94 protein-coding genes, 1 pseudogene and 1 riboswitch (2 of these 96 running past the window's edge) are annotated in these 115,343 nt (G+C 70.3%); of the genes and pseudogenes, 71 read left to right on the forward strand and 24 right to left on the reverse strand.

What is annotated here, in order from left to right; translation table 11 throughout:
- The 3 genes from thiD to thiM form a co-directional block, all read right to left on the reverse strand.
- A protein-coding gene (gene thiD, locus EDF53_RS04340) for a bifunctional hydroxymethylpyrimidine kinase/phosphomethylpyrimidine kinase (protein ID WP_123292439.1) crosses the window boundary here: on the reverse strand, positions 1-913 show its 5' portion. The gene continues 683 nt to the left of window position 1, outside the view; 913 of the gene's 1,596 nt are visible here — the first part of the coding sequence; its start codon is at positions 911-913; its stop codon lies off the left edge, out of view.
- Positions 910-1,659 (reverse strand): thiamine phosphate synthase, encoded by a 750-nt coding sequence (gene thiE / locus EDF53_RS04345; protein WP_123292440.1) that lies wholly within the window; start codon positions 1,657-1,659, stop codon positions 910-912. The genes thiD and thiE overlap by 4 nt, the downstream gene beginning before the upstream one ends.
- Complete coding sequence (gene thiM / locus EDF53_RS04350; protein ID WP_185020944.1) at positions 1,656-2,528, reverse strand: hydroxyethylthiazole kinase; 873 nt, start codon at positions 2,526-2,528, stop codon at positions 1,656-1,658. The genes thiE and thiM overlap by 4 nt, the downstream gene beginning before the upstream one ends.
- A riboswitch (TPP riboswitch) is annotated at positions 2,517-2,612 on the reverse strand. (Overlaps the previous gene by 12 nt.)
- Positions 2,613-2,708: 96 nt before the next feature.
- On the opposite strand from thiM, the gene EDF53_RS04355 reads away from it, so the two are divergent.
- The gene (locus tag EDF53_RS04355) at positions 2,709-3,614 is read left to right on the forward strand and encodes an NUDIX hydrolase (protein ID WP_123292441.1); all 906 of its coding nucleotides are present in this window, start codon (positions 2,709-2,711) and stop codon (positions 3,612-3,614) included.
- A gap of 151 nt (positions 3,615-3,765) precedes the next feature.
- Here the strand turns inward: EDF53_RS04355 and EDF53_RS04360 are convergent, their stop codons facing one another.
- Positions 3,766-5,010, reverse strand: a complete 1,245-nt coding sequence (locus tag EDF53_RS04360) for an MFS transporter (protein ID WP_221181186.1) — start codon at positions 5,008-5,010, stop codon at positions 3,766-3,768.
- A complete protein-coding gene (locus tag EDF53_RS04365) occupies positions 5,007-5,648 on the reverse strand; it encodes a GntR family transcriptional regulator (protein WP_123292442.1) in 642 nt (213 codons plus the stop codon). The genes EDF53_RS04360 and EDF53_RS04365 overlap by 4 nt, the downstream gene beginning before the upstream one ends.
- A gap of 139 nt (positions 5,649-5,787) precedes the next feature.
- Between EDF53_RS04365 and EDF53_RS04370 the strand changes: the two genes are divergently transcribed.
- The 3 genes and pseudogenes from EDF53_RS04370 to EDF53_RS04380 all read left to right on the forward strand — a co-directional run bounded on the left by EDF53_RS04370 (position 5,788) and on the right by EDF53_RS04380 (position 8,684).
- Entirely contained in the window at positions 5,788-6,534 is a 747-nt protein-coding gene (locus EDF53_RS04370) for a phosphotransferase enzyme family protein (protein WP_123292443.1), read from the forward strand.
- Positions 6,535-6,661: 127 nt separating this feature from the next.
- Positions 6,662-7,621, forward strand: a pseudogene (locus tag EDF53_RS19230) (winged helix DNA-binding domain-containing protein); the annotation flags it as partial.
- A gap of 97 nt (positions 7,622-7,718) precedes the next feature.
- On the forward strand, positions 7,719-8,684 hold the full coding sequence (locus EDF53_RS04380) for a DnaJ domain-containing protein (RefSeq protein WP_123292445.1): 966 nt from the start codon (positions 7,719-7,721) through the stop codon (positions 8,682-8,684).
- A 9-nt stretch (positions 8,685-8,693) separates the two neighbouring features.
- On the opposite strand, the gene EDF53_RS04385 is transcribed toward EDF53_RS04380, so the two are convergent.
- The gene (locus tag EDF53_RS04385) at positions 8,694-9,056 is read right to left on the reverse strand and encodes an RNA-binding S4 domain-containing protein (RefSeq protein ID WP_123292446.1); all 363 of its coding nucleotides are present in this window, start codon (positions 9,054-9,056) and stop codon (positions 8,694-8,696) included.
- 33 nt (positions 9,057-9,089) lie between these two features.
- Between EDF53_RS04385 and EDF53_RS04390 the strand changes: the two genes are divergently transcribed.
- Together EDF53_RS04390 and EDF53_RS04395 are read left to right on the forward strand one after the other, a co-directional pair.
- The gene (locus EDF53_RS04390; protein WP_260215205.1) at positions 9,090-9,347 is read left to right on the forward strand and encodes a hypothetical protein; all 258 of its coding nucleotides are present in this window, start codon (positions 9,090-9,092) and stop codon (positions 9,345-9,347) included.
- A gap of 224 nt (positions 9,348-9,571) precedes the next feature.
- Complete coding sequence (locus EDF53_RS04395; protein ID WP_123292447.1) at positions 9,572-10,735, forward strand: hypothetical protein; 1,164 nt, start codon at positions 9,572-9,574, stop codon at positions 10,733-10,735.
- Positions 10,736-10,773: 38 nt separating this feature from the next.
- Here the strand turns inward: EDF53_RS04395 and EDF53_RS04400 are convergent, their stop codons facing one another.
- Positions 10,774-12,315 (reverse strand): S1C family serine protease, encoded by a 1,542-nt coding sequence (locus tag EDF53_RS04400; protein ID WP_260215206.1) that lies wholly within the window; start codon positions 12,313-12,315, stop codon positions 10,774-10,776.
- Between the two features lie 160 nt (positions 12,316-12,475).
- Between EDF53_RS04400 and EDF53_RS04405 the strand changes: the two genes are divergently transcribed.
- From EDF53_RS04405 to EDF53_RS04425, 5 genes are all read left to right on the forward strand, one after another.
- Entirely contained in the window at positions 12,476-13,510 is a 1,035-nt protein-coding gene (locus EDF53_RS04405) for an iron ABC transporter permease (RefSeq protein WP_123292448.1), read from the forward strand.
- On the forward strand, positions 13,507-14,526 hold the full coding sequence (locus EDF53_RS04410) for an iron ABC transporter permease (RefSeq protein ID WP_260215207.1): 1,020 nt from the start codon (positions 13,507-13,509) through the stop codon (positions 14,524-14,526). The genes EDF53_RS04405 and EDF53_RS04410 overlap by 4 nt, the downstream gene beginning before the upstream one ends.
- A gap of 113 nt (positions 14,527-14,639) precedes the next feature.
- On the forward strand, positions 14,640-15,119 hold the full coding sequence (locus EDF53_RS04415) for an FHA domain-containing protein (RefSeq protein ID WP_123292449.1): 480 nt from the start codon (positions 14,640-14,642) through the stop codon (positions 15,117-15,119).
- Entirely contained in the window at positions 15,119-15,823 is a 705-nt protein-coding gene (locus tag EDF53_RS04420; RefSeq protein WP_123292450.1) for a MerR family transcriptional regulator, read from the forward strand. Before EDF53_RS04415 ends, EDF53_RS04420 begins: the two co-directional genes overlap by 1 nt.
- Positions 15,824-16,007: 184 nt before the next feature.
- Positions 16,008-16,568 carry a MerR family transcriptional regulator gene (locus EDF53_RS04425; RefSeq protein WP_111085817.1) on the forward strand — a complete coding sequence of 187 codons (561 nt, stop codon included), beginning with the start codon at positions 16,008-16,010 and terminating at the stop codon, positions 16,566-16,568.
- A gap of 329 nt (positions 16,569-16,897) precedes the next feature.
- On the opposite strand, the gene EDF53_RS04430 is transcribed toward EDF53_RS04425, so the two are convergent.
- On the reverse strand, positions 16,898-17,719 hold the full coding sequence (locus tag EDF53_RS04430) for a ParA family protein (protein ID WP_123292451.1): 822 nt from the start codon (positions 17,717-17,719) through the stop codon (positions 16,898-16,900).
- 60 nt (positions 17,720-17,779) lie between these two features.
- On the opposite strand from EDF53_RS04430, the gene EDF53_RS04435 reads away from it, so the two are divergent.
- The 3 genes from EDF53_RS04435 to EDF53_RS19610 all read left to right on the forward strand — a co-directional run bounded on the left by EDF53_RS04435 (position 17,780) and on the right by EDF53_RS19610 (position 21,951).
- Positions 17,780-21,190: a pyruvate carboxylase gene (locus EDF53_RS04435; protein ID WP_123292452.1), complete on the forward strand. Its 3,411-nt coding sequence runs from the start codon at positions 17,780-17,782 to the stop codon at positions 21,188-21,190.
- 1 nt (position 21,191) lies between these two features.
- The gene (locus EDF53_RS04440; protein WP_123292453.1) at positions 21,192-21,695 is read left to right on the forward strand and encodes a peptide deformylase; all 504 of its coding nucleotides are present in this window, start codon (positions 21,192-21,194) and stop codon (positions 21,693-21,695) included.
- Between the two features lie 124 nt (positions 21,696-21,819).
- Positions 21,820-21,951 (forward strand): hypothetical protein, encoded by a 132-nt coding sequence (locus tag EDF53_RS19610; protein ID WP_260095359.1) that lies wholly within the window; start codon positions 21,820-21,822, stop codon positions 21,949-21,951.
- A gap of 124 nt (positions 21,952-22,075) precedes the next feature.
- Here the strand turns inward: EDF53_RS19610 and EDF53_RS04445 are convergent, their stop codons facing one another.
- A complete protein-coding gene (locus EDF53_RS04445; RefSeq protein ID WP_243650006.1) occupies positions 22,076-23,971 on the reverse strand; it encodes a long-chain fatty acid--CoA ligase in 1,896 nt (631 codons plus the stop codon).
- A gap of 122 nt (positions 23,972-24,093) precedes the next feature.
- On the opposite strand from EDF53_RS04445, the gene EDF53_RS04450 reads away from it, so the two are divergent.
- The 3 genes from EDF53_RS04450 to EDF53_RS04460 all read left to right on the forward strand — a co-directional run bounded on the left by EDF53_RS04450 (position 24,094) and on the right by EDF53_RS04460 (position 27,313).
- Positions 24,094-25,047, forward strand: a complete 954-nt coding sequence (locus tag EDF53_RS04450) for an ROK family glucokinase (RefSeq protein WP_123292454.1) — start codon at positions 24,094-24,096, stop codon at positions 25,045-25,047.
- A 61-nt stretch (positions 25,048-25,108) separates the two neighbouring features.
- A complete protein-coding gene (locus EDF53_RS04455; protein ID WP_123292455.1) occupies positions 25,109-25,834 on the forward strand; it encodes a 1-acyl-sn-glycerol-3-phosphate acyltransferase in 726 nt (241 codons plus the stop codon).
- Between the two features lie 93 nt (positions 25,835-25,927).
- Positions 25,928-27,313, forward strand: coding sequence for a class II 3-deoxy-7-phosphoheptulonate synthase (locus EDF53_RS04460; RefSeq protein ID WP_123292456.1), 1,386 nt, complete (start codon positions 25,928-25,930; stop codon positions 27,311-27,313).
- A 261-nt stretch (positions 27,314-27,574) separates the two neighbouring features.
- Here the strand turns inward: EDF53_RS04460 and pknB are convergent, their stop codons facing one another.
- Together pknB and EDF53_RS04470 are read right to left on the reverse strand one after the other, a co-directional pair.
- Positions 27,575-29,641 (reverse strand): Stk1 family PASTA domain-containing Ser/Thr kinase, encoded by a 2,067-nt coding sequence (pknB, locus tag EDF53_RS04465; protein ID WP_123292831.1) that lies wholly within the window; start codon positions 29,639-29,641, stop codon positions 27,575-27,577.
- A gap of 82 nt (positions 29,642-29,723) precedes the next feature.
- On the reverse strand, positions 29,724-31,037 hold the full coding sequence (locus EDF53_RS04470; RefSeq protein WP_123292457.1) for a LysM peptidoglycan-binding domain-containing protein: 1,314 nt from the start codon (positions 31,035-31,037) through the stop codon (positions 29,724-29,726).
- A gap of 171 nt (positions 31,038-31,208) precedes the next feature.
- On the opposite strand from EDF53_RS04470, the gene EDF53_RS04475 reads away from it, so the two are divergent.
- On the forward strand, positions 31,209-31,565 hold the full coding sequence (locus EDF53_RS04475) for an Rv2175c family DNA-binding protein (protein ID WP_111085815.1): 357 nt from the start codon (positions 31,209-31,211) through the stop codon (positions 31,563-31,565).
- A gap of 70 nt (positions 31,566-31,635) precedes the next feature.
- Here EDF53_RS04475 and EDF53_RS04480 read toward each other — a convergent pair whose 3' ends face one another.
- The gene (locus EDF53_RS04480) at positions 31,636-32,754 is read right to left on the reverse strand and encodes a polyprenyl synthetase family protein (protein WP_111085795.1); all 1,119 of its coding nucleotides are present in this window, start codon (positions 32,752-32,754) and stop codon (positions 31,636-31,638) included.
- A 110-nt stretch (positions 32,755-32,864) separates the two neighbouring features.
- Between EDF53_RS04480 and EDF53_RS04485 the strand changes: the two genes are divergently transcribed.
- The 23 genes from EDF53_RS04485 (at position 32,865) to EDF53_RS04595 (ending at position 59,352) form a co-directional block, all read left to right on the forward strand.
- Entirely contained in the window at positions 32,865-33,266 is a 402-nt protein-coding gene (locus EDF53_RS04485) for a DUF3040 domain-containing protein (protein ID WP_123292458.1), read from the forward strand.
- A 505-nt stretch (positions 33,267-33,771) separates the two neighbouring features.
- Positions 33,772-34,203: a division/cell wall cluster transcriptional repressor MraZ gene (mraZ, locus tag EDF53_RS04490; RefSeq protein WP_071254530.1), complete on the forward strand. Its 432-nt coding sequence runs from the start codon at positions 33,772-33,774 to the stop codon at positions 34,201-34,203.
- Positions 34,204-34,309: 106 nt separating this feature from the next.
- The gene (rsmH, locus tag EDF53_RS04495; protein ID WP_123292832.1) at positions 34,310-35,275 is read left to right on the forward strand and encodes a 16S rRNA (cytosine(1402)-N(4))-methyltransferase RsmH; all 966 of its coding nucleotides are present in this window, start codon (positions 34,310-34,312) and stop codon (positions 35,273-35,275) included.
- A 1-nt stretch (position 35,276) separates the two neighbouring features.
- Entirely contained in the window at positions 35,277-35,993 is a 717-nt protein-coding gene (locus EDF53_RS04500) for a hypothetical protein (RefSeq protein ID WP_123292459.1), read from the forward strand.
- A 49-nt stretch (positions 35,994-36,042) separates the two neighbouring features.
- On the forward strand, positions 36,043-37,812 hold the full coding sequence (locus EDF53_RS04505; protein ID WP_123292460.1) for a penicillin-binding protein 2: 1,770 nt from the start codon (positions 36,043-36,045) through the stop codon (positions 37,810-37,812).
- Between the two features lie 14 nt (positions 37,813-37,826).
- Positions 37,827-39,491 carry a Mur ligase family protein gene (locus tag EDF53_RS04510; RefSeq protein ID WP_123292461.1) on the forward strand — a complete coding sequence of 555 codons (1,665 nt, stop codon included), beginning with the start codon at positions 37,827-37,829 and terminating at the stop codon, positions 39,489-39,491.
- Positions 39,488-40,996 (forward strand): UDP-N-acetylmuramoyl-tripeptide--D-alanyl-D-alanine ligase, encoded by a 1,509-nt coding sequence (gene murF / locus EDF53_RS04515; RefSeq protein ID WP_123292462.1) that lies wholly within the window; start codon positions 39,488-39,490, stop codon positions 40,994-40,996. Before EDF53_RS04510 ends, murF begins: the two co-directional genes overlap by 4 nt.
- The gene (mraY, locus tag EDF53_RS04520) at positions 40,993-42,096 is read left to right on the forward strand and encodes a phospho-N-acetylmuramoyl-pentapeptide-transferase (RefSeq protein WP_111085789.1); all 1,104 of its coding nucleotides are present in this window, start codon (positions 40,993-40,995) and stop codon (positions 42,094-42,096) included. Before murF ends, mraY begins: the two co-directional genes overlap by 4 nt.
- Before the next feature lie 4 nt (positions 42,097-42,100).
- The gene (gene murD / locus EDF53_RS04525; RefSeq protein WP_123292463.1) at positions 42,101-43,630 is read left to right on the forward strand and encodes a UDP-N-acetylmuramoyl-L-alanine--D-glutamate ligase; all 1,530 of its coding nucleotides are present in this window, start codon (positions 42,101-42,103) and stop codon (positions 43,628-43,630) included.
- Positions 43,599-44,858: a putative lipid II flippase FtsW gene (gene ftsW, locus EDF53_RS04530; protein WP_123292464.1), complete on the forward strand. Its 1,260-nt coding sequence runs from the start codon at positions 43,599-43,601 to the stop codon at positions 44,856-44,858. The genes murD and ftsW overlap by 32 nt, the downstream gene beginning before the upstream one ends.
- Positions 44,855-45,994: an undecaprenyldiphospho-muramoylpentapeptide beta-N-acetylglucosaminyltransferase gene (murG, locus tag EDF53_RS04535; protein WP_260215208.1), complete on the forward strand. Its 1,140-nt coding sequence runs from the start codon at positions 44,855-44,857 to the stop codon at positions 45,992-45,994. Before ftsW ends, murG begins: the two co-directional genes overlap by 4 nt.
- Positions 45,991-47,394 carry a UDP-N-acetylmuramate--L-alanine ligase gene (gene murC, locus EDF53_RS04540; protein WP_123292465.1) on the forward strand — a complete coding sequence of 468 codons (1,404 nt, stop codon included), beginning with the start codon at positions 45,991-45,993 and terminating at the stop codon, positions 47,392-47,394. Before murG ends, murC begins: the two co-directional genes overlap by 4 nt.
- Complete coding sequence (locus EDF53_RS04545) at positions 47,391-48,653, forward strand: FtsQ-type POTRA domain-containing protein (protein WP_123292466.1); 1,263 nt, start codon at positions 47,391-47,393, stop codon at positions 48,651-48,653. The genes murC and EDF53_RS04545 overlap by 4 nt, the downstream gene beginning before the upstream one ends.
- A gap of 145 nt (positions 48,654-48,798) precedes the next feature.
- Positions 48,799-49,959: a cell division protein FtsZ gene (gene ftsZ, locus EDF53_RS04550; protein WP_111085783.1), complete on the forward strand. Its 1,161-nt coding sequence runs from the start codon at positions 48,799-48,801 to the stop codon at positions 49,957-49,959.
- Positions 49,960-49,966: 7 nt separating this feature from the next.
- Positions 49,967-50,692 carry a YggS family pyridoxal phosphate-dependent enzyme gene (locus EDF53_RS04555; protein WP_123292467.1) on the forward strand — a complete coding sequence of 242 codons (726 nt, stop codon included), beginning with the start codon at positions 49,967-49,969 and terminating at the stop codon, positions 50,690-50,692.
- A gap of 43 nt (positions 50,693-50,735) precedes the next feature.
- Positions 50,736-51,314: a cell division protein SepF gene (locus EDF53_RS04560; protein ID WP_123292468.1), complete on the forward strand. Its 579-nt coding sequence runs from the start codon at positions 50,736-50,738 to the stop codon at positions 51,312-51,314.
- A 71-nt stretch (positions 51,315-51,385) separates the two neighbouring features.
- Positions 51,386-51,682 carry a YggT family protein gene (locus EDF53_RS04565; RefSeq protein ID WP_111085780.1) on the forward strand — a complete coding sequence of 99 codons (297 nt, stop codon included), beginning with the start codon at positions 51,386-51,388 and terminating at the stop codon, positions 51,680-51,682.
- Between the two features lie 187 nt (positions 51,683-51,869).
- Entirely contained in the window at positions 51,870-52,556 is a 687-nt protein-coding gene (locus EDF53_RS04570; RefSeq protein WP_165900993.1) for a DivIVA domain-containing protein, read from the forward strand.
- A gap of 2 nt (positions 52,557-52,558) precedes the next feature.
- Positions 52,559-53,227, forward strand: a complete 669-nt coding sequence (lspA, locus tag EDF53_RS04575; RefSeq protein ID WP_260215209.1) for a signal peptidase II — start codon at positions 52,559-52,561, stop codon at positions 53,225-53,227.
- Positions 53,228-53,237: 10 nt separating this feature from the next.
- A complete protein-coding gene (locus tag EDF53_RS04580) occupies positions 53,238-54,170 on the forward strand; it encodes an RluA family pseudouridine synthase (RefSeq protein ID WP_123292470.1) in 933 nt (310 codons plus the stop codon).
- A gap of 496 nt (positions 54,171-54,666) precedes the next feature.
- Positions 54,667-58,149 carry a DNA polymerase III subunit alpha gene (gene dnaE, locus EDF53_RS04585; protein WP_243837070.1) on the forward strand — a complete coding sequence of 1,161 codons (3,483 nt, stop codon included), beginning with the start codon at positions 54,667-54,669 and terminating at the stop codon, positions 58,147-58,149.
- A gap of 13 nt (positions 58,150-58,162) precedes the next feature.
- The gene (locus EDF53_RS04590; RefSeq protein WP_123292834.1) at positions 58,163-58,513 is read left to right on the forward strand and encodes a DUF2200 domain-containing protein; all 351 of its coding nucleotides are present in this window, start codon (positions 58,163-58,165) and stop codon (positions 58,511-58,513) included.
- Positions 58,510-59,352 (forward strand): hypothetical protein, encoded by an 843-nt coding sequence (locus EDF53_RS04595; RefSeq protein ID WP_260215210.1) that lies wholly within the window; start codon positions 58,510-58,512, stop codon positions 59,350-59,352. Before EDF53_RS04590 ends, EDF53_RS04595 begins: the two co-directional genes overlap by 4 nt.
- 53 nt (positions 59,353-59,405) lie before the next feature.
- Here the strand turns inward: EDF53_RS04595 and EDF53_RS04600 are convergent, their stop codons facing one another.
- Positions 59,406-60,839, reverse strand: coding sequence for a glycosyltransferase family 2 protein (locus tag EDF53_RS04600; RefSeq protein ID WP_185020945.1), 1,434 nt, complete (start codon positions 60,837-60,839; stop codon positions 59,406-59,408).
- Between the two features lie 17 nt (positions 60,840-60,856).
- On the reverse strand, positions 60,857-62,227 hold the full coding sequence (locus tag EDF53_RS04605) for a glycosyltransferase family 4 protein (RefSeq protein ID WP_123292473.1): 1,371 nt from the start codon (positions 62,225-62,227) through the stop codon (positions 60,857-60,859).
- A gap of 166 nt (positions 62,228-62,393) precedes the next feature.
- On the opposite strand from EDF53_RS04605, the gene EDF53_RS04610 reads away from it, so the two are divergent.
- From EDF53_RS04610 to EDF53_RS04625, 4 genes are read left to right on the forward strand one after another with little or no spacing between them, the layout of a single operon-like run.
- Entirely contained in the window at positions 62,394-63,215 is an 822-nt protein-coding gene (locus EDF53_RS04610) for an ABC transporter permease (protein ID WP_123292474.1), read from the forward strand.
- A 44-nt stretch (positions 63,216-63,259) separates the two neighbouring features.
- Positions 63,260-63,940, forward strand: a complete 681-nt coding sequence (locus tag EDF53_RS04615) for an ABC transporter ATP-binding protein (protein WP_123292836.1) — start codon at positions 63,260-63,262, stop codon at positions 63,938-63,940.
- A complete protein-coding gene (locus tag EDF53_RS04620; RefSeq protein WP_123292475.1) occupies positions 63,940-66,645 on the forward strand; it encodes a CDP-glycerol glycerophosphotransferase family protein in 2,706 nt (901 codons plus the stop codon). Before EDF53_RS04615 ends, EDF53_RS04620 begins: the two co-directional genes overlap by 1 nt.
- Positions 66,638-69,295, forward strand: a complete 2,658-nt coding sequence (locus EDF53_RS04625) for a CDP-glycerol glycerophosphotransferase family protein (protein WP_123292476.1) — start codon at positions 66,638-66,640, stop codon at positions 69,293-69,295. Before EDF53_RS04620 ends, EDF53_RS04625 begins: the two co-directional genes overlap by 8 nt.
- On the opposite strand, the gene EDF53_RS04630 is transcribed toward EDF53_RS04625, so the two are convergent.
- Together EDF53_RS04630 and EDF53_RS04635 are read right to left on the reverse strand one after the other, a co-directional pair.
- On the reverse strand, positions 69,283-70,956 hold the full coding sequence (locus EDF53_RS04630) for a DUF563 domain-containing protein (protein WP_123292477.1): 1,674 nt from the start codon (positions 70,954-70,956) through the stop codon (positions 69,283-69,285). The two genes, EDF53_RS04625 and EDF53_RS04630, sit on opposite strands and share 13 nt — an antisense overlap.
- A gap of 36 nt (positions 70,957-70,992) precedes the next feature.
- Entirely contained in the window at positions 70,993-72,597 is a 1,605-nt protein-coding gene (locus tag EDF53_RS04635; RefSeq protein ID WP_123292478.1) for a hypothetical protein, read from the reverse strand.
- 97 nt (positions 72,598-72,694) lie between these two features.
- Here EDF53_RS04635 and EDF53_RS04640 point away from each other — a divergent pair, with 97 nt between their 5' ends.
- From EDF53_RS04640 to EDF53_RS04655, 4 genes are read left to right on the forward strand one after another with little or no spacing between them, the layout of a single operon-like run.
- The gene (locus tag EDF53_RS04640) at positions 72,695-74,410 is read left to right on the forward strand and encodes a glycosyltransferase family 2 protein (protein WP_123292479.1); all 1,716 of its coding nucleotides are present in this window, start codon (positions 72,695-72,697) and stop codon (positions 74,408-74,410) included.
- A gap of 24 nt (positions 74,411-74,434) precedes the next feature.
- Positions 74,435-76,522: an acyltransferase family protein gene (locus tag EDF53_RS04645; protein WP_123292480.1), complete on the forward strand. Its 2,088-nt coding sequence runs from the start codon at positions 74,435-74,437 to the stop codon at positions 76,520-76,522.
- A gap of 55 nt (positions 76,523-76,577) precedes the next feature.
- Positions 76,578-77,255 (forward strand): SGNH/GDSL hydrolase family protein, encoded by a 678-nt coding sequence (locus tag EDF53_RS04650; RefSeq protein WP_185020946.1) that lies wholly within the window; start codon positions 76,578-76,580, stop codon positions 77,253-77,255.
- Positions 77,256-77,297: 42 nt separating this feature from the next.
- On the forward strand, positions 77,298-78,290 hold the full coding sequence (locus tag EDF53_RS04655) for an acyltransferase family protein (RefSeq protein ID WP_123292482.1): 993 nt from the start codon (positions 77,298-77,300) through the stop codon (positions 78,288-78,290).
- A 52-nt stretch (positions 78,291-78,342) separates the two neighbouring features.
- Here EDF53_RS04655 and EDF53_RS04660 read toward each other — a convergent pair whose 3' ends face one another.
- The 5 genes from EDF53_RS04660 to EDF53_RS04675 all read right to left on the reverse strand — a co-directional run bounded on the left by EDF53_RS04660 (position 78,343) and on the right by EDF53_RS04675 (position 85,190).
- Positions 78,343-79,395, reverse strand: a complete 1,053-nt coding sequence (locus tag EDF53_RS04660) for a glycosyltransferase (protein ID WP_123292483.1) — start codon at positions 79,393-79,395, stop codon at positions 78,343-78,345.
- Between the two features lie 41 nt (positions 79,396-79,436).
- Positions 79,437-79,592 (reverse strand): hypothetical protein, encoded by a 156-nt coding sequence (locus EDF53_RS19235; RefSeq protein ID WP_165918845.1) that lies wholly within the window; start codon positions 79,590-79,592, stop codon positions 79,437-79,439.
- A gap of 101 nt (positions 79,593-79,693) precedes the next feature.
- Entirely contained in the window at positions 79,694-82,321 is a 2,628-nt protein-coding gene (locus EDF53_RS04665; RefSeq protein ID WP_123292484.1) for a glycosyltransferase, read from the reverse strand.
- Complete coding sequence (locus EDF53_RS04670) at positions 82,321-83,781, reverse strand: glycosyltransferase family 2 protein (protein ID WP_123292485.1); 1,461 nt, start codon at positions 83,779-83,781, stop codon at positions 82,321-82,323. Before EDF53_RS04670 ends, EDF53_RS04665 begins: the two co-directional genes overlap by 1 nt.
- Positions 83,778-85,190, reverse strand: a complete 1,413-nt coding sequence (locus EDF53_RS04675) for a hypothetical protein (protein WP_123292486.1) — start codon at positions 85,188-85,190, stop codon at positions 83,778-83,780. The genes EDF53_RS04670 and EDF53_RS04675 overlap by 4 nt, the downstream gene beginning before the upstream one ends.
- A gap of 52 nt (positions 85,191-85,242) precedes the next feature.
- Here EDF53_RS04675 and hisD point away from each other — a divergent pair, with 52 nt between their 5' ends.
- Genes hisD through EDF53_RS04690 form a run of 3 tightly spaced genes read left to right on the forward strand, consistent with a single transcriptional unit; the run spans position 85,243 to position 88,116 of the window.
- The gene (hisD, locus tag EDF53_RS04680) at positions 85,243-86,550 is read left to right on the forward strand and encodes a histidinol dehydrogenase (protein ID WP_123292487.1); all 1,308 of its coding nucleotides are present in this window, start codon (positions 85,243-85,245) and stop codon (positions 86,548-86,550) included.
- Positions 86,551-86,563: 13 nt separating this feature from the next.
- Positions 86,564-87,043, forward strand: coding sequence for a transcriptional regulator NrdR (nrdR, locus tag EDF53_RS04685; protein WP_123292488.1), 480 nt, complete (start codon positions 86,564-86,566; stop codon positions 87,041-87,043).
- Positions 87,040-88,116, forward strand: coding sequence for a quinone-dependent dihydroorotate dehydrogenase (locus tag EDF53_RS04690; protein ID WP_123292489.1), 1,077 nt, complete (start codon positions 87,040-87,042; stop codon positions 88,114-88,116). Before nrdR ends, EDF53_RS04690 begins: the two co-directional genes overlap by 4 nt.
- A gap of 380 nt (positions 88,117-88,496) precedes the next feature.
- On the opposite strand, the gene EDF53_RS04695 is transcribed toward EDF53_RS04690, so the two are convergent.
- A complete protein-coding gene (locus tag EDF53_RS04695; RefSeq protein ID WP_235035956.1) occupies positions 88,497-89,072 on the reverse strand; it encodes a DUF3043 domain-containing protein in 576 nt (191 codons plus the stop codon).
- Positions 89,073-89,125: 53 nt separating this feature from the next.
- On the opposite strand from EDF53_RS04695, the gene EDF53_RS04700 reads away from it, so the two are divergent.
- The 6 genes from EDF53_RS04700 (at position 89,126) to EDF53_RS04725 (ending at position 95,930) form a co-directional block, all read left to right on the forward strand.
- Positions 89,126-90,553: a dipeptidase gene (locus EDF53_RS04700; RefSeq protein ID WP_123292490.1), complete on the forward strand. Its 1,428-nt coding sequence runs from the start codon at positions 89,126-89,128 to the stop codon at positions 90,551-90,553.
- A gap of 58 nt (positions 90,554-90,611) precedes the next feature.
- A complete protein-coding gene (locus EDF53_RS04705) occupies positions 90,612-90,983 on the forward strand; it encodes an iron-sulfur cluster assembly accessory protein (RefSeq protein WP_111085771.1) in 372 nt (123 codons plus the stop codon).
- A gap of 268 nt (positions 90,984-91,251) precedes the next feature.
- Positions 91,252-92,154: a cytochrome c oxidase subunit II gene (gene coxB / locus EDF53_RS04710; RefSeq protein WP_111085770.1), complete on the forward strand. Its 903-nt coding sequence runs from the start codon at positions 91,252-91,254 to the stop codon at positions 92,152-92,154.
- 11 nt (positions 92,155-92,165) lie between these two features.
- The gene (ctaD, locus tag EDF53_RS04715) at positions 92,166-93,902 is read left to right on the forward strand and encodes a cytochrome c oxidase subunit I (RefSeq protein ID WP_173168381.1); all 1,737 of its coding nucleotides are present in this window, start codon (positions 92,166-92,168) and stop codon (positions 93,900-93,902) included.
- Positions 93,903-93,906: 4 nt separating this feature from the next.
- Positions 93,907-94,323, forward strand: a complete 417-nt coding sequence (locus EDF53_RS04720; RefSeq protein WP_111085768.1) for a cytochrome c oxidase subunit 4 — start codon at positions 93,907-93,909, stop codon at positions 94,321-94,323.
- Between the two features lie 233 nt (positions 94,324-94,556).
- Complete coding sequence (locus EDF53_RS04725; RefSeq protein ID WP_123292491.1) at positions 94,557-95,930, forward strand: glucose-6-phosphate dehydrogenase; 1,374 nt, start codon at positions 94,557-94,559, stop codon at positions 95,928-95,930.
- A 101-nt stretch (positions 95,931-96,031) separates the two neighbouring features.
- Here EDF53_RS04725 and EDF53_RS04730 read toward each other — a convergent pair whose 3' ends face one another.
- Positions 96,032-97,963: a glycoside hydrolase family 15 protein gene (locus tag EDF53_RS04730; protein ID WP_123292492.1), complete on the reverse strand. Its 1,932-nt coding sequence runs from the start codon at positions 97,961-97,963 to the stop codon at positions 96,032-96,034.
- Between the two features lie 122 nt (positions 97,964-98,085).
- Positions 98,086-99,150: an App1 family protein gene (locus EDF53_RS04735; RefSeq protein WP_111085765.1), complete on the reverse strand. Its 1,065-nt coding sequence runs from the start codon at positions 99,148-99,150 to the stop codon at positions 98,086-98,088.
- Between the two features lie 256 nt (positions 99,151-99,406).
- On the opposite strand from EDF53_RS04735, the gene EDF53_RS19240 reads away from it, so the two are divergent.
- From EDF53_RS19240 to EDF53_RS04800, 13 genes are all read left to right on the forward strand, one after another.
- Positions 99,407-99,937, forward strand: a complete 531-nt coding sequence (locus EDF53_RS19240) for a TetR/AcrR family transcriptional regulator (protein ID WP_248703474.1) — start codon at positions 99,407-99,409, stop codon at positions 99,935-99,937.
- 215 nt (positions 99,938-100,152) lie between these two features.
- Positions 100,153-101,076, forward strand: coding sequence for an ABC transporter ATP-binding protein (locus tag EDF53_RS04745; protein ID WP_123292493.1), 924 nt, complete (start codon positions 100,153-100,155; stop codon positions 101,074-101,076).
- The gene (locus tag EDF53_RS04750; protein WP_123292494.1) at positions 101,073-101,789 is read left to right on the forward strand and encodes an ABC transporter permease; all 717 of its coding nucleotides are present in this window, start codon (positions 101,073-101,075) and stop codon (positions 101,787-101,789) included. Before EDF53_RS04745 ends, EDF53_RS04750 begins: the two co-directional genes overlap by 4 nt.
- Complete coding sequence (locus EDF53_RS04755; RefSeq protein ID WP_123292495.1) at positions 101,786-102,514, forward strand: ABC transporter permease; 729 nt, start codon at positions 101,786-101,788, stop codon at positions 102,512-102,514. The genes EDF53_RS04750 and EDF53_RS04755 overlap by 4 nt, the downstream gene beginning before the upstream one ends.
- Positions 102,511-103,431 carry an ABC transporter substrate-binding protein gene (locus EDF53_RS04760; protein ID WP_123292496.1) on the forward strand — a complete coding sequence of 307 codons (921 nt, stop codon included), beginning with the start codon at positions 102,511-102,513 and terminating at the stop codon, positions 103,429-103,431. The genes EDF53_RS04755 and EDF53_RS04760 overlap by 4 nt, the downstream gene beginning before the upstream one ends.
- 274 nt (positions 103,432-103,705) lie before the next feature.
- Positions 103,706-105,118 (forward strand): cytochrome ubiquinol oxidase subunit I, encoded by a 1,413-nt coding sequence (locus EDF53_RS04765; protein ID WP_123292497.1) that lies wholly within the window; start codon positions 103,706-103,708, stop codon positions 105,116-105,118.
- 1 nt (position 105,119) lies between these two features.
- Positions 105,120-106,124 carry a cytochrome d ubiquinol oxidase subunit II gene (cydB, locus tag EDF53_RS04770; RefSeq protein ID WP_123292498.1) on the forward strand — a complete coding sequence of 335 codons (1,005 nt, stop codon included), beginning with the start codon at positions 105,120-105,122 and terminating at the stop codon, positions 106,122-106,124.
- 10 nt (positions 106,125-106,134) lie between these two features.
- Entirely contained in the window at positions 106,135-107,793 is a 1,659-nt protein-coding gene (gene cydD / locus EDF53_RS04775) for a thiol reductant ABC exporter subunit CydD (protein WP_123292499.1), read from the forward strand.
- Positions 107,790-109,496 (forward strand): thiol reductant ABC exporter subunit CydC, encoded by a 1,707-nt coding sequence (gene cydC, locus EDF53_RS04780; RefSeq protein ID WP_123292500.1) that lies wholly within the window; start codon positions 107,790-107,792, stop codon positions 109,494-109,496. Before cydD ends, cydC begins: the two co-directional genes overlap by 4 nt.
- The gene (gene leuS / locus EDF53_RS04785) at positions 109,493-112,087 is read left to right on the forward strand and encodes a leucine--tRNA ligase (protein WP_395873174.1); all 2,595 of its coding nucleotides are present in this window, start codon (positions 109,493-109,495) and stop codon (positions 112,085-112,087) included. The genes cydC and leuS overlap by 4 nt, the downstream gene beginning before the upstream one ends.
- A gap of 161 nt (positions 112,088-112,248) precedes the next feature.
- Positions 112,249-113,034 carry a ComEA family DNA-binding protein gene (locus EDF53_RS04790; protein ID WP_260215211.1) on the forward strand — a complete coding sequence of 262 codons (786 nt, stop codon included), beginning with the start codon at positions 112,249-112,251 and terminating at the stop codon, positions 113,032-113,034.
- A gap of 9 nt (positions 113,035-113,043) precedes the next feature.
- Positions 113,044-113,922 (forward strand): hypothetical protein, encoded by an 879-nt coding sequence (locus tag EDF53_RS04795; RefSeq protein WP_148058270.1) that lies wholly within the window; start codon positions 113,044-113,046, stop codon positions 113,920-113,922.
- A 301-nt stretch (positions 113,923-114,223) separates the two neighbouring features.
- Positions 114,224-115,343, forward strand: partial view of a hypothetical protein gene (locus EDF53_RS04800; RefSeq protein ID WP_185020947.1) — the 5' portion only. It continues 164 nt past the right edge of the window; the window shows 1,120 of its 1,284 coding nt (coding positions 1-1,120); it begins with the start codon at positions 114,224-114,226; its stop codon lies beyond the right edge, outside the window.

The raw sequence follows: 115,343 nt of genomic DNA on the forward strand, positions 1-115,343 counted from the left end.
GCCCGACCAGGAACCCGCACTCGATCGTGGCCTGCAGCACGGAGCTGACGTCGGACCACCACACGTCGGTGAACCGGACCTCGGGCAGCAACGCTCGGCTCACGGCGCCGTGGTCGATGGGCCCGTTGCCGGACCCGACCTCCAGGGCATCGGCTCCCCGCAGCGCTGCCGTCAGCCAGGGCTTCGCCACCCCGACCGCGAGTTCCCAGTCCCCGTGCCGGGCGGCGAGCGTCGCGATGGCGCTCGACAGGGAGCACCCGGTGCCGTGCGTGTTGGCCGTCGCGACGCGGGGAGCGGTGAACCGCCGAGCGGACCCCGACGGCGACACGAGCACGTCGTCGGAGGTCGGCCCCTCGTCGTGCCCGCCCTTCGCCAGCACGAGCACGTCCCACGTCGACGCCACGAGCCGCGCAGCGTCCAGCGACGACAACGACGAAGGTGCCGCACCAGCAGCCGCACCAGCCCCGGCCAGCTCCGCCAACACCTGCAACTCGGCCCGGTTCGGCGTCAGCAGGTCGGCCAGCCCGAACAGCGCCCCCATCGCCGCGGCGGCGTCCTCGTCGAGCAACCGGTCACCACTCGTCGCAACCATCACCGGGTCCACGACGACCACGGGCGGCCGGTGCTCCCGCAACCAGTCCGTCACGACGCGGACGACCGGTGCTGTGCCGAGCATCCCGATCTTCACGGCGTCGATCGTGACGTCGTCCGACACCGCGTCGAGCTGCTCCCGCAGGAACGCGACGTCCGGCACGTGCACCGACCGCACCCCGTGCGTGTTCTGCGCGACGAGGGCGGTGACCACGCCCATGCCGTACCCGTCGTGCGCCGCGATCGCCTTGAGGTCGGCCTGCAGTCCGGCGCCGCCCGTCGGGTCGGTCCCGGCGATGGCCAGGACGCGCGGGACGCTCACGACTCCGCCCCGTGGTGCGACGAAGCCCCCGACGGGAGGAACGGATCGCCCGCCGCGAGCCGCCCCGGCTCCGCCCCGTGGCCGGGTCCAGGGCTCCACGCCGCCACGTACGCGGCCGCTGCGGACCCGGGATCGGCCGCGGCGCAGATGCCCGACACGATCGCGACCCCGGCGGCGCCCGCTGCCCGGAGCGGCGCGACGTCGTCGAGGGTCACCCCGCCGATCGCCACGCACGGCACGTCCGTCGCCGCCGCGAGCCGGGCGAACCCGTCGTGTCCGAGCGCCGGCGGGTGGTCGGCCTTCGTCGTGGTGGGGTGCACGACCCCGACGCCGAGCAGGTCCACGGTGCCGCGGGGCAGGCGGGCGACGACCGCCAGGTGCTCCGGGGTGTTCGCGGTCAACCCCACGTGCGCATCCGGCCCGAGCAGGGCACGAGCAGCGGTCACGGGGACGTCCGACTGACCGAGGTGCACCCCGGCGACCCGGTGTCCCGCGTGCCGAGCGGCGAGGGCGACGTCGAGCCGGTCGTCGACCACCACGGCGGCGTGGTCGCCCACGGCGTCGGCCACGGCAGCGGTCAGTGCCAGCAGGTCCCGTGCCGAGGCGTCCTTGTCCCGCACCTGCACGATCCGGACCCCGGCGTGCACCGCGGCGCGCACCACCCCGAGCACACCGACACCGTGCCGGTCGGCCAGGGCGCCGTCGGTGACCAGGTACACGCCGAAGTCCTCCGGCAGTCCGCTCATGCCGGCACCACCAGGGACGCAGGCTCGGCCTCGACCGTGATCCGGGCCTCGCGGACGACGTCCTCGGGGGTGAGCGACGCCAACCGGTCCAGGAACAGCGGCTGGAAGGTGCCGGGGCCGCCGGCCTCGCGGGCGGCGAGCTCCGCGGCGATCGTGTGCACCGCGGTCGCCGCGACGGCGGCCGCACCGGCGTCGTCGGGCGCGACCGACGTGAACGCGGCGACGACCGCGCCGAGGGCGCACCCGCCCCCGGTGATCCGCGTCAACAGCTCGGTGCCGTTCGCGACCCGCACCACACCGGTGCCCGGCGCGACCAGCAGGTCGACGGGGCCCGACACGGCCACCGCGGCCACGAGCCTCCCGGCCGCCTGACCGGACACGGCGTCGACCGCAGCCGCACGGGCGTCCTCGGTGCCCACCGTGCTGTCGACACCGCGGCCACCGGCCGACGTGCCGAGCAGGGCGAGGACCTCGGACGCGTTGCCGCGCAGCACCGTCGGGTGCAGCGCAAGCAGGTCGCGGGCGAGGGCGGTGCGCACCGGCAACGAGCCGACCGCGACGGGGTCGAGCACCCAGGGGGTACCGGTGTCGTGGGCGGCGTGCGCGGCCTCGAGCGCCGCGACCCGGGGTTCGGCGTGCGGGGTGCCGGTGTTCACCAGCAGGGCGTCGGCGACCCGGGCGAACGGTCCCGCCTCGGTCGCCACGTCGACCATCGCGGGCGAGGCCCCGAGGGCGAGCAGCACGTTCGCGGTGACGTTCTGCACCACGGTGTTCGTGATGCACTGCACCAACGGGCTCCGGGCTCTGACGGCCTCGAGCAGTTCGGCGGTTCGGTGGGCCCAGGCAGGGGAGGGCGCAGCGGTTTCCATGGACGATCCCTTCGCGAGTACGAGCTCGAGCAGGTTCGACGGGTGTGATCTCAGCCGCTGGTTGCGGCACCCCGTGTCTCGATCGACACCGTACACGAGCAGCTGCGCCCTGCCACGGCTCGTCTTCTCCGGCCCGTCGTCTCCGGTCACATGCCCTGCACCGTGTGACAGGGTTGGTGTGTGCCAGACTCCACGCCTCCCGGACCGCCACCGGGCCCCCGCGACCCCGGCGACGCCTGGGCGGTCGGTCCCGACGGCACCAAGGCCTGGGGACTGTTCGGCGCCGCAGGGCTGCTCGTCGACGACGGCGCCGGACGCGTGCTCCTGCAGCACCGCGTCGAGTGGAGCCACCACGGCGGCACGTGGGGCATCCCCGGCGGCGCACGCCACCAGGGCGAGGAGGCCGTCACCGGCGCACTCCGCGAGTCCGCCGAGGAAGCCGGTGTGCCGCACGACGGCGTCGACCTGCGCCACACGGCACTCCTCGACCTCGGGTTCTGGACCTACACGACCGTGGTGGGGCGTGCCGCTCGGCCGTTCGAACCGGTGATCGCGGACCGGGAGAGCCTCGCCCTGTCCTGGATCCCCGTCGACGAGGTCGACGACCTGCCGCTGCACCCCGGGTTCGGGAGGTCGTGGCCGGCGCTCCGCGCGTCCCTCACCACCACCCCGCACGTCGTCGTCGACGCGGCGAACGTCGTCGGCAGCGTGCCCGACGGCTGGTGGAAGGACCGGGCGGGAGCCGCTGCACGCCTGCTGTCGTCGGTGACGGCGCTCGCCGAGTCCGGGGTGACCGCCGACGTGCTGGCGCTGCCGTTCGCCCGCTGGTGGCCGCGGTGGACCGTGGTGCTCGAGGGCGAGGCACGGGGTGCTTCCGGGTCGTCGGACGGCGCACTGCCCCGTGCACTCGACGTCGTCGCAGCGCCGGGCTCGGGGGACGACGCCATCGTGGACGCCGCTCGTGCGGCGGTCGAGGCCGGCGACGGTCCCGTCGTGGTCGTCACGGCTGATCGCGAGCTCCGTGCCCGCGTCGAGGCGCTCGGTGCCGTGGTGCACGGGCCGTCCTGGCTGCGCGACCAGTTCTAGCGGCGGTACGCCGTCGGCACACGGTGCGAGGTCGTTCGTTCGGTGCTGGCTTGATCGCTCCGTGCGCCGCATCAACCTCGCACCGAGCGGCCGGTGTCGCACGGACTGACGCACCGCGCACGGTGCGGCGCACGCCCGCGCCCCCGCGCCCCTACGCCGTCGGCAGGTACCGCCGCGACGACACGAGCACCGCGCACCACGACACGACACCGAGCCCCACGATCACCCAGAGGACGACCGGCAGCGCCACCACGTTCGCGATCGCCGCGATCACGGCCGGCGCCAGGAACCCCGCGTACGCCGCCGCGTAGAACACCCCGGTCAGTCCGGCCAGGTCGCGGGACCCGGCGATCCGCTGCACCTCGAGCAGCGACGACACCAGGGCGAGCCCGATCCCGACGCCGATGACGACGTTCGCGGCGAGTCCGATCACGACGGACTGCAGCTCGATCGCGACGACGACAACGGCGATGCCGGCGGTCATGCACGCGAGGGCCGTCGTGAGTCCGCGGGCCGAGGTCAGCGAGTGCACGCGCCGCGCGAGCGGCTGGACCGCGCTGGACACCCCCAGGGCGACGACGGTCGCGGCGGTGGCGAACACCAGGCCCCACGCGCCGGAGGCTCCGGTGAGCCGGGTCGGCAGGTAGCCGTACCCGATCGCCGCCGAGCCGAAGATCCACGGGGCGGTGACGAGCACCACCCGGGTGAACCGTCGGTGCCCGGCGCTCGGCACCCGCAGCTGGCGCCACCACGGACCGGGGACCCCGCCGGAGCGGTTGGTCTCGGGGGTGCGCCAGACGACGACGGCGAAGGGCAGGGCGACGACGATGTGGACCAGGAAGGGCAGCACCTCGGGGATCGGGCCCCACTGTGCGATGAGCCCGGCCACCAGCGCGCCGGAGGCCGAACCGAGCGTGAACGCCAGCGAGGCCCGGCGGGCACCGGACCCGGCGTCGGCGGCGGGGTCGAAGCGTCCCTGCGACAGCTCCTTCACCCAGCTGTTGCCGACGGCCATCGCGATGCCGACGGTGATGCCGGAGAACAGCCGTCCGGCCGCCAGGAACCCGGGGCCGAGCGGTCCGAGCGCGAGCAGTCCGCTGCCGACGACGGCGGACACGATGGCGGCGAGCATGAGGGGCTTGCGGCCGTGCCGGTCGGACAGCGACCCGGCGACGAGCAGCGCCGGCGCGAGCCCGAGCACGTAGACGCCCAGGAAGACGTTGACGACGACCGACGAGTAGTGCTCGCGGCCCTCGTACATGAGCAGCAGGGGCGAGAACTGGTTGCCGCCCCACGAGCAGACGAACACCGCGCCCCACACCGCGACCCAGGGCATCACGCGCGCCGAGGGGACGGACAGTGAGCCGGTGGTGGGGATGCTCCCCGTCGCGCTCACAGGGCACCCCGGTGTGAGGCGACGTGGGCGTGCAGGACCTCGGCGTAGCGGGCCGAGTCGCCTGCTGCCAGGGCTGCCGCGAGGGCTCGGTGGTCGTCGAGCGAGGCCTGCAGCTGCGACGGCTGCACCCGCATCAGCTGGTGTCGGAGCCGGTTCTGCCGGTCACGGAGCGTCTGCGCGAAGCGCACCGCGATCGCGTTCCGCGACGCGCCGATCACCGCACCGTGGAACGCCGCGTCGACCTCGATGAACCGGTCGACGTCGCCCGTCGCGACCGCCTGCTCCTGCTCCGCCAGCATGGCCTGGAGGCCCGGGGTGACGTCCGCCACGCGGCCGTCGGTCACGACGCGGGTCGCCGCCGTGGCCTCGATCGCCTCGCGCATCTCCAGTACGTCCGCCGCCTCGTTCGGGGACATCGGGCGCACCACCGCACCCTTGCGGGACTCCAGGGTGAGCAGGTCCTCGGCGGCCAGGCGGAGAAAGGCCTCGTGCACGGGGGTGCGGGACACCCCGATCTCCTGGCACAGGGCGTTCTCGCTGATCGCGGTCCCACCCGGGAGGTCGCCGCGGATGATCGCCCGCTTGACGTGGTCGTACGCGCGGTCGGATGCGGCTTGGGTCGTCGTGTGCTGCTCCACGGTGAACGATCGTACGCCCTTGCATGCAACGCTGCATGCCGTCACGTGACGTGTTGTTCACACCACCGGGTCACACGCGGCGGCACACGTCGATACGCTGGCCGGACGTCAACGGAGACGCACACACAGGAGGTTCCCCATGGAGCGGATCACCAGGGCCGACGACCGAGTCCACCGCCCGGCCGGACCGTGGACACCGACCGTCCACCGGCTGCTCGCACACCTGCACGAACAGGGGTTCGTCGCGGCACCGGAACCGATCGAGCACGGCGACACCCTCGAGACGGTGTCGTTCGTCCCCGGGGTCGCGGGGGAGTACCCGTGGACCGAGGACGTCGCGAGCGAAGCCGCCCTCGTCACGAGCGCACGACTGCTCCGGCACTTCCACGACGCCGCGACCACGTTCCCGCGTGACGGGGCGCGCGACTGCTGGTCACAGGCCGAACGCACCCCCGTCGAGACGATCGTGCACGGCGACTTCGCCCCGTACAACTGCGTCTACGACGGCATCCAGGCCGTGGGGCTCATCGACTTCGACACCGCACACCCCGGTCCCCGGGTCTGGGACGTCGCGAGTGCCGTGTACCGGTTCGCCCCGTTCACCACCGGCGCCGTCGAGGGCATGACCGCCCCGGACCTCGACGACCGGCTCGCCCGTGCCGCGGAGTTCTGCCGCGCCTACGACCTCGACGACCGCTCCCGCAGCGTCCTCGCCGAGACGATGGCCGCGTCCCTCGTCGCGATGGTCACCACCATGGAGACCGAGGCCGCCGCCGGCAACCCGAAGTTCGTCAGCGACCTGGCGCACGGGCACGCCGACCTGTACCGGGCCGACGTCGCCTACATCGAGCAGCACGCCGACGCCATCGCCGCCGCCGTCGCGTGACCCCGACCCCTGCGCAGCTCCGCACGCTGCGGCTCGCCGCGCAGGGGATCGCCGTCCCCGGCCTCAGCCCCACCGCGGCCGTCGAACGGATGACCGCCGTGCAGGGCCGGACCTCGGCCAGGTCCTCTGGGCCATCGGGGTCCGCGCACCCGGAGCCACCCGTGACGACGTCCGCGCCGCCTTCGACCGCGGCGAGCTCGTCCGCTCCTGGCCGATGCGGGGCACCCTGCACGCCATGCGCCCCGACGACCTCCGGCTCCTGCTCTCCCTGACCGCCGAACGGACCCTGCGCAGCATCGCCCGACGCGCCACCGAACTCGGCATCGACCAGCCCTTGCTCGCCCGAGCACGGGACACCACCGTCGCCGCACTGTCCGGCCGCCGCGCCCTCGTCCGCGACGAACTCTTCGACGAGTACCGCGCCGCCGGCATCGACCCCACCGCCGGCCGTGGCTACCACCTGCTGCTGCAGCTCTCGCAAGAGGGACTCGTCGCCTGGGGCCCCACCGCCCGCGTCGGCCAAGGACTCGTGCTCCTCGACGAGTGGGCACCGGCGCTCGCCGAGGTCCCCGACCGCGACGAAGCACTCCGCCGGGTCCTGCTCGGGTACCTGCGCGGCCGGGGCCCCGCCACCGAGGCCGACGCCGCCAGCTGGACGAAGCTCCCGCTCGGCGACCTCCGCCGCGCCCGAGCCGCCGCCGGCGACACCGTCGAGGACCTCGGCGACGGACTCCTCGCGCTCGCCGACCGACCCACCACCGGCGGCACACCCACCGGCCACCTGCTGCCCGGGTTCGACGAGTACCTGCTCGGGTACGCCGACCGCTCCGCCCAGCTCGACCCCGCACACGCCGACCGGCTCGTCCCGGGGGCCAACGGGATGTTCCTGCCGATGGCCGTCGTCCGCGGGCGGGTCGTCGGCACCTGGAAGCGGACCGATCGCGCCAGCGGGGTGGCCGTCACCGTCACACCCTTCGCGGCACTCGACGACGCCTCGGTGCGCGCGCTCGAGGCGGCCGCCGCCCGGTACGCGCGGTTCCTCGACGCGCCCGTCGCGTTCGGGGTGGTGGAGGCGACCAGCCGCTGACCGCAGCCGGTGGGGTCGAGCGCATCCCATCCCTCCAGGCCGTCCCCAGCAACCACGCGGCGGACTCGTACCCTGCCTCGGGTAATGTCGCAGGGCCATGACCGACAGCCCGGCCGACGCCACCCCGTACGAAGTCCTCGGCGTCCCCGCGACCGCCGACGACGACGCGCTCCGCCGCGCCTACCGGCGCGCGGCACGCGAATCCCACCCCGACCTCGGTGGCGACGCCCAGCACTTCCGCCGCGTCCAGCTCGCCTGGGAACGCATCGGCACGCCCGCAGCGCGCCGCGCCTACGACGCCGGCTCGCGCGGCTCGTTCAGCAGCAGCGGCGCCGGTCCGTTCAGCGCGTCCGGTGCGTCCGGTTCGTCGACCGGGAGGCCCGACACCGGCCGCGACGCCTACGCACCCCCGTCATCCCGTCGCGACACCCGCCCCCGCGCCCGGTCCCACGGACACCCCGGCGGACGCTCCCGCGAGGTCTTCCTGCAGGCAGAACGCGAATGGGTCGGACTCGGTGACCCCATCGAGGACCCCTACGACCCCACCCTCATCCGTTCCGCACCCCGACACATCCGACGGCTGCTCGGCGAGGCGCTCGCCGAAGAGGCCACGGCCTCGATCGTCTCGGACATGGGCATCGGCGTCACCGTCTGGCACGACCTCGACGCCGGGGCCGAGGGCAAGCTCGACCACGCCGTCCTGACCCCGAGCGGGCTCTGGGCCGTGGAGTCGATCGACTGGGGTGCCCCCGTCCGGGTCGAGCACGGCGACATCGTCGGGGAGACCCTGGCGCCCGGCGAGCGTCCGGTGAAGGAACTCGTCCGCGCCGCCCGCGCCGTGCAGAAGCAGACCCGGGTGCGGTTCACCGGCCGGCTGCTCGTCGTGCCGGACTCCGCGGTCGAGGTCGACGTGCAGCTCGTCGGCTCCCCGAAGAAGCCGACCGCCCTCGTCGTCCGCCGCAGTGCGCTCGGGCAGGTGCTGAACGGCGTGTGGTCCCCACCCGGATCGGTCGACGTGTTCGAGATCCGCGACCGCCTGCAGCAGACCGTCCGCTTCGTCTAGTGACGGGCGTCAGTAGCCGCGGAGCTTCTCGAGGTCGCGGCGCTCCCGCTTGCTCGGACGCCCGGCACCGCGGTCGCGCATCGGTACGAACCCCGCCTCTTCCTTGGACAGCCGCGGTGGGGTCTTGTCCTCGAAGTGCTTCGCGGCCTCGGGCGCGCTCGTCCGCTTCAGGATGATGCCCGTGACGACGACGATCCGGTCGAAGCCGTTCTGCCGCACCCGGACCTCGTCGCCGGGGCCGATCGGCTGTGCGGGCTTCGCGCGCTCCCCGTTCACCCGGACGTGCCCGGCCTTGCACGCGGCGGTCGCAGCGGAGCGGGTCTTGGTGATCCGCACCGCCCAGATCCAGCTGTCCACGCGAGCCTTGGCCATCCCCTCACTCTAGGCGGCCCCTACGCTGGGCGGGTGAGCACCGGGGAACAGGCAGCGATCGCGCGGGCCCGCGCGCTCGGGGTCCTGCACGATGCCGCGATCGGGGACCGGCTCGTGGTCCGGGCGCACCACGGTGACGGCGCACAGGACGCCCTCGGGGACCTCGTCGCCCGCACCCCCGACACCGTGACGATCGCCACCCGCCGCGGCCCGGTCGAGGTCCGGCTCGCCGACGTCGTCGCCGCGAAGCCCGTCCCACCGCCCCCACCCGCGCGCGCGCCCCGCCGCTGACCTCGCACCGTGCGAGGTTCGTGCGGCGCTGGTCGTGGCCGCACGGTGCAGGGTTGGTCGGGCCGTGCGAGCGAGGTTGCTCGGTGCGAGCTTGCTGCGCTGCACGGGGCCGCCAACCTCGCACCCGGCGACGAGACCCGCACCGTGCGAAGCGCACGCACCCGCCCGCGCGCGCACGGCGAGCCGCACCCCTCCGCAGCCCGCACCCGACGTAGCCTCGTGCCATGGCAGTCCCCGTCCCGCTCGGCACCGAGGACCGCACCGCCCGCCTCACCCTCCGCCGCCCCGACCAGTGGCGCCGCGAGGACTCTGCCCAGGCGGACCTGCGCGTCACCGGCGACGACATCGTCCTCACCGTCCGATCCCGACCCAGCGACCGCGCGATCGGCGACGAGAACACGGGCCTCCTCGCGAGACTGCCCGGTTCCGTCGAAGGGCTGCTGCTCGTCGGCTGCGACACCTGGACCGCTGCCGGGGCTCCCGCGCGCCTGGTCGAGTACGTGCGTCCCGACGAACACGGCGACGTCGCGGGTGCGCACCTGCTCTTCGTCACCGGGCGGCACCGCGTCGACCTGACGATCGAACGCCCCCTGGCACGCCTGCTCGAGACCGACGAGCTCGTGTTCGCGGTCCTCGAGAGCGTCCGCGCCGCCGAGCCGTCCCCGGTCCGCCCCGAGCGCGACCTCGAGCCGCTGCCCACCCCGGCGCCCGGCCCGGAGCTCGACGGCCCCCGCCTGAGCGCCGACGCGGTCGGCACGCTCAAGAGCCTCGCCGGACGCCGGTGGAACCCGACGCTCCTCCGCACCGCGGCGGGCCGCGAACTCATCGAAGCGGGCCTCGTCGGCCGACTCGGCACGCTGCCGGAGTCGACGCAGACCCTGCTCGAGCCGTGGCAGGGCGATGCCCAGCCGGTCACGCTGGAACAGCACCTGCCAGACGGTGGCGAGTCGCGCCTCCAGGCCTGGTCGCAGACCGTCGTGGACGGGACCGCCGAGGCGGGCGCAGTGGTCGCGTCCGTCACGCCGGATCGCGCGGTCGCGCTGACGGCCGGGAGGCTCGGCATCGGCCCGACGTGGACCTTCCCGTTCCGCACGGGGTCGCTCCCAGGGCACCTGCTCGGCCGCCGGCTGGCCGGCGGCTCCGACGCACCGGACCTGCCGGAGGCCCTCGTCGAGGCGGACCCGCGGCTCGCGCGCTTCTGGGCGGCGCCGTGGACGGTGTCGTACCTGCGTCGACCGGGCAAGCCGAAGCCGGTGACGATCGTTCGCGCCGAGGGGATCGGCTTCGCCCGCGTGGGCAAGACGGAAGCCGGGGAGACCGTCTTCCAGACGGACTCCCCGGCGAACGTGTACCGGTCGGTGGTGCGGGCGCTGCTGCCTTCCGCTTAGGCGGCCGGGCCGGCGCTCGCTCGCGCTTCTGCTTCCGCTCAGGCGGCCGGGCCGGCGGTCAGGGTGACCGTGACGGTCTTCGCGGCGCCGGTGCTGTCGGTGTAGCCGACCACGACCTTGTCGCCGACGGAGTGCGACTGCACGGCCGCGGTGAGCTCGTCCGAGGTCGTGACCGTCTTGCCGCCGAGGCTCGTGATCGTGTCGCCCTCGGCCAGGCCGGCGCTCGCGGCACCGGAACCCTCGACCGTGCCGGCGACAGCGACGCCGCCAGTGGTGCTCGCGGTGCTGCTGACCTGGACGCCGAGGAAGGCCGGCAGACCGATGGTGATCGTGCTCGAGGACTCCCCGGCCAGGATCTTCTCGGCGATCGCCTTCGCGGTGGTGATCGGGATGGCGTAGCCGGTGACGTCCGCGGTGCCCGAGGACGCTGCGGTCGCCATGCCGACGACCTCGCCCTCGCTGTCGACGACGGGGCCGCCGGAGTCGCCGGAGACGATGTTCGCCGCGATCTCGATCAGACCGGACAGCGACTCGGTCCCGGTGCCGGACTCGCTCTGCACCTGGATGTCCTGGTCGGTGGCCGTGACGGTGCCCTCGGCGGCGACGAGGTTGCCCGTGCCCTCGGCGTTGCCGACGTCGGTGACGGTGTCACCGGTGCTCGGCTCGCCGTCGTCGTCGAGCGTGACGGTGGACAGGCCGGAGGCGTCCTCGAGCTTCAGGACGGCGACGTCGTTCGTGGCGTCGGTGCCGACCACGTCCGCCTTGTACTCCTTGCCGGTGGTCTCGTCGGTGATGGTGATGCTCGTGGCGCCCTGGATGACGTGGTTGTTCGTCAGGACCGTGCCGTTCGAGCTGAGGATCATGCCGGTGCCGGCCGCCTGCGAGGACTCGTCGTAGTTCAGGACGGTGTTGATCGTCACGACGCCCTTCTTCTGGGCTGCGGTCGCTGCGGTGGCGGCGGACTCGGTGCTCGTGCCGGTGCGGCCGTCGGTACCGTTGCCCGTGGTGCCGCTGCCGTCGGTTCCGCTGCCGTCGGTGCCGCTGCCGTCTCCGGGGACGGTGAAGCCGTTCGTGCCGTCGCTGCTGCCCGTGCCGCTGCCGGTGTCGGGCAGCGTCGTGGTGCCCTGCGACTGGCTCGACGTCGTGGTCGTGCTCTGCGAGGACAGGCCGAGGGCCGTGCCGCCGGCGGCGCCGACGATCGCGAGGGCCGCGATGCCGGAGCCGATCATCAGCCCGAGGCGACGCGGGCGCTTCGTGCCCGCTCCCGGGTGGTTCGCCGTCGCCGCGGTGTGCGCCCAGGCGTGGTGGGTGCCGGTGAGCGCCGGGCTGCCGATCAGGTACGGGCCGCGGCCGTCGGGGGAGTACGCGTAGGGGCCGGAGCCGTCCGGGCCGTACAGGTACGGGCCGGAGCCGTCGAAGGCGTAGGCCGGACGGAGGGTGGCGGGGTCGGCGTGGGGTGCCTCCCAGCTCATCCCGTACGCCTGCTGCTGCCGCTGCTGCTGCGTGCCGTCGGTCCGGGCGGTGCCCTGCTCGTCGTGCTCGCGGTCGGCGTCGGCGGCGGGGTTCGGGGTCTCGTTCATCGGTGCTCTCCGGTCGTCCCTCGACGACCCGGGCGGGTGTCGATGGAGACCAGTACAGGCGGCGATCCAATGACGAGCCTATGAACGGACCCAGCGACTGCTCCGGGCTTGCTCGGGGGACGCCGAGTGGGGTTCGGGCGTTAGGGTTGCCTTACTTCCCATGCGCTCCTCCACGTCCGCGCCACCGGCGCCCGCCTCCGTCTCCCGTCTGGTCGGGGCGACCGTGCTGGCCGTCGTCGTCCTCGCGGTGGCGTGCGCGCTGTCGATCGCCTACGGATCCCGGCCGATCCCGCTCCACACCGTGCTCGACACCGTCCTGCACCCGGGGCGGAACGACGAGGTCGGGCTGATCGTGCTCGGCAACCGTGTCCCGCGAACCGTCGTCGGGCTCCTCGCAGGTGCCGCCCTCGGTGTCGCCGGCGCGGTGATGCAGGGCCTGACCCGCAACCCGCTCGCCGACCCGAGCGTCCTCGGCATCAACTCCGGGGCGGCCCTCGCCGTGGTCGCCGGCATCGCGCTCTTCGGGGTGAGCGGCACGGCCGCCTACCTGCCGTTCGCCTTCCTCGGTGCTGCCCTGGCCGCACTGCTCGTCTACGGGATCGCCGCCGTCGCCCGGCGCGGACTGTCGCCGGTCGGCCTCGCACTGTCCGGTGCCGTAGTCGCCGCCGCGCTGTCGTCGATCACGACGGCGGTGCTCGTCACGAACGCGAGCCTGCTCGACCAGCTGCGGTTCTGGCAGGTGGGTGCCCTCGCCGGCAAGGACCTCGGTACCGCCGGCATCATCACGGCGCCCGTGCTGATCGGTCTCGCGATCGCGTTCGGCCTGGGCCGCTCGCTGAACACCCTCGCCCTCGGCGACGAGCTCGCGGCGTCGCTCGGGCAACGCGTGGTGCTCGTCCGGGCTGTCGGCGGACTCGTGACCGTGCTGCTCGCCGGCTCGGCCGTGGCCGCCGCAGGGCCGATCGCCTTCGTCGGGCTCGCCGTGCCGCACGCCGTCCGTCGGCTGAGCGGCCCCGACCACCGGTGGACCATCCTGCTGTCCGCGATCGTCGCGCCGGCACTGCTGCTGGTGGCCGACGTCATCGGTCGCGTCGTGGCGTACCCGGGGGAGCTGCAGGTCGGCATCGTCACGGCCCTCATCGGTGCGCCGGTGTTCATCGCGCTCGTGCGGTCGAGGGCGGTGCGGGGCCTGTGAGTCGTGTCCGTCGGTCGGTCGGTGTCCGGCACGAGCTCGTCGGTGCCCGGCGCGAGCTCGTGGTCCTGGCGGCCGTCGTCGTCGTGCTCGTCGCGCTGATGCTCGTCGGTCTCGGGGTCGGCTCGATCCCGCTCACCCCGGCGCAGGTGGTCGGCGCGCTGTTCGGCCAGGGCGACCGAATCTCGGACTTCGTCATCGGACAGCTGCGCGGCCCCCGGGTGCTCGGTGCGGTCCTGGTCGGCGCCAGCCTGGGGGTCGCGGGCGCCATCGTGCAGAGCGTCGTCCGCAACCCGATCGCGAGCCCGGACGTCATCGGCATCACCTCGGGTGCCAGTGCTGCGGGTCTCACCGCGATCGTGCTGTTCGGGGCGTCCGGCGGCACCCTGTTCTCGGTCGTGCTCGTCGGCGCGGTCGTGGTGTCGATCGTGATCGCCGGACTGGCCTGGCGGCGGGGGATCACCGGCAACCGGGTCGTGCTCGTCGGGATCGGCGTCTCGGCGATCTGCCTGAGCATCACGGGGTGGATGCTCACCAGCGGCACCGTCACCCAGGCCGGCACCGCGTTGCTGTGGTTGTCCGGCAGCCTGAACGCAGTCGACCGGAACCTGGTCGGCGTGCTCGGCGTCGCGTTCGTCGTGCTGTTCCTGCTCGCCCTGCTGCAGTCGTCGCGCCTGACCGTCCTGACGCTCGGCGACGAGGTCTCGGCGGCCCTCGGGCTCCGGCCGGACCGCGCGAAGGTGCTGCTGCTCCTCACCGCGGTGTGCCTGACCGCCGCTGCGGTCGCCACGGCGGGGCCGGTGTCGTTCGTCGCACTGATGGCGGCGCCGATCGCCCGTCGGCTCGTCGGCGGCGGCCGCGTCGCCCTCGGACCGGCCGCCGCGGTGGGAGCGGCGATCACCCTCGGCAGCGACCTCATCGCCCAGTTCGCGATCCCCGGCAACGCCCTGCCCGTCGGCGTCGTGACGGGTGTCGTCGGCGCCCCGTACCTGCTCTGGTTGCTCGCGCGCGGTCGCTGAACCCGGACCGCGCGTTCGCGCACCGCGGACGATCGTCCACAGGCCCAGTTCGGGGCTGCCGCTGGAGCCCTCCTTTCCGATACGCTGGTGGGCCAAGAGGAGGAGGTCCACCGATGCCAGATCCAGTGGTCCCGCAGCCGGACGGTCAGAAGACCCCGGAGCAGCGGCTGGTCGACACCACGTTGACCTTCAGCATGGACATGGGCGCGGCGCTCACCGCCGAGTCCGGTGTCTCAGCGGAAGAGCGCGAGGCGGTCAACGCCCTGCCGTCCGGATCGGCGCTGCTCGTCGTGCGCCGCGGTCCGAACGTGGGTGCGCGGTTCCTCCTCGACTCCGACGTCACGACGGCCGGTCGACACCCCGACGCCGACATCTTCCTCGACGACGTCACGGTGTCGCGCAAGCACGCGCAGTTCCTGCGACACGGCACGGCGTTCACCGTCAAGGACAACGGTTCGCTCAACGGCACGTACTTCGACGGTGACCGCATCGACGAAGCACCGCTCACCGACGGGGCAGAGGTCCAGGTCGGCAAGTTCCGTCTGACGTTCTACGCGTCCCGGGTCGACCTGGCGCGCCTGGCGAACGCGTAGTGGCCGCACGGTCCGCTGCGGCCCGGGCGGGGTCAGCGGCACCGGACCTGCTCACGATCGGGCAGGTCCTCGCTCGCCTCAAGCCCGAGTTCGCGGACCTGTCGAGTTCCAAGCTGCGCTTCCTCGAAGAGCGCGAGCTCGTCACGCCGATCCGCACGGCCAGCGGGTACCGCAAGTTCTCGGCGGCCGACGTCGACCGCCTCCGGGTGATCCTCGGTCTGCAGCGCGACCACTACCTGCCGCTCAAGATCATCAAGGACTACCTCGCCGACCTCGACGCCGGGCGCGAGCCCGTGCTGCCGGGCGGTGGGGACGCCCCACGTCCCTCGATCCTCGGGCGCGAGCGTCGGTACACCCGTGACGAAACGGCCCGAGCGGCCGGCGCGTCCCCGATGCTCCTGGCCGACGCGGTCTCCGCATCACTGCTGCCCGCCACCGAGACCTACGGCGAGGACAGCGTGTTCGTCCTCAAGGCACTCGTCGAGCTGCAGCGGACCGGCATCGAGCCGCGGCACCTGCGCACGCTCCGCAGCACCGCCGAGCGCGAGGTCGGACTCATCGAATCCGCGCTCATGCCCGTGTCCCGCCGGGGTGATGCGACGTCACGGGCGAAGGCCACGGAACTCGCACGCGAGATCGCCGTCCAGCTCGAGGTCATCCGCTCGAGCCTCATCCGCGCGGCGATCGGTCGTCTCGACGCATGATCCGTTCCGGTGCTCCGCGGGGGCTTGTGCGTCAGTGGGTGGGGCGTATCCTCGACACGCCGGACGCGCCGAGTCGGATGTCCCGCGCGGGAGCGGTCGGAGTCGCTACCGTTGACCTCGGAACAACTCTCAACCCGTCGTTGAACCTTCGGGTGGGAGCTCGATCGTCGTGGAAGGCAAGCGCATGAGTGGGAACGACACCCCAGGCACCGAGTCGGACACGACGCGGTACGACCTCGGGCTGCTCTTCACCGACGGCCTCCCCGAGCACGACGAGCAGAACGGCTACCGCGGCACCGTCGCCGCACGTGCAGCCGGCATCTCGTACCGCCAGCTCGACTACTGGGCACGCACCGAACTCGTGCAGCCCACCATCCGCGGCGCTGCCGGCTCCGGTTCCCAGCGCCTGTACGGGTTCCGCGACATCCTCGTGCTCAAGCTCGTGAAGCGCCTGCTCGACACCGGCATCTCGCTGCAGCAGATCCGCACCGCCGTGAACCAGCTCCGCGAGTCGGGCGTGTCCGACCTCGCCCAGACCACCCTGATGTCCGACGGCGCTTCGGTCTACCTGTGCACCTCGGACGACGAGGTCATCGACCTGGTGTCCCGCGGTCAGGGTGTCTTCGGCATCGCGGTCGGCAAGGTCCTGCGCGAGGTCGAGACCTCCCTGGTCGAGCTCGACGCCTCCGCGGCGGCCGACCCGTCCGACGAGCTCGCCGCGCGCCGCGCTTCCCGCGCTTCCTGACCAGGTTCTCGTCCCGGGGATCGTCCCGAGTGGTCACGCACCGTCGTGTGCGCGTCGCCGAGTGGTCACGAACCGTCGTCCGCGCGGCCGTCGGCCGACAGTTGGTGACCGCTCGGCGGACGTGAGCGGGATGTTGTGACCGCTGGGCGAGCCGGGGCCGGGCGTGTCTGCCGGGGCAGAGACGGGCCTCCTGGCAGTCGGCGCGTGGTCACGAACCGTCGTGTGCGCGTCGCCGAGTGGTCACGAACCGTCGTCCGCGCGGCGGTCGGCCGACAGTTGGTGACCGCTCGGCGGACGTGAGCAGCGCGTCGCGCCCGCGCGGCAGCGACCTACGCGCCTACGGCACCCGAACCGTCGGCGTAGGGGCCGATCTTGCCGGTCCGCATGATGCGCTCGAGCAGCTGGTCGAAGTTCTTCGCCATCTCCTGCGCAGACTCGCCGGGCCACACGTGCAGGGGCTTCGCGGCACCCTGCGCCTGCTGCAGCGAGGTGCGCTCGGGCAGCTGCGGCGACAGGACGAGCGGCCCGAACATGTCGCGGAGTTCCTTGATGCGGAACTGGTGCTCGAGCGACTGGACGCGGGCGCGGTTCACGATGATGCCGAGCGGCTGCAGGCGGGGCGAGAGACCGCGGCGGATCTCCTCGATGGCCCGCAGCGCACGGTCGGCTGCGGCGACGGAGAACAGGCCGGGCTCGGTGACGACGGTGACGCGGTCGGACGCTGCCCACGCGGTGCGCGTGAGGGCGTTCAGCGACGGCGCGCAGTCGATGAGCACGAGCTCGTAGTCCTGCTCGACGTTGGCCAGGGCCTCTTCGAGCTTCCAGATGTCGCGGATGGAGGGGTGCGGCCCGTCGAAGTTGATCGCGGAGGGCGACCCGACCATGACGTCGATCTTGCCCTGCGAACCCTTCGTCCACCCGGAGGGGGCGATCGCCTGACGGACGATCTTCTCCTTCGGGTTCTCGAGGACGTCGGCCACGTTGAGGTGTCCGGCGAGGTTGATGTCGAGGCCGGTGGAGACGTCGGACTGCGGGTCGAGATCCACCACCAGCGTGCGCAGTCCCTTGGCGAAGGCGGCCGAAGTCAGGCCGAGCGTCACCGTCGTCTTGCCGACACCGCCCTTGAGGGAGCTCACGCTGAGTACATGCACGATCAGCAACGTTACCGCCACTAGGGTTGTCTCACCTCAACCCGGGCTGAAAGGGACGTCGTGTTCAGCAAGATCCTCGTGGCGAACCGTGGTGAGATCGCCATCCGCGCATTCCGTGCCGCGTACGAACTGGGGGCGCGCACCGTCGCCGTCTACCCCTACGAAGACCGGAACTCCCTGCACCGCCTGAAGGCCGACGAGGCCTACCTGATCGGTGAGCGTGGCCATCCGGTCCGGGCGTACCTGGACGTCTCCGAGATCATCCGCGTGGCGCGCGAGTCGGGCGCCGACGCGATCTACCCCGGGTACGGCTTCCTGTCCGAGAACCCGGAGCTCGCCGCCGCGGCCGCCGCAGCCGGCATCACCTTCATCGGTCCGGGCGAACACGTGCTCGAGATGGCCGGCAACAAGGTGACCGCGAAGGAGCACGCGATCGCGGCCGGCGTGCCGGTCCTCGCGAGCACCCCGGCGAGTCGTGACATCGAGGAGCTCATCGCCGGCTCCGACGCCATCGGGTTCCCGGTGTTCGCCAAGGCCGTCGCCGGCGGTGGCGGCCGTGGCATGCGCCGGGTCGAGACCAAGCCCGAACTCCGTGCAGCGCTCGAAGCAGCGATGCGCGAGGCCGACAGCGCGTTCGGCGACCCGACCATGTTCCTCGAGCAGGCGGTGATCCGGCCGCGGCACATCGAGGTGCAGATCCTCGCTGACGCGACGGGCACCGAGGCGGGGACTATCCACCTGTTCGAGCGGGACTGCTCCGTGCAGCGCCGCAACCAGAAGGTCGTCGAGATCGCCCCGGCGCCGAACCTCGACCCCGCCGTCGCCCGGGCCCTGCACCGCGACGCGGTCGCCTTCGCCCGCTCGATCGGCTACGTGAACGCCGGCACCGTCGAGTTCCTGCTCGACACCGAGGGCGAGCGCGAGGGTCAGCACGTCTTCATCGAGATGAACCCGCGCATCCAGGTCGAGCACACCGTCACCGAAGAGGTCACCGACGTCGACCTGGTGCAGTCGCAGATGCGGATCGCCTCGGGCGAGTCGCTCGCCGACCTCGGCCTGTCGCAGGACACCGTCTCCGTGCACGGGGCCGCGCTGCAGACCCGCATCACGACCGAAGACCCCACGCAGGGCTTCCGGCCGGACACCGGCCGCATCACCACGTACCGCAGCCCGGGCGGCGCCGGCGTGCGTCTGGACGGCGGCACGGTCGCCACCGGTGCGCAGATCAGCCCGCACTTCGACTCGATGCTCGCCAAGATGACGTGCCGCGGACGCGACTTCCCGACGGCCGTCGCCCGTGCGAAGCGTGCCCTCGCCGAGTTCCGCATACGCGGCGTGAGCACGAACATCCCGTTCCTGCAGGCCGTGCTCGAGGACCCGGACTTCGCCCGCGGCGATGTCTCGACCAAGTTCATCGAGGAGCGTCCGCAGCTCTTCAGCGGCCACGTGTCGAAGGACCGCGGCACCAAGGTCCTCAACTGGCTGGCCGACGTCACGGTGAACAAGCCGAACGGTGACCGGTCGCCGCTGGTCACCGACCCGAGCGCCAAGCTCCCCGCCCTCGACCTCAGCGCCCCGGTGCCCGAGGGCCAGCGCGACCTGCTGCTGGCGCAGGGTCCGGCCGAGTGGGCGAAGGCACTCCGTGCCCAGACCCGGCTCGCCGTGACGGAGACGACGATGCGGGACGCGCACCAGTCGCTGCTCGCCACCCGCGTCCGCACGAAGGACCTCGTCGCGGTCGCACCGTACGTCGCGCGGCTGACGCCGCAGCTGCTGAGCGTCGAGGCCTGGGGCGGTGCGACGTACGACGTCGCCCTCCGGTTCCTCGGCGAGGACCCGTGGGAGCGCCTGGCCTCGCTGCGCGAGGCGATGCCGAACATCCCGATCCAGATGCTGCTGCGCGGCCGCAACACGGTCGGCTACACCCCGTACCCGACCGAGGTGACGGACGCGTTCGTCGCCGAGGCCGCCGCCACGGGCGTCGACGTCTTCCGCGTGTTCGACGCGCTCAACGACGTCAGCCAGTTGCGACCGGCCCTGGAGGCAGTGCTCGCGACCGGCACGGCCGTCGCCGAAGCGGCGCTCTGCTACACCGCCGACCTCCTCGATCCTGCCGAGGACCTGTACACGTTGGACTACTACCTCCGCCTGGCGGAGCAGATGGTCGAGGCCGGCGCGCACGTCATCGGCATCAAGGACATGGCCGGCCTGCTCCGCGCCGGCGCCGCCGAGAAGCTCGTCGGCGCGCTGCGCGAGCGCTTCGACCAGCCCGTGCACGTGCACACGCACGACACCGCCGGTGGGCAGCTCGCGACGCTCCTCGCCGCCGCGCGTGCCGGTGCGGACGCGGTGGACGTCGCCTCGGCGCCGATGGCCGGCACGACGAGCCAGCCGAGCATGTCCGCGCTGGTCGCCGCCCTGGCCCACACGGAGCGCGACACCGGACTGTCCCTCGACGCGGTCGGCGACCTCGAGCCCTACTGGGAGGCGGTCCGTCGGGCCTACGCCCCGTTCGAGTCCGGGCTGCCCGGTCCGACGGGTCGGGTCTACAAGCACGAGATCCCCGGTGGTCAGCTGTCGAACCTCCGCCAGCAGGCGATCGCGCTCGGCCTGGGCGACCGGTTCGAGCAGGTCGAGGACTGGTACGCCGAGGCGAACCGGATCCTCGGACGCCCGACGAAGGTCACGCCGTCGTCGAAGGTGGTCGGTGACCTCGCGCTGCAGCTCGCCGCGGTGAACGCCGACCCGGCCGACTTCGAGCAGAACCCGGACAAGTACGACATCCCGGACTCCGTCGTCGGGTTCATGGCCGGCGAGCTCGGTGACCTGCCGGGTGGCTGGCCGGAGCCGTTCCGGACGAAGGTCCTGGCGGGCCGCGACGTCCGCCTCGAGATCACCCCGGTGCCGGACGCCGAGCGCGCGCACCTCGACGCCCAGGGGCCCGAGCGCCAGCAGGCGTTGAACCGGCTGCTGTTCCCGCAGCCCACGGCCCAGTTCGAGCGGGTGCGCGAGCAGTACGGCGACCTGTCCGTGGTGCCGACCGTCGACTACCTGTACGGGCTGCGCCCCGGGCAGGAGCACGTCGTGCCGCTCGGCAAGGGCGTCAACCTGTTCGTCGGGCTCGAGGCGATCGGCGAGGTCGACGACAAGGGCATCCGAACGGTCATGGCCACGATGAACGGGCAGCTCCGCCCGGTCTCGGTCCGCGACCGGTCGATCGAGGTCGAGACGAAGGTCGCCGAGCAGGCCGACAAGTCCGATCCGAAGCACGTCGCCGCGCCGTTCTCCGGTGTGGTGACGCTCAAGGTCGCCGTCGGTGACGTCGTCGAGGCCGGAGCGGCCGTGGCGAGCATCGAGGCGATGAAGATGGAAGCGGCCATCACGGCGCCCGTGGCGGGCACCGTCGGCCGTCTCGCGATCCCGGCGACCCAGCAGGTGGACGCCGGCGACCTCCTGGTGGTGCTGCAGTAAATTGACCGTCCGTCCCATCCGCCTGTTCGGCGACCCCGTCCTCCGTTCGCCTGCGGACCCGATCGCTCCGGCGGCACTCGGGTCGAGCGGGGTCCGCGACCTCGTGCAGGACCTGATCGACACCGTCAAGGAGCCCGGCCGCGCCGGTGTGGCCGCGCCCCAGATCGGTGTCGGACTCCGCGCGTTCTCGTACAACGTCGACGGCGAGGTCGGGTACGTCCTGAACCCCGAGGTCGTCGAGGTCTCGGGGGAGCCCGAGCTCATGGAGGAAGGGTGCCTGTCCGTCCCCGGGCTCGGCTACCCGACCCGGCGGCACCCGTACGCCAAGGTCCGTGGCGTCGACGTCGACGGCGCCGAGGTGGTGCTCGAGGGCACCGGGCTGATGGCCGAGGCGCTGCAGCACGAGGTCGACCACCTGGACGGCACCGTCTACGTGATGACGCTCGAACCAGAGGTCCGACGGCAGGCGCTGCGGGACATCCGGGCGCAGGAGTGGTTCCACTGATCCGCTGGTCATGAGTGCCTGCTCATGACACCCCCACGGGGGATTGTCGCTTTGTCCTGACGAAGAGGTACCGTATCCGCGTCGGCCTCCCACCGACGACCATCCCATCCCCCAGGACTCCCGCATGACCAGTCAGACTGACGAGCTCAGCTCGCACCGCACCCGCACCAACCGTCGTCCGGCCGACACCACGGTCGCCACCGGTTCGACCGCCGTCCTCGACGCCCCCGCGACGGAGCAGTCGCCGGAGGCCTGAGCCCGCGCGCGCCTGCACTCCGCGCGCACGCACCCCGCGCGCACCTGGCGGAATCGGGCGTACCTGGTCGGAAGAAACGACCTGATACGCCCGAAACGCCTTGGTACGCCGAGACGATGGGGCGCTACGCGCGGCGCGCGCGTCGCTCCTCGATGACGGGCGTCGCGGTCGTCTGCACCTTCGACCCCGAGTAGATGTGGTCGATGTCGGCCGCGAAGTCGCGCAGGATGACCGACCGCTTGATCGTCAGCTTCGGCGTCAGGTGTCCGGACCCCTCCGTCAGCTCGGTGTCCAGGATCGTGAACGACCGGACCGACTCGGCTCGTGAGACCCGGCCGTTCGCGGTGTCGATCGCCTCTTGCACGGCGGTGAGCACGCGTTCGTCGTACGCAGCCTCGTGCGCGGAGAGCGCCGGCGTGATCCCGCGGCTCTCGCACCACCCCGGGAGCATCTCGCGGTCGAGCGTGACGAGGGCGGCGATGAAGGGCTTGCCCTCGCCGACGACCACGACCTGCCCGATGAGCGGGTGTTCGCGGACGCCGTCCTCGAGCGGTGCCGGTGCGACGTTCTTGCCGCTCGCGGTGACGATGAGTTCCTTGGCGCGTCCGGTCACCGTCAGGATGCCGTCGTCGTCGAGCCGTCCGAGGTCGCCCGTGCGGAACCAGCCGTCGTCGGTGAACGCCCGCTCGGTGGCCTCGTCGTTCCGCCAGTAGCGGTCGAACACGTCGACGCCGCGGATCAGGATCTCCTGGTCGTCGGCGATCCGGATCTCGACCCCGGGGAGTGCCGGGCCGACCGTCCCGATGCGCAGGTCCGCCGCACGGTTCACGGTCGCGGGGGCCGTCGTCTCGGTGAGTCCGTAGCCCTCGAGGATGAGCACGCCGATCGACCGGAAGAAGTGCGACAGCCGCGGCGAGAGCGGCGCCGAGCCACTGACCGCGTACTCCGTGCGGCCACCGAGGGCGTTCCGCAGCTTTGCGTAGACGAGCTTGTCGAACAGCTTGAACTTCAGGCCGAGCACGAGCGGGACCCGACCGGCGGCCAGCGCCTCGGAGTGGGCGACCGCGGTGTCCGCAGCGGCCCGGAAGATCTTCCCCTTGCCGCCGAGGTCGGCCTTCTGCTCGGAGGCGTTGTAGATCTTCTCGAACACCCGGGGGACCGCCAGCAGGAAGGACGGCTTGAACGACGACACGGCCTGCATGAGGTCCTTCGTGTCCGGCTCGTGGCCGACCAGCACCCCGGCGGACACGGACATCGCCGCGATGAAGCGGGCGAACACGTGGGCCATCGGGATGAAGAGCAGGGTCGAGGCGCCGTCCGCGACGACCTCGGGCATCGCGACACTGGCGTTCTCGACCGTCGCGGTGAAGTTGTCGTGCCGCAGGACGCACCCCTTCGGGCGTCCGGTCGACCCAGAGGTGTAGATGATCGTCGCGTCGTCGTGGCCGTGCACCGATGCCGTCCGCGCGTCGAGTTCGTCGTCGGTGACGTCCTCACCGAGCCGGGTCAGGTCGTCGAGTCCGCCGCCGTCGATCGTCCAGTGCTGCCCGAGGTGCGGCAGGTCCGGGGCGATCGAGGCGACCCGACGCGCGTGCTCCTCCTGCTCGACGACGATCGCGACGGCCTCGGAGTCGGAGAGGATCCACCGGACCTGGTCGGGGGAGCTCGTCTCGTAGACGGGGACGGAGACCAGTCCTGCCGTCCACACCGCGAAGTCGACGAGGGTCCACTCCAGGCGGGTGCGGGACAGGATCGCGACGTGGGCGCCGGGCTCGAGGCCGGCGGCGACGAAGCCCTTCGCGATGCCGCGGACCCGTGCGAGCACCTCGCCGGCGGTGATCGTCGTCCACGTGTCGCCGTGGCGCTGGGCCAGGATCGGACGCGACGGCGTCAGCCGGGCGCGGTCGCCGAGCAGCCGCGCTGCGGAGCCGTGGTCAGGAGCGACGGGGCCGCTCGTCGGACGCGAGGCGTGCCTCCCGGTCGGGACCTGACTGGCGCGTTCGGGTCGCTGATCGTTCACGGTGACTCCCTTGTCTGCCGGTTCGATTCGAGGGCGCCTCATCCTGCGAGGCGACACAGTCAGCATAGGACGCGTCACCGGGCGTTCCGTGAGTTCGCGGTGAACCGGTAGGCTCTTGGACCGTGCACGCCATCGGAATCGACATCGGGGGCACCAAGATCGCGGGAGCGGTCGTGACGGAACTCGGCGAGATCATCGCCGAGGACCGCGTGGCCACCAACGCTGCGGACCCGAACGCCATGCTCGACGACGTCGTCTCGATGGTCGAGCGACTCAGCTCAGGACACGGGGTCGGCGCGGTCGGCGTCGCGGCCCCGGGCTTCATCGACGCCTCGCAGTCGATCGTCTACTACACGCCGAACATCCGGTGGCGGAACGAGCCCCTGCGCCAGAAGCTGCAGCAGCGCCTCGGCGACCTGCACATCACGGTCGACAACGACGCCAACGCCGCCGGGTGGGCCGAGTTCCGCTTCGGCGCCGGCCGGCTCGTCTCCGACATGACGATGCTCACCATCGGCACCGGTGTGGGCGGCGCCATCGTGACCGAGGACCGCCTGTTCCGTGGCGGGTTCGGCACCGGCGGCGAGATCGGCCACCTGCGCATCGTGCCGAACGGTCTGCCCTGCGGCTGTGGCGCGCGTGGCTGCATCGAGCAGTACGGTTCCGGCCGTGCCCTGCAGCGGATGGCGAACGACGTCGCCGACGCCGGCGGCATCGGCTCCGCGCTGGCCGACGCGCGCGAAGCCAACGGCGGCGAGCTCGACGGACACATCGTGGGCGACCTGATCCTGGCCGACGACCCGGGTGCCCTCGCGGCGCTCCGTCGCCTCGGCCGTCACCTCGGTGAGGCCTGCGCCTCGCTGTCCGCGGTGCTCGACCCGCAGCTGTTCGTGTTCGGCGGCGGGGTCGCCAGCGCGGGGGACCGGCTGCTCGACCCGATCAAGCAGGCGTACCTCAACAACCTGCCGGCGCGTGGCTACCACCCCGAGCCGGACTTCGTGATCGCCGAGCTGGTGAACGACGCCGGAGTCGTCGGCGCCGCCGACCTGGCCCGCATCCACGCCCGCACGGCGTAACCGCGTACCGGCCCGCACGGCGTAGGGTCGCTCAGGCCCACCCCACCACCTGGAGTCGTCGATGACCTACTGGCTGCTGAAGAACTTCCTGCTCGGCCCGCTCATCCTCACCCTGTTCCGCCCGTGGGTGGTCGGCCGTGAGAACGTCCCCGCCAAGGGCCCGGTCATCTTCGCGTCCAACCACATCTCGTTCATCGACTCGGTGATCCTGCCGGCCGTGCTCGACCGGCGGCTGTCCTTCCTGGCGAAGAGCGACTACTTCACCGGGCGCGGACTCAAGGGCTGGGCGACGAAGACGTTCTTCAACGCCATCGGCCAGCTGCCGATCGACCGCTCCGGGGGCAAGGCGTCCGAGGCGTCGCTCCGCACCGGCCTGCAGGTCCTGGCGCGCGGTGAGCAGCTCGGCATCTACCCGGAGGGCACCCGCAGCCCCGACGGCAAGCTCTACCGCGGTCGCACCGGCATCGCGCGGATGATCCTCGAGGGCCGGGTGCTCGTCGTCCCCGTCGCCATGGTCGGCACGCGTGAGGTGCAGCAGATCGGGCAGCGCTTCCCGAAGATCAAGCGCGTCGGCGTGGTGTTCGGCAAGCCGCTCGACTTCTCGCGCTTCCAGGGCTTCGAGACCGACCGGTTCATCCTGCGCAGCGTCACCGACGAGGTCATGCACGAGCTCGCGGGGCTGAGCCGTCAGGAGTACGTCGACGTCTACGCGACGAGCGTCAAGGAACGCGCGAGCTCCGCACGCGAGGCAGTCATGCGGGAACGGAAGTCGTCGCCCGCACGTTAGGCTCTGATGGTCCCGGCACTCCGCCAGGACGCCCGTTCTGCCGCCCTCCGGCGGCCAGGCGGGCCGCCCGCACAGAACACCGAGGTAACGCCCTTGTTCGAGTCGACCGACTTCGTCGCCCTGCAGGATCCGGACGTCATCGAGGGCCTCGACTATTGGCGCACCCTCCCCATCAAGCAGCAGCCCACGTGGCCCGACGCCGCAGCGGCCGAGGCCGCCTCGGCCGAGATCGCCACGCTGCCGCCCCTCGTCTTCGCGGGCGAGGTCGACAAGCTCCGCGAGCGGCTCGCCGCCGCCGCACAGGGCAAGGCGTTCCTGCTGCAGGGCGGTGACTGCGCCGAGACCTTCGCCGGCGCGACCGCCGACTCCATCCGCGACCGCGTCAAGACGATCCTGCAGATGGCCGTCGTCCTGACCTACGGTGCGTCGATGCCCGTCATCAAGATGGGCCGCATGGCCGGGCAGTTCGCCAAGCCGCGCTCGAGCGACTTCGAGACCCGCGGCGACGTCACGCTGCCCGCCTACCGCGGTGACATCGTGAACGGCTACGACTTCACGCCGGAGAGCCGGACGGCTGACCCGCGCCGCCTGGTGCAGGGGTACCACACGGCCGCGTCGACCCTGAACCTCGTCCGCGCCTTCACGCAGGGGGGCTTCGCCGACCTGCGTCAGGTGCACTCGTGGAACAAGGGCTTCGCGTCGAACCCGGCGAACGCCCGCTACGAGCACCTCGCCAAGGAGATCGACCGCGCGATCCGCTTCATGGACGCCTGCGGTGCCGACTTCGAGGCGCTCAAGCACGTCGAGTTCTACGCGTCGCACGAGGGTCTGCTCATGGACTACGAGCGCCCTATGACCCGCATCGACTCCCGCTCCGGTCTGGCCTACGACACCTCCGGCCACTTCATCTGGATCGGAGAGCGCACGCGTGACCTCGACGGCGCGCACGTGGACTTCCTGTCGCGGGTGCGGAACCCGATCGGCGTGAAGCTCGGCCCGACCACGAGCGTCGACGACATGAAGGCCCTGGTCGACAAGCTCGACCCGAACCGCGAGCCCGGCCGCCTGACGTTCATCACGCGGATGGGTGCCGGCAAGATCCGCGACGAACTGCCCAAGTTGCTCGAGGCGGTCAAGGGCATGGACGCCAACCCGCTGTGGGTCACCGACCCGATGCACGGCAACGGCCTGACCACGCCCACGGGCTACAAGACCCGTCGGTTCGACGACGTCGTGGACGAGGTCCTCGGCTTCTTCGAGGCGCACCGCCAGGTCGGTACGTACCCGGGTGGCATGCACGTCGAGCTCACCGGTGACGACGTCACGGAGTGCCTCGGCGGGTCGGAGCACATCGACGAGGCCACCCTCGCCACCCGCTACGAGTCGCTGTGCGACCCGCGGCTGAACCACATGCAGTCGCTCGAGCTCGCGTTCCTCGTGGCCGAGGAGCTCGGCGCGCACCCGCACGTGCGCGCGTAGCGCGCAGCGGGTCGCGTCAGTCCCGCCAGAGCGACAGAACCCCGCGAACCGTTCGCGGGGTTCTGTCGCTTCCGCGTGTCGGACGGGAGGCCCGTGGCGGCCCTGCCCCGCGCCTCCCGTCCGCCGTCCGGTCGCGTTCACCTCGCGCCGCGAAAGCGACAGTGTGCCGCCGATGTTCGGCGGCACACTGTCGCTTTCGCGGTGGTTTCGGCGAGGTTGGGCGGACGGGTGTCGCTTCGGCGGACCGGACTGCCCGACCGCCTACTGGTCGTAGGAGAGCGTCACCGTGTCGCCGCGGTACACCGTGGCTCCGGCGCCCGGGTCGGTGCCGGTCACCGGCAGCGACGACTTCCAGTCGTAGAACCCGCACAGGATGTTCGTGCAGTCGGGCACGGAGACCTTGAGCCCGAGGCCCTCGAGGGTCGCGGTGGCCTCGTTGATGGTCGAGCCGACGACGCCGTCCTCGGGCAGGGTGATCGGCGTCGGACCCTTCGACACGACGACGTCGATCGCGGTGCCGCGCACGGCGGGGGAGTCCTGCACCTCGGCGGAGACGATCTGCCCGGAGGGGACGTCCTCGCTGAACTCCTCGGTGCGGGCGCCGAGGATGAGGCCGACCGCGTCGAGCTCGGCGGAGGCCTGGTCGACGGTCTTCCCGACGACGTCCGGCACGGCGCCGAGGGACACCGTGAGCGTGACCGGGCCGGTCTCGCCGTAGGCCTTGACCGACGTCAGGTCGAGCGCCTTGCCGCCGGACGCGCGGCCGGTCGCCGCGATGACGGTGTCCTTCGCGGCGTCGGCCGAGAACTCGTACCGGTTGTCCTGCAGCTCGAAGTCGTCGTCGAGCGCGGCGGTGACGGTGGAGATCGGCTGCCCGACGATCGCCGGAAGCGCGATCATCTTCGGCCCGTTCGACACGACGAGCTGCACCGACGTGCCCTTCTGCACCTCGCGCTCCGCGGCTGGCTTGGTGATGGACACCTGTCCCTTCGCGACGACGGCGTCGAACCGGGTTCCGGTCTTCGACGCCGCGTGCAGGCCCTGGGCTTCGAGCAGCTGCCGGGCCTGCGAGACCGACTTGCCCGTCACTTCGGGGATGCGCACGTTGCCACCCGGCCCCGGCCCGAAGTACCAGCCGAAGCCCGCGCCGATGAGCAGGAGCACGACGAAGACCGACAGTGCGATCCAGCCGCGCTTGCGACGCTTCGCGGAGAGGTCGGCCAGGCGCTGTCCCGCGGGTGAGAGCACCCCGGGCTGCGCGCCCGTCCGGCGCGGGCCCGGACCGGTGTTGCGGTTCCGGGTCGTGGGACGCCCGCGGTCGGGGCTGTCGATGATCGCCGTGGCATCGGTGGCCGCCGGTGCGTCGGCGGCAGCAGCACGGGCACCGGCGGCAGCAGCGCCGCCACCGGCAGCGGTCCCGCCGCCGGACGGCAGGATGGCGGTCGCGTTCTCGGGCCGCAGCACGGCGGTCCGGTACTGGCCCGTGGCGCGCTGCTGATTGCCCGCCATGTGGTCGAGCATCTCGCGGGCGTCGCGCGGTCGGTCCTCGGGGTCGCGGGCGGTCGACCAGGCGACGAGCTCGTCGAGCTCGGGCGGGACGCCGGACACCGCGGCACTCGGGACGGGCACCGTGTCGTTCGCGTGCTGGTAGGCGATCTGCATCGGCTGCTCGCCCTTGTAGGGCTGCTCGCCGGTGAGCATCTCGTAGAGCATGATGCCGAGCGCGTAGATGTCGCTGCGTGAGTCGGCGGCGCCACGGGTGACGAGCTCGGGGGAGAGGTACGCGATCGTGCCGAGCAGGGCGGCCCCGGTCGCGGTGTTCGCCGTCGTCGCCCGGGCCAGGCCGAAGTCGCCGAGCTTGATCCGGCCGTCGTCGGCGAGCAGGACGTTCTCGGGCTTCAGGTCGCGGTGCACGATGCCGGCGCGGTGGGCCGAGGCGAGTCCGGCCAGCACGGCGCGCAGGATGTCGGTCGCCTGCTCGGGCGTCAGGGCGTGGTGCTCCTGCAGCAGGTCCCGCAGCGTGATGCCCGGGATGTACTCCATGACGATGTAGGCGGTGTCGTCCTCGGCGCCCTGGTCGTAGACGCCGACCAGGTTCGGGTGGGACAGCCGCGCGGCGGACCTCGCCTCTTGGATGAAGCGCTCACGGAAGGCCTGGTCGTCGGCCAGGTGCCCGTGCATGATCTTGATCGCGACGCGTCGCTCGAGGCGGACGTCGGTCGCGAGGTACACGGTCGCCATGCCCCCGCGCGCGATGCGGGAGCGGACGCGGTACCGCTGATCGATCATGCGACCGATCATCGGATCCGTGGCGGCGTTGGTGGTCATCGGCGGCATTCTACGAATCGAGACTGCACGACACCGCACCGGCGCACCGGTCGTGACCCAATCTCGATCTTCCGGATGAGACTCAGAGGGTGGCCAGCCAGCCCTGGGCAGCGCTCGCCCAGTTGGCGTAGGCCTTGGGGTAGGCGGAGAGCTGCACGGCCTGGGCAGCGTCGGTGATGCTCATCGACGACCACCCGGGCACGTCGAGCAGCCCGCGGGTCTTGCCGACGTTCGGGTTGCTGCGACCGCCGAAGAACAGCTTCGTCGCGTACGCGGGGTCCTGCAGCTTCGCCGCACTGCCCCAGCCCTGGCTCGGCCGCTGCTGGAACAGGCCGACCGAGTCGCGGTCGCCGTGGGGCAGGTTGCGCAGGCTCGACTCCTGCATCGCGGCGGCCAGGGCCACCACGATGCCGCGGTCGGACACCCCGAGGGAGCGGCCGACGGCGACGATGGTGGCCGCGTTCTGGCGCTGCTCGGCACTCAGTCCGACGGCGGCGCTCACCGCGGCACGCGACGGCGCCGCGGCGGTCGTCGCAGCAGTGCTCGACGACGGGATGACGAGGGTCTTGCCCGCGTAGATCGTGCTCGTGTAGGTCAGGCCGTTCGCCGACAGCAGCGAGGCGACGGAGACGTGGTGGGACGCAGCGATCGAGCCGATCGTGTCGCCCGAGGAGATCTTCACACTCGACTTCGACGAACCCGACGAGCCCGACCAACCCGACGACGCTGCGGCCGTGGACACCGAGCCGCCACCGGACGAGCCGTGTGGCACCCGGAGCGTCTGACCGGGGTAGATCACGCTGCGCTGCGAGAGCTTGTTGGCGCTGAGGAGCGCCGTGGTCGACACGCCGACCCGCGATGCGATGCCGGACACGGTGTCGCCCGACTTCACGTGGTAGCTCGAGGTGCTCGACCCCGACCCGGACCCGGACGTCGATCCGGCGCTCGTGGTCGTGCGCGCCGTGGTCACCGCGGGCGTCGACGCCAGGTGCAGCGTCTGTCCGGGGTGGATGATCGTGTTCCAGCCGAGGCCGTTCCGCACCAGGACCTCCTGCGCCGACAGGCCGAAGCGGGCGGCGATGCCCGAGACCGTGTCGCCCTGACGGACGGTGTAGGTCGTGGGGGCGGCTGCCTTCGTCGTCGCGGCGACCGTCGTGACGACGGTCTGCGACGGACGTGCGACCGCGGTGCCGAAGACCGGACGGTTGCCGACGCCCCGGTCCTGGTCGACGTGGCGCTTGTGGTTCGAGTCCGCGTCGTCGTGTCGCGGTTCGGCGTGCGCGATGGGGCCGGTCAGGCCGGCGGTCACCGCGATCGTGCCCGCGAGGACGATGGGCATGGTCGCGAACCGGGCGGATCGTGCGCGCCGGGCGGCTTCGTCTGCAGCGTTGTCCACGGTTTCTCCTGATCTCGACTGTCCCGTGCGCGTGCATGCGCGCACTCACAGGTGGCACAACGCTGGCATGGTGTGATTCCCAAGTCAACCAGAGAGCCGGATGTGGTGCGTGTGACGAATGTGACGAACGTTGCGTACTCACTCGGGGCCCCGCTCTGGCACCATGGGCGTGTGAGTGCTGCACCCGTCGACGACCTCTCCCTCTCCGAGCGCTGGCTGACCGTCCCCGAACTGGTGGACCTGTTCAGCACCAGCCCCGGCCGGATCCACCGCCTGTTCGAGGAGAAGACCCTGCTGGCGGCCCGCGTCGGTGGTGTCCTGCGTGTGCCGAGCGAGTTCCTCGAGGACCGCGAGCCCATGCCCGAGCTGCGCGGCACCCTGACCGTGCTCAGCGACAACGGCTTCACCGACGACGAAGCCGTCCGCTGGATGCTCACGGTCGACGACTCGATGGGCGTCTCGCCCATCGCGGCGCTGCGCGCCGGTCGCAAGGCCGAGGTGCGTCGCGTGGCCCAGTCGCTGCTCTAGACGCGTTCCGGATGGACGGGAGGCCCGTGGCGGTGTCGCCACGGGCCTCCTGTCTGTCCTGGTGTCGCGTCTACGACGACCGGCGGCTGACCGTGTCGGCCAGCGACGCGAGCTGCTCGCGTGCCGACGGCGTCAGCGGCGACGCGTCGAGCGCCGCCTTCGCACGCTGCACGTGCCGGTCGATGGAACGCTCGACCGCGGCGACCGCACCGGACTCGGTGAGGGTGGCGCGGAGCATCTGCACCTGCTCCTCGTCGAGGTCGGGGTCGCCGAGGAGCTCGTCGAGCAGCTGCCGCGGGCCACTGGCCAGCGCCTTGCGGGCCGAGGCGATGAGCACGGTCCGCTTGCCCTCGCGCAGGTCGTCGCCGGCGGGCTTGCCGGTGACCTCGGGGTCACCGAACACGCCGAGCATGTCGTCGCGCAGCTGGTAGGCGACGCCGAGGGGGAGCCCGAAGGCGCGGAGGCCCTCGAGCTGCGAGTCGCTCGCGCCGGCGACCAGCGCGCCGATGACGAGCGGTGCCTCGATCGAGTACTTCGCGGACTTGAAGACGATGACGCGCTGGGCGCGGAGCAGGTGCTCGGACTCGTCGATGACGGGCCAGGCGGTCTCTTCGTGCACGTCGAGGTACTGGCCCGCGGTGACGTCGAGGCGCATCGCGTGGAACTCCTGGCGCACGATGCGGGCGCGCACCGGGTCGAGGAGCGCGAGGCCCTCGTCGAACACCGAGTCGCTGAGCGACAGCAGCAGGTCGCCGAGCAGCAGTGCCGAGTTCGTGCCGTACTGCCCGCGGTCGCCGACGAAGCCGGACTCCTGGTGGAGGGACTCGAACCGGCGGTGTGCTGCGGGACGCCCACGGCGGGTGTCCGAGCGGTCCATGATGTCGTCGTGCACCAGGGCTGCTGCGTGGAAGACCTCGAGCGCTGCGGCGACCGTGACGATCGCCTCGGCCGTGGTCTGGCGGGAGCCCTCCGCCAGCGGGTCGAACGAGCCGGAACGGCCCGCCACCGACTGCCATCCCCAGTAGCAGAACAGCGCCCGGAAGCGCTTGCCGCCGGACAGCAGATCTCGGGCGTACAGGTCGAACGGGGCGAGATCGGGGCTGATCGCGAGGAGCCGTTCACGCTGCTCGTCGAGTGCCCGGTCGATACGCGCCGATACGAGGTCCACTAATCGCGTACTCTCAGCCACAGTCCCTACCCTAGTGGAGCGGTTGGGACATAGAATCGGTCCACTCAACCGAGTGTTTTCCAGCCCGGTTGTTCAACCCCGCGTCGATCCCAGGAACAGAGGGAACCAAGATGCCGCTCTCGGAACAGGAGCAGCGCCTTCTCGAAGAGATGGAGCGCAGCCTCTACCAGAACGATTCCGATTTCGTGGCGCGTGTCACACGTCGACAGGGTCGTCCGACGTACACCGCCATCACGCTCGGAGTGCTCGGTGCACTCGCCGGCGTCGCGATCGTGATCGTCGGTCTCGTGATCAAGGCCCCGCTGCTGGGCATCCTCGGCTTCGTCGTGATGCTCGCCGGTGTCCTCTTCGCGTTGCGCCCGGGCATGCGTGCCCCGAAGGCGAAGCCCGCTCGGCCGGGTGCTCCGGCGTCCGGTGGTTCGGCTCGTCCGGCCAACGGCGGCGGTGGCGGCGGGTCTTTCATGGACCGCATGAACGACCGCTGGGACAAGCGGAACGACCAGGGGCAGTAGCAGCCCTCCAGACTCCTCCCTCGTGACGGGGCCGGCCTTCGGGCCGGCCCCGTTTCGCGTTCCGGGGGCGGGCAGGATCGGGCGGGGCAGGTTCGTGTGCGCGCGAGTGGTCACGACATGCCGCGCGGTGGTTGCCCGGGGGCCACGAACTGTCGGCTGCAGTCCGCGCGAGCGACGGTTCGTGACCACTCGGCGTCGCGGCGGCAGCGCGTCGTGACCGTGCGCTGACCGGCGGCCGGTCGTGGTGGAGCCGACCGTGAGCCTCGGCGCGCCATGGGACGCTCCACTGGCTGCGAAAGTCCTCCACTTTCCTCCACGCCCACCACACCCGCCCAGATCCCCGGCATGACGGGCATCCGCCACCGCTGTCCGGGCTTCGGGGCTGCCGAAACGGCCCCAAAAGGGGTGCCACGGGGCGAAAAGGGAGCGGAATCCTGGCCTAGGGGAGGGCAGTGGAGTAAAGTGGGGCTCGCAACGGTCCGGTGGAGCGGAGGGGAGGCCCGACGTGCTGCTCGGTACTCATGCCCCGAAGCTCGACGAGAAGGGTCGCGTGATCCTCCCCGCCAAGTTCCGGGACGAACTGTCCGGGGGACTCGTGATGACCCGCGGCCAGGAACGCTGCGTCGTGGTCTTCAGCGCCCGGACGTTCGAGGAACTCCACGAACGCATCCGGACCGCACCGATGACGTCGAAGCGCACCAGGGACTACATGCGCCTGTTCCTCTCGGGGGCCAGCGCCGAACAGCCCGACAAGCAGAACCGCGTGACGATCCCGCAGAACCTCCGTGAGTACGCGGGGCTCGAGCGGGACCTGACGGTCATCGGCAGCGGTGACCGTGCCGAGATCTGGTCGACCACCGCGTGGGAGGCCTACTACGCCGAAGCCGAAGAGGCGTTCGCCGACAACGACGAGGAGGTGATCCCGGGGATCTTCTGATCCGTGGATCGGGACTCCCAGCCGTGAAGCCCTGACATCACTTCCCCGATGTCAGGTCGCATGGATGGGGATCCGGACCCGCGGCCCGGAAGACGAGGGGCTGCACATGGCCGACAACGACAACGGGACACCACGCTTCCCGCACACGCCGGTGATGCTCGAGCGCATCGTCGACCTGTTCACGCCGACGCTCGACGGACCGGGCAAGGTCGTCGTCGACGCCACGCTCGGCATGGGCGGACACTCCGAGGGGCTGCTCGAGCGGTTCCCGGACCTGACGCTGATCGGTCTCGACCGTGACACCGACGCCCTCGGCATCGCGGGGGAGCGCCTGGCCCGCTTCGGCGACCGCGTCCGCCTGGTGCACACCGTGTACGACGGCATCGTCGACGCGATCGAGGGCGAGGGCTTCCGTCAGGTCGACGGCGTGCTGTTCGACCTCGGGGTCAGCTCGCTGCAGCTCGACCGGGCCGAGCGCGGCTTCGCGTACAGCCAGGACGCCCCGCTCGACATGCGGATGGACCGGACCGAGGGGCAGACCGCTGCCGACGTCCTGGCCACCTACGACGAGGGCGAACTGCGCCGCATCTTCCAGCGCTACGGCGAGGAGAAGCTCGCCGGCCGCTACGCCCGGGCCATCGTCGACCGCCGCGCGAGCGTGCCGTTCGAGATGTCGGGCGACCTGGTGCAGGTGCTCCACGACGCGACCCCGGTCGCGATCCAGCGCCAGGGCCACCCCGCGAAGCGCGTGTTCCAGGCGCTCCGCATCGAGGTGAACGCCGAACTCAGCGTCCTCGAACGCGCGATCCCGGCGGCGCTCGACGCCATCGCGGTCGGCGGTCGCATCGTCGTGGAGTCGTACCAGTCGCTCGAGGACCGCATCGTCAAGCGGGCACTGGTGGCGCGCACGAAGTCGAGCGCCCCTGCCGGGCTGCCGGTCGAGCTCCCCGAGCACGCCCCCACCTTCTCCCTGATCGTCAAGGGCGCCGAGCTGGCCGACGAGGCCGAGCGCGCCGCCAACCCCCGAGCAACACCCGTGCGCCTGCGCGCGGCCGAGCGGATCCGGAAGTGACATGAGCACGAACCTCGCACTCGTCGACCCCGCCGTCGTCCCGTCCCGCGCCCCGCGCCCGGACCGCCAGAGCCGACCGGAGCTCGTCGAGGTCACACCGACCGCGGCCCAGCGCCGTGCGCGGCCCCGCATCGGCTACGCCGTCACCGCGGTCGTCGCGCTCGGCATCCTGCTGCTCGCCCAGCTCGGCATCAGCATGGTGCTCAGCCAGGGGGCCTACACGCTGAGCGCCCTCGGCACGGAGCAGACGAACCTCTCCCGCACGCAGCAGTCGCTCTCCGAGGAACTCCGGGTGCTCGACTCGCCGCAGAACCTGGCCCGCAACGCGCAGTCGCTCGGGATGATCGCCAACTCCACGCCGGTGTACCTCGACCCCAAGACGGGCCGGGTGTACGGCACGCCGACGCCCGCGGTCGCCGACCCGGCCACGGCGAGCACGGAGAACCAGGTGCCGAACTCCCTGCTGAACGACGTCCCCCTCGCCGCGAAGCAGGGCGACACGTCGACGAGCAAGGAGACGGGCTCGACCACCGGCAGCGCCAGCACCGCCGGCAGCGCCGACGCGAAGGCCGATGACGCCGCCGACAGCGCGACGAGCAGCACGGCCGGCAGCGCCGCGTCTGAGAAGACGAGCGGCGCCAGCGCGTCGGACGGGGGTTCCTCGAAGTCCTCCGTAGAGTCCGACGCGAACCAGCTCCAGGCGCCCTCCACCCGGTGACCTGCGGGTCTGAACCACCCTCAGCACCATCCGGGAAGGACCGCACCGCGTGACGAAGACGATCCGCAACCGCCGACTGCGCTACAGCATCGTGATGATCGCCGTGATCGCCCTGGTGGGTGTCTTCGTGGTCCGCCTCGTCGACATCCAGGTCGTGCAGGCCTCGGCCCTCAACGAGCAGTCGACCCAGAAGCGCAGCATCCCGGTGACGATCTACGGCACCCGCGGGTCGATCGTCGACCGCAACGGCACGGAACTCGCCGACAGCGTCACCCGGTACAACATCACCACCGCCCCGCGCCTGGTCAAGAAGTTCAAGGGCAAGCTCGGCGGGACCCGGGTCAAGGACATCAGCGTGTCGACGGCGCTCACCGCCCTGGCGAAGGCCTCGGGTGGCGACGTCGCGACCATGCGGAAGAACATCGCCGCGAACCCGAAGTCGGACTTCGCCTACCTGGTCAAGGGCCTCGACGTGAAGCACTACGAGGCGGTCACCGACCTCGGCATCCCCTGGATCTACAAGGAGCAGCAGGCGTCGCGGGTCTACCCGACGGGTGCGACCACGGGCAACGTCACCGGCTTCATGGGCACCGACGGCGCACAGGCCGGCCTGGAGTACGCCTACAACAAGTGCCTCGCGGGCACGAACGGCTCGGAGACGTACGAGCGCGGTGAGGACGGCGTCCAGCTGCCGGGCAGCACCGTGACGAAGAAGCAGGCCAAGGACGGCGGCACGCTCGTCACGACGATCGACAGCGACCTGCAGTACATGGCGTTGCAGACCATCGCCTCTGCCTCGAAGACCCTGCAGGCCGAGTCCGCGACGGCCACGGTCACGAACGTCAAGACGGGTGAGCTGCTCGCGGTCGCCGACTACCCCACCGTCGACCCGAACGACGTGGACGCCACCACCGACAAGGGGGCATACGGTTCCCGGGCGCTCACGGCGAGCTACGAGCCCGGATCGACGATCAAGGCCGCCATCGCCGCGGCCCTGATCGACCAGGGCAAGTCGAGTCCCACCGACCAGGCGGTCGTGCCGTACTCGCGCACGTTCCCCTGGGGTGGCACGATCCACGACTCCGAGTTCCACGAGACCGAGAACCTGACGCTGACGGGCATCCTGCAGAACTCGTCGAACGTCGGCATCACCGAGCTCGGCTCGCGGCTGACGGCTCAGCAGCGCTACGACTACATGCAGAAGTTCGGACTGTTCGAGCCGGAGTCGGCGATCGACTACCCGGGCCAGCCGTCGATGGACTACGGCTCGAGCCCGAACTGGGACCAGCAGACGAACATCAACTCGATGTTCGGCCAGGGCATCTCGACGACCGCGGTCCAGGTCGCCAGCGTGTTCCAGACCATCGCGAACGACGGTGTCCGGATCCCGCTGCACTTCGTCAAGGGCTGCACCACCTCGGACGGCAAGACCATCGACGCGCCCGACGTGCAGAAGCAGCGCGTCGTGTCCGCCGACGCCGCGACCCAGGTCACCGACATGCTCCAGAGCGTGGTCACGGGCGGCACGCTCGTGGGCATGAAGCCGATCTCGGGCTACAACATCGCCGCGAAGACCGGTACCGCCGAGGTGGCCGAAGGGTCGAAGGGCTACGGCGGTCAGCGCATCACCTCGGTGGCCGGAATGGCACCCGCCGAAGACCCCCAGTATGTTGTCACGGTGACGTTCACGAAGCCGCAGACCAACAAGTGGTCGAGCGGAGCGGCTCCGGCGTTCCGCACACTCATGTCCCAGGTGCTCGAGAAGTACCGAGTAGCCCCCTCCGCGTCCGAGGCGAAGCTCTACCCGTCCACGTGGTGAGGAAGAAGGAACACTTGTCCGCACGGATCCCCCCGGTCCTCCGGCCCGAACACCCGACCCCGAGGGCGGTCGCCGAGCTCGCGAACGCGTTCGGCCTCCGCGTCGTCGGTTCCCTCGACGCCGTCGAGACGACCGGTGTCACGCTGAGCGCCGCCGAGGTGCAGCCGGGTGACGTCTTCGTCGGCGTGCACGGTGCGAACCGGCACGGCGCGGAGTTCTCCACCGAGGCCGCCGAGCGCGGTGCCGTCGCCGTCCTGACCGACGACGCGGGCGTGGAGAGCGCACGAGCGGCCGGCCTGCCGGTCCTCGTCGTGGACGACCCCCGTGCAGCCCTGGGCGACGTGTCCGCCTGGGTCTACCGCACCCACCCGGACGAGGCCACCGACCTGCCGCAGCTGTTCGCCGTCACCGGTACGAACGGCAAGACGAGCACGTCGTACATCCTCGAGGGGATCCTCAAGCAGCTCGGCCTGGTCACCGGCCTGAGCTCGACCGCCGAGCGCCACATCGGCACGCTCAGCGTGACGAGCCGCCTCACCACGCCCGAGGCCAGCGAGATGCACGCGCTCCTCGCCCGGATGCGCGAGAGCGAGGTGCGCGCGGTCGCCGTCGAGGTGAGCGCGCAGGCCCTCAGCCGCCACCGGGTCGACGGCATCGTCTTCGACGTCGCGGCCTTCACGAATCTGTCGCACGACCACCTCGACGACTACGCCGACATGGAGGAGTACTACCAGGCGAAGCTCCCGCTGTTCCAGCCCGAGCACGCCCGTCGCGGCGTCGTCTCGCTGGACACCGACTGGGGCCACCGCGTGGTGCAGGACTCCCGCATCCCGGTCACGACGATCACGGTGCACCCGGACGTCGAGGCCGAGTGGCACGTCGACATCGTCGAGGCGCACGCCGCGTACACCGAGTTCCGCCTGACCGGTCCCGAGGGCCGCGAGCTCACCACCCGTGTGCCTCTGATCGGCTGGCACATGGCCGCGAACGCCGCACTGGCGATCGTCATGCTGGTCGAGGGCGGCTTCGAGCTCGGTGCCATCGCACACGCGCTCGACAGCAACCACCGCCGCTACCCGGACGAAGACGACCGCGACGAGCACGAGGCCCGAAGCGACCGCGACGGCGCCGTGCGCCGCGTGTCCGCCATCGAGTGCTACCTGCCCGGCCGGACCGAGCGTGTCTCGGGCGAGCACGGTCCGAGCGTCTACGTCGACTTCGGTCACAGCGCCGACGCGTTCGAGAACACCCTCGCGGCCGTCCGCCAGTTCACGTCCGGCAAGGTCCTCATGCTGTTCGGCGCCGACGGCGACCGCGACACCACGAAGCGCGGCGACATGGCCCGCGTCGCGGCGGCCGGCAGCGACATCCTCGTCGTCACCGACCACCACCCCCGCTTCGAGGACGCCGCGTCGATCCGGAAGACCCTGGTCGACGCCGCGCGCGAGGCGTTCCCGGACCACGAGCTGCACGAGGTGAGCCCGCCCGAGGCCGCCATCCGCCTGGCCGTCGGTCTGCTCGGTGAGGGCGACTCGATCCTCTGGGCCGGCCCGGGCCACCAGGACTACCGCGACATCGCCGGTGTCCGCACCCCCTACTCGGCACGCGACGAGGCCCGTCAGGCCCTGCGCGAAGCCGGTTGGGAGCCGAACTCCGGTCCGGCCGAGGACCCCCGATGATCGCGCTCACCCTCGCCGAGATCGCCACCGCGGTCGGCGGCGAGCTGATCGGTGGTGCCCAGGCGACCGACGTCGCCGAGCCCGGCGACCTGGTGGTGGAGGGCTCGGTCGAGACCGACTCGCGCCTGGTCCGCCCTGGCAGTGTCTTCTTCGCCCTGCCCGGCGAGGTCACGGACGGGCGCCGCTTCGTGCCCGCCGCGACCGAGGCGGGTGCCGCGCTGGTCATCACGCCCGAGCGCGTCGAGACCACCGCGCCGCAGATCGTCGTCGCGGACGGCTACGCCGCCCTCGCCGCGCTCGCGCACGAGGTCGTCACCCGGGTCCGGATGGCATCCGCCGACCGCGTCGACGCCGAGGGGCGTCCGGCACCGCTCAAGGTCGTCGGCATCACCGGCTCGAACGGCAAGACGAGCACGAAGAACATGCTCCGGACGATCCTCGAGCAGCACGGCGAGACCGTCGCGCCCCAGGGGTCCTTCAACAACCACGTCGGGGCACCGATCTCGATGCTCCGGGTCACGTACGACACCCGGTTCCTGGTCGTCGAGATGGGGGCCAGCGGCGTCGGTCACATCGCGGCACTCGTCCGCATCGCCGAGCCGGACGTCGGGGTCGTGCTCAAGGTGGGCCTGGCGCACGCCGGCGAGTTCGGCGGCATCGAGGCGACGCAGCGCGCGAAGTCCGAGATGGTCACCGACCTGCCCGCCTCCGCGACCGCGCTGCTCAACGTCGACGACGACCGGGTCGCGTCGATGCGCGACCTGACGGCCGCCCAGGTGGTCGGCTTCGGCACGTCGGCGGATGCCGACTACCGCATCACCGGCATCGAGACGGACCGCAGCGGCACCCGCTTCACCCTCACCGCGCCTCCCGTCGATCAGGAAGGCGACCGTCCGACGGACGGTACCCAGCCTGGAGGCCCGGATCACGTGGACGTGCGCCTCGCGATCCTGGGTGAGCACCACGCGATGAACGCGGCCGCCGCCCTGACGGTCGCCCACCGCTGGGGCGTCCCGCTCGCCGACGGCGCCGCGGCGCTCGCGTCGATGACGCGCGCCGAGCGCTGGCGCATGGAGCTGCTGCAGGGCGGCCCCGAGGGCGTCACCGTGATCAACGACGCCTACAACGCGTCGCCGGACTCGACCGCAGCGGCGCTGCGGACCCTGGCGCAGATCGTGCGCCCGGGGGAGCGGACCGTCGCCGTGCTCGGCGAGATGGCCGAGCTCGGCGAGTTCTCGACCGAGGAGCACGACCGCATCGGTCGGCTCGTCGTCCGTCTCGGCATCGGTCAGCTCGTGGTCGTCGGCCGCGGCGCGATGCCCATCCACCAGGCCGCCACCCTCGAGGGATCGTGGGACGGCGAGTCGGTGTTCATCGAGGACGTCGACGACGCCGTCCGGTCACTCCAGGACATGCTCCGCCCCGGCGACGTGGTCCTGGTCAAGTCCTCGAAGTCGGCCGAACTGCGATTCCTCGGCGACCGCCTCGGAGGTGTCACCGAATGATCGCGCTCCTCATCGCCGGCGCTACGTCGCTGGTGTTCACGTTGCTGCTCACCCCGTTCTTCATCAAGCTGTTCCACCGTCTCGGGTGGGGGCAGTTCATCCGTGACGACGGTCCGCAGTCGCACCACACCAAGCGCGGCACCGCGACGATGGGCGGCATCGTCCTCATCATCGGCGCCGTGATCGGGTACTTCGTCGGCCACCTGGTCGGACGTGACTCGATCACCCTGTCCGGCCTGCTCGTGCTGTTCCTCATGGTGGGGCTGGGCTTCGTCGGGTTCATCGACGACTTCCTCAAGGTCCGGCGCCAGCGGAGCCTCGGGCTCGGCGGGTGGGCCAAGGTCCTCGGCCAGGTCATCGTCGGCGTCATCTTCGCCACGGTCGCCCTGGTGGTGCCGACGTCGAACGGCAAGCCCCCGGCGTCGACCATGATCTCGGCGATCCGGGACATCCCGTGGCTCGACTTCATGGCGCTCGGCACGGTCATCGGCACCGTGCTGTTCCTGGCCTGGATCGTGCTCCTCACGGTGTCGACGTCGAACGGCGTCAACGTCGCGGACGGGCTCGACGGTCTCGCGACCGGCTCGAGCATCCTGGCGATCGGCTCGTACGTCATCATCGGCTTCTGGCAGTCCAACCAGATCTGCGGGGGTGCCCGTCTCGACGCGAACACGGAGCACGCCTGCTACACCGTGAGCAACCCGCTCGACCTGGCGGTCGTCGCGGCCGCGGTCTGCGGTGGGCTCATCGGGTTCCTCTGGTACAACACCTCGCCGGCGCAGATCTTCCTCGGCGACACCGGTTCGCTCGGCCTCGGTGGGGCGCTGGCGGGTCTCGCGATCCTCAGCCGCACCGAGCTCCTGCTCATCCTGATCGGTGGCCTGTTCTTCATCGTCACCGGCTCGGTCATCCTGCAGCGGGCGTACTTCAAGATCACCCACGGCAAGCGGATCTTCCGGATGAGTCCGCTGCACCACCACTTCGAGCTGAAGGGGTGGGCCGAGGTGACGGTCGTCGTCCGGTTCTGGATCATCGCGGGGCTCTTCGTCGCCGCGGGGGTCGGCCTCTTCTACCTCGAATGGATCGCACGCGTTGGTTGACCCGGTGTCCTCGTCCTCCCGTCTCCAGTCCCTCGACAGCTGGTACTCCGAGGGGTGGAAGGGCCTGAACGTCGCCGTCCTCGGGCTCGGCGCGACCGGGTTCTCGGTCGCCGACACCCTGGTGGAGCTCGGCGGTGCGGTGACGGTCTACTCGTCCGACGCGCCGTCGGACAGCGTCGACCTGCTCGACGTCATCGGCGCGCGCTTCGTGCAGACGCCGCTCGACACCGTGCCGGCCGCGCTGCAGGAGCAGGCGCCGGACCTCGTCATCGTGTCGCCCGGTCTGCCGCCGCACAACGCGACCGTCGAGTGGTCCGTCCAGAACAGCACCGTCTGGGGCGACATCGAGCTCGCCTGGCGCGTGCGCGACAAGGTCGTGCGCGGACCGGTCGCGGCGCCGTGGATCACGATCACGGGCACCAACGGCAAGACCACCACGACGCAGCTCACGACCGCGATGTACGAGGCCGGCGGCCTGCGTGCCGTGGCCTGCGGCAACATCGGCGTGCCGGTGCTCGACGTCGTCCGCGACCCGGACGGCTACGACGTGCTCGTCGTCGAGCTCTCCAGCCACCAGCTGCACTACATGGCGACCTCGGGCGACGGCGCGGTCGTGCCGCTCGCGAGCGCCTGCCTGAACATCGCCGACGACCACCTCGAGTGGCACGGCTCGGCGGCGGCGTACCGCGCCGCGAAGGCCAAGGTCTACGAGCGCACCGTGATGGCGTGCGTCTACAACACCGCCGACGACGTCACGCGCGACATGGTGCAGGACGCCGACGTCGTCGAGGGCTGCCGTGCCGTCGGCTTCACGCCGGGGGTGCCCGCGCCCGGGGACGTCGGCATCGTCGAGGACGTCCTGTGCGACCGCGCCTTCACCGAGGACCGTCGGAACAGCGCGCTCGAGCTTTCGACCCTCGCCGACCTCGAGGTCGCCGGGCTCGCCAGCCCGCACATGACGATGAACGTCCTGGCCGCCGCAGCCCTCGCCCGTGCCGGCACCGTCCAGCCGAGTGCGATCCAGTCCGCCGTCCGGGCCTTCCGCGCCGACCACCACCGCACGGAGCTCGTGGCGGAGTCGGCCGGCGTCGCGTGGGTGGACGACTCGAAGGCCACGAACCCGCACGCCGCCACCGCCTCGCTCGCCTCGTTCGACACCGTGGTGTGGATCGTCGGCGGCCTGTTCAAGGGCGTCGACGTCGACGGGCTCGTGGCACGCTTCGGCCCCGAGGTCCGTGCCGTCGTCGTGATCGGCACCGACCGGACCCCCGTCCTGGAGGCATTCGCGCGACACGCGTCCGGGGTGCCGGTGCTCCAGGTGGAGACGACGGACACTGATCAGGTCATGCCCGAGGCGGTCCGGCATGCCGCATCGGTCGCGAGGCCGGGCGACACGGTCCTCCTCGCCCCGGCGGCTGCGTCGTTCGACCAGTTCGGCTCCTACGCCGACCGGGGGCGTCGTTTCGCGGCGGCGGTCCACGAGCACCTGGGAGGCAACGCCGATGGCGACGACGGATCTTCCGAACAGTCGTAGCACGCCGGCGACGGGCACCCCGCGTCGCACGAACGGTGCACTCGTCGCCGTCAAGAACGTCTTCGTCGCCGAGTCCAGCACCTTCTACACGATCCTCGGCGTCACGCTCTTCCTGGTCGTCTTCGGCGTCGTGATGGTCCTGTCGTCGTCGAGCGTCGAGCAGTACGCCGCGACGCACGACTTCTTCGGCGCAGCGTCCCGCCAGGGGCTGTACGCGGTCCTCGGCATCCCGCTCATGCTCGTCGCGAGCCGAATCCCGACACGGCTGTGGCGGAAGTGGGCGATGCGGTTGCTCGGTGCCGCCCTCGTCCTGCAGCTGCTCGTGTACACACCGCTCGGCATCGACGTCCAGGGCAACCGGAACTGGATCGGCATCGGCTCGTTCACCGCGCAGCCGTCCGAGGTCGTCAAGCTCGGCCTGGTGCTCGGCATCGGCGCGATCATGTACGTCAAGCGCGACAAGCTCGACGACTGGAAAGAGGTGTTCATCCCGATCGGGATCGCCTCGCTCCTGTCGCTCGGCCTCGTGATCCTCGGTGGCGACCAGGGCACCGCGATGATCATGCTCATCCTGGTCCTCGGTGCGCTCTACGTCGGCGGGGCCCGCGCCCGGCACCTGCTCGTCGGCCTGGCGGCGATGGCGGTCATGCTGCCGTTCGTCACGATGGCGTCGTCGTCCCGTCAGGTGCGCATCAGCGCGTGGCTGTCCGGCTGCACCGACTCGAACCAGTACGCCGACCTGTGCTGGCAGCCCGTGCACGGCATGTGGGCGCTGGCGTCCGGTGGCGTGTTCGGCGTCGGACTCGGCAACTCCAAGGCGAAGTGGTCGTGGCTGCCCGAGGCGGACAACGACTACATCTTCGCGATCATCGGCGAGGAACTCGGCCTGATCGGCGCCGTCGTCGTGCTCGCACTGTTCGTCGTGCTCGCCGTCGGCATGATCAAGATCATCCGGCAGTCCCGCGACCCGTTCGTGAAGACCGTCACGGGCGGCATCCTGGCGTGGATCATCGGCCAGGCGCTCGTGAACATCGCCGTGGTGCTCGGCCTGCTGCCGGTCCTCGGCGTCCCACTGCCGCTGATCTCGGCCGGCGGGTCCGCGCTCATCATGACCCTGGTGGCGATCGGCGTCGTGCTGTCGTTCGCCCGAGACCTGCCCGGGAAGAACGACCCGCGCACCACGAACCCGCCCCTCGACAGCACCACCACGAACGGACGACTCCGGTGAGCAAGTACCTCTTCGCCGGCGGGGGCACCGCCGGACACGTCAACCCCCTGCTCGCGGTCGCCGACCGGCTGACCGAGCGCGAGCCGGATGCCGAGGTCCTCGTCCTGGGCACCGCCGAGGGCCTCGAGTCCCGCCTGGTGCCGATGCGCGGCTACGAGCTCCTGACGATCCCGCGCCTGCCGTTCCCCCGGAAGCTGAACGGCGCGGCCCTGCGCTTCCCCCAGCGCTTCGCCGCGGCCGTCAAGCGCACCGAGCAGATCATCCGCGAGCGCGAGGTCGAGGTCGTCCTCGGCGTCGGCGGCTACGCGGCGGCGCCGGCGTACATCGCCGCCCGACGCACCGGCACCCCGATCGTCGTGCACGAGCAGAACGCGAAGCCGGGGTTGGCGAACCGCCTCGCCGCGTTCCTCACCGAGCACGTCGGCCTGACCTTCTCGAACACCCGACTGCGGCACGGCCGGGTCGTCGGCATGCCGCTCCGGCGCGAGATCGAGTCGCTCGACCGCCGTGCCAGTCGTGCCGAGGCCCTCGCCGAGTTCGGGCTCGACCCGGCTCGCCCGGTGCTCCTCGTCACGGGGGGTTCCTCGGGCGCCCGCAGCATCAACCGCACGATCAACAAGTCCGCGGCGACCATCGTGGGCGCCGGCTGGCAGGTCCTGCACGTCGTCGGTGCCGCGTCGGACATCGGTCCGAGCGACCTCGACGGCTACCACGTGCTCGCCTACTGCGACCGGATGGACCTGGCGTACGCGGCGAGCGACTTCGTCGTGTCCCGCTCCGGTGCCGGCATGGTCTGCGAGCTCACCGTGGTCGGGCTGCCGAGCGTGCTCGTGCCGTACCCTGTCGGCAACGGCGAGCAGCGGCACAACGCGAAGGACGTCGTCGACGCCGGGGGAGCCGTGCTCGTGGCGGACGGGGAATTCGACCCCGACTGGGTGACGTTCCAGCTCCTGACGATCCTGCAGGACCGGGCCCGCATCGCGGACATGACGGTCCGGGCAGGCAGCGTCGGACACCGCGACGGCGCGGACCGGATGACCGACCTCGTCCTGGACGCAGCACGAGGCACCGAACGAGGTGCCGCACGAGGAACCGCACGAGGCAACGGCGCCGCCAGCACCACGGAGGAACCATGACCATCAAGCCGGACCTGACGCAGCCGATCCCGGACGACCTCGGCACCGTGCACTTCGTCGGCATCGGCGGCGCCGGCATGAGCGGCATCGCCCGGATGTTCCTCGCCGCCGGTCACCGCGTGACGGGCAGCGACTCCCGCGAGACCGAGACGACGGGCATCATGCGCGACCTCGGCGCCGCGGTGCACATCGGCCACGACGCCGCGAACGTCGGTGACGCGGACACGATCGTCGTCACGAGCGCGCTGTGGCCGGACAACCCCGAACTGCTCGAGGCGCAGCGCCGCGGCCTGCCGGTGCTGCACCGGTCCCAGGCCCTCGCCGCCCTCATCGCCGAGCACCGCCTCGTCGCGGTCGCCGGCGCGCACGGCAAGACCACGTCGACCGGCATGATCGTCACCGCGATGGTCGAGCTCGGCCTCGACCCGAGCTTCGTGAACGGCGGCGTCATCCAGTCGCTCGGCACGAGCTCGGCGCCGGGCTCGAGCGACCTGTTCGTGGTCGAGGCCGACGAGTCCGACGGTTCGTTCCTGCTCTACGACGTCGCCGTGGCCCTGATCACGAACGTCGACGCCGACCACCTCGACCACTACGGCAGCGAGGATGCCTTCACCGAGGCGTTCGTCGAGTTCGCCGCGAAGGCGAGCGAGCGCGTCGTCATCTCGAGCGACGACGCCGGCGCGAAGACCGTCACGGCGGGCATCCGCGCGCGTGCCGACGCCCCCGAGGTCGTCACCTTCGGCGAGGCCGTCGACGCGGACGTGCGCATCGAGCGGATCATCGAGTCCGCGGGCGTCGAGGTCGCGTTCCGCGCCGGCGGCGAGGCACACCACCTGACCCTCCGCGTGCCGGGCCGGCACAACGCGATCAACGCCGTCGGTGCCTTCGCGGTCCTGACCGGCCTGGGCGTGAGCGCCGCCGACGCGATCCGCGGGCTCGAGGCCTTCGGCGGCACCCAGCGCCGCTTCGAACTGCACGGTGTCGAGCGCGGGGTGTCGGTCTACGACGACTACGCGCACCACCCGACCGAGGTCGCCGCGGCGCTCAAGGCCGCCCGCAACGTCGTCGGCGACGGCCGCATCATCGCGATCCACCAGCCCCACCTGTACTCCCGTACCCGTCTGATGGCCGGTGACTTCGCGCGGGTCTACGAGGAGCTCGCCGACCACACGGTCGTCCTCGACGTCTACGGTGCGCGCGAGGACCCGGAGCCCGGCGTCACCGGCGCCCTGGTGCAGGAGCGCTTCGCCGACCAGTCCCGCGTGGAGTTCCTGCCGGACTGGGACGAGGCCGCCGCCCGTGCCGCCGCGGTCGCCCGCGACGGCGACATCATCATGACGCTCAGCTGCGGTGACGTGTACCGGATCATCCCGCAGGTGCTGGGAGCGTTGGGCCGGTGAGACGACCCGAGGGGTTCGACGAGGGGGACGCCCGCAGGGACGCCCCGGTCGAGGGCGCCGACGCGCCCCGGCAGCGTCGTGGCCCCTCGATGCCGCGGCTCCCGTTCCGCGGGCGCACACCCGACGACCGGGAGGCCCGTCCCGCGTCCGACGCGTCGGCTGCGGTCGACGAGGCGTCCGAGCCCACCCCCGACCCGACGGCGAGCACTGATGCGTCCGGTTCGCCCCGTGACCGCGTCGGCGCCCTCGCCGGCGCCGCCGGGCGCCGCTTCGGCGCCGGCCTGTCCACGGTGGCCGACCGCCTGCGTGAGTACACGCCGAACGAGGACCACCCCGACGACCGCGACCGGACGCGCCCCGGTGCGTCCGGCGGTGGGGTCGACCCTGACGCGACCGTGACCGACGTGCTCGACGCGGGCAGTGCCTCCCGGCCGGTCCAGCACGACGACGCACCCATCGGTGCCGGTGTCCGCGCTGCCGAGACCGCGCGTGAGGCGCGCATCGCGAAGCGTCGCCGTCGCCTGCTCGAGCGGGCCGAGGTGCGGCGGTTCACCCGGCGCAGCCGCCACCGCCGCGCCGCGTGGATCACCGCGGCCGGCATCGTGCTCGTGCTCGGCGTCTCGATCCTGGTGGCGGTGTTCTCGCCGCTGATGGCCCTGCAGACGATCGAGGTCAAGGGCACCAACCGCGTCGACGAGACCGCGCTGCGGCAGGCCCTGTCCGACCAGATCGGCACCCCGCTCGCGCGGCTCGACTTCGACGAGATCAAGCAGGACATCGCCGGCTTCCCGCTCATCGAGAGCTACGTGACCGAAGAGGCCCCGCCGCACACCCTCGTCGTGACGGTGACCGAGCGCACGCCCGTCGTGGCCGTGAAGTCCGGCAGCTCGTTCGACCTCGTCGACCCGGCCGGCATCGTCGTGCAGTCGTCCCCGCAGCGTCCGGCCACCATGCCGCTTGCCGACATCGCCCGTGCGCGCCTCGGGTCCTCGAGCTTCCGCACGATGACCGAGGTCGTGCTGGCGCTGCCGTCGACCGTCCGGTCGCAGGTCACGCGGGTCGCCGGGTCCACCGCCGACGACGTGACCCTGACGCTCAAGGACGGCTCGACCGTCGTGTGGGGGAGCCCCGACGACTCCGAGGCGAAGGCCGCGCTGCTCGCCGCCCTGGTCAAGGACCACGCGGCGCGGAACCCGGGCGTCGTGGTCGAGTACGACGTGTCCGCACCGGACAACGGCGTGATCCGCGCGAAGGACTGAATTGCCGACCTGATCGGCGACACGCGGCGTGGCGGGGCGACAGTGCGCGGAACCCACCCGTAGCGTCGAAGCCAGCACCACATCTACCAGCATTGCCCCTGAACTTCAAGTAGAGGTTGAGGGTTCAACCGGAGGCCTGACTGACGTGACCACGAACCACAACTACCTCGCCGTCATCAAGGTCGTCGGTGTCGGCGGCGGCGGCGTCAACGCCGTCAACCGGATGATCGAACTCGGCCTCCGTGGCGTCGAGTTCATCGCGATCAACACCGACGCGCAGGCGCTCCTGCTCAGCGACGCCGACGTCAAGCTCGACGTCGGCCGCGAGATCACCCGCGGCCTCGGCGCCGGCGCGGACCCCGAGGTCGGCCGTCGCGCCGCCGAGGACCACGCCGAGGAGATCGAAGAGGCCCTCGCCGGTGCTGACATGGTCTTCGTCACCGCCGGTGAAGGCGGTGGGACCGGCACGGGTGGTGCGCCCGTCGTCGCCCGCATCGCCAAGTCGATCGGCGCCCTCACCATCGGTGTCGTCACGAAGCCGTTCAGCTTCGAGGGCAAGCGTCGCCAGTCCCAGGCCGAGAACGGTGTCGCCGGGCTCAAGGACGAGGTCGACACGCTCATCGTCGTGCCGAACGACCGCCTGCTCGAGATCAGCGACCGCGGCATCTCGATGGTCGAGGCCTTCGCAACGGCCGACCAGGTGCTCCTCGCCGGCGTGCAGGGCATCACCGACCTCATCACGACCCCGGGTCTCATCAACCTCGACTTCGCCGACGTCAAGTCCGTCATGCAGGGTGCGGGTTCCGCGCTCATGGGCATCGGCTCGTCGCGCGGTGCCGACCGTGCCATCAAGGCCGCCGAGCTCGCCGTCGCGTCCCCGCTGCTCGAGGCCTCGATCGACGGAGCGCACGGTGTGCTGCTCTCGATCCAGGGTGGCTCGAACCTCGGCATCTTCGAGATCAACGACGCCGCGCGTCTGGTGCAGGAAGCCGTGCACCCCGAGGCGAACATCATCTTCGGTGCGGTCATCGACGACACCCTCGGCGACGAGGTCCGCGTGACCGTCATCGCCGCGGGCTTCGACGGCGGCGAGCCGGCGCAGCAGCAGAAGGAGCGTCGCTCGAGCTACGTCGACCCCGAGTCGAGCGCGACGGCCCCCGTCGCCGCCTCGACCGGTGCGATCGAGGACTCCAGCACGTCGAGCCCCTCCTGGGCCTCGCAGGAACACCAGCCGCCGGTGCAGCGCGCCGCCGACCCGGCGTTCGACGACGACGACGAGCTCGACGTCCCCGACTTCCTGAAGTAACCGGTCCATGGCAGGTGATCCGCGCCTCCCGTCCGCCTCGTCCAACGACGACGGACTGGAGGCGCGTCTCGCGTCCGTCAGAAGTGGCATCGCCGACGCGGCGCGCGCCGCAGGGCGCTCGGCCGACGACCTCACGCTGATCGTCGTCACGAAGTACCACCCGGCGTCCCTCGTCCGTGCGCTGGCGTCACTCGGCGTCACCGACGTGGGGGAGAACCGCCACCAGGAGGCACAGGCCAAGGCCTCGGAACTCGCTGACCTCGACCTGACCTGGCACTTCATCGGGCAGCTGCAGTCGAAGAAGGCCCGGCAGGTCCGTCGCTACGCGCACGTCGTGCAGTCCCTCGACCGCACGTCGGTCGTGGATGCCTTCGCGCCGACCGAGGCCGAGCCGGAGCCACCGGTCATCGACGGGTTCGTGCAGGTCAACCTGACCGACGATCCCGGCCGCGGCGGCGTGCAACCGGACGACGTCGAGGCGATGGCCGCACGCGTGCTCGAGACCGGCACCATCCGGTTGCGCGGGGTCATGGCCGTCGCGCCGCTGGACGAGGAGCCCCGTGCGGCGTTCGCCCGACTGCGGGCGATCTCGGACCGGGTCGTGGCGCTCGAGCCCGGCGCCACCGACATCTCGGCCGGCATGAGCGGCGACTACGCCGACGCCGTGCTCGAGGGCGCGACACACCTGCGGATCGGTACCGCAATCACGGGAAATCGGCCGGCGGCACCCTAGCCTCGTTGCAGGGCATCCACGTGCACCAACCTCCGGAGGAACCATGGCCAACCCGCTGAAGAAGACGATGGTCTACCTCGGCCTCGCCGACGAGGAACTCGACTACGAGGACGAGCAGCCGCAGCAGGCCGCGCCCGCGCGCCAGCAGGCTCCCGCCACTCCGGCCGCAGCCCCGCAGGATGCCCCCGCCCCGGCGGACGCTCCCGCGGCCGCCGCAGCTCCGGCAGCGGCCCCGGCCGCCGCTCCCGCGAAGACGCACACCCACCAGCGCGGCGCCCAGGTCACTCCGCTCCGCCGCTCGCACACGACCGCACAGAAGGCGACCCCGGTCCAGGAAATGAACGAGATCCTCACCGTCCACCCGCGCGAGTACAAGGACGCCCAGTCCATCGCCGAGAGCTTCCGCGACGGGATCCCCGTCATCATCAACCTCTCGCAGATGACCGAGAACGACGCCCGACGCATGATCGACTTCGCCTCCGGCCTGTCGCTCGGCCTGTACGGCAAGATCGAGCGCGTCACCAACAAGGTCTTCCTGCTTTCGCCCGCACACGTCGCAGTGAGCGGTGAGCCGGCTGAGGTAGAGTCCGACATCGAGGCGAACTTCTTCGCCCAGTCCTGAGCCGTCCCCCGGCCACCCGCCCGTGAGCGTCGTCGCATGACGGCACTCGCCCGAGACGAGCGAGCCCCATCGTGTCCGTGATCCTAGGGATCATCTCCCTCGCCCTCCTGCTGTACTTCTTCGTCATGTGGGGGCGGTTCGCGCTCGACCTCGTGCAGAACTTCAACCGGTCCTGGCGGCCGCGCGGGGGACTGCTCGTGGTCTCCGAGTTCGTCTACACGATCACCGATCCGCCGATCCGCGCGGTCCGGCGGGTCCTGCCGCCGCTCCGCATGGGGCCGGTGGCACTCGACTTCGGCTGGACGATCGTCATGCTCGTCGTGATCATCGCCCGGGTCGTCGTCAACGGCATCGCCGTCGCGGTCTGACCCGATCCAGGTCCGCGACACGCGCCGCGCCGATGCAGTGGTCGTCGTTCCTCCCCGTCGTCGGTGTACGGTGGTCGGGATCGATGCTCGCCTCCGGCGCGGCATCCGCACCACACGTGGTGACTGGTAAGTTCGGTCACGACGCAAGTGGTTCCACACGTTCAGCAGTTCTATTGAGGTGACGGCAATGGCTTTGACGCCGGAAGACGTAGTCAACAAGCGGTTCCAGCCGACGAAGTTCCGCGAGGGCTACGACCAGGACGAGGTCGACGACTTCCTCGACGAGGTCGTGGTCGAGCTGCGTCGCCTGACCGCGGAGAACGACGAGCTCCGCCAGCGCCTGCAGGCGGCCGAGTCGGCCCCGCAGTCGGCGCAGGCCGAGCAGCCCGCTCCCGCGGCAGAACCCGAGCCGGAGCCCGTGCCGGCCCCGGTCGAGGCGGCTCCCGAGCCCGCTCCGGTCGCAGCGGCCGCCCCGGCGACCACGGTCCCGGCGGACGAGGACACCGAGGGCACCACGAACCTCCTGACGCTCGCGCGTCGTCTCCACGAGGAGCACGTCCGCGAAGGCGTCGAGAAGCGCGACGCGCTCATCGCCGAGGGCACCGCCCAGGCAGCGCGTCTCGTCTCCGAGGCCGAGGCCAAGCAGCGCCAGATCATCGCCGACACCGAGAACACGAACCGTCAGCGTGTCCAGGTGCTCGAGCAGGAGCAGCGCCAGCTCGAGGGCAAGATCGACGAGCTCCGGACCTTCGAGCGCGACTACCGCGCCCAGCTCAAGAGCTACATCCAGGGGCAGCTCTCCGAGCTCGACTCCTCGAACGAGCAGTCCGGTCTCACCCCGGCGCCGGCATCGGCGCAGGGCTTCGGCAACTGACGTTGTCGCGACCAGCATCACGAGCGAAGGTCAGTGTCCGCGCTATCGCGGCACTGGCCTTCGCCGCTGTCGTGGTGGTGGCGTTCGACCAGGTCGCGAAGGCACTGGTCGTCGCGAACCTGCCGTACGGCACCCCCGTCCCGATCCTGGGCGGGGCGCTCCAGTTCCTGTACGTCCGGAACCCCGGGGCGGCGTTCTCCTTCGCGGTGAACATGACGTGGGTGTTCTCGATCATCTCGGCGGCGGTCGTCGTCGCGATCATCATCTACTCGCGTCGGATCCGGTCGATGTGGTGGGCCGTCGTGCTCGGCATGCTGCTCGGCGGCGCGCTCGGCAACCTGATCGACCGACTCTTCCGTGAGCCCGGCTTCGGCCGTGGCCACGTGGTCGACTTCATCTCGACGCCGTGGATGATGCCGGCGATCTACAACGTCGCCGACTCGTTCATCTGCATCAGCATGGTGGTCTTCGTGCTGCTGGTGATCCTCGGCGTGAACCTCGACGGGTCCCGCACGGTGTCCGCCAAGCGCGCTGCGCAGGCGGACACGACGGAGCCGCTCGACGGCGGGGCCGCGTTCTCGTCAGCTGACGCTGCTGTCGACGAGCCGACCCGCGCCTCCAGTCCGAACGACGGCGACCGACGCGACGCGCTGGGGCACGACGCCACGTGAGGCTGTGCCTATGAACGTCCAGACGCGTTCCCTCCCCGTCCCCGACGGGCTCGCCGGCGAGCGTGTCGACGCCGCCATCGCGAAGCTCCTCGGGTTCAGCCGCTCGTTCGCGGCCGACGTGGTCGCCGCCGGTGGGGTCCGGGTCGACGGCGTCCCCGTCGACAAGTCCGACCGCCTGCACGCCGACTCGTGGCTCGAGGTCGAGTGGTCCCCGAAGGAGCCGCCGCGCATCGTGTCGGCGGCCGTGCCCGGGATGACGATCGTGCACGACGACGAGGACATCGTCGTCGTCGACAAGCCCGTCGGCGTCGCTGCACACCCCTCGCCCGGCTGGGACGGCCCGACCGTGCCCGGGGGCCTCGCCGCAGCTGGGTTCACCATCGCGACCTCGGGCGCCGCCGAGCGTGCGGGCATCGTGCACCGCCTCGACGTCGGCACGTCGGGACTCATGGTCGTCGCGAAGACCGAGCTCGCGTACACCCACCTCAAGCGCGCCTTCAAGGAGCGCACGGTCGAGAAGGTCTACCACGCGCTCGCGCAGGGGCACCCCGACCCGACCTCCGGCACCGTGGACGCCCCCATCGGTCGGCACCCGTCGAGCGACTGGAAGTTCGCGGTCACGGCCGACGGCAAGCCGAGCGTCACCCACTACGAGACCCTCGAGGCGTTCCGGTCGGCGACCCTGCTCGAGGTGCACCTCGAGACCGGGCGCACCCACCAGATCCGCGTGCACATGGCCGCGACCCGCCACCCGCTGGTCGGCGACACGATGTACGGCGCCGACCCGGTCCTGGCGCAGGAGCTCGGGCTGACCCGCCAGTGGCTCGACGCCGTGCGACTCGGTTTCGACCACCCGCGCACCGGCGAGTGGGTGTCGTTCCAGGCGGAGTACCCCGACGACCTGCGCCTCGCGCTCGACCGCATCCGAGCCGCTTCGTCCTGACGGGCGCGCGCGTCGTCGTCGCGCCGGTCGCGCCGGTCGCGTCGTGCCGCCGAGGTTCCGAAATCTCGGCATCTGGGCGCGCTGTGCGTCGGTCTGTGGAACCCTGGTTGAGCGCCCGCGGCGTGTTGTGGAACCTCGACGGGGAGAGACGGGGGAGCGACGGGCGAACGATGGCCGTGCCGCATCCGTCACGTTCAGACCCCGCCCGGGAGGCCCGTGGCAACGCCGCCCCGTGCCTCCCGTCCGCCACGCGCGGGCTCCACCGCCGTGGGGACATGATCTGCAGGCTTCGGGCCCGCCGACCGACGGTTCCTGCACCCTCGACGGGCTGCGCGCGGCGTGTCGTGCGACCTCGGCGTCGGAGCGCTCGGACACGCGCGGGTTTGTCCGCGGTCGCGGTTAGGCTGTTCGCGTCCCGCAAGCAGCTCGTTCGACCGGAGGTTCCGTGGCGGATTCCGACTCCTTCGTCCACCTGCACGTGCACAGCGAGTACTCGATGCTCGACGGCGCGGCCAGGCTCGGCGACCTCGTGCAGGAGACCGCAGCGCAGGGCATGCCGGCCGTGGCGGTGACCGACCACGGCAACATGTTCGGCGCCTTCGAGTTCTGGAAGGCCGCCAAGGCCGGCGGCGTCAAGCCGATCATCGGGACCGAGGCGTACATCACGCCCCGGACGCACCGCACGGACAAGACCCGTGTGCGGTGGGGCGACGGCGGTGGGGACGACGTCTCCGGTGCCGGTTCGTACACGCACATGACGATGTTCGCCGAGAACACGACGGGCATGCACAACCTGTTCCGGCTGTCGTCGAAGGCGTCGCTCGAGGGCTACTACTTCAAGCCGCGCATGGACATCGAACTGCTCGAGGAGTACCACGAGGGCATCATCGCCACGACGGGGTGCCCGTCGGGCGAGGTCCAGACGCGCCTGCGCCTCGGCCAGTACGACGAAGCCGTCAAGGCTGCCGCTGACTACCGCGACATCTTCGGCAAGGAGAACTACTTCGCCGAGGTCATGGACCACGGGCTCGAGATCGAGCGTCGGATCATGAGTGATCTGATCCGGCTGGCGAAGGACCTCGACATCCCGCTGGTCGGCACGAACGACTTGCACTACACGCACGCACACGACGCCAAGTCGCACGCGGCCCTGCTGTGCGTGCAGTCGGGTTCGACGCTGAACGACCCGAACCGGTTCAAGTTCGACGCCGACGAGTTCTACCTGAAGTCCCCGCAGCAGATGCGGCACGTCTTCCGTGACAACCCCGAGGCCTGCGACAACACGCTGCTCATCGCCGAGCGGTGCAACGTCGAGTTCGACACCTCGGCGAACTACATGCCGAAGTTCCCGGTGCCGGCGGGCGAGACCGAGCACTCCTGGTTCGAGAAAGAGGTCGCGAAGGGGCTGGACTACCGGTACCCGGACGGCATCCCGGCCGAGGTGCAGGAGCGTGCCGACTACGAGGTCGGCATCATCAACCAGATGGGGTTCCCGGGGTACTTCCTCGTGGTCTCCGACTTCATCCTGTGGTCGAAGAACAACGGCATCCGCGTCGGCCCCGGCCGTGGTTCCGGTGCCGGCTCGATGGTCGCGTACGCGATGCGCATCACCGACCTCGACCCGATCCGGCACGGCCTCATCTTCGAGCGGTTCCTGAACCCGGACCGTGTCTCGATGCCCGACTTCGACGTCGACTTCGACGACCGGCGCCGCGGTGAGGCGATCAAGTACGTCACCGAGAAGTACGGGTCGGAGCGCGTCGCGCAGATCGTCACGTACGGCACGATCAAGGCGAAGCAGGCGCTGAAGGACTCCTCGCGCGTCCTCGGGTTCCCGTTCGGCATGGGCGAGAAGCTCACCAAGGCGATGCCGCCGCCCGTGATGGGCAAGGACATCCCGCTCACCGGGATCTTCGACAAGGACCACCCGCGCTACAAGGAAGCCGTCGACGTCCGCACCGTGGTCGAGAACGACCCCGAGGCGAAGACCGTCTTCGACACCGCGCTCGGGCTCGAGGGGCTGAAGCGCCAGTGGGGCGTGCACGCGGCCGGCGTCATCATGTCGAGCGACCCGCTCATCGACATCATCCCGATCATGAAGCGGGAGCAGGACGGCCAGGTCGTCACGCAGTTCGACTACCCGGCAGCGGAGTCGCTCGGCCTGATCAAGATGGACTTCCTGGGGCTCCGCAACCTCACGATCATCAGCGACGCCCTCGACAACATCAAGAACAACCGTGGCATCGAGCTCGACCTCGAGACCATGGGGCTCGAGGACCCCGAGGCGTACGCGCTCCTGCAGCGCGGTGACACGCTCGGTGTCTTCCAGCTCGACGGTGGGCCGATGCGTGGCCTGCTGCGCCTGATGAAGCCCGACAACTTCGAGGACATCTCCGCGCTCATCGCCCTGTACCGTCCGGGCCCCATGGGTGCGAACTCGCACACGAACTACGCGCTCCGCAAGAACGGCGAGCAGGCGATCACGCCGATCCACCCGGAGCTCGAAGAGCCCCTGGCGGAGATCCTCGGCGGGACCTACGGCCTGATCATCTACCAGGAGCAGGTCATGGCCATCGCGCAGAAGGTCGCGGGGTTCTCCCTCGGCCAGGCGGACATCCTCCGCCGCGCGATGGGCAAGAAGAAGAAGTCCGAGCTCGACAAGCAGTACGCGGGCTTCGAGAAGGGCATGCTGGACAACGGCTACTCGGCCGCGGCGATCAAGATGCTGTGGGACATCCTGCTGCCGTTCTCCGACTACGCGTTCAACAAGGCGCACTCCGCCGCGTACGGCGTCGTCTCGTTCTGGACCGCGTACCTGAAGGCGCACTACCCGGCCGAGTACATGGCGGCGCTGCTCACCTCGGTGGGCGACGCCCGCGACAAGCTCGCGCTGTACCTGAACGAGTGCCGCCGTATGGGCATCAAGGTCATGCCGCCGGACGTCAACGAGTCGATCGGCTTCTTCGCCGCTGTCGGTGAGGACATCCGGTTCGGCATGGGCGCGATCCGCAACGTCGGGTTCAACGTCGTCGACGACATCGTGAAGGCCCGCACCGACAAGGGCCCGTTCGAGTCGTTCCACGACTTCCTGCGCAAGATCCCGATCTCGTCCGCGAACAAGCGGACCGTCGAGTCGCTCATCAAGGCGGGTGCCTTCGACGAGTTCGGCGACTCCCGCCGCGCCCTGGTCGAGATCCACGAGGGCGCGGTCGAAGGCGCCGTCAAGGTCAAGCGTGACGAGGCCCACGGCAACGTCGGCTTCGACTTCGACTCGCTGTTCGCCGAGGTCGCCGAGGAATCACCGGCCACCGGTCCGGTGTCACAGGTGCCCGACCGTCCGGAGTGGTCCAAGCGCGACAAGCTCGCGTTCGAGCGCGACATGCTCGGCCTCTACGTCTCGGACCACCCGCTCGCGGGGCTCGAGATCGAGCTCGCGAAGCACCAGTCGATCACCATCGCCGACCTCATCGCGGCCGACGACTCGGTCGAGGGCGAGACCGTCACGGTCGCGGGTCTGCTGACGAGCGTGCAACACCGGGTGGCGAAGACGAGCGGCAACCCGTACGGCATCGTCGACATCGAGGACTTCGGTGGCCAGATCGGCGTGATGTTCCTCGGCAAGACCTACCAGGAGTTCGGTCCATCGCTCGTGGCCGACTCGATCGTGGTCCTGCGCGGTCGTGTGAACGTCCGCGACGACGGCAAGGCCCTGCACGCAGTGAGCATGTTCCAGCCGGCGATCGGCGACGCGATGGGCTCCGGCCCGCTCACGTTGTCGCTGCCGGAGCGGCAGGCCACCACGTCCACGGTGACGGAGCTCGCGGCCGTGCTCGGACGGCACCAGGGTGAGACCGAGGTCCGGCTGAAGCTGCTGAAGGACGACGTCGCGCGCACGTTCGAGCTGCCGTTCCCGGTGAACCTGACACCCGACCTGTTCGGCGAGCTGAAGAGCCTGCTCGGGCCGCGCTGCCTGGTGTAGCGGGGGCGTGACCGTGGCCGGACACCGGATCTTCGGGACGCCCTTCGCGGGGGTCTACCCGCACTACCTGGCGAAGGTGGAGCGGAAGGGCCACACGAAGGGCGAGCTCGACGCCGTCATCACGTGGCTGACCGGGTTCGACGACGCAGCGCTCGCACGGCACCTGGCGGACGAGACCACGTTCGAGGACTTCTTCGCCGCCGCGCAGCTGCACCCGAACGCGCCGCTCATCACTGGCGTGATCTGCGGCGTCCGGATCGAGGAGATCGACGACCCGCTCATGCGTCAGATCCGGTACCTCGACAAGCTCGTCGACGAGGTCGCGAAGGGCCGTCCGATGGCGAAGGTGTTGCGGACCGCGTGACCGGAGCCGGCGGGAGCGTTCCCGGCGCCGAGGCGCTGCGTGCCTTCGGGGTCGCCGGGTCCACGCCCGTGCCGCTCGCGGGTGGGCGCGGGCTGACCTGGCGTGCCGGGGGCATCGTCCTCCGGCCCCACGACGGCGCTGCGGTGACCGACTGGCGTGCCGGCGTCCTGTCGGAACTCGAGCGCGCAGCGGAGTCCGAGCACCCGGCCGAGTTCCGCACACCCCGCCCCGTGCCCACCCGCGACGGCAGCTGGCGGTCGGGGGACTGGGAGGCGTGGGAGTTCGTGCCCGGCGCGGCCGACGAGTCCCGCGTCGAGGACGTGATCCGGGCGGGTCGTGCCTTCCACCGCGCGATCGCAGACGTCGAGCGGCCCGCGTTCCTCGGCACGGATCCCGGCGCCGTCAGCGCAGCCAGCGCCGGCACCGACCCGTGGGCACGTGCCGACCGGATGGCGTGGGGCGAGGAACCGCTGCCCTCGGACCCGACCCTCGACCGGCTCGCCGCGGCGTTCCGCCCGGTCCGAGCACCGTCGCAGCTGGTCCACGGGGACCTGCTCGGCAACGTGCTGTTCGCCGACGGGCAGCCACCGACGATCATCGACTGGCCGCCGTACTGGCGTCCGGCGGGGTTCGGCACCGCGATCGCGGCCGTCGACGCGGTGTGCTGGCACGGGGTCCCGGTTGGTCGGCTCGACGCGCTCGGCGACGACGAGCCGGAGTGGCGTCAGCTGCTGGTCCGGGCGCTCGTGTTCCGCATCGCGACGCTCCACCAGCTGGGCGCGTGGGACGCGACGTGCGTCGCACGCAACCGTCCGGTGGTCGATGTGGTCGCCGTCTGACGGGAGGCCCGTGGCGGGGCTGCCACGGGCCTCCCGTCAGCAGGTGCGTCGTGTCAGGCGCCTCGCCCGGTGATCGCGCGGATCCGCGCGACGACGCGGGGGTTGCGCGCCCCGAAGCTCAGCGCGGTGAGCCGGCGGAGCGACACGGTCGCCCGGTGGACGAGCAGGCCCGTCGCCTCGGCGATGTCGGAGACGGCGTGCCACCGGGCACGGAGCGATGCCGGGTCGATCTCGGTGGCGGCCGCCATCCGGATCAGCTCGACGAGCCCCTCGCCGCCACGCCAGGACGTGCTCTGGTTCTCGAAGCGGCGCAGGATGCGGTCGATCGCCGAGGCACGGTGGTTCGCGACGGCGTGCGACCAGCGCACGTCCTGCGACACCGGGTCGACGAGGATCCAGCGGGGGGCGTTCGCGTTGAGCGCCGAGAGCTGCGCGAACGTCGTCAGGGTGCCGAGGGCGATCGCGACGTCGAAGATCTGCCGCGGGCGACCGCCCACGGCGATGGCTGCCCCGGGGAACGCCTGCCGCGCGGTCCGGATCTGCGACTTCGCGACGATGACCGTCACGACCACGTCGTCCGGAGCGGCTTCGAGGGTGTTGAGGACTCGAGCGACGACTTCGTTCGTCAGGTCCGCCGGCACGTGCAGTGCGACGCGGACCACGTCGTCGTCGGGCAGGAACGCGTCGGCGAACACGTCGACGGCGTCGCGGTAGCGGGCGAGGAACAGGGCGACGGCGCCGGCGTAGAACGGGTACCGCTCGAGCAGGACGCGCTCGTGCTCCAGCCGGAGCGACGGACCGCGGTCACCGCTGAAGCTCGTCGAACCCGTGTGCAGGACGAGCGCACGGTTCGCCAGCACCGACGTGAAACCGTGCTCGTTGATGCGCAGGCAGAAGTCGTTCTCCTCGCCGTAGCCGGGGGAGAACACCTCGTCGAACAGGCCGAAGCGGTCGACCATCTCGCGCCGGATCAGGAAGCAGAACCCCATCGCCACCGGCGACACGGTCGAGCGGGGGAGCAGGTACTTCGTGCGGCCGTGCAGCTCGCGCGTCCGGCGCGGCGGCAGCGTCGCACGCGGGTTGCGCCGGGCGTACGGGAACGACGCGATGGTCGCGTTGTCGCTCCGCGCACACACGACGCCGATCGCGTCGTCGGACGCCAGCACCGCGGTCATCTCGTCGAGGAACCCGGGCATCGGCACCGTGTCGCTGTTGAGCAGCAGGACGTCGTTGCCGGTCCGGTCGAGCTCGAGGACGGCGCGGTTGCAGTTGCCGACGAACCCGAGGTTGCGCGGGTTGCGGGTGTACTCGAAACCGGCGTGCTCGCCGACGAGCTCGAGGACGCGGGCTTCGATCGTGTCGACGTGGGGCCCGACGTCGTTGGCCAGCAGGACCCGGTCGACCGAGAAGTCGACGGTCTCCAGCAGCGCCTGGATGCAGCGCTCGAGGCCCGGGAGGTCGTCGTAGATCGGGACGACGATCGTCACCGGACGTCGGTCGCGGCTCATCGTCGCACCAGCTTCCGCGCGACCACACCCGGTCGGGCGAGCAGTCGGCCGACCGTTCCGGAGCGGGCGCGCACCCGGTTCGCGAGCAGGCCGAGCGCGGCGCGCGCACTCGTGGCACCGAGCGACGCGTACGCGCCCGGGAGCTCGAACCAGTACCGCGCGGCCTGGGGGAGCCGGTAGCCCTCGGTGCCGGCCAGCGCGACGAGGCGTGCGATGGCCGCAGCGTTGTCGTGGCCTGCGCCCGTGACCGAGGCGAGCCGGTCCGGAGCAGCCGCACCGTGCCTCCTGGCCGTGTCCGGGTCGGCCGCGTACGACGCGAGCGCGTCCGCGAGGGCCGAGACGTCGTCGGCGTCCACGAGCACGCCGGTGACACCGTCGTCGACCAGCTCCGCGCTCCCGCCCTGGCGGGTCGCGACGACCGCCTTGCCCAGGGTCATGTACTCGGCCGTCGTGCGGCCGAAGGCCTCGATCGTCGACGGTGTGATGCAGACGTCCGCCGCCTGGATGAACGGAGCGGGCATGTGCTGCTCGCCCGCGAACACGACACGGTCGGCGACGCCGAGCGCGCGGGCGCGCTCGGTCAGGCGCTGGTCCTCGCCGGGGTGCTTCCAGCTGCCGACGAAGCACACGCTCGCGGCGACGCCACGTTCGTGCAGCGCGCCGAGGGCGTCCACGACCCGGTGCTGCCCCTTCGACTCCTCGACACGCCCGAGGACCGTGATCCGGAGTCCGGGCTCGGCCTGCGGGAACGGTGCGACCGCCGGCTTCTCGTCCTTCGTGGCCAGGAGTCGCTCGGTGTCGACCGTCGGGTACGCGACGGACAGCTTGTCGGCGGAGATGTACTGCGCCAGGTGCTCGCGCATCGCCTCGGAGTTGGTGACGACGGCGCCGGACAGCAGGCCGATGTCGCCGAGGGCACCCGCGCGCCCGGTCTGGAACTGCAGCCCGTGGTCGAGGTCGCCGTACTCACGGACGAACCACGCCTGCGGGATCCCGAGGACCGCGGCGGCGAACGACGCCCACGGTGCGACGAGGGTGTTCGTGACCACCAAGTCCGGGCGCTGCCGCTCGTACAGACGGATGATCGCGTTCACCGCGGCGTAGTCGACGGTGGCGAACGCCGCGCGTTCCGCGGCCGGAGCCGGCTGCGGGCTCGGGAGCGCCCACCCTCGGAACCGCAGGGCGTCGTAGGACCAGCCGCGGTCGTCGAGCGCCTCGATGAACTTGCCCTTCGGTGCCTTCGTGACGAAGGTCGGGGTCATCGTCGGGTCGATCGCCAGCCAGTCCTCGACGAACCGGAGGAGGGACCGCTCCGCGCCGCCGAGGTTGACGGGCGCCGTCGAGTGGTTGGCGAAGCTGACGATCACCCATCAACTCTACTAATGATTTTCCAAGCGTTTGCTCTCTGGCCACTCACCGCGCGCGAGTCACCGCGTCGAACGTGCGTTGTGCAACCAGTGTGCGAGAATGTCTCGTCCCCGAATCCCTGTGAGGAGCGCTCCGTTGCGCCCCGGAGGAGCCTGCACCCGAAGCATGACGTACCTGAACGAGCTCATGTCGTCGCGCGAGTTGCTGATGAACCTCACTGCGCGCGAGGTCAAGGGCAAGTACCGCCGCACGGTCTTCGGGCAGCTGTGGTCCCTGATCAACCCGCTCGCGACGATGCTGATCTACACGATCGTGTACTCGTTCATCTTCCGGGCGCGTCTCGAGGTCGGTGACCCCAGCGGACTGAACATCTACCCGCTGTGGCTCATGTGCGGCCTGCTGCCGTGGATCTTCGCGCGCAACGTCATCAACTCCGGGATGACCTCGATCGTTGCCAACGGGTCGCTGATCAAGAAGGTCTACTTCCCGCGCATGACGCTGCCGCTCGCGGCCGTCGGGTCGTTCGGGTTCACCTGGCTCGTCGAGATGGGTGTGCTGTTGATCGCCCTCGCCATCGCGGGGTCGAACTTCTGGATCTACCTGCCGCTGATCGCGCTGACGATGGTGTTCCTCGCCATGTTCGCCGCCGGCCTCGGGCTGATCCTGTCGATCATCAACGTGCACTTCCGCGACATGCAGCACCTCGTCGGCATCGGCCTGCAGATGTGGATGTACCTGTCGCCGATCATCTACCCGCTGTCGCTCGTCGAGGACGCCGCGAACAAGGCCGGACACCCGTGGATCATCCACGTCTACAAGCTCAACCCGATCGAGCGGTTCTCCGAGGTCTTCCGGAACCTCATGTACGACAACCGTCTCCCGAACTGGACCGACCTGGTCGCGTGCGCCCTCGCAGGATGCGTGTCGCTCGCACTCGGCTACTTCGTGTTCTCCCGCAACGAGAAGAAGCTGGCTGAACTGCTGTGAGCGATGCTGCCGTCACCGTCGACCACGTGTCGAAACGATTCCGCATGTACAGCGAGCGCAACGACTCGCTGAAGAGCATGGTCATGCGCGGCAAGAAGTCCGTGCACGAGGACTTCTGGGCACTGAAGGACGTGTCGTTCGAGGTACCGCAGGGCAAGACCTTCGGGCTCATCGGCAAGAACGGCTCGGGAAAGTCCACGCTGCTGAAGTGCCTGGCGAAGATCCTCTGGCCCGAAGAGGGCTCGATCACCGCCCGCGGCAAGCAGGCGTCGCTGCTCGAGGTCGGTTCTGGGTTCCACCCGGAGCTCTCCGGTCGCGAGAACGTGTTCCTGAACGGCTCGATCCTCGGGATGAGCCGCAAGGAGGTCACGCGGAAGTTCGACGACATCGTTTCGTTCTCCGGCGTCGGTCACTTCATCGACCAGCCGGTGAAGAACTACTCGTCGGGCATGTACGTCCGACTCGGGTTCTCCGTCGCGGTCGCGGTCACCCCGGACGTGCTCGTCGTGGACGAGGTGCTCGCCGTCGGTGACTCGACGTTCCAGAACCGCTGCCGGACGAAGTTCAAGGAGATGAAAGACGAGGGCCGCACGGTCATCCTCGTGTCGCACTCGATGAGCACGGTCAAGTCCATGTGCGACGAGGTTGCGTGGCTCGACAGCGGTGAGCTGAAGCAGATCGGCGACCCCGAAACGGTCATCAAGGCCTACGACGCAACCGTGTGATGAGCAGCGACCCGCAGCTCCGAACCAAGAATCCGGAACGACCAATGTCCAGCGCACCGCATTTCCGTTTCGCAGCCGTCTTCGCGACCTACAACGTCGCGCGATTCCTCCCCGACTTGTTGCAGTCGCTGGAACGTCAGACGCTCCCGATCGAGCAGGTCCAGCTGGTGTTCGTCGATGATGGCTCGACGGACGACAGCTACGCCATCCTGAGTGCTTGGGCCGCAGATCGCGCGAGTCACGTCACCGTGATCAAGCAGGAGAACGCATGGGTGGCTGCAGCTCGGAACACCGGGATGCAATTCGTGGACGCCGAATGGGTGACGTTCGCCGATCCGGATGACGTCTTCGACGACCGTTACTTCTCCGAGGTGGACAAGTTCGTCGACGTCCACGGGCACGGGACGGTGAATCTCTTGGCGACCCATCAGATGCGGCTCCTCGCATCGGGCGCGCTCCGGAACACCCACCCGCTCCGGAGGAAGTTCGCCAAGGGATCACGGGTGATCGATCTTCACTTGGAGCCCTTCATCCAACTGGCGGTGAATTCGAGCTTCTTCCGGGTCATGGCAATCCGTTCGCACGCGCTCGAGTTCGATGGCCGGGTCCGACCGGTTTTCGAGGACGCTCACTTCATCGGCAAGTACCTGCTGCTGACCGGAGCACATCACCTTGGAGTCCTCGCGTCCGCGAAGTACCACTACCGGGTCCGCGGCGACGGAACGTCATTGATGGAGTCGCACCACGACAAGCCCGGCAAGTACACCGACGTTGTTGAATACGGCCTGCTCGACCTCGCAGAGACAGCAGCATCGGAAGGGCCGCTCCCGCGGTGGCTCGAGAACACGCTCTTGTACGACCTGTTCTGGTATTTCAAGAATGAACGCGCGATCGAGTCGCGGACAGCGTTGGCGCCGCCGCACGTCTTCGATCGCTTCCACGAACTCGTCACCCAACTTCGTGCTCTCATCAGCGACGAAGCGGTCCGGACCTTCGACTTGATGGGCGTCGAGGCGGCGGTCCGGCAAGCCGTGCTGATCGGCTATACCGGGAAAGCCCAGCGGCCACGGTACGTGCGACTGACGCGAGTCGACGAACGAACGCAACAGATCCGGGTTTCGTACTGGTTCACCGGAGATGAGCCGTCCGAACGCTGGATCGTCGACGAGCGTGACGCGCTTCCGCTCCACGCGACGACCCAGGACTATGTGTTCTACGGCCGAGCCGTTCTGCGCCAGAGGCACGTCTGGCTGGCTCGGGGCATCCGGTCGAAGGTCGTGCTCGACGGGGTGCAGATGGCGTTTGGCACCGACGCCGTTGTCGAGCCCGAGCTCGAACTCACCGCACGCCAGCTGCACCCATTGATCATGGACCAGCGTGCGCGCTTTCTCCCCGCTTGGGACGGCCTCGACCGGCCGGCCACAAGATGGGCGCTGTCGACGCTGCGACGCACTTTGTCGGCCTCGCTGGAGAAGAAGCACCGGGCTGACGTCGCTTTGGCGTTCCGCGCACGAACGCGCACACTGCGCACCCGGTTCGCGAACGCATGGGTGTTTATGGATCGCGACAACCAAGCGAACGACAACGCGGAGCACCTTTACCGCTGGGTTCGCAGGCACCATCCGGAGATCAACGCGTGGTTCGTGCTCACGAAGGCGTCTCCCGATTGGGCGCGGCTCGCGGCGGAGGGTTTCCGCCTCATCGCGCATGGCACGCCGACCTGGCGTGCACTCCTCCTTCACGCTTCGCACGTCGCTTCTTCGCACATCGATGCTTACGTCGTCCAGCCACTCGACCCGAGACGATATGGGCCGCCGAAGTACCGGTTCACGTGGTTGCAGCACGGCGTCACGAACTACGACATCTCGCGTTGGATCAATCCGAAGCCGGTGGATCTCCTCGTCGTCGTCACTCCTCAGGAGCGCGACGCGATCGCCGGGCCCGGACCGTACTCGTTCTCGGATCGTGAGGTGCTACTCACCGGCTTCCCTCGCCACGATGAGCTCCTCCGGAAGCGGCAATCCGTTCCGGAATCGGATCGAGACTCGATCCTCATCATGCCGACGTGGCGGAAGCGGCTCTCCGGCCGACAGTCGCGTGGCTCGAACGAGCGAGCGAAGAACCCAGAGTTCTTCGAAAGCGACTACGCGAAGAGTTGGATCGACCTGTTGTCTTCCTCTGAGCTCCGCGCACTAGCTACCCGCGAGGGGAAGCGAATCGTCTTCATGCCGCACCCGAACCTTGAGCCCTACCTCGAGGACTTCGATCTGCCTGATGAGATCGAGGTCGTCGGATACGCCGAGGCGAACGTCCAGGAGGTGCTCGCGCGCGGTTCCGCCATGATCACGGACTATTCCTCCATCGCGTTCGAGGCTGCATTCCTCGACATGCCGCTCATCTACTTCCAGTTCGATGCTGAAACTTTCTTCGATGGGACGCACGTTGGCCGACGAGGGTACTTCGACTATGGTCGCGACGGCTTCGGCCGTGTCGCGTTCCGCGCAGACGAGGTGATCAATTCACTTCGGGTGGTCGCGGAATCCGGGTTCCGGTCGGAGAGTCGTTTCGCAGCGCGAGCCGCTGCCTCCTTCATCACGCGCGATGAGCAGAACAGTCAGCGAGTGTTTGACGCCATGCGAAGACTCGACACCGATCGGCGGGTCGCGAAGCCGCTCGAAAGCAAAGTGAGCCAGGACAATGAGTGAACGCCTGTCGACAGATCATCACGCCGATGATGCCCGTTACATGTTCACGGGTGTCATCGCGGCCTTCAACGTTGGTCGCTACTTGGACGACCTCTTTACATCGTTTGAGGCGCAGACGTTTGACATGAGTCGGGTACAGCTCGTCTTCGTCGACGACGGTTCGACTGATGACACGCTCGTTCGCCTCCGTGAATGGGCCGCGACCCGCGGCGAGGAAGTCGTCGTGGTCACGCAGGAGAACCAGTGGGTCGCGGCGGCGCGGAATGTTGGCTTGCGGCTGGCGCGCGGCAGGTGGGTGACGTTCATCGACCCCGACGATGCTCTCGACGCTGACTACTTCGCCGAGGTCGCGAAGTACGTCGACATCCACGGCGACCACGAGGGCCTAGCGCTGCTCGCCGCACACCAGATGCGACTCTTTCCGGACGGTACTCTGGTCGACAACCACCCCCACCGAGCGAAGTTCAAGTCGGGTTCGCGGATCGTTGACCTCGCGGTGGAGCCCATTTTCCAACTGAGCGTGAACTCGGCATTCTTCCTCCGTGAGATCTTGCTCGACCGGAACATCGAGTTCGACGGTCGTGTGCGGCCGCACTTCGAGGATGGGCACCTGATCGGACGTTACTTGCTAACGTCGCACACGCATCTCCTCGGCCTCATGGCGTCCGCGAAGTACCACTACCGCACTCGCGAGGATGACTCGTCGCTCTTGGGGTCGAGCTTCACAGACGAGGGCAAGTACACCAACATCCTCCGGTTCGGCTACCTGGATCTGCTCACGCAAGCGCGCGCCCTCGGCGAAGTGCCTCGTTGGCTCGAGAACACAGTCCTGTACGAGCTGTTCTGGATGTTCAAAGCGCAGCTGGCCATCCACTCGTTGAGTGCGTCAGCACCGGCTCACGTGTTCCCGGAATTCCACGAGCTGGTCCGGGAGATCCTTTCGCTAATCGCGTCGGATGCCATCCGGAGTTTCGACTTCATCGGCGTCCAGTACGCGATCCGCATGGCGTTGCTGCACGGGTACGACGCGGAGCAGCCGTACCGATCGCATTACGTCCGCCTGACCGAAGTCGACGAGGTCCACCAGCAGGTCAAGCTGGAGTACTGGTTCACGGGAGACCTTCCTGACGAACAGATCGTAGTCGATGACCGAGTGCGAGCGCCCGAACACGAGACGGTCCAGGACTTCGAGTTCTACGGTCGGATCGTTATGCGCAAGCGGTTCCTCTGGGTGTCTCGGAGCCGGCACGTGCAGGTCCGCCTCGATGGTGTCCTCCGGTCCATCGGTCGCTGGGAGCAGCAACCGACGAGCGAGGGCCTCACACCGGCGGTCGTGAGCCAGGTGGTGCAGGAGCAGCGGCGGCGCGTCCGAGACCGCTACGCGCCTGCGGATATCTCGTACCCGCGGTACCTCCGACGGAGCCTCGGTGCATGGGCGCGCAAGCGAAAGTGGTCGTCGTGGAAGTTTGACAATTGGCTGATGGCGTCATCGCTCCGTCTCCCGTGGGTCCGTCGGCGCTTTGCCCACGCCTGGGCGTTAATGGACAAGAACGACCATGCCAATGACAACGCAGAGCACCTCTACCGGTACCTCGCGAACGAACAGCCAGACGTCAACTCCTGGTTCATCCTCGAGCGGACGAGTCCGGCGTGGTCGCGGCTCCGTGCTGAAGGATTCCGTCTAGTTGCTCACGGGTCGCGCCGCTGGAAGCAGCTGCTGTTGAGTGCCGACCACTTCGCGTCATCCCATGCTGACTACTACGTCACGCACCCCATTGACCGCCGACGCTACGGTCAACCGCGGTACTTCTTCACGTTCCTGCAGCACGGGGTCATCCAAGATGATCTCTCTCGCTGGTTGAACGGCAAGGACCCGCACCTGTTCGTCACGACGACCGCTCCGGAACATGCCTCGATTGCCGGTCCGGGTCCGTACAAATTCTCCGACAAAGAGACCAAGCTGACGGGCCTCCCGCGCCACGATGAGCTGTCGCGAAAGCGCGAGCGTGCTGAAGAGATCGAACGAATCGTTATCATCCCGACCTGGCGGCAATACCTCGTGGGGGACCGTGTCGGGGGCGCTAACGAGAGAGCCAGGATCGACAGTTTCAGCGACACCGAGTACGCACGTCGTTACTCTTCCTTGGTCAACTCCGATCGATTAGCACGTATCGCGTCTGCGAGCGGGAAGCGCGTTGCGTTGATGCCCCACCCGCACATGCGTCCGTACCTCGAGGAGTTCGACCTGCCCTCGAGAGTCGAAGTGCTTGACTTCGGAGTGGACGACATCCAAGAGGTGCTAGCGAGCGCGGCGTTCGTTATCACGGACTATTCGTCGATCGCATTCGATGCAGCCTTCATCGATGTCCCGTTGGCCTACTACCAGTTCGACAAAGCGGAGTTCTGGGGAGGGAAGAACCCGAGACGCGAGGGGTACTTCGATTACGAGCGGGACGGTTTCGGCCCCGTGGTCAACGACGAATCCCAGTTGATCGACATCGTCGAAGACGTCGCCGGTCGCGGCTTCAACGTGCAGGAACCATTTGCCGGGCGCGCGGCCTCCGCATTCGCCGCAACGCGGGACCGCGGGTCGAGTCGGCGTGTGTACGAAGCGATGCGGGCTTTGGAACGACAGCGTCAGACGGACTGACGGTCTGCGAGCTCGTGCATCCGGGCGATACTCCGATCGAGGTCCGCTCCGTGCGCCTCAAAGTCGAATTCCCAGGCGGAGTGGAAGGCCGCTGTCGAGAAGTCGTCCCCGTGCTGCAGCTTCGCTCTCGACCAGAGGTAGTGGACTTCGTCCGCAAGTGCCGTCGCGTAGAGGAATTCGTTGCGCGCAGTGTACGAATCGTGGGAGAGCACGAGGACTCCGTCGAGACGCGGAGCGAATAGCATCGAGAACATCCCCGATCCCGCGAAGCCCGCAACGACCGCGGCGTTTCCGAAAAGGTTTGCCTGTTCAACGAACGGGAGGGTCTCGGGGTAGACGATCTCGAATCCGCGTGCAGCGAAGCGTGCCTCCACCGCTTCGAGGTTGACACAGGCTCGGTTCGTGGGTGCGTTTTTCCGGGAGACGAAGATGCGCCGTCTCTCGGGCTGCGCGGTGACCAAACCTTCGCGGAGGCGCGCCCAGGTCTTCTTGATCAACGGGTGGAAATGATAACGACTGAGGTTCTGCCAGAGGTACGAACTCCACACGTACTGCTGAACCTGGACGTCGTCGTGTACCCATTCGATGTCCGCATCCTCGATGCCGTAGGCGTTGAAGAGGGCCCGCTCGACCGTCGGCGAGTAACTTTCGTCGGGGATTCGGTAGATCGCGCGGAGCTCAGGGTCGGCTTTCTTCGCACTGTCCCATCCCCACAACTTGCTGACCGTTTCGGTGAGGGTGTGCCCGAAGTGCCCGGTCATGGTCGAGCTGAGGTCGTAGAACGACCCCGCCAGCGGGCGCACCGGTCGTTCCTCACGAACGCGGCCGAATTCTTGGTTGAAGCTCACGAGCTGGGGGTTCGAGACGCTCCGAGCGCGGGCATGTCTGAACGACGATGGGATGACCGTGTCGTTAATCACCGTGAGGCCGTCTCGATGGATCGTCACGCCTCCCGACACCTTTCTGACGTACGAATGGTGGTAGTTCCACTGCTGCGGAGGAAGCCGAGGAGCGGCGCCGCGCTCGACGACCGTCGTCGCGCCCTCGAACCTGCCGCCGTGCCGAGTCTCAAGCACGGACATGCGTGCGAGCGGCAGACGAGCAGGAATTATCGTGTTCGCGTTCTCGTCCTTGACCTTGAAGAGGTGCTGTCTCGTCTTCGTCAAGAACACCACTCCTTCGAGTTCGCTCGCCGTACCGATGGACTGCGACAGCTCTTCGAATCCCGCTGAAGACCGATTCCTCTCGGCGAGGAAACCTTCAGTACCCCACCACCGGGGCGCTGACGGAGCATGTTCCGCGACATACAGGCCGCCCTGGCGAACGTGGTAGTACAGCCACTGCCAACGGAGCGATCGCTCCGCATCGGTTCGAGATCGAACGTCGATGACGGCCTGGACGCTCCCAAGCGTCACGATGGCGCCGGTCTCGTCCTCGAGTTTGGTGGCGGGAATGCTTCGGAGGCCCGGCCGTTCTGTGTGGTTCGGTCCGATCACCACCACGGACGGGAACTCGTGGACGAGCCACACAAGCGCTGGATGGTCGTCATCATCAGCCACGAACGCAACCCTGCCGTGCACACCGGCGAGAGATTTCGACAATGTCTTGGCGACCTTGCGCCAATCAGTAGTGATGACCGGCGATCGCCCGAAGATGCCCATGCGCCAACCCTATGGTGCGAGGTCGTGTTCCATCGATCAGCGCGTTGCCGGCACGCGGACCTTCGCCTCGATCATGTTGTGGTCGGAGGGGATCACAGACGTCCCGGGGTTCCAGTTGTTGACGAACTCGTCACTGCCCTGCAGCCCCTGGGTCAGGATGTAGTCGATCCGCTGACCGTCCTTGTTCGGGTCATCGGCTTGCTTCGACGGCGCCTGGTAGTTGTTGTACGTCGTCTTGGCAGTTCCGTAGCGGTGCTGTGATGCCGAGGCGTCGTAGAAGCCCCCTCGGATCAACGTGGGCTGCGCGCCGTCGATCGCGTCTTCCGGGTACCGGCTGTCGTTGAGGTCGCCGCCGAGCAGGACGGGAAGCCGCTTGCCCGCGGCGTTCGGGGTGTTGACCCGGTTGAGCGCCGTCAGGAGTTGCGTGGAGTTCTGACCGAGGAGCGTCTTCCGCGGCGTGCTGTACGCGCTCGACGGGATGCCGTAGTGCGCGGCGACGACGTAGAAGGTGGTCCCGCTGCCGTCCTTGGCCTGCAACTCCGCCCAGGGGGTGTTCGTGTCCGGCGCCGCCGAGGCAGGGGAGACCTCGTAGTCCTTGATGCCGGCGAGGACACCGTGGTCGAGGACCGTGTACTTCGCCGGGTCGTAGTAGATCCGGTTGCCCTGGTGGGACTTGCTGACGGTCATCGGGGCGGTGTCGACCAGCTGCAGGTTCGGGAGGCGTCGATCGAGATCCAGGTAGGCCTGCTCGGACCCGGCACCGTTCGAGAGACCACTGGCCTCGAGGACGGTGAGCACGTCGGGGGCCTTGTCGTTGATCACCTTGGCGATCGCTGGCGCACGCTTGGCCCAACCGGGAGTGCCGCTCGTCTCGCAGCCGGAGCACAGGACGTTGTAGCTGGCGAGGTGCACGGGCGTGCCGGAAGCGTTCGGCTTCGTGGGCGTGGGCCAGGCGCTCACCTGCGCAGACTTCCGGACGAAGGTCGAGTTGAAGTAGGTGTTGCGCGCCATCGCGCGGACGTAGATCGGGTTCCCGTACGCGACCGAGGTCAGGTCGCTGTCGGATCCCGGCAGGGTCCACGTGCGGGTGGCAGGGTCGAACGCCGACGACCACGGCGTGAAGTGCGGCGTCCACCGGTCAGGGGTCCGGTTCTCGTTGGGACCCGCTGACCATCGCACTTGGTAGTCGCTCGCGTTGGCGACCTCGGGGATCGACACCGTGACGCCGTTCGTCGCGGGCTTCGCCGTGATCGTGCCGAAGTTCGCCACGGCGTTCGGTTGGAGCTTCGTCGTGACCGTCTTCGCCCAGGCGCCGGCCGTCGTGCCGGTCTTCGCCGCGACCGTCACGTAGTACGTCTTGTCGGGCTGGAGCTTCGTCATCCATGCTCCGACGGTGGTCGAGTCCTTGTAGACCGGGCTGCCGAGATCCGACCGCGTCGACCACTTGAGGACGTAGGCGGTCGCCTTCGGGACCGCCTTCCAGGTCATCTTGACGCTCTTACCGGCCCAGTCCTGTGTGGCCTTGGCCACTCCGGTGACCTGCGCGGGCTTCGCCGCAGCCTGAGCCGGTGCCACCACGAGCACCGACGACACCGCGATCGCGCCGACGACGGCGAAACGAGTGATCCAACGAGAAGACATCCCGACCCCCTGACCTGATCTCCGCTCGACGGTAGACTGTCTCGGCTCCGGGCGGTATCCACCGAACGGGGGACCGCAGACGAGGAGTGTCGAGAACGTGCCAGGTCCGCTCCTCTCGGTCGTCATCCCGGTGCACGACGCGGCGCCGTGGATCGGCGAACTCCTCGACAGCGTGCTCGACCAGGACGTCGAGGCGATGGAGGTGCTGGTCGTGGACGATCGTTCGTCCGACGGGTCGGCCGCGATCATCGACACCTTCCGTGCTCGTGACGCGCGCGTCCAGCGCCTCCGATCGGACGCCCCCGGCGGTGCGGCCGCGCGGAACACCGGAGCGGCAGCAGCCCGGGGGGAGTACCTCGTGTTCGCCGATGCGGACGACCTCGTCCCGCCGGGCGCGTACCGAGCGATGGTCGGGTCGCTCGAGGCGTCCGGGTCAGATCTGGTGATCGGCGACCACCTCAAGTTCTCGCCGACACGCACCTGGAGTCCCACCGCCCGCTGGCACGCATTCGACCACGCGGTGCAGGGGACGACCCTCGCCGAGACCCCAGCGCTCCTGACCGGTAGAGCGTGCTGGAACCGGCTCTTCCGACGGTCGTTCTGGGAGCGGGCTGCGCTGGGGTTCCCGAACGTCGGCCACGCCGATGACATCGAGCCGATGACACGGTCGGTCGTGGAGGCGCGTGCGATCGACGTCATCACGACGTGCGTGTACCTCTACCGCGAGCGCGCCGGGGGAGCTGGCGGATCGATGTCGAACCAGGTGGATGAGGCCGCCCTGCTCGACTACCTGCGTGAGGAGACGGCGTGCGCGACACTCGTGCGTGCGGCATCCCCGGCGGTCGTCCGACAGCAGTCACTGCTGGTCCTCGACGCGGACGGCTGGGTGCACCTCGACCGGTACTTCGCATCGGTCCCGTCCGGCTCGCCGATGCCGGGCGGTGTCGAGCAGTCCCTCGACCGCCTGCTCGACGAGTTGGACGCAGCGGTCCTCGACGACGTCGCCGCCGAGCGCCGGTGCTTCTTCGCCCTGCTCTGGGCCGGGCAGCCTGATGCCGCGTCCGACTTCGCCGCTGCGATGCGTGCTCGGGAGTCAGAGCCCGAACGGTTCCTCCGGGAATGGGTGTCGGCCACTGCGGTCCTGCTCGACTCCGTGGCACCCGCTGGCCTCGACCAGCCGGCGCTGGTCGATGACGGTCTCCTGACCGCCCTGCTGCACGCGGCGGACCGGATCGATGCCCCGGGCCTCGCACCGCTCGTCGCCGCTGCTGAGCGTGTCGTCCGGCGCGCTCCGACGGGCCCCGGCGGATCCGAACTCCTCGGGGCGACCCGTCGAGCTGTGCTGTCTGCTGATCCCGAGGCTGTCCGCCTCATCTCGCTGTTGCGGCACCACGCTCCGGTGGTCGTCGACCAGGTCACGCCCAGCGTCGACGCGCTCCGTGTCGAGGGGCCGGCGCCGTCACCGTCCCTCTCATCGTCCATGCGGCTGGTGCTGCGTTCGGGCGATCAGGTCCGCACGGTCGACCTCGATGGGGCAGGTCCCCGATGGCTGGGGCGGATCCCCGCCGACGGGGGTCCCGACGCAGCGGGGCGTTGGACGGTCACCGCCGGGTTCCGGCTGTCCACCATCGACGTCGAAGTCCCGGTCGTGACCGCGCGGATGCCGTTGCCTCCGCTCGACGCGCGCCACGTGCTGCAACCACTGAGCAATCGGCGCGACGGCTGGCGTTTCCTGGTCGATCACCGGGCGCCCCGATCGGTGCTCAGCCGGGTCCGGTCGGCCGCGGAGCGACTGCGCCGTTCACGGACCTGAGCGCCGCTCCGGTAGCATCGCCGGGTGCGTCGTGCGAAGGACGGGTCCGATGGGCCCCAGCGAGGATTCCGAGCCGACATCCAGGGGATCCGAGCGGTCGCCATCGCCCTGGTGATCCTGTACCACCTCTGGCCGAACCGGATCACCGGCGGGTACGTGGGCGTCGACGTCTTCTTCGTCATCTCCGGCTTCCTGATCACCGGGCACATCCTGAAGGCTGCCGAGCGCGAACGGCCGGTCCCGATGCTCATCGGGTTCTACGCACGCCGGATCCGACGGCTGGCGCCCGCCGCAGTCGTCGTGCTGGTCGCGGTCCTGGTGTTCACGGTGCTCCTGCTGCCGGCCTCGACATGGTCGGCGACGGGCTCGAACGTGCTCGCCGCGTCGTTGTTCTCCGAGAACTGGTTTCTCGCCGCCCAGTCGATCAGCTACCTCGACGCCGATGCCGTCCCCTCCGCGGTGCAGCACTTCTGGTCGCTCTCGGTCGAGGAGCAGTTCTACATCGTCTGGCCGCTCGTCCTGCTGGCCGCGATCGCCCTCCTCGCACGTCGTCGTGCAACCTGGATCGTCGTCGTGATCGGCGCGGTCGGCATCGTGAGCTTCTGCTGGGGGCTCCTGCACACCGCGACCAACCCGGATGCGGCGTTCTTCGACACCACCGCTCGGGCCTGGCAGTTCGCGGTCGGGGCACTCGTCGCGTTCGTGCCCCTGCCCGGCGCGCGCACACGGCTCTGGGCGCCGTGGGTGGGGCTGGCCGCCATCGCGGCCGCCGCACTGCTCTACTCCGAGGCCACGCCGTTCCCCGGCATCGCTGCGGTGCTGCCGACGGTCGGCGCTGCGGTCGTGATCGCCGGACGCGCACCCGCAGCGGAACCGTGGTCGTTCGGGTTCCTCGCTTCGTTCGGACCGGTGCGCTGGCTCGGCGACGTCTCGTACTCCGCGTACCTCTGGCACTGGCCCCTCATCATCCTCGTTCCGCAGTGGCTCGGCGTGGACCTCGGCCTGCGGTTGAAGCTCGCCATCCTGTGCGCCACGGTCGTCCTGGCGTGGGCTTCCCACCGGTACGTCGAGAACCCGGTCCGTCGGAGTGCGGTCCTCACGAAGCGACGTCGACGCAGCTTCGTCGCCGGCGGTGCGACCCTCCTCGTGTTGGTCGCCGGGTGCTTCGGCACGGTGGGGGTGGCGAACGCCCAGATGGACGCTGCGGACGACCGACTCCTCGCGCAGGTCACCGGAGGGCAGACGTGCCTCGGCGCAGGTGCGATCGGCGACCGGTCGTGCGCTGACCCGTGGGGCGACATCGACGTGGCCGACGTTCCAGCGCCACTGTCGGACAAGCCGCTCGTCTGGAAGGACGACTGCATCGACGACGTCACGGAGAACACCGAGAAGTACTGCACCTACGGTGACCCCGACGCATCCGAGACCCTCTTGCTCTGGGGAGACTCGCACGCTGGCGCCTGGTCGAGTGCCTTCGACATCGCGGGGAAACTCGACCACGTGAAGGTGATCGTCGCGGCGCGGAACCGGTGCCCGTCGAGCATGGAAGCCCCGACCGGCACGACCTACGGGGACGTGATCCCGGCCGATCAACGCGGGTGGTGCGCGGCGCGGAACGACTGGGTGATGAAGACCCTGGTCCCACGTGCCGATCGCGTCGTGCTCGCTGACCTCTGGGCGAACTACCGTTTCGCGGGGACGGACTCGGCCCAAGCGGACGGCTACTCCGAGCTCATCGACGGCGTTCGGGATGCTGGGCTGCCGGTGACGATGCTGCAGCACGTGCCGCTCACCGGACAGACCCTCGAGGACAAGGTGATCGGCCCGTCGTGCCTTGCATCGGGTCGGTCGTGCACGAACGACGTCGCACACGCTCTGCCGCCGTCGACCTCGCTGCCACAGCGTCTGCTCGTGGACGAAGGCTACGGGGACGTCGTGCGCTGGGTCCCGGTCGAGTCGCAGTTCTGTCACGACGGTCGCTGTTACTCGGCGATCGGCGGCGTCTCCGTCTACTTCGACGGGTCCCACCTGTCCAACACCTACAGCGCTTCGCTCGGTCCGTGGCTCGCGACCGCTCTGGACCGCACCCAGCCGCTCAGCGTCGTCGGCTGATCTGGGGGTACCCGCACGTGCCGTCGGGGACCGCTGGTGCGAGAGAATGTCGTTCGTGCGTCGCTCTCGATACCTGATGGCTGCCGTTGCGCTTGCAGTCGCCGTCGCGGTCCCCGTGGTGACCGTCGAACCGAACGCTCTCCGAGCAGCCGAGGTCGCGCCCGAGCACGACCTGCGTGTCGCCGTGGTCGGGGACTCCCTGAGCGCGGGACGATCGGGTTTCCTCGGCAACGGCCTGGACGACGAGAGCTGGATGACGTACGCACAGGGCGACGGCATCGAGTACGCCGGTGGATGGGCACGGGCCGGCGCGACCCCGGACGCCATGGCAGCAGCCGTCAGACCGGTCGGCGACGTCGACGTGCTGGTGATCCTGGCGGGCACGAACGCCGTCCGCCTCGGGAAGTCGCTCGACGAGGAGCGCTCGGCGTACGAGCGGATCGTCGAGACGGTCGGCGCCCGCAAGGTCATCGTGGCGGACCTGCCGCCGTACAGGTGGCGGCCGGGAGCAGCGGCCACCTACCGGACGGCGCTGCAGCAGTTCGTCGCCGACGAAGGGTGGACGTGGGCGGATCCGTGGACGTTCGCCCGGTCCGGGTCCTCGTGGGCGGCCGGAGTGAGCACCGACGGCACACACCCGGCGGGCGCCGCCGAGTACCGGCAGCTCGGCGAGGCGTTCCGGAGCATCATCCTCGCCGTGGGGACGTCCGCCGCACAGGACGACCGCCGCTGACGCTGCGGCCGGCCCGGTCTCTGTCGATCGGTACGATGAAGCATGCTCTCGACGCCGGCCGTCCCGGAACACCTCGCGACGCGCCGGAGCCGATCGGACCGTTCGGTCGCGGTCGACCTCGTCCGGGTGGTGGGCGTCGTCGCGATCGTCGCCGGGCACACCTGGGACCAGCGGCACTTCGCCCAGGCGGGTCTCTACACGTGGCACGTCCCGGTCTTCTTCGTCCTGACCGGGTACCTCTGGAAGTCCGGTCGTTCAGCCTCCGACGAACTCGGACGGCGTGCGCGCACCCTCTTGGTCCCGTACCTCAGCTGGCTCGTCCTCGTGACCCTGATCTGGTTCGCGTTCCGTGCTGCGCTGGGCGATCCGTTGGACACCAGGACACTCACCCTGCTGCCCCTCGGCGGCGACTGGATCTCGCGGCCGTACTCGGCGTTCTGGTTCGTCACCTGTCTCTTCGTCGCCGCAGTGCTGATGCGGTGGCTCGAACGCGTCCACCCGGTCCTGCCCTGGTTCGTTGCAGGCGTCGGCATCGCCTGGTGCATCGGTGACCGCTTCGCCATCGCGCACATCCCGGAGTCGGCGGGCATGGCGATGCCCGCGCTCGCGTTCATGCTCGTCGGGATGCTCCTCCGTCGTTTCCGTGCCACGATCGACCGCCCGATCGTCACGGGGCTGGTCCTGCTCGTCCCGTCGTGGTGGCTCGGTTGGTCGGGAGCCCTCGACACGCTCAACATGAAGGCCGGCAACCTCGGGACGCCGGTGCTCAGCGTGCTGATGGCGGCGGCGATCTCGTGTGGCATGCTCCTGGTCGCTGAGGGGACGGAACGCTGGATCCCGCGCTGGGGCCGGACCGTGGTCTTCGCCGTCGCCGCCTGCGCGATCCCGATGATCCTGACGCACACGCTGTCACTGGCGATCACGGAGCGTCTCGGCCTGCCGTCGTCGAAGTGGACGTTCCTCATCGCGTACTTCGTGCCGCTCCTCGTCGCGCTCGTCCTGCGGGCGACCCCGGCGAAGCGCTTCCTGTTCTGAGCCGACTGCCCCGCGGCAGTCGGCCCCTGGGTCCCGACGTGGGGCCGCGCCACTACCCCTGAACGGCGTCGAGCAACGCCGTGTACCGCCGCGACGATGCGAACGGCGCCAGCCGCCGGCTGAACTCCGCGGCCTCGGCAGCACCCGCGGCAGGCGCCGCCAGCGTCACGCGCAAGGACTCCACGGCATCGCCGGCGTCGAACCACCTGACCCACGCCTCGTCGCCGAACTCGGCACGCAGGTGCGGCTCGTCCGGCAGGACCGACGGCACGCCGAACGACGCGGCGAGGTGCAGGACCCCGGAGTTGAGCACCCGCCGGTAGGGGAACACCGCAGTGTCTGCCGCTCGGAACCACCGCTGGACGTCGATGTCCTCGACCTGATCGTGCTCGCGCACTGCACGCACGTCGTCGCCGAGCAGCCGGTCGATGTAGTCACGGTCGTCGGACGTGGTCCGGCCGGCCAGCAGGAGCACTGGCCGCTCGGACGGCTTCGTCCGACGCACGGCTTCGACCAGGACGTCGATGCCCTTGTACGGGCGCATCTGGCCGAAGGCGAGGACGGCGTGGTCGCGGTCCGTGAGTCCGAGCGACGCGCGCGCTTCCTCGCGCGACACCGAGTCCGGGTAGACGCCCTGGTAGCTCGGGTGCGGGAGGTGCACGACCTTTTCCGGGTCGAGCTCGTAGTACGAGGACACGGCCGTGGGTGTGTCCCGGTTCATCACGTGGACGACGTCTGCGGCGCCGGCCAGGTAGCGGTTCAGGTCGAGTTCGAGCTCGAGGTGCCGTGCATCGTGGGGGAGGACGTTGTGGATGGTCCAGACGAGACGTGCTCCGCGCGTGCGCGCCGCGTCGACGGCGGCGCGGAAGCGATCGAGCCGCGCCTGCGCTTCGTCGAGGTCGTCGTCGTGTCGCTGCACGATCGGGGACGTCCAGTGCATGTGGAAGACGTCGCCGGTACCGAGCCGGCCGAGGTGCTGCTCGAGCTGCTCCAGACGCAGGCTCTCGAGGACGTTCCAGCCGCGTGCCCGTGGGGCCAGCAGCATGAGGTTGAGGTACGGGTTGTCGCGGTAGGCAGGGAACACCGCGAGGAGGCGATCGGGCACCGACCGATCCTACGGGGACTCGGCCGGAGAGCGGGGTGGCGTCAGTCGAGCGTGGCGACGATGAACTCGGCCTCGTGCAGGACCGAGCAGAACGCCTGGCCCTCGTGGTCGAGCGCATCGCGCTTCAGGATGACTGCACCGCACACCGAGCACTTGGTCGTGAAGGTCGACCGCACGACGTCTGAGATGAGCGACATGGGACCATGCTGCGCGCCGAAGGTGAACAACGGGGAGCGATCGCCTCGGAAGCCGGTGAACGACCCCGAAGAATCCGCCTGGGACGCGACGAAGCCTCGGGTCAGAGCGTCCGGCTGACCTGATCGGCACCGGCACCGGCCGGCACCACCTCGGCGAAGTCCCCGTCCGCCACGATCTGCCCCGCCGTGAGCCACACGACGTTCCGCGCGCCCGGCTGCGGCACGAACGACGAGACGTCCGACCCCGTGCCGCCGCTGACCAGCACCGTGACGTCGTCGAGTCCGCTCGACCCCCGGTACCAGGACGTCGGCAGGTCGATCTGCACGGAGTGACCGGCAGCCTCGAGCGAGGTCACCAGCGCGGTGACGTCCGCCACCCGAGTCCCGTCGTGCTTCACCGCGACCCGAAGACCGGCAGCTGCGGAACCGCCGGAACCGCCTGCGAGGTCCCGGACGACGATCGGCCGCGACGACCGCACCATCACGGCGTGCCCCTTCGGCAGCCCCGGCTCGACACCGAGCCACCGCAGGCCGGCCGCCTCGTAGTGTGCTCCGGCGTCCGCCGCCGGGTACCGCCCGCGCCAGCGCTCGTCGAACACCCGCCGGTTGTCCACCCGGGCGTCGTCGCGACCGGGGGTCCGGCTCTCGTGGTGCACGACGACCGAGGACGGCACGACGGCGAAGGCCGAGCCGTCCGGTGACGCGGCGAGGGCCCGCAGGCACAGGTCGACGTCCTCGAGCCCGTTCGCGAACACCGGGTCGAACCCGTGCCAGCGGATCAGGTCGGCGGCCCGGAACGCAGCGGCAGCAGCAGTGATCGCCGAGAAGCGGCGACCACCGGCAGCACCCAGCCGGGCGGCGTCGGTCCCGGCACCCGCCAACGCCCGCGAAGCGTCGTACCGCGGGTGGTCGCCGAGGAAGTGCCAGGGCAGCACCTTGTCGCCGCCGAACACCGTGCCCGCTGCCTGCACGACCCCGTCCGGGTAGACGAGCAGCGGTTGCGCGCCGAGCACGGACGGGTCCTCCAGCGCGGACACCAGCGGCTGCAGCCACCCGGTCGTGACCTCGGTGTCGTTGTTGAGCATGACGACGGTGCCGCCGGTGGACCGGGCCAGGCCGAGGTCGCTGCCCAGCCCGAAGTTCCGGTTCCGGTCCTCGCGCTGCAGCAGGACCCGCGGCTCGTCGCCGAACCAGGCGCCGAGCACGGCCGAGACCGAGCGCGGTGAGCCGTTGTCGACCAGGACCACCTCGACCCGGTCGCCCTCGTGTTCGGCGGCGTGCAGCACGGCGTCCACGGCACGCCGGGTCATCGTCCAGTCGCGGAACACCGGCACGACGACGGAGACGAGTCCGGCGTCGCGCGCCGGTGCTGCCTCGGCCAGGGCGTCCCAGTCGATGCGGTGGCGGGCGAGCGCGACCTCCTGCCACGACGCGGGCTGGGCGGAGGAGACCCGCCGCGGGTCGCGGACGTTGTCGTAGTCGACGCCGATCACGGGCACGTACGCGGGCACGCCGGAGCGCTTCCCGATGCGCAGCAGCCACTCCCAGTCGATCCAGCGGCGCAGGGTCTCGTCGAACGGCCCGACGGCAGCGGCGACGTCACGACGGACGACGAGCGCGTTCAGGTCGATGAAGTTGCCGGCGAGCAGGTCGTCGAGCGTGCCGTCCTCGCCGCGGTACGTCTCGGCGGGGGCGGTGGAGTCGTCGGCGTTGTTCGCGCCGATCATCCGGACGCCGGTGTGCACGCCGGGGCCGTCCGTCTCGAGCAGCCCGGCGAGTGCGGCGGACAGGTGCTCGGGTCGCCAGGTGTTGTCGGCGTCGAGGAACGCGACGAAGTCGCCGCGCACCGCCGCGAGTCCGGTGTTGCGCGCGGCTCCCGCCCCGCCGTTCTCCCGCTCGACCAGGCGGACGCGCGGCTCGTCGGCGGCGATCCGACGCACGACCTCGGCGGTCTCGTCGCCGGACCCGTCGTCGACGACGAGGAGCTCCCAGTTCGCGTGCCGCTGCGCGCGCACCGAGGCGATCGCCGCACCGACCACGTCGGCGCGTCGGTACACGGGCATCACGATCGACACGAGCGGTTGCTCCGCGTCGCGTCGCGCGACACCGCGCGGGTACCGGCTGAGCGCCTCGGTGACGTCGGGCCCGTCCCACGTGGCTCGGTAGCGGCGCCGGGTCCGGTGCTGCGCGTCGGCGAAGGCGCGAGCAGCGGAGACGGCTGCGTCGCGTGCGGCGCCCCAGGTCGGTGCGTGGCCACGGCGGCCGGGAGGCACGGGGAGCGTGGTCGCGTCGGTCGCGTTCCGCAGGAAGTCGCGGAGCGCATCGAGCGTGGACGCCGGGCGGTCGGCTTCCGGCACCGAGGCGGCGTACACGCCAGCGTCGAAGAGGGGTCCGGTCTGGAAGAGCTCCGGGCCCTCCTGGTGCAGGGCGTCGTACCAGGACATCGCCGGGACGGGCTGGTGCTCGCGCATCCACTCGTGCTCGATGAGCGGGTGCAGCGAGAGTCCTCGCTGCCCGTCGTTGTGCACGTAGAACGCGATGGCGTCGGCGTCGCTGTCGAACGTGCGTCCGGTCTGGGCCTCGAAGTACGCGCGGTCGAGCACACCGAACTCGGCGATCCGCCGGGCCCAGCGGTCGAGCCGGTCCGTGACGGTCAACGGCTTCTCGGGGCCACGGAACGGGCGCGCCAGGCGCCGCGCGACGCGGCCGAGGCCCTTCGCCTCGGCCATCAGCGGCGACCCGGCAGCCGTGCGGCGACCTTGGCGATCGCCTGGCCGGTACGGAACGAGCGGCTCGCGCGCAGGTCGTCGAGCTCGCGGCGGAGCCGGGTGACCTCGTCGGAGGCGTTCCCCGCCGCGACCTCGGCGGCGGTGAGGTCGAGGGGGAGGAGCGCTGCCCATCGGCCCTCGAGGGCCTCGGAGCGCGAGGCGAGCGGCGCGGTCAGGCGACGGTCGAGATGCTCGCGCGCCGCGACGAGTCCGCCGCGGGTCGTGGCGACGACGTGCGGGTCCAGCAGCACGGCGACCTGGTCGGCTCCGGCTCGGTGCGCCGGGGACGACCACGGCAGGGCGGTCGGCGCGGACCGCACGACCACGAGCTCCAGCGACCGTCGGTTGGCGGCGACGACCTCGGCGGGTGTGGGGTCCACGAGGACCGTGACGGTGACGAGGTCGTCCGGGTTCGGGGCGTCGGAGGTGACCGTCCACCCTACGGGGACCGACGTGCCGGGGGCGAGCCGGGCCTCCAGGTCGAAGCCGTCCGCGAAGGCCGCGTCGATCTCGCGGACCAGACCACCGGCGTCCTCGACGTGCCGCAGGTCGACGGCGAGGCGGGGCGGGGGACCCGCGGGGACCAGGGCGTCGGCGAAGCGCTCCGTCGCCGTCGAGCCGTGCCGCTGGTAGGCGGCGACGGCGTCCGGCAGGAACGGGTAGCGGCGCTCGAGCTCGCGCTGGTGCGCAGCGCGGAGGGCGTTGCGGTTGCCCGAGAAGCTCTTGCCGCCGGCGTGCAGGACCAGCGCGCGGTTGGCGATCCGCGACGTCCAGCCGTGCTCGGCGAGGCGCAGGCAGTAGTCGTTCTCCTCGCCGTACCCGGGGGCGAAGGCGTCGTCGAACAACCCGTGCTCGGTGATCAGCTCGCGGCGGGTGAGGAAGCAGAAGCCCATCGCGACGGGCAGGACCTGCGAGACCGGCAGGAGCGGGGCGACCGCGCCCCAGACGGCCCGCGTGCGCTCCTCGGTGCGTGCGGCACCCCGGTTGGTCAGGCGGTAGGGGATGCTCGCGATCGTGGCGTTGTCGCTCCGTGCCGTGACGACGCCGGTGCGGTCCTCGTCGAGCACGTCGAGCATGGCGTCCAGGAACCCCGCGGTGGGCACGGCGTCGCTGTTGAGCAGCAGGACGGCCTCTCCCGTGGTGCCGGTGCCTTCGGTGCCGCGGTCGAGCTCGAGGACGGCACGGTTGCACGTGCCGACGAACCCGAGGTTGCCGTCGTTGCGCTCGTACCGGAACCCCGGCCGACCGTCGATCCGCTCGAGCAGGGCGCGTTCGATCGCGTCGGCGTCGGGACCGCAGTCGTTGACGAGCAGCACCCGGTGCACCGACGTGTCGAGGTGCTCGACGAGCCCGTCCACGCAGCGCAGCAGGGACTCGAGGTCGCCGTAGACGGGGACGACGACGAGGGTGGTGCGGGTCATCGGGCGGACTCCTCGTGGTCGTGCTGGTCGTCGTGGCTGTCGTGGCTGTCGTGGCTGTCGCGACTGTCGTGCTCGAGCGCGTTCGCAAGTGCGTCGACGGCCGCGTCGAGCGGACCGCCGAGCGCGTGCTCGGCGAGCGGGGCGAAGCCGGTGGGGCCCTCGGCCGCGGCGCGACGGACGGCGTCGGCGACGGCCAGGCCGAGCGACCGGGCGTCGGCGGGCACGGCCGTCAGGTTGGGGTGCAGGTGCGCACGAGTGCCGCGGAACTCGTTCGTGACCACGCGAGCGCCGGAGATCGCGCCGTCGAACGGCGGGTGGCTCGGGTGCGGACTGTGCTGCAGCGAGAGCACGACGTTGGTCGAGGCGATGAAGCGGAAGTAGTCGTCCCAGGGCATCGTGCCGTGGCTCACGAGCTTGACGTCGCCCCTGCCGCCGTCGAGCTCGACGTCGCCGTGCTGCTCGCCGGCCGAGTGGAACTCCACCCGGATCCCGTCGGCCGCGAGCTCCTGCACCGCGACGCGCAGGGCGGCGACACCGAGCCGGAACAGGTTGCGGTGCTTGCTCGGGCGGCCGTAGAACAGCACCCGGACGACGTCCTCGTGCCGTCGGGCCGTGGCGACGCGTTCGAGCAGCTCCACGTCCAGGTGCGGTGCGAAGGTCCGCTCCGCCGGCACGTCCAGGTCCTCGACGTCGGCCAGGTACTTCCGCAGGGGCTCCGAGTTGACGAGCACCCGGAAGCCGGCGCGGTAGGTCGAGGCGGCGACGGCGTACTCGGTCGACCACGGGCTGAAGCCGGGCTCGTAGTCCTGCACCAGGTACACCACCCGGTCGCGCGGGACGACCCCGGCGGTCACGGCGACGTCGATCGGGTGCGCGGTCTTCCAGTGCGTGGCGATCCAGACGTCGTCGCGGCCGAACTCGGTGTCCAGGACGTCCTCGCGTCGGACCACGCGGACCCCCGGGCGGCCGTCGACCCGCGACTCCGGGAACCGGTCCGCCACGAGCGCCTCGGCCGCGGCCGCACTGTTGCCGGGCGTGGTCCAGCGGACCATGACGACCCGGACCGACCGGCCCAGGCGTGCACCGAGCGCGATCGCGACGGCCAGCGCCGTCTGCACCCCGGCGAACGCCGCGCCCTCGCGGAGCTCGTCGACGACGAGCACCACCTCGGGCTCCCGGTCGACCGTCCGGATGCCCGCCAGGGCGAGGCTCGTCTCGACCAGCCCCTCGAACGGTCGGGCAGCCAGCGGTGCGCGGTCACGCTCGCGCCGGGCCACGCCGACGTCCACGCGGGACACCGTGCGCCCGAGCCGTTCGCGGACGTCGTTGCGGTAGTGGCCGTCCCGCGCGTACCGCTCGTTCACCCGGACGAGGTCGCTGACCAGGCGCCGTGCCTTCTCGAAGTTCATCGACCCTCACGTTACTGGGCGTGGGGGAGCACCTCGGTAGGCTTGTCCCCTGATGATGCAGCGAATCGACCTCCGTGGCGGCCTGCCCGCCCGTGCCGAACTCCTCCGACTCATGCCGCGCGCCGTGGGTGACGTCTCGCACGCGGTCGACGCCGCCCGCGAGCTGGTCGAGGACGTCCGACACCGCGGAGCGGACGCACTGCACGACCAGGCCGAACGCTTCGACGGCGGCGCCCCGGCGAACGTCCGGGTGCCGGTCGCCGAGATCGCAGCAGCCGTGGCCGGGCTGACCCCCGAACTACGGGAAGCGCTCGACGAAGCCATCCTCCGCGTCCGCGCCGCCAGCGCCGCACAGGTGCCGGCCGGCTCCGTCACCACGCTCGCCGACGGCGCCGAGGTGCACCAGCGCTGGCAGCCGATGCGCCGCGTCGGCCTCTACGTGCCCGGCGGCAAGGCCGTCTACCCGTCGAGCGTCGTCATGAACGTCGTGCCCGCACAGGTCGCCGGGGTCCGGTCGATCGCGCTCGTGTCCCCGCCGCAGCGCGACCACGGCGGTGCGGTCCACCCGACGATCCTGGCCGCGGCCGGACTGCTCGGCATCGACGAGGTCTACGCGATGGGCGGTGCCGGCGCGATCGGCGCGCTGGCCTACGGCGTCCCCGCGATCGACCTGGAGCCCGTCGACCTGGTCACCGGTCCTGGCAACAACTACGTGGCCGCCGCGAAGCGCCTGGTGCGCGGTGTCGTCGGCATCGACGCCGAGGCCGGCGCGACCGAGATCCTCGTGATCGCCGACGAGACCGCCGACCCCGGGTTCGTCGCCGCCGACCTCATCAGCCAGGCCGAGCACGACGAGCAGGCCGGCAGTGTGCTGGTGACGACGTCGGCGACGTTCGCCGATGCGGTCGAAGCCGCCATCCCGGAACGCACGGCGGTGCTCGGGACGGCTGCGCGCCTCCAGACCGCCCTGGACGGACCGCAGTCCGCGATCGTGCTGGTGGACTCGCTCGCCGACGCCGCGACCGTGAGCAACGCGTACGGGCCGGAGCACCTCGAGATCCAGACGGCCGACGACGACGCGGTGCTCGCCGACATCGACGCCGCCGGAGCGGTGTTCGTCGGGCCGAGCACGCCCGTCAGCCTGGGGGACTACCTGGCCGGGTCGAACCACGTGCTGCCCACCGGCGGCCAGGCGCGCTTCGGTTCCGGGCTGTCCGCGTCGACGTTCCTGCGGCCGCAGCAGGTCATCCGGTACTCGGCGTCGGCGCTCGACGAGGTCGCCGCGCACATCGTCGCGCTGTCGACCGAGGAGCAGCTCCCCGCGCACGGCGCCGCCGTGACGGAGCGCACGAACCGATAGCCTGGGCCACGACATGTTCTGCCCTTTCTGCCGCCACCCGGACTCGCGCGTCGTCGACTCACGGACGAGCGACGACGGAACCTCCATCCGCCGCCGTCGACAGTGCCCGAACTGCGGACGACGCTTCTCGACCACCGAGACTGCGTCGCTCAACGTCGTCAAGCGCAACGGCGTCACAGAACCGTTCAGCCGCGACAAGATCGTCTCCGGCGTGCGCAAGGCCTGCCAGGGGCGCCCGGTCACCGACGGCGACCTGGCCGTGCTCGCGCAGCGCGTCGAGGAGACCGTGCGGTCGTCCGGCTCGAGCCAGATCGACGCGAACGACATCGGCCTCGCGATCCTCGCGCCGCTCCGTGAGCTGGACGAGGTCGCGTACCTGCGGTTCGCCAGCGTCTACCAGGCCTTCGACTCGCTCGAGGACTTCGAGGACGCCATCAGCCAGCTCCGCCGTGACCACCACGCTGCCGGCTCGCCGGCGGGTGCCGGCGCGTGAGCGGGGTCGCGGAAGGCCTGGTCCGGTCCGGGTACGCCGTCGTCTTCCGGTCGGTCTTCGCCAAGATGGACCCTGAGCGGGCCCACCACCTGGCGTTCGCCGTCATCAAGGCGCTGCCCCACGTGCCGTTCGTCGGCGGTCTGGTCGAGCGGTACTCCCGCCCAGCAGCTGCTGACGGCATCACGACGATGGGCATCCACTTCCCGTCGCGCTTCGGCCTCGCCGCCGGGTTCGACAAGGACGCCCGCGGCATCGGTGGCCTCGGTCTGCTCGGCTTCGGTCACGTCGAGGTCGGCACGATCACGGCGAAGCCCCAGCCCGGCAACGAGCGTCCGCGCCTGTTCCGTCTCATCGAGGACCGCGCCCTCATCAACCGGATGGGCTTCAACAACCACGGCGCCGGTGCTGCTGCCCGCCGGCTCGAGCGCGCCCGACGCAACCCGGGTCGCCCGGTCATCGGCGTGAACATCGGCAAGAGCCGGGTCGTCGCCGTCGAGGACGCCATCGACGACTACCTGGAGTCGACACGACGCCTCGCGCCGTTCGCGGACTACCTGGCGGTCAACGTCAGCTCACCGAACACGCCCGGCCTGCGCGGCCTGCAGGAACTCGACCAGCTCCGACCGCTGCTGTCCGCCGTCCGCGACGCCGCCGGTGACACTCCCGTGCTGGTGAAGATCGCGCCGGACCTGACCGACGAGCAGGTCGACGCCATCGCCGGCCTCGCGGTGTCGCTCGGGCTGTCGGGCATCATCGCCAACAACACGACGATCTCCCGTGAGGGGCTCACCGCGGACCCGGCCGACGTCGAGGCGATGGGTGCCGGGGGACTCTCCGGCGCTCCCGTGGCCGCGCGCTCCCTCGAGGTGCTGCGTCGGGTCCGTGCCGCGGTGCCCGCCGAGTTCTGCGTCATCGCCGTCGGCGGGGTGACGACCGAGCAGGACGTGCAGGACCGCATCGACGCCGGGGCCACCCTGGTGCAGGGCTACACGGCGTTCCTCTACGAGGGGCCGAGCTGGGCCACGCGCATCAACCGCTTGCGTCGCAAGCGGCTGCGCCGCGCCGCGCGCTGAGCGCGGGCGCGGGCGGGCGCGCGTCCCGCCCGGCGCCCTCCAGGTTCCGAAATCTCGGCATCTCGCGGCCCTCGGCGGCCGTCTGTGGAACCTCGGCGGCGTGCATGCGGCGAGTCGTGGAACCTCGCCGGCCACCCCTGGGACGGGAGGCCCGGTGCGGTCCCGCCACGGGCCTCCCGTCCGCCGGTGCGTGGCCACGCCCGGCCGCGGCCGCTGAGTGTCCGAGATTTCGGAACCTCGGCGCGCGGGCGGGCCGTTTGTGGAACTTCGGCGACGCGCACGCGGCGAGTCGTGGAACCTCGCCGCGCAGCGCGCGCACGCCGGAACGACGAAGCGCCGCCCGGCGAGGCCGGACGGCGCTTCGGACAGCGACCCTGGGGTCAGAGGGCGGGGTACTGCCCGCGCTTGACCTGGGGCTTCGGCAGGCGCAGGAACCGCAGCTGCCACGCCCGCGTCAGGATGTAGAGGAACGTGCCGCGCTGCATCTCGCCGAACTTGGTGGTGAGCTTGCGACGCATCGACAGCCAGAGGACCACGCAGTCGATCACGAACAGGGCCACGAACGCCCACACGAGCAGGAGCGAGTACGAGGCGATCGCGGTCTGCGAGGCGGCGAACCCGACGATCAGGAACAGCACGAGCACCGGCATCATGATCTCGCCGACGTTCCAGCGCGCGTCGATCCAGTTGCGGACGAAGCGACGCTGCTCACCGCGGTCCTTCGCCGGCAGGTAGCGCTCCTCGCCGTTGGCCATGCCGACGCGGGCACGCTCGCGGTCGGAGTTGAGACGCGCGCGGGCGGCCTTCTTGTCGACCGGCGTGTTGCCGACGAGGGGGCGGCGGTTCGCTGCCTCGCGCTCACGGCGGGACGGCGTCGGGCGGCCCTTGCCCTGCTCGAGGAGTTCTTCCTCGGTGGGGTTCACGGTCGTGTTGGTCTTGGGGGCTGCCTTCGCCACGGTGCGTTCCTAACGGCGTTGTGCGTGCGGGATCGTCCTCTAGATTACCGGGCATGACCGACACCGCACAGCCCAGCTCCGCGACCGATCCCGCTCTCCTCGACGCCCTGCGCGAACAGGTGCAGGGTGCACTGCCCACGACGATCGCCGATCTGTCCGCGCTGGTGCGGATCCCGTCGGTGTCGTGGTCGGCGTTCGACGAGGCGCACGTGCTCGCGAGCGCGCGTGCCGTGGCGGACCTGGCGCTGAGCACCGGGGTCTTCGCCGAGGACCAGGTCGAGATCATCCGTTCGGCGATCAGCGACGACGAGCCGCTCGAGCTCGGCCAGCCCGCGGTGCTCGCCGTCCGCCCGGCCCGGAACGGCAAGCCGACCGTCATGCTCTACGCCCACCACGACGTGCAGCCGCAGGGCGACGACGCCCTGTGGGAGACCCCGCCGTTCGAGCCGACCCTCTGCGGTGACCGGCTGTACGGTCGCGGCGCCTCGGACGACAAGGCCGGTGTGATGACCCACATCGCGTCGCTCCGGGCGATCCACGCGCAGTTCGGCGACGACCTCGACCTCGGTGTCGTCCTGTTCGTCGAGGGCGAGGAGGAGTTCGGCTCCCGGTCCTTCCGCACCTTCCTGCGTGAGCAGAAGGAGCACCTGGCCGCCGACGTCATCGTGGTGGCCGACAGCGACAACTGGTCGGTCGACGTGCCGTCGATCACCGTGTCACTCCGCGGCAACGTCACCTTCAAGCTCACCCTGACGACCCTCGAGCACGCCAGCCACAGCGGGATGTTCGGGGGAGCGGCGCCGGACGCCATGATCCCGATGGTCAAGCTGCTCGCGTCCCTGCACGACGACGCCGGTTCGGTCGCCGTCGACGGGCTCACCTCGTACGAGGCCGATGTCCCGGCGCGGACCGACGACGAGCTCGCCGTGGACGCGGCCCTGGTCGAGGGCGTCCGACCGATCGGCACCGGCGAGGTCCTGTCGCGCATGTGGTTCCAGCCGTCGATCACCGTGACCGGCATGGACGTGCCGAGCGTCGCGAACGCCTCCAACACGCTGCTGCCGACCGTCTCCGCCCGCGTGTCGGTGCGGGTCGCACCCGGCCAGCCCGCCACGGAGGCGTACGCGGCCGTCGAGCGGCACCTGCGGGCACACGTGCCCTTCGGTGCCCGCATGGAGATCTCCGAGCCGGACAGCGGCGACGGCTTCCTCGTCGACACGGCCGGCTGGGCCGTCCAGGAGGCCCGCACGGCCATGCGCGAGGGCTGGGGTGCCGAGGCGGTCGAACAGGGCATCGGCGGCTCGATCCCGTTCGTCTCGGACCTCGCCGCGGAGTTCCCGGAGGCCCAGATCCTGGTCACCGGGGTGGAGGACCCGGACACCCGCGCCCACAGCCCGAACGAGTCGCAGCACCTCGGCGTCCTGCATCGGGCCATCGCGTCCGAGGCGATCCTGCTCGCCAGGCTCGCGACGCGCAGCTGACGGTGCTTACAATCGACGCCAGGCGCGGTGAACCGCACCGCCCGGAGGGAGACGCGCGATGAGCGACACCATCACCACCGACGCACCGGTGACCGAGGCGGCCTCGCATGGCGTCCTCCTGAGCGACGCCGCGGCCGGCAAGGTGGCGAGTCTCCTCGAGCAGGAGGGCCGCGACGACCTGCGCCTGCGCCTCGCCGTCCAGCCCGGGGGCTGCTCGGGTCTGATCTACCAGCTGTACTTCGACGAGCGCCTGCTCGACGGTGACGTCACCGCCGAGTTCGACGGGGTCGAGGTCGTCGTCGACAAGATGAGCGTCCCGTACCTCGACGGCGCGACGATCGACTTCGAGGACACCATCCAGAAGCAGGGCTTCACGATCGACAACCCGAACGCGCAGGGCAGCTGCGCGTGCGGTGACAGCTTCCACTGATCACCAGCCGATCCGACACGCGAGCGGGGAGCGACCGACACGGTCGCTCCCCGCTCGCGTTCGTCGGGGGATGCGGTCGCAGTGTGACCGGGGAAAACGGCCGGTCAGGAGTGCGGATCGCGGCGATGAGCGTGTCGGGTGTGCGCGAGCGGTACCGAGCTGCGAGTAAGCTAGGAGTGTTCCAATCAAGCTGGGAGCCAGCCACGTGTCGCCTTCGTGCGACTCGGCGGGTTCGGCTCCGGGCTCACGTCTTTTGCGAGAGGTAACAGTGCGTTCGAATCGCCGTATACGTTGGGCGGCCGTCCCGGTGGCCGTCGGTCTGGTCATCGCACTGGCTGGCTGCACGCAGCAGCAGATGAACGGATGGCTCCCCGGCACGGAGGAGACGAAGGACGTCACCAACCACACGAGCCGCATCGTCGGCCTGTGGACCACCAGCTGGGTGGTGCTCCTCGCCGTCGGTCTCATCGTCTGGGGTCTGATCATCTGGGCCGCCATCGTGTACCGCCGCCGGAAGGGCCAGACCGGCCTGCCCGTGCAGATGCGCTACAACATGCCGCTCGAGATCTTCTACACGATCGTGCCGCTCATCCTGGTGCTCGGCTTCTTCGCCTTCACCGCGAAGGACCAGGCCGCGATCGAGAAGCCGTTCGACGACCCCGACGCCACCGTGCACGTGTACGGCAAGCGCTGGGCGTGGGACTTCAACTACATCAACAAGGACAACCCCGAGGACAGCGTCTACTACCAGGGCATCCAGGCCCAGGAAGAAGAGAACGCCAAGGGCGCCATCGACGAGTCGCAGCTGCCGACCCTCTACCTGCCGCAGGGCAAGAAGGTCGCGATCGAGCTCTCCTCGCGCGACGTCGACCACTCCTTCTGGATCATCGACTTCCTGTACAAGAAGGACATGCTCCCCGGCAAGACGAACTGGGAGTACTTCATCCCGGAGAAGCTCGGGACGTACCAGGGCAAGTGCGCGGAGCTCTGCGGTGAGTACCACTCGCTGATGCTCTTCCAGGTGAAGGTCGTCACGCCGGCGCAGTACCAGGACTACCTCGACACCCTGAAGGACCAGGGCAAGGTCGGGCTCCTCGGTGACGAGTACAACACCAACACGAACGAACCGAACAACAAGGCGCCGGTCGAGGCGTCCAGCGAGAACAAGTAGGGGCTCGTCAGATGACAACGTCTTTCGTCGGCCAACCGACCCAGACTGCTTCGCCGGACTTCCAGGCGTCGAAGGTGGGCCGGAAGGGCAACATCATCGTCCGGTGGATCACCTCCACCGACCACAAGACCATCGGGTACATGTACCTGATCGCGTCCTTCGTCTTCTTCCTGCTCGCGGGTGTGATGGCCCTGGTCATCCGTGCCCAGCTGTTCGAGCCCGGCCTGCACGTGGTCGCGACGAAGGAGCAGTACAACCAGCTCTTCACGATGCACGGCACGATCATGCTGCTGATGTTCGCGACGCCGCTCTTCTCGGGTTTCGCGAACGCGATCATGCCGCTCCAGATCGGTGCTCCCGACGTCGCCTTCCCGCGACTCAACGGCTTCGCGTTCTGGCTCTACCTGTTCGGCTCGCTCATCGCGGTCGGCGGCTTCCTCACCCCGCAGGGTGCGGCCTCGTTCGGCTGGTTCGCCTACGCGCCACTGAGTGACACGACGTTCACACCAGGGCTCGGCGGCACACTCTGGGTCTTCGGACTCGGCATGACCGGCTTCTCGACGATCCTCGGCGCGGTGAACTTCATCACCACCATCATCACGATGCGTGCCCCGGGTCTGACGATGTTCCGCATGTCGATCTTCACGTGGAACACCCTCGTGACGGCGCTGCTCGTCCTGATGGCCTTCCCGGTGCTCGCCACCGCGCTGTTCGGCCTCGGGCTCGACCGGGTGTTCGACGCGCAGATCTTCAACCCGGCCAACGGCGGTGCGCTGCTCTGGCAGCACCTGTTCTGGTTCTTCGGGCACCCCGAGGTGTACATCATCGCGCTGCCGTTCTTCGGCATCGTGTCCGAGGTCTTCCCGGTCTTCAGCCGCAAGCCGATCTTCGGGTACAAGACCCTCGTCTACGCGACCATCGCGATCGCGGCCCTGTCGGTCACGGTCTGGGCGCACCACATGTACGTCACGGGTGGCGTCCTGCTGCCCTGGTTCTCGCTCATGACGATGCTCATCGCGGTCCCGACCGGCGTGAAGATCTTCAACTGGGTCGGCACCATGTGGCGCGGCTCGGTGACGTTCGAGACCCCGCTGCTCTGGGCCGTCGGCTTCCTCATCACGTTCACGTTCGGTGGCCTCACCGGTGTGATCCTGGCGTCGCCGCCGCTCGACTTCCACGTGTCCGACTCGTACTTCGTCGTGGCGCACTTCCACTACGTGGTCTTCGGCACCGTCGTCTTCGCGATGTTCTCCGGCTTCTACTTCTGGTGGCCGAAGTGGACGGGCAAGATGCTCAACGAGCGTCTCGGCAAGATCCACTTCTGGCTCCTGTTCATCGGGTTCCACACCACGTTCCTCATCCAGCACTGGCTGGGCGTCATCGGCATGCCGCGTCGTTACGCGACCTACCTGCCGAACGACGGCTTCACCTGGATGAACCAGCTGTCGACGATCGGCTCGATGATCCTCGCGATCTCGTTCCTGCCGTTCATCTTCAACGTCTACGTGACGGCCCGGAACGCACCGAAGGTCGCCGTGAACGACCCGTGGGGCTACGGCCGCTCGCTCGAGTGGGCCACCAGCTGCCCGCCGCCCCGCCACAACTTCACGTCGATCCCGCGGATCCGTTCCGAGTCCCCGGCCTTCGACCTGAACCACCCCGAGGCAGGTGTGCCGATCGGTGTCGGCCCCGCGAAGGACGCCCCGGATGCCCCGACCTACGACGCCGCGAAGGGCGAGGTGAAGTAAGCCGATGCGCGCGAACACCAACCTGTTCTGGATCCTCTTCGGGTTCTTCATCCTCGCGGACGCCGCGTACACGATCTGGGCGCTGCTCTACTACGGCCACCCGGAGTGGGTCGGCACCGTGGCGATCGGCCTGACCGGCATCATGTCCGCGTTCATCGCCTTCTACCTCGGCAAGGTCATGGCGTCCCAGGGCGGCGTGCTGCCCGAGGACCGCCCCGATGCCAACATCGAGGACGGCGACGCCGAGCTCGGGCACTTCAGCCCGTGGTCGTGGTGGCCCATCCTGCTGGCAGCAGCGGTCGCCGTCTGCTTCCTCGGTGTCGCAGCCGGGCTGTGGATCGTCCCGATCGGACTCGCCCTGGTGGCGGTCACCCTGGTCGGCTGGGTCTACGAGTACTACCGCGGCAACTTCGGGCACTGACCTGACGCTGCAACGCACCTGACACTTCGGGCGGCACCACATCCGGTGCCGCCCGAAGTGCGTCCAGGCGCTGCACGACCACAGCACACGACCCTGCGCTGCCGACGCAGCGCACGACCCGGCGCTGCACACCACAGCGCCCCACGATCTCCGGTCCCCGATCCGGAACAAACGGGCCCGCCCGCGGCTTGACTGGAGCGGACCTCCCACCACAGCGAAAGGAGTCACCTCAGGTGACCGACAAGCGCACCCTCATCATCTTCGGCGCGACGGGCGACCTCGCCTCCCGCCTGCTGCTGCCGGGCCTCGGCACGTTCCTGCAGAGCGGTCGAGCGGTTCCCGTCCAGCTCATCGGCACGGGCCGCAGCGCCCGGAGCGAGGAGCAGTGGAAGGACATCGTCACGAAGTCCTTCGCGTCGCAGGACGTCAAGGGACCCGAGGTCGACGCCACGCTCGCGTCGACCCAGTTCATCCAGGGCGACCCCACCGACCCGGAGCACCTCACGGCACTGCTCGACGCGGCTGAGGCCGAGCCGATCCTCTACTTCGCCCTGCCCCCGCAGATCGCCTCCGACATCTGCGAGGCACTGCAGCAGGTCGAGCTCCCCGCCGGCACCACCCTCGCCTTCGAGAAGCCGTTCGGCACCGACGTCGCGAGCGCCCAGGCCCTCAACGAGACCGTGCTGAAGCTGGTCCCGGAAGAGCGCGTGCACCGCACCGACCACTTCCTCGGACGCACCACGGTCCTGAACATCATCGGTCTGCGCTTCGCGAACCGCCTGTTCGAGCCGATCTGGAACGCCGACAACATCGAGAAGGTCGACGTCTTCTACGACGAGACCCTCGGTCTCGAGAACCGCGCCCAGTACTACGACGAGGCCGGCGCGATGGTCGACATGATCCAGTCGCACCTGCTGCAGATCCTCGGCATCGTGACGATGGACGCCCCGGCGGACATCGACGCGGTCGAGTTCCGCTCGTCCCTGGCCCGGGTGCTCCGTTCGACGCGGCTCAAGGGCGACGACGCGAAGATCGCGTCGCGCCGCGCCGTCTACACGGCCGGCACGATCGACGGCAAGGAGCTGCCGTCGTACCAGGACGAGGACGGCGTCGACAAGTCGCGGAGCACCGAGACGCTCGCCGAGATCTCGGTCGAGGTCGACACGGCCCGCTGGAAGGGCGTCCCGTTCACGCTGCGGTCCGGCAAGGCACTCGGCAACAGCCGGAAGGAGGTGCTGATCACCTTCAAGCCGGTCACGCGCCTGCCCTCCGGCCTGAGCGGTCGCCCGAAGGCGGACACGCTCCGCATCGTCCTGAACCCGGACGAGATCGAGCTGACCGTGTCGGCCAACGGCGGTGGCAACCCGTTCGAGATGGGCCAGGTCACCCTGTCGTCGTCGTTCAGCGACGGCGAGCTGACCCCCTACGGCGAGGTCCTGAACGGCATCTTCCACGACGACCCGCTGCTGTCGATCCGCGGCGACGTGGCCGAGCGCTGCTGGGAGATCGTCGAGCCGGTCGTCAAGGCCTGGAAGGCCGACGAGGTCCCGCTCGAGGAGTACCGCGCTGGTTCGCGCGGCCCGGCGGACTGGGAGTCGTCGTCCTGACGGACGTGACCGTCGCGCCCTGAACGGGCGGAACTGCGGACGGGAGGCACGGTGCCAGCTGGCACCGTGCCTCCCGTCCGTTCGTGGTCAGGACCACCGCGTCAGGCGGGGTTGCCGGCGCGCTCGCCCTCGCCGGTCCACGAGCGGGTGCCGCCGTCGTGCACGGGCAGCCGCGTGCGGTGCCCGGTCGACGCGCCCCGCGCCCGCGCGATCGCGTCCGACGCGGACACGAGCGTCAGGTGCGACAGCACCTGCGGGGTGTTGCCGACGTGGTGTCCGGTGGCGACGTCGATCTCCTCGGAGAGCATGCCGACGTCGTTCGCGTACCCGACGAGCACGTCCATGAGGCGCTCGGCGTCGTCGATCCGGCCCGATGCCGCGTACTGCTCGACGAGCCAGAACGAGCACGCCAGGAACGGGTGCTCCGCTCCGGCGAGCCCGTCGAACCCCGACGACGTCCGGTACCGCAGCACGAGCCCGTCGTCGCCGGTCGACAGGTCCTGCTCGATGGCGGCGACGGTGCCGGTCATGCGCGCGTCGTGGGCGGAGACGTACCCGATCTGCGGCAGGACGAGCAGGCTCGCGTCGACCTCGTCGGTGTCGTAGTGCTGCCGGTAGCTGCCGCGCGCAGCGTTCCAGCCGTGCTCCTCGATCTCGGCCCGGACCTGGTCGCGCAGGGTGCGCCAGCGGTCCACGGGCCCTTCGAGACCGAACTCCTCGACCGCGGCGACCCCACGGTCGAACGCGGCCCAGATCATCGCGCGCGAGTGCGTGAAGTGCCGTCGCGGGCCGCGCATCTCCCAGATGCCGTTGTCGGGCTCCTGCCAGTGCTCCTCGACGTAGCCGAGCAGGGCGCGCTGCAGGGCCCACGAGTCGGCGTTCTCCTCGACCCCGAGCTCGCGGGCGTCGTGCAGGGCGGCCAGGACCTCGCCGAAGACGTCGCCCTGGTACTGCGTGTACGCGCCGTTGCCGACCCGGACGGGCGTCGAGCCGGCGTACCCGGGCAGGTGCGGGAGCTCCCGTTCCGGCAGTTCGCGCTCCCCGGCGATGCCGTACATGATCTGCACGTCGGCGGGGTCGCCGGCGATGGCGCGGAGCAACCAGCCGCGCCAGTGTGCCGCCTCGTCGCGGTAGCCGTGCGCGATGAGCGAGGCGAGGGCGAGGGAGGCGTCACGGAGCCAGACGTAGCGGTAGTCCCAGTTGCGTTCCCCGCCCGGGTCCTCCGGCAGGCTCGTGGTCACGGCGGCCACCACGCCGCCGGTCTCGCCGTGGGTCATCGCGCGGAGCAGCAGGAGGGAGCGGCGGGCGGCGTCGGCGTAGCGACCCTCGGTGCGCGCCGTCGCCATCCAGTCCGTCCACCACGTCACGGTGCGGTGGAGCTCGGCGTCGACGTCGACGGGCTCCGGGGGCTCGCGGTGCGAGGGGTACCAGGTGAGGACGGTGTCGAGCACGTCACCGTCGTGGATCGTCGCGGTGGCCGTGTGCCGGTGGTCCGAGGCCCGGAAGCGGGGACCGCGCACGATGACCGACCCGGGGCCGGCGGTGGCGAGCAGTGCCGGGTCCTCATCGCCGCCGATCTGGCGCACCCACGGCAGCGCGAGGGCGTAGTCGAACCGGATCCGCAGGGTCTGCTGCACCTCGACCGAGCCGCTCAGGCCGCGGACACGCCGGACGATGGACGGGCGGTGGGCGCCGACGGGCATGAACTCGGTCACCTCGACGGCACCGTCCGCCGTGGTCCACACCGTCGACAGGACGAGGGTGTCGCCACGGTACTTCCGGTGCGCCGTCGCGGCGGGGTCGGTCGGTCGGAGCGTCCAGTGCCCGTGGCCCTCGGTGCCGAGCAGCGAGGCGAACGTGGCGGCGCTGTCGAACCGCGGCAGGCACGCCCAGTCGATCGTGCCGTCGCGACCGACGAGTGCGGCGGTCGAGGTGTCGCCGATGACGGCGTGGTCCTCGATCAGGTTCGGGGGAGTCGCGGGGGGCGCGGGTGCTCGCTCGGTGTCGGCGGTCCGGTCCGTGTCGGTGCTCATGCCCCGATCGAACACCCGGAGGCCGAGCGTCGTGGCCGCGCGGACGGGCCGCCGGCCCTCTGGCGGCCGTGTGCCGTCGGCCGTCTGGCGGCAGTGTGCCGTCGGTGTGCCTGAAGCCTCGCTCAGGCCGGGTCGGAGGCGTCCGCCTCGGCGAGCCCGACCCGCGCGAGTTCGGACCAGAGCCCGGCACCGTCGGGCGCGTAGACCCACGGCGCCGAGGTGTCGCGGGAGCGTTCCTGCGCCCGGGAGCGTCCGCCGGCCAGGACCGCCTCGCTCGTGGACAGCTGTCGGATGGCGACGCCCGCGACGTTCTCCGGGTGCTCGCGGGCGAACTCGCCGTACAGCGACTCGTCGTGCTGGCCGTCGTCGCCGACGAGCAGCCACTGCACGTCCGGGAAGTCCTTCGCAAGGCGCCGCAGGTTCTGCTGCTTGTGCAGCTGTCCGCTCCGGAAGAACCGGTCGTGCGTGGGGCCCCAGTCGGTGAGCAGGAGCGTGCCGGACGGGTACATGTTGCGGGTCAGGAAGCGCTGCAGGGTCGGCGCGACGTTCCAGGCACCGGTGGACAGGTACACGGTCGGGGAGCCGGGGTGCTGCGCCTGCACGCGTTCGTACAGCACGGACATGCCCGGCACGGGGCGGCGGGCGTGCTCGGTGAGGACGAAGGAGTTCCACGCCGCCAGCATCGGACGGGGGAGCGAGGTCACCATGACGGTGTCGTCGATGTCGGACAGCAGCCCGAAGCGGGTGTCGGGGTGCACGACGAACACGTCCGCCTCGACGTCGCGCCCGCCGCCGGCCGACAACCGGACGGTGCGCCAGCCCGGCTCGAGGTCGATCGGCACGATGGTGTCGACGACCCCGCCACGGTCGGTCTCGACGACGTGCGAGACCCCACCGGCGGTGACGGTGACCTCGGCGTGGTCGACCGCGACGCTCGTGAAGCTCTTCCACCCGCGGACACCGGCGTACGAGACGTCGGAGGCGAGGCCACGGCGGGTCAGCAGCACGCGGCAGAGGATGCGGACCCATCCGGGAGCGCCGTAGCCGGTGTAGGGGACGACGGTCGGGACCAGGCCACGGCTTCGGGCGCGGTGCTCGCGGAACTCCTGGACGGCGTCCTCGATGCGGGCCGCGCGGTGCAGGAGCGGCTCGGCCAACGACGGCTCGTGGGGCGTCGGGTCGGGCATCGCCCCATCATCCCATGCAGGACCCGGAAGTCCACGTCCCGCGGCACCTGTGGTGAGTCGCAGCCATGTTCCAGCCGGTCTCTGCGAAAATCGTCCTCGTCACACCAACGAACCGCGCTGGAGCGCAAGAGGAGAACACGTGCTCGTCACCGAGGTAACGAACGCTCTGCCGGGGGGATCATCACTGCTCAGGAACGAGCCGGTCCAAGCCCGCAGTTCGGCGCGCCTCGCGGGTCTGCTCGACGCTGCTGCCGCGGTGATCGACGAGATCGGGTTCGAGCGACTCACGACCGCGATGGTCGCCGAGCGGGCCGGAGCGTCCATCGGCACCGTCTACCGCTACTTCCCGGACCGCATCGCCGTGGTCGACGCCCTCGCCATCCGCTGCACGCAGCGGCTCGCCGCGCGCTTCGTCGCGGCGCTCGACGCGAGCGGCGCGGAGACCTGGCAGCAGGCCTGCGACGCGCTGATCGACGAGACCGCCGAGCTGTACCGCACCGAGCCCGGCTTCCGCGCGATCCGCTTCGGCGACACCGCGGACACCGGCACCGGTGACGCCGAGGACCGCATGGGAGCGCTCGGCGCCGCCGTCGGGCAGATCATGCGCGACCGGTTCGGGCTGCCCGACAACGAGCGCATCGCACGTGCCTGGGTGGTGCTGGCCGAGTCCGGCCACGCCGTGCTGGCGCGGGCCCACCGCGACCGCGAGCACCCCGACACGGCGCTCATCGCCGAGTACCGCACGATGAGCCGTGCCCACATGGAGTCCGTGGTCGCCGCCGGCTGACCGCCGCGGGGTCCCGCACCCATCCGACGACGCCCGTGCTTCCGAACAGGAGGCGCGGGCGTCGTCGTCCGCGCTGGTTCCGTCGTGCGCTCGGTCCGGTTCACGGCGGTGCGCACCTGTCCGGGACGCGCCGCGTGCCGGAACGGGTGAACCGCTGTCGGACCCGACGGGTACTCTCATCCGGAGTCGGGCTACCTCCGAACAGAAGGGCACCCATGATCGAGTTCCGCTCGGTACGAAAGACCTACCCGGACGGCACCACCGCGGTCGACGACTTCGACCTCGTGATCCCGTCCCGGACCACCACCGTCTTCGTCGGCTCCAGCGGCTGCGGCAAGACGACGCTGCTCCGGATGATCAACCGCATGGTCGACCCCACCTCGGGTTCCGTGCAGATCGACGGATCCGACGTCTCCGGCGTCGACCCCGTGAAGCTCCGGCGGAGCATCGGGTACGTCATGCAGAACTCCGGTCTGCTGCCGCACCGCAAGGTCGTCGACAACATCGCGACCGTTCCCCTGCTCACCGGGGTGTCGAAGGCCGACGCCCGCACGCGTGCGCTCGAGCTCATGGACACCGTGGGACTCGACCGGGCGTTCGCCGACCGGTACCCGTCCCAGCTGTCCGGCGGGCAGCAGCAGCGCGTCGGTGTGGCCCGCGGCCTCGCCGTCGACCCGAACATCCTGCTCATGGACGAGCCCTTCGGCGCCGTCGACCCGCTGGTCCGCAACGACCTGCAGGACGAGCTCATCCGCCTGCAGCGTGAACTCGGCAAGACCGTCGTGTTCGTGACGCACGACATCGACGAGGCGTTCAAGCTCGGCGACCAGGTCGTCATCCTGAAGAAGGGCGGCGAGATCGCCCAGCAGGGCACGCCGTCCGAGATCCTGGCCGAGCCGGCGGACGACTTCGTCGCGAACTTCATCGGCGTCGGCCGTGGGCGTCGGTCGCTGCGCGTCGAGCACACCCCCACGGGCCCCATCGTCGTGGACGGCGACGGGCGTGCAGCCGGTGTCCTCACCGGACCGGTCAACGTCGTCGACGCCGCCGCAGCGGTGCAGGCCGACCCCGCATCGAACCAGGCCGGAGCGTCGCTCGACGCCCCGGGTGCTCCGGCGCAGGGTGAGGGCACGCGGTGAAGTGGGTCCTCGCGAACCTCGACACGATCCGTGACGCCACGGTCGCGCACCTGGCCATCGCCATCCCGCCGATCATCATCGCGTTCCTGCTGTCCATCCCCATCGGCTGGCTCGTCGTCCGACTCCAGCGCCCCGGCGGATCGCGGTTTGCCTCGGGTGTCGGCAGCGGCATCGTGACGTTCGCCGGTCTGCTTTACGCGATCCCGTCCCTGGCGCTGTTCGTGGCACTGCCCGGCATCATCGGCACCGGGCTGCAGAGCCCGGTCAACGTCGTGATCGGGTTGACCCTGTACGGCCTCGCGCTCATGGTCCGGTCGACCGTCGACGGGCTCACCTCGGTGGACTCGGGGACGAAGTCGGCCTCGACCGCGATGGGGTACTCGTCGGCGCAGCGCTTCTTCCGCGTCGAACTACCGTTGGCCGGGCCGGTGCTGCTCGCCGGGCTGCGGGTGGTCTCGGTGTCCACGATCTCGCTGACGACCGTCGGCGCCGTCCTCGGCATCCAGAGCCTCGGCTCGCTGTTCACGGACGGCCTCGGCCGCGGGATCTACGAGGAGATCATCTCCGGCATCGTCATGGTCCTCGTCCTGGCGTTCGTGCTCGACGGGATCCTGGTGCTGCTCGGCCGGATCGTCATGCCGTGGACCCGGACGACCTCGGTGTCGCGCCGCCGGACCCGCCGTGTCCTGCAAGCAGCGGAGGTCGCCTCGTGATCATCGGACAGGCCTTGGCCTGGGTCTTCGACCCCACCAACTACTCCGGGTACAACGCGATCCCCGGCCGCCTCTGGGAACACATCTGGATCACGCTGCTCGCCGTGGTGATCGCCTCGGTGATCGCCGTGCCGATCGGGTACGCCATCGGCCACACGCGCCGCGCACGGGGCTTCTCGATCGCCGTGTCCGGCGGGATCCGCGCACTGCCGACGCTCGGCGTGCTCTCCCTGTTCGGACTCCTGCTCGGCATCGGCCTGCAGGCTCCGCTCCTGGCGCTCGTCGTGCTCGCCATCCCCTCGGTGCTGGCCGGTGCGTACTCGGGCATCGAGTCGGTCGAACCCGTGACCGTCGACGCCGCCAAGGCCCAGGGCATGACGGGCTGGCAGATCCTGTGGAAGGTCGAGGTCCCGCTCGGCCTGCCCCTGCTGATCGGCGGCTTCCGCGCAGCCGTGCTGCAGGTCGTGGCCACGGCGACGCTCGCCGCGTACGTCGGCGCCGGCGGCCTCGGCGGCTACTTCTTCCTCGGTCTGAAGACCCAGGACTACGCCGAGATGCTCGGCGCCTCCATCCTCGTGATCGCACTCGCGATCGCGTTCGAGATCGTGTTCGCCGTGCTGCAGCGGGCGTCGGTGCCCAAGGGCACCGCCGACCCGTCGGCCCGGCAGCGCCAGGGATCGCGCGAGCGAGCCCGCAATCCCATCCCGGAAGGAAATCCATCGTGATCACAGCAAAGATCCGTGCGGGCGTCGCAGCAGCGCTCGCACTGGGCGTCGTCGCCGCCCTGACCGGCTGCGCGTCGAGCGACCCGCTCGACAGCGGCTCCAGCGCGTCGTCCGACTCCAAGACGATCGTCGTCGGCTCGCAGCAGTACTACTCGAACGAGATCATCGCCGAGCTGTACGCACAGGTCCTCGAGAAGAACGGCTTCGAGGTCAAGCGCAACTTCAACATCGGGCAGCGCGAGGTCTACATCCCGCAGCTCGAGAAGGGCGCGATCGACGTCATGCCCGAGTACAGCGGCAACCTGCTGCAGTACTTCGACAAGAAGTCCGACGCGAAGACCGCGGACGAGATCGACAAGGGCCTCGAGACGGCGCTGCCGAAGGGCCTCCGGGTCCTCGACGAGGCCGAGGCGACCGACCAGGACAGCTACACCGTTACGAAGAAGTTCTCCGAGGACAACGACGTGACGAGCCTGGCCGACCTGAAGGACGTCACGTCGAAGCTCACCGTCGGCGCGAACTCCGAGTTCCAGACCCGTCCGTACGGTCCGAAGGGCCTGAAGTCGGTCTACGGCGTCGACGTCGACTTCAAGGCGGTCGAGGACTCCGGCGGGGCCCTGACGGTCAAGGCGCTGAAGGACGGCACCGTCCAGCTCGCCGACATCTACAGCGCCGACCCGAGCATCAAGGCGAACGACTTCGTCACGCTCGAGGACCCGGAGAACCTGATCCTGCCGCAGAACGTCATCCCCGTCGTCTCCGACAAGGTGAACGACAAGGCCGCGGACGCGATCGACTCGGTCAACGAGAAGCTGACGCCCGAGGCCCTGATCGAGCTCAACACCAAGAGCACGGCGGACAAGGAGAAGGCGTCCACCATCGCCAAGGAGTTCCTGACCGACGAGGGCCTGCTGTAACAGCAGTCCTCGTGCGTTAGACGACAGGCGTCGGGCAAATGCCCGGCGCCTGTCGTCGTTCGGCGGAGCGCGAATCGGCACATCCGTGCCGCACGGTTGTGCCGTGCAACACCCTTGCACGTTCGTGCACAGAACATTTCTACAAGTTGTCGAAGTCGGTGGTGACGCGGTACCGTTGAAGAGTCCCAACGGCTGTGACATCTGATGTATCCGTTCCACAGGAAGACACTGACGTGCACCGACTGCGCGCGGCGACCCGACTGGGAAGTGCCGCATGACCGATCTCCTCGACCCGCTCATCCTGTCGCGGTGGCAGTTCGGTCTGACGACCATCTACCACTTCCTCTTCGTCCCGCTGACGATCGGCATGGCCGCCGTGGTGGCCGTGTTCCAGACCGCCTGGTACCGGACCGGTCGCGCGCACTACCTGCAGCTGACCCGGTTCTTCGGACGCATCTTCCTGATCAACTTCGCGATGGGCGTCGTGACGGGCATCGTGCAGGAGTTCCAGTTCGGCATGAACTGGTCGAACTACTCGCGCTTCGTCGGTGACGTCTTCGGCGCCCCGCTCGCGCTCGAGGGGATCCTGGCCTTCTTCTTCGAAGCCGCGTTCATCGGCGTCTGGATCTTCGGCTGGGACCGCTTGCCGAAGGGACTGCACCTGGCGAGCATCTGGTGCGTCAGTGCCGGCACGATCATGTCGGCGTACTTCATCATCGCCGCGAACGCGTTCATGCAGCACCCGGTCGGCTTCTCGATGAACGAGGCCAAGGGGCGCGCGGAGCTCACCGACATCTGGGCGGTCCTCGGCAACAAGGTCGCCCTGGCCGCCTTCCCGCACACGTTGTTCGCCTGCTTCATGGTCGCCGCAGCAGTGATCATCTCGGTCGCCGCCTACCACCTGGCGCGGAACCAGAACCTCGAGACGATGATGCCGGCGCTCAAGTTCGGCATGTGGACCATGGTGGCGGCGGGCGCGCTGACGGTGCTCACCGGCGACCAGCTCGGCCTGACCATGGTCGACACCCAGCCGATGAAGATGGCCGCAGCGGAAGCGCTGTACAACACGGCGACCGGCAAGGACGCCTCGTTCTCGATCTTCACGCTCGGCACCCCCGACGGCGTGCACGAACTGTTCTCGATCCGGGTGCCCTACCTGCTGTCGTTCCTGTCCACGCACACCTTCAACGGCACGGTCGAGGGCATCAACGACCTGCAGGCGCAGTACACCCAGGTGTACGGGCCCGGCGACTACAAGCCGATCATCTGGGTGACCTACTGGTCGTTCCGCTGGATGATCGCGCTCGGCGTCGGTGCGGTCATGGTGTCCCTCGCCGGCCTCTGGCTGACCCGCAAGGGCCGGTTCCCGACGAAGCGCTGGATCTGGCGCGTCGCCACCTGGACCGTCCCGCTCCCGATGGCCGCGATGATCGTCGGCTGGATCTTCACCGAGATGGGTCGCCAGCCGTGGCTCGTGTTCGGGTTGCTCAAGACCAGCGACGGCGTCTCGCCGAACGTGACCGGGCTCGAGGTCCTCATCTCGCTCGTCGTGTTCACCGTGATCTACGGCTCGCTGGCGGTGGTCGAGTTCAAGCTCATCAAGAAGGTCGCGCAAGAGGGCCCTGCCGCTCCGGCAGAGGTCGACGAGGAGACCGGCGAGGTCAAGCACGAAGTGACGGTGTACTGAGATGGATCTGCCTGTCCTCTGGTTCGCGATCGTCGGCGTGTTCTTCGTCGGTTACTTCGTCCTCGACGGCTTCGACTTCGGGGTCGGCATGTCCCTGCCCTTCCTGGGCAAGGACGACACCGACCGTCGGGTGCTCATCAACACGATCGGCCCGGTCTGGGACCTCAACGAGACGTGGGTCATCGTCGCCGGCGCCTGCTTGTTCGCGGCGTTCCCCGAGTGGTACGCCACGATGTTCTCCGGGTTCTACCTGGCGCTGCTCCTCATCCTCGCGGCGCTGATCCTGCGCGGTGTCTCGTTCGAGTACCGGCACCAGAACAAGCACCTCGAGTGGAAGCGTCGCTTCGACCTGATGATCATCGTCGGCTCCGCCCTGCCGTCGTTCCTCTGGGGCGTCGCGTTCGGCAACGTCGTCCGCGGGATCCCGATGGACTCCGGGCACAACTACACGGGCACGCTCTTCGACCTCCTCAACCCGTTCGCGCTCCTGACCGGCGTGGCGACGCTGCTGGTGTTCTTCACGCACGGCGTCGTGTTCGTGGCGCTGAAGACCGAGGGCGAGATCCGCGAGCGCGCGAAGCGCCTGGCGACCCGGGCAGGCATCCTGACGATCGTCGTCGGCGCCGCGTTCCTGGTCTGGATGGCGTTCGTCCGGGCGACCCCTGCCTCGCTCGTGCTCTCGGTGGTCGCGGCACTCGCGCTCGTCCTGGCCGTGCTGTGCAACGCCTGGGGCAAGGAGGGCCGGGCGTTCACGCTCATGGCCGTCACCATCGCCGCGATCGTGCTCGCCATGTTCACGGCGATCTTCCCGGACGTCATGCCCGCCACCAACGACCCGGCGAACAGCCTGAACGTGTACAACGCCTCGAGCGGTTCGTACACGCTGACGGTGATGAGCTGGGTGGCGCTGATCTTCGTGCCCCTCGTGTTCGCGTACCAGGCCTGGACGTACTGGGTGTTCCGCAAGCGTGTCTCGCGGACCCAGGTCACCCAGGCCGCGCACTAGGCAGGCGACGGTGAAGCCGCTCGACCCGCGACTCCTGCGCCTGTCGCGGACGGCGCGCGGCTTCATCGTCGCGGCCGCCGGCACCGGCGTCCTCCGCACGGTCGCGACCATCGCGATCGCGTGGGGGATCGCCGCCGCCGTGACCCTCGGCATCGACGCGGTCCAGGACGGCCGTGCCCCGAGCGCCTTCGGGCAGGCGCTCGCGCTGCTGGGCGGCGCGTTCGTGCTCCGTGCCGTGGCGGCCTGGGCGACCGACGACCTGGCGGCCCGCGCCGCGGCGAAGGTGAAGAGCGAGATGCGCACCACGGTGCTCGCCCGCGCCGCCGAGCGGGGTCCGTCCTGGCTGGCGGGCCGGTCGAGCGCGGGGTTCGCCACCACCCTCGGGCCGGGCCTCGACGCGCTCGACGCCTACTTCGGTCGCTACCTGCCGCAGCTCGCACTCACCGCGATCGCCACACCGCTGCTGCTGGTCGCGATCGGCCTCGGTGACCTGACGAGCGGGCTGATCATCCTGTTCGCCCTGCCGGTCATCCCGGTGTTCATGATCCTGATCGGACTCGCGACCCAGTCGTTGCAGCGGAAGCAGTCCGATGCCCTCGCCAAGCTCGGCGGTGCCTTCCTCGAGGCCGTCGAGGGCCTGGCCACCCTCAAGGTGTTCGGTCGCGCCCGGCGCCAGGTCGGCCGCATCGGCGCCGTCACGGACGAGTACCGTCGCGGCACGCTCGGGGTGCTCCGGCTGTCGTTCGTCAGCGGGTTCGCGCTCGAGCTCGCCGCGAGCCTGTCCGTCGCCCTCGTCGCGGTGTCGATCGGCATCCGGCTGGTCGACGGCTCGCTCGGGCTCGGCGCCGCGATGTTCGTCCTGGTGCTCGCCCCCGAGGCGTTCGCCCCCATCCGCCAGGTCGGCGCGGACTTCCACGCCGCCCAGGACGGCGTCGAGGCATCGGCAGCGGTCCTCGACGTCCTCGACGACGACACGGAGCCCGCGCCGCACCACGACACGGACCGCGCGGCGACCGCTCCGGCTGCCGCGGCGCTGGCCGTGCACGGTCTGACCGTCCGCCGGCCCGACGTGGTGATCGGCCCGCTCGACCTGCACGCCGACCCCGGCACCGTCGTCGTGCTCGCCGGTCCGAGCGGCTCGGGCAAGTCGAGCGTCATCGCCGCACTCCGCGGCGTCCTGCCGCACGACGGCACCGTGGTCGTCCCCGGCGCCGCCGGTACGACCGCCGCCGGCCGCACCACCTGGGCCGACCAGCGACCCCGCCTCGTGCGCGGGACCGTCGCCGAGAACGTCGCGCTCAGCGCGACCCCCGACGCCGTGGACGTCCAGACCGCGTTGCGCGACGCGGGGCTGGGGGTCGACCCGGGCCTCCCGATCGGCGCCGGCGGCAGCGGACTGTCCGGCGGCCAGGCGCAGCGCGTCGCCGTCGCGCGGGCGCTGTACCGCGCCCGCCGCGTCGGCACGCCGTTGGTCCTGCTCGACGAACCGACGTCGGCGCTCGACGCCGAGGCCGAGGCCCACGTCGTCGCCGCGATCCGCGGCCTGGCGGCCGACGGCGCGGTCGTCGTGGTGGCCAGCCACCGACCGGCGGTCGTGGCCGCGGCCGACGTCCGGGTCGACATCGGCACCGGTGGGTCGGTCACCGTCCGGACGGGGGTGCGCGCATGAGCCGGCAGCGGGTGCTGTCCCGGGAGGCCCGTGGAGCGTCCGTCCTGCGGCTCGCGATGCCGCACGGGTCGGGTTGGGCGAAGGCGGTCGCCGCCGGCGCGCTCAGTGCGGTCTGCGCCGTGGCGCTCCTCGCCGCGAGCGGCTACCTCATCACCCGTGCCGCGGAGCACCCGCCGATCCTCTACCTGACCCTCGTGATGGTCGGCGTGCGGGCGTTCGCACTCGGGCGTGCGGCGCTGCGCTACGTCGACCGGCTCGCCGGGCACGACGCGTCCTTCCGGCAGCTCGCGGTGGTGCGCACCGAGATGTACCGGCGGCTCGCCTCGGTCGCACCGGCAGGGCTCGGCAGCACCGGCCGTGGCGACCTGATGACCCGCCTGGTCACCGACACCGACCGGCTGCAGGACCTGCCCATCCGCGTCGTCGGGCCGCTGGTGTCCGCCGGGGTCGTCGCCCTGCTGTCCGTCGTCGCGGTGGCGATCGTGTCGGTGCCGGCCGCCCTCGTGCTCCTGCTCGGCCTGGCGGTCGCGGCGCTGCTTGGGTCGGTCGTGACACGGTCGATCGCCGAGCGCTCCGACCGTGAGACCGCGGCGGACCGTGGTCGGGTCGCCGACCTCGTGCTCGACACCGTGCGGACGCTCGACGTGTTCGCGGCCTACGGCACCCTCGAAGAGCGGCTGGCGCACATCGCCCGTCTCGACGCCGGCGTCACCCGTGCGGTGCGCCGCCGTGGCACGGTCGAGGCGCTCGTCGGTGCCCTGGTCGGGCTGGTCGGCGGCGGCGCGGTCATCGGGATCCTGGCCGTCGGTGCGCCCGCCGTGGTGTCCGGGGCGCTCGACGGACCGCTCTGGGCACTGACCGTGTTCGTGCCGCTCGCCCTGTTCGAGGTCGTCGGCGGGGTCCCGCTCGCCGTCCTCACGCTGCGCCGGGTGCGCGCCGCCGCCGAGCGGGTCGAGCAGGTCGTCCCGGCACGGGTGCCCGCGGGCATCGTGCCCGAACCCGAGCAGGACGCCGACCCGGCCGAACTGGCGGTGTCCGGTCCGGTCACCGTGGCGGTGCGCGACCTGACCGTGCAGTGGCCCGGAGCCACGACGCCGGCGGTCGACGGGGTCTCGCTCGACCTGCACCCCGGCGAGGTCGTCGTGCTCGAAGGGCCGAGCGGCGCGGGGAAGTCCACCCTCGTCGACGCGCTCGTCCGGTTCGTCGACCACCAGGGCTCGTACACGCTCGACGGGGTCTCGGCGAAGGACATGCACCCCGACGCCGTCCGTGCCCGCATCGGGCTCATCGAGCAGGACCCGTTCGTGTTCGACCAGTCCGTCCGACAGAACCTGCTGTTCGCCCGCGAGACCGCGACCGACGACGAGCTGCTCGCCGTGCTCGACCGGGTCGGCCTCGGCGAGTGGGTCGGACGTCGCGGCGGGCTCGATGCGTCGGTGGGGGAGCGCGGTGGCCTCGTCTCCGGCGGACAGGCGCACCGGCTCGCCCTGGCGCGCGCGCTCCTGCACGCGTTCCCGGTGCTCGTGCTCGACGAACCCACGGCCGACATCGACCCGGACCTCGGCGACGCCGTCCTGCACGACCTCGTCACGACGGCCCGCGCAGCGGGACGGACGGTCGTGATCGTGTCGCACGTGCCGGTCCGGGCGGACCTGGTCGACCGCACCCTGCGGATGGCCGCCGGCCGCCTGCTCGTCGGATGACCCGACAGGCGGACGCTGGACGGGCCTCCCGGCTTGTATCGTTGACGTCCGTGACCACCGAGCAGCACGCCGAGGACCCGAACGCCTACGACTTCCGTCGTATCCAGGAGAAGTGGCAGCCCCGCTGGGAAGAGCTCGGGCTCTTCACCACCGACCTGGACGACACGCGTCCGCGCAAGTACATCCTCGAGATGTTCCCGTACCCGTCCGGCGACCTCCACATGGGGCACGCCGAGAACTGGGCCCTCGGCGACTTCGTGGCGCGCTACTGGCGCCAGCAGGGCTTCAACGTCCTGCACCCCATCGGCTGGGACTCCTTCGGCCTGCCCGCCGAGAACGCCGCGATCAAGCGCGGGGTGGACCCGAAGGACTGGACCTACGCGAACATCGCGCAGCAGAAGGCGTCCTTCAAGCGCTACGCGCCGTCGTTCGACTGGAGCACCGAGATCCACACCTCGGACCCCGAGTACTACAAGTGGAACCAGTGGCTGTTCCTGAAGATGTACGAGAAGGGCCTGGCGTACCGCAAGGACAGCTGGGTCAACTGGGACCCGGTGGACCAGACCGTGCTCGCGAACGAGCAGGTCCTGCCCGACGGCACCTCGGACCGCTCCGGCGCCGTCGTCGTCAAGAAGAAGCTCACGCAGTGGTACTTCAAGATCACGGAGTACGCCGACCGCCTGCTCGACGACCTCAACCAGCTCGAGGGACGGTGGCCCGCCAAGGTCATCGCGCAGCAGCGCAACTGGATCGGCCGGTCGGTCGGCGCCGACGTCGACTTCGTCATCGAGGGCCGTGACGAGCCCGTCACGGTGTTCACGACGCGCCCCGACACGATCCACGGCGTGACGTTCCTGGTCGTCGCACCGGACTCGGACCTGGCCGCGTCGCTCGTCGCTTCTGCGTCCTCCTCCGTCCGTGCGGACTTCGATGCCTACCTCGTCGCCACGCAGAAGACGTCGGAGATCGACCGGCAGAACGCGGACCGCCCGAAGACCGGTGTGCCGCTCGGCCGCTTCGCGATCCACCCGCTGACGGGGGAGCGCCTGCCGATCTGGGCCGCCGACTACGTGCTGGCCGACTACGGTCACGGCGCCGTCATGGCCGTCCCGGCGCACGACCAGCGCGACCTCGACTTCGCCCGGGCGTTCGACCTGCCCGTGAAGGTCGTCGTCGACACCAACGCCGCGGTCACCGGAGCGATCCCGGTGATCACCGAGGACACCGAGCTGCCCGACCTCAACCCCACCACGACGGGCGAGGCGCTGACGGGTCAGGGCCGGATGATGAACTCCGGCCCCCTCGACGGCATGTCGAAGCAGCACGCGATCACCGCCGCGATCTCCCTGCTCGAGGAGCGCGGGACCGGTCGCGCCGCCAAGACCTACCGCCTGCGCGACTGGCTCATCTCGCGCCAGCGCTTCTGGGGCACGCCGATCCCGATCATCCACGGCGCCGACGGCAGCGAGCACCCCGTGCCGCTGGACCAGCTGCCGGTGCGGCTGCCCGAAACCGAGGGGCTCGACCTCAAGCCCAAGGGCACCTCGCCGCTCGGCGGAGCGACCGACTGGGTCAACGTCCCGAACCCCGTCGACGGGACGCCCGCGCTCCGTGACACCGACACGATGGACACCTTCGTCGACTCGTCGTGGTACTTCCTGCGCTTCCTGGCGGCGAACGACGACACCCAGGCGTTCGACCCCGCCGTCGCTCGCAAGTGGGCGCCGGTCGACCAGTACATCGGCGGCATCGAGCACGCGATCCTGCACCTGCTGTACGCGCGCTTCGTCACCAAGGTGCTCTTCGACCTCGGTTACCTCGACTTCACCGAGCCGTTCTCGGCACTGCTCAACCAGGGCATGGTGCTGTCCGGCGGCTCGAAGATGTCGAAGTCCAAGGGCGGCGTCTCGCTCGGTGACGAGCTCGACGCGAACGGCGTCGACGCGATCCGCCTGGTGATGGGCTTCGCCGGCCCGCCCGAGGACGACATCAACTGGGAGGACGTCTCGCCGTCCGCCTCGGCACGCTTCCTGGCCCGCGCCTACCGCCTGGCGACCGACGTCACGTCGACCCCCGACGTCGTCTGGGCCGAGGGTGACCGCGCCCTGCGCCAGGTGACGCACCGGTTCCTGGCCGATGCGCCGGGCCTGATGGAGTCGTTCAAGTTCAACGTCGTGATCGCCCGGCTCATGGACCTGGTCAACGTGACCCGCAAGGCGATCGACAGCGGCCCCGGTGCCGCCGACCCCGCCGTGCGCGAAGCCGTCGAGACCGTCACGCTCGGCCTCGCCGTGTTCGCGCCGTACACCGGCGAGGAGATGTGGGAGCAGCTCGGGTACGAGGCCACCGTCGCGCTGCACGGTTGGCGGAAGGCCGACCCGACGCTGCTGGTGCAGGAGACCCTCACCGCCGTCGTGCAGGTCAACGGCAAGGTGCGCGACTCGTTCGAGGTGTCGAAGTCGATCGAGCCGTCCGAGCTCGAGGCACTCGCCCGTGCCTCAGCGAACGTGCAGCGGTACATCGGTGACCGCGAGATCGTGAAGGTCATCGTGCGGGCGCCGAAGCTCGTGAACATCGCCATCAAGGGGTAGCCCTCGGGCGGCGCGGCCGTCCACGGGGTGGGCGTCTGGCCGTCCACAGGGTGGGCGTCCGACGCACCTGTCCACAGACCAGCACTCCGGAGCCCGGCCGATCGGCCGGGCTCCGTAGCGTTCGGGGCATGTCGTCGCCCTCGTCACCGGACCCTCGGTCAGTGGACGGCGCGCCCTCGTCGGGACGCGTGCTCTGGTTGCGCCTGGTGCTGTCGCCGCGGGCCGCGGTGGTGCTGGCCGGGGTCGTCGTGGCGGTGGCGCTCGTGGTGGTCCTGGTCGGGTCGCTGACGGGCCGTGGTGGTGCAGGGGCGGGCGGGGTCGTCGTCAGTGGTGCGCCGACCGCCGGCGCGCCGACTGCCGGGGTGCCGACCGCCGGTGCGCCCATCGCTGGCGCGCCGACCGCTGGGTCGTCGACCGCCGGTCCTGCATCCGGTGGGGAAACAGCTGCCACTGGTGGGGCGCGTGTGGTGGTGCACGTGCTCGGGGCAGTCGAGCGCGACGGCGTGGTGCGCCTGCCGCCGTCGAGCCGGGTCACCGACGCGATCGAGCGGGCCGGCGGCGCGACGGCGGACGCGGACCTGGACCGACTCAACCTGGCACGGGTCCTGACCGACGGCGAGCGGCTGTACGTGCCGCGCGTGGGCGAGGACGAGGTGCCAGCGGCGCTCGATCCGGTCGACGGCGGTGCGGCCGCGGCGGGCAGTAGCGGGGACGGCAGTACGGGTGCCGCGGGCGCCTCGGGAACCGGCGCCGACTCGGTCGTCGACCTGAACAGCGCCGACCAGGCTGCGCTCGAGACCCTGCCCGGCATCGGCCCGGGGTTGGCTGGCCGGATCCTCGCCTGGCGCGACGAACACGGCCGGTTCACCGCGGTCGAGGACCTGCTCGACGTCAGCGGCATCGGCGACGTCCGGTTCGCGGAGCTGCGTGACCGCGTGCGGGTCTGAGTCGTGCCCGTGCAGCTGCGACCCAGTGCGACGGACCTGCGGGTGGCGGTGCCGGTGGCGATCGCCTGGATCGTGACGACCGTGCTCGTCGGGGGACCGGCGGCAGCGCCCGTGGTCGGGATCGTGGCCGCCGTGCTGGCAGTGCTGGCCGTGCTGGCCGTGCTCGCCGGTGGGAGTGCGATCGTCGCGGGTCGTCGTTGCTCGGGCCGTCGCCGCCGCACCGTGACCGCCGGTGCCGGCCTGGTGCTCGTCGCGGCGGCGCTGACCGCGTTGCTCGCGGTGTCAGTCACCGTGGGTGAGACCCGACGAACGCCGGAGGTGCTCCGGGCACTCGCCTCCGCGTCGGGCACCGTGCCGTTCGACGCAGTCCTGTCGCGCGACCTGGGCCCGGGCGACCGCTCCGTGCTCGCGACGCTCGAGCGTGCCGCCACGGAGCGTGCGCTCCGGGTACCGGTCCGGCTCGTCCCGCCGGGCGACGGTGCGCTCGTTCCACCGGGTGACGATCACGACCGCGTGCTGGCCGCGGGCACGCTGGTGACCGGCACCGGGACGATCGAGGCCGACGTCCCCGGTTCCGCGACCGCGTTCGTGCTGTTCCTCCGGGGTGTGCCCGCCACCGAGCCACCCGGGGGACTGCTCGGAGCCACCGACACCGCGCGCCGGGCATTCGTCCGTGCGACGGCGGACCTGCCCGAGCCCGGGGCTGCGCTCCTGCGTGGCCTGGCGATCGGCGACCGGTCCGGCCTCGACGCCGCGACCGAGGCAGCGATGGAGACCTCGGCACTGACCCACCTGACCGCGGTGTCCGGGGAGACAGTACGGAACAGAGGTGGGTCCCGCAACTCGGACAAGTGCGATCACAAGCGAGGACGCGTGAGCGAAGCCTAAGCTGGTGAAGCTACCCGCAACCCGAGGCTCCACCTGGTGGAATCACAGCTGGTCCCGACTCTCGGCCGTCGACCAACTTGGGCACTTGAAGCCTCAGCCCGCCCGGCAGCCGTGCGGACGACTGGCGCGCTCTTCCATGCCAAGTCGTCCGGCGGAGGCAGGACTCCTCGGTCGGCTGCGTGAGCGCATCCTCGCCAGCCGTAGTTAGGGCGTCTGCTTCCCTGGGCGGATTACCGGACTCGGACTTTCGCACGTGCACGACTTGAGCGGTGAGGCGCGCTTGGGGCGGGGAATGGTGCGAATGCTTCCCGACAGCCCCTTCTCTGCGAATAGGCTGAGGAGGACCGCAAGCACGACGACAGGACGCCGTTTGAATAGCAACCCGTTCGCGTCTCGACTCGAGGAGCGAAACGACTGGCTTAACGCCATCGACGCCGAACTTCATCGCCTGCGGGTCGAACTCGACTGGTACGAGCAGTTCGACCGGCTCGCCGTGATGCGGAAGGCCGCTGATGCCGAGGCGGCGGCGAAACAGGGGTCGCTCGCTGTCTCGAGCTTGGAGGCTGCACTCGTTGTCACGTCGAGGGACTACTACCGAGCTCGTGATGCTGCAAAGATCGGCATCAAACTGCTCCGTGTCTTCGATGCGAGTCGGCGCGCAGCAGCCGAAGAGCGTGATGCGCTCCTCAAGAAGCTCGGCACGGACAGGAACGCTCTGGCTGAGGCGACAGCGGCACGTGACGAATTGCTCGAGCGATCGGTGACATACCGGAGCGACCTTCAGCGTTTCAGTGCTTGCGAACCGCGCGAGGTGAATGCCGCCATCGGCCGGCTTGAAGCGGAAAGGGCCGAGCACGACGCCGAGTTCAACCGGCTGACGGCAGCGTCTGCGGCGCTGGACTCGACGCTTGCGGAACCGCTCAAGGCGCTGAGCGAAGCTCAACAAGAACTTTCGGCCCGACAGGAAAAGCGTAAGCGAGCCCAAGAAATCGAACGGCGATTCGCGGCAGCTGACACCTCTCGAGACCGGGCGATACTTCACGAGGAAGCCAGACGATACCTCGGCGTCGACAGCCCCAGAGCGTTCCTCCGTGATAGTGGAAGCTCCGTTGCATCGCTCGAGCGTGCGGTCGCGAAGAGGCAACGGCGCGTAGCCACGGAGGTCCGCCGCGCACTCGTCGCGTACGACGCGAGAGCGATCGTCATCGACGGCAGCAACCTTTGCCATGACGGGCAGTCCTTTGTCGGCCTCGAGCCACTGAAAGCGATCGTCCCGACCCTGGCCGGGAGATACGACGTGACGGTCATTTTCGACGCCACCATCGAGAGGACATTCGCCGCATCAACGCTCCGGAAGCAATTGGCCGACGTAAGGGTGCATGTCGCGCCGGACAAGCAGGCGGCGGATGAGTCGATTCTTG

The organism is Curtobacterium sp. PhB78 (assembly GCF_003751685.1).
Classification (GTDB): domain Bacteria; phylum Actinomycetota; class Actinomycetes; order Actinomycetales; family Microbacteriaceae; genus Curtobacterium.

Coding starts and splice junctions, on each gene's coding strand:
- thiE (WP_123292440.1), bottom strand. CDS start 1,659: ATGAGCGGACTGCCGGAGGACTTCGGCGTGTACCTGGTCACCGACGGC.
- thiM (WP_185020944.1), bottom strand. CDS start 2,528: ATGGAAACCGCTGCGCCCTCCCCTGCCTGGGCCCACCGAACCGCCGAA.
- EDF53_RS04370 (WP_123292443.1), top strand. CDS start 5,788: ATGGAGCGGATCACCAGGGCCGACGACCGAGTCCACCGCCCGGCCGGA.
- EDF53_RS04380 (WP_123292445.1), top strand. CDS start 7,719: ATGACCGACAGCCCGGCCGACGCCACCCCGTACGAAGTCCTCGGCGTC.
- EDF53_RS04385 (WP_123292446.1), bottom strand. CDS start 9,056: ATGGCCAAGGCTCGCGTGGACAGCTGGATCTGGGCGGTGCGGATCACC.
- EDF53_RS04395 (WP_123292447.1), top strand. CDS start 9,572: ATGGCAGTCCCCGTCCCGCTCGGCACCGAGGACCGCACCGCCCGCCTC.
- EDF53_RS04400 (WP_260215206.1), bottom strand. CDS start 12,315: ATGAACGAGACCCCGAACCCCGCCGCCGACGCCGACCGCGAGCACGAC.
- EDF53_RS04405 (WP_123292448.1), top strand. CDS start 12,476: ATGCGCTCCTCCACGTCCGCGCCACCGGCGCCCGCCTCCGTCTCCCGT.
- EDF53_RS04415 (WP_123292449.1), top strand. CDS start 14,640: ATGCCAGATCCAGTGGTCCCGCAGCCGGACGGTCAGAAGACCCCGGAG.
- EDF53_RS04425 (WP_111085817.1), top strand. CDS start 16,008: ATGAGTGGGAACGACACCCCAGGCACCGAGTCGGACACGACGCGGTAC.
- EDF53_RS19610 (WP_260095359.1), top strand. CDS start 21,820: ATGACCAGTCAGACTGACGAGCTCAGCTCGCACCGCACCCGCACCAAC.
- EDF53_RS04455 (WP_123292455.1), top strand. CDS start 25,109: ATGACCTACTGGCTGCTGAAGAACTTCCTGCTCGGCCCGCTCATCCTC.
- pknB (WP_123292831.1), bottom strand. CDS start 29,641: ATGACCACCAACGCCGCCACGGATCCGATGATCGGTCGCATGATCGAT.
- EDF53_RS04485 (WP_123292458.1), top strand. CDS start 32,865: ATGCCGCTCTCGGAACAGGAGCAGCGCCTTCTCGAAGAGATGGAGCGC.
- rsmH (WP_123292832.1), top strand. CDS start 34,310: ATGGCCGACAACGACAACGGGACACCACGCTTCCCGCACACGCCGGTG.
- EDF53_RS04500 (WP_123292459.1), top strand. CDS start 35,277: ATGAGCACGAACCTCGCACTCGTCGACCCCGCCGTCGTCCCGTCCCGC.
- murF (WP_123292462.1), top strand. CDS start 39,488: ATGATCGCGCTCACCCTCGCCGAGATCGCCACCGCGGTCGGCGGCGAG.
- mraY (WP_111085789.1), top strand. CDS start 40,993: ATGATCGCGCTCCTCATCGCCGGCGCTACGTCGCTGGTGTTCACGTTG.
- ftsW (WP_123292464.1), top strand. CDS start 43,599: ATGGCGACGACGGATCTTCCGAACAGTCGTAGCACGCCGGCGACGGGC.
- murC (WP_123292465.1), top strand. CDS start 45,991: ATGACCATCAAGCCGGACCTGACGCAGCCGATCCCGGACGACCTCGGC.
- EDF53_RS04555 (WP_123292467.1), top strand. CDS start 49,967: ATGGCAGGTGATCCGCGCCTCCCGTCCGCCTCGTCCAACGACGACGGA.
- EDF53_RS04560 (WP_123292468.1), top strand. CDS start 50,736: ATGGCCAACCCGCTGAAGAAGACGATGGTCTACCTCGGCCTCGCCGAC.
- EDF53_RS04570 (WP_165900993.1), top strand. CDS start 51,870: ATGGCTTTGACGCCGGAAGACGTAGTCAACAAGCGGTTCCAGCCGACG.
- EDF53_RS04580 (WP_123292470.1), top strand. CDS start 53,238: ATGAACGTCCAGACGCGTTCCCTCCCCGTCCCCGACGGGCTCGCCGGC.
- dnaE (WP_243837070.1), top strand. CDS start 54,667: ATGCTCGACGGCGCGGCCAGGCTCGGCGACCTCGTGCAGGAGACCGCA.
- EDF53_RS04610 (WP_123292474.1), top strand. CDS start 62,394: ATGACGTACCTGAACGAGCTCATGTCGTCGCGCGAGTTGCTGATGAAC.
- EDF53_RS04615 (WP_123292836.1), top strand. CDS start 63,260: ATGTACAGCGAGCGCAACGACTCGCTGAAGAGCATGGTCATGCGCGGC.
- EDF53_RS04620 (WP_123292475.1), top strand. CDS start 63,940: ATGAGCAGCGACCCGCAGCTCCGAACCAAGAATCCGGAACGACCAATG.
- EDF53_RS04625 (WP_123292476.1), top strand. CDS start 66,638: ATGAGTGAACGCCTGTCGACAGATCATCACGCCGATGATGCCCGTTAC.
- EDF53_RS04630 (WP_123292477.1), bottom strand. CDS start 70,956: ATGGGCATCTTCGGGCGATCGCCGGTCATCACTACTGATTGGCGCAAG.
- EDF53_RS04635 (WP_123292478.1), bottom strand. CDS start 72,597: ATGTCTTCTCGTTGGATCACTCGTTTCGCCGTCGTCGGCGCGATCGCG.
- EDF53_RS04655 (WP_123292482.1), top strand. CDS start 77,298: ATGCTCTCGACGCCGGCCGTCCCGGAACACCTCGCGACGCGCCGGAGC.
- EDF53_RS19235 (WP_165918845.1), bottom strand. CDS start 79,592: ATGTCGCTCATCTCAGACGTCGTGCGGTCGACCTTCACGACCAAGTGC.
- EDF53_RS04665 (WP_123292484.1), bottom strand. CDS start 82,321: ATGGCCGAGGCGAAGGGCCTCGGCCGCGTCGCGCGGCGCCTGGCGCGC.
- EDF53_RS04670 (WP_123292485.1), bottom strand. CDS start 83,781: ATGACCCGCACCACCCTCGTCGTCGTCCCCGTCTACGGCGACCTCGAG.
- EDF53_RS04675 (WP_123292486.1), bottom strand. CDS start 85,190: ATGAACTTCGAGAAGGCACGGCGCCTGGTCAGCGACCTCGTCCGGGTG.
- hisD (WP_123292487.1), top strand. CDS start 85,243: ATGATGCAGCGAATCGACCTCCGTGGCGGCCTGCCCGCCCGTGCCGAA.
- nrdR (WP_123292488.1), top strand. CDS start 86,564: ATGTTCTGCCCTTTCTGCCGCCACCCGGACTCGCGCGTCGTCGACTCA.
- EDF53_RS04700 (WP_123292490.1), top strand. CDS start 89,126: ATGACCGACACCGCACAGCCCAGCTCCGCGACCGATCCCGCTCTCCTC.
- EDF53_RS04705 (WP_111085771.1), top strand. CDS start 90,612: ATGAGCGACACCATCACCACCGACGCACCGGTGACCGAGGCGGCCTCG.
- ctaD (WP_173168381.1), top strand. CDS start 92,166: ATGACAACGTCTTTCGTCGGCCAACCGACCCAGACTGCTTCGCCGGAC.
- EDF53_RS04720 (WP_111085768.1), top strand. CDS start 93,907: ATGCGCGCGAACACCAACCTGTTCTGGATCCTCTTCGGGTTCTTCATC.
- EDF53_RS04730 (WP_123292492.1), bottom strand. CDS start 97,963: ATGAGCACCGACACGGACCGGACCGCCGACACCGAGCGAGCACCCGCG.
- EDF53_RS04735 (WP_111085765.1), bottom strand. CDS start 99,150: ATGCCCGACCCGACGCCCCACGAGCCGTCGTTGGCCGAGCCGCTCCTG.
- EDF53_RS04745 (WP_123292493.1), top strand. CDS start 100,153: ATGATCGAGTTCCGCTCGGTACGAAAGACCTACCCGGACGGCACCACC.
- EDF53_RS04765 (WP_123292497.1), top strand. CDS start 103,706: ATGACCGATCTCCTCGACCCGCTCATCCTGTCGCGGTGGCAGTTCGGT.
- cydB (WP_123292498.1), top strand. CDS start 105,120: ATGGATCTGCCTGTCCTCTGGTTCGCGATCGTCGGCGTGTTCTTCGTC.
- cydC (WP_123292500.1), top strand. CDS start 107,790: ATGAGCCGGCAGCGGGTGCTGTCCCGGGAGGCCCGTGGAGCGTCCGTC.
- leuS (WP_395873174.1), top strand. CDS start 109,493: ATGACCCGACAGGCGGACGCTGGACGGGCCTCCCGGCTTGTATCGTTG.